At 58.9% G+C, this 115343-nt stretch carries 99 protein-coding genes, 2 tRNA genes, 4 rRNA genes and 2 pseudogenes (2 of these 107 cut by a window edge); 53 read left to right on the forward strand and 54 right to left on the reverse strand.

Going from position 1 to position 115343, the window contains the following annotated elements:
• The 5 genes from ACA044_RS00255 to ACA044_RS00275 form a co-directional block, all read right to left on the reverse strand.
• Positions 1-714, reverse strand: the beginning of a protein-coding gene (locus ACA044_RS00255) for a GGDEF domain-containing protein (RefSeq protein WP_497444652.1). The gene continues 1317 nt to the left of window position 1, outside the view; only the first 714 of its 2031 coding nucleotides appear in the window; the start codon lies at positions 712-714; the stop codon falls past the left edge of the window.
• A complete protein-coding gene (locus ACA044_RS00260) occupies positions 715-1575 on the reverse strand; it encodes an endonuclease/exonuclease/phosphatase family protein (protein WP_497444653.1) in 861 nt (286 codons plus the stop codon).
• 14 nt (positions 1576-1589) lie between these two features.
• Positions 1590-2231: a thiol:disulfide interchange protein DsbA/DsbL gene (locus ACA044_RS00265; protein ID WP_497444654.1), complete on the reverse strand. Its 642-nt coding sequence runs from the start codon at positions 2229-2231 to the stop codon at positions 1590-1592.
• 198 nt (positions 2232-2429) lie between these two features.
• Positions 2430-3041: a c-type cytochrome gene (locus ACA044_RS00270; RefSeq protein ID WP_497444655.1), complete on the reverse strand. Its 612-nt coding sequence runs from the start codon at positions 3039-3041 to the stop codon at positions 2430-2432.
• Positions 3042-3087: 46 nt separating this feature from the next.
• Entirely contained in the window at positions 3088-3378 is a 291-nt protein-coding gene (locus tag ACA044_RS00275; RefSeq protein ID WP_003196231.1) for a c-type cytochrome, read from the reverse strand.
• Positions 3379-3569: 191 nt separating this feature from the next.
• On the opposite strand from ACA044_RS00275, the gene yihA reads away from it, so the two are divergent.
• Positions 3570-4211: a ribosome biogenesis GTP-binding protein YihA/YsxC gene (yihA, locus tag ACA044_RS00280; protein WP_223489586.1), complete on the forward strand. Its 642-nt coding sequence runs from the start codon at positions 3570-3572 to the stop codon at positions 4209-4211.
• A gap of 289 nt (positions 4212-4500) precedes the next feature.
• Here yihA and polA read toward each other — a convergent pair whose 3' ends face one another.
• Positions 4501-7269, reverse strand: coding sequence for a DNA polymerase I (gene polA, locus ACA044_RS00285; RefSeq protein ID WP_497444656.1), 2769 nt, complete (start codon positions 7267-7269; stop codon positions 4501-4503).
• Between the two features lie 74 nt (positions 7270-7343).
• Between polA and ACA044_RS00290 the strand changes: the two genes are divergently transcribed.
• Complete coding sequence (locus tag ACA044_RS00290; protein ID WP_008076254.1) at positions 7344-7631, forward strand: DUF2782 domain-containing protein; 288 nt, start codon at positions 7344-7346, stop codon at positions 7629-7631.
• A 59-nt stretch (positions 7632-7690) separates the two neighbouring features.
• Entirely contained in the window at positions 7691-8641 is a 951-nt protein-coding gene (locus ACA044_RS00295) for a homoserine kinase (protein WP_497444657.1), read from the forward strand.
• A gap of 128 nt (positions 8642-8769) precedes the next feature.
• Here the strand turns inward: ACA044_RS00295 and ACA044_RS00300 are convergent, their stop codons facing one another.
• Complete coding sequence (locus ACA044_RS00300; RefSeq protein WP_497444658.1) at positions 8770-9690, reverse strand: zinc ABC transporter substrate-binding protein; 921 nt, start codon at positions 9688-9690, stop codon at positions 8770-8772.
• Between the two features lie 66 nt (positions 9691-9756).
• Here ACA044_RS00300 and zur point away from each other — a divergent pair, with 66 nt between their 5' ends.
• From zur to ACA044_RS00320, 4 genes are read left to right on the forward strand one after another with little or no spacing between them, the layout of a single operon-like run.
• Positions 9757-10239: a zinc uptake transcriptional repressor Zur gene (zur, locus tag ACA044_RS00305; protein ID WP_497444659.1), complete on the forward strand. Its 483-nt coding sequence runs from the start codon at positions 9757-9759 to the stop codon at positions 10237-10239.
• Entirely contained in the window at positions 10239-11024 is a 786-nt protein-coding gene (znuC, locus tag ACA044_RS00310; protein WP_497444660.1) for a zinc ABC transporter ATP-binding protein ZnuC, read from the forward strand. Before zur ends, znuC begins: the two co-directional genes overlap by 1 nt.
• Positions 11017-11805: a zinc ABC transporter permease subunit ZnuB gene (znuB, locus tag ACA044_RS00315; protein WP_497444661.1), complete on the forward strand. Its 789-nt coding sequence runs from the start codon at positions 11017-11019 to the stop codon at positions 11803-11805. Before znuC ends, znuB begins: the two co-directional genes overlap by 8 nt.
• Positions 11806-11842: 37 nt before the next feature.
• On the forward strand, positions 11843-12559 hold the full coding sequence (locus ACA044_RS00320; protein ID WP_497444662.1) for a PA5502 family lipoprotein: 717 nt from the start codon (positions 11843-11845) through the stop codon (positions 12557-12559).
• Between the two features lie 81 nt (positions 12560-12640).
• Here ACA044_RS00320 and katE read toward each other — a convergent pair whose 3' ends face one another.
• Positions 12641-14782, reverse strand: coding sequence for a catalase HPII (gene katE / locus ACA044_RS00325; protein ID WP_497447337.1), 2142 nt, complete (start codon positions 14780-14782; stop codon positions 12641-12643).
• Between the two features lie 260 nt (positions 14783-15042).
• Between katE and ACA044_RS00330 the strand changes: the two genes are divergently transcribed.
• Genes ACA044_RS00330 through ACA044_RS00340 form a run of 3 tightly spaced genes read left to right on the forward strand, consistent with a single transcriptional unit; the run spans position 15043 to position 17555 of the window.
• Complete coding sequence (locus ACA044_RS00330) at positions 15043-16050, forward strand: methionine ABC transporter ATP-binding protein (protein ID WP_497444663.1); 1008 nt, start codon at positions 15043-15045, stop codon at positions 16048-16050.
• Complete coding sequence (locus ACA044_RS00335) at positions 16050-16724, forward strand: methionine ABC transporter permease (RefSeq protein ID WP_497444664.1); 675 nt, start codon at positions 16050-16052, stop codon at positions 16722-16724. The genes ACA044_RS00330 and ACA044_RS00335 overlap by 1 nt, the downstream gene beginning before the upstream one ends.
• Positions 16725-16781: 57 nt before the next feature.
• Positions 16782-17555, forward strand: coding sequence for a MetQ/NlpA family ABC transporter substrate-binding protein (locus tag ACA044_RS00340; protein ID WP_038980334.1), 774 nt, complete (start codon positions 16782-16784; stop codon positions 17553-17555).
• 171 nt (positions 17556-17726) lie between these two features.
• On the opposite strand, the gene ACA044_RS00345 is transcribed toward ACA044_RS00340, so the two are convergent.
• From ACA044_RS00345 to ACA044_RS00365, 5 genes are read right to left on the reverse strand one after another with little or no spacing between them, the layout of a single operon-like run.
• On the reverse strand, positions 17727-18362 hold the full coding sequence (locus ACA044_RS00345) for an SCO family protein (RefSeq protein ID WP_497444665.1): 636 nt from the start codon (positions 18360-18362) through the stop codon (positions 17727-17729).
• On the reverse strand, positions 18359-19258 hold the full coding sequence (gene cyoE, locus ACA044_RS00350; protein WP_497444666.1) for a heme o synthase: 900 nt from the start codon (positions 19256-19258) through the stop codon (positions 18359-18361). The genes ACA044_RS00345 and cyoE overlap by 4 nt, the downstream gene beginning before the upstream one ends.
• Positions 19246-20325 carry a COX15/CtaA family protein gene (locus tag ACA044_RS00355; protein ID WP_497444667.1) on the reverse strand — a complete coding sequence of 360 codons (1080 nt, stop codon included), beginning with the start codon at positions 20323-20325 and terminating at the stop codon, positions 19246-19248. Before ACA044_RS00355 ends, cyoE begins: the two co-directional genes overlap by 13 nt.
• Before the next feature lie 10 nt (positions 20326-20335).
• Positions 20336-20929, reverse strand: coding sequence for a PA_0111/PP_0108 family redox-active disulfide protein (locus ACA044_RS00360; RefSeq protein ID WP_497444668.1), 594 nt, complete (start codon positions 20927-20929; stop codon positions 20336-20338).
• On the reverse strand, positions 20895-21635 hold the full coding sequence (locus tag ACA044_RS00365; protein ID WP_497444669.1) for an SURF1 family protein: 741 nt from the start codon (positions 21633-21635) through the stop codon (positions 20895-20897). Before ACA044_RS00365 ends, ACA044_RS00360 begins: the two co-directional genes overlap by 35 nt.
• Before the next feature lie 70 nt (positions 21636-21705).
• Here ACA044_RS00365 and ACA044_RS00370 point away from each other — a divergent pair, with 70 nt between their 5' ends.
• Complete coding sequence (locus ACA044_RS00370) at positions 21706-21909, forward strand: twin transmembrane helix small protein (protein WP_497444670.1); 204 nt, start codon at positions 21706-21708, stop codon at positions 21907-21909.
• Between the two features lie 16 nt (positions 21910-21925).
• On the opposite strand, the gene ACA044_RS00375 is transcribed toward ACA044_RS00370, so the two are convergent.
• The 4 genes from ACA044_RS00375 to coxB all read right to left on the reverse strand — a co-directional run bounded on the left by ACA044_RS00375 (position 21926) and on the right by coxB (position 26372).
• A complete protein-coding gene (locus ACA044_RS00375; protein WP_497444671.1) occupies positions 21926-22813 on the reverse strand; it encodes a cytochrome c oxidase subunit 3 in 888 nt (295 codons plus the stop codon).
• A 33-nt stretch (positions 22814-22846) separates the two neighbouring features.
• Entirely contained in the window at positions 22847-23404 is a 558-nt protein-coding gene (locus tag ACA044_RS00380) for a cytochrome c oxidase assembly protein (RefSeq protein WP_497444672.1), read from the reverse strand.
• Between the two features lie 165 nt (positions 23405-23569).
• Entirely contained in the window at positions 23570-25162 is a 1593-nt protein-coding gene (gene ctaD / locus ACA044_RS00385) for a cytochrome c oxidase subunit I (protein ID WP_497444673.1), read from the reverse strand.
• An 82-nt stretch (positions 25163-25244) separates the two neighbouring features.
• Complete coding sequence (gene coxB, locus ACA044_RS00390; RefSeq protein ID WP_497444674.1) at positions 25245-26372, reverse strand: cytochrome c oxidase subunit II; 1128 nt, start codon at positions 26370-26372, stop codon at positions 25245-25247.
• 372 nt (positions 26373-26744) lie between these two features.
• Here coxB and ACA044_RS00395 point away from each other — a divergent pair, with 372 nt between their 5' ends.
• Entirely contained in the window at positions 26745-27395 is a 651-nt protein-coding gene (locus ACA044_RS00395; protein ID WP_497444675.1) for a hypothetical protein, read from the forward strand.
• 113 nt (positions 27396-27508) lie between these two features.
• On the opposite strand, the gene ACA044_RS00400 is transcribed toward ACA044_RS00395, so the two are convergent.
• The 3 genes from ACA044_RS00400 to ACA044_RS00410 form a co-directional block, all read right to left on the reverse strand.
• The gene (locus ACA044_RS00400) at positions 27509-29035 is read right to left on the reverse strand and encodes a SulP family inorganic anion transporter (RefSeq protein WP_497444676.1); all 1527 of its coding nucleotides are present in this window, start codon (positions 29033-29035) and stop codon (positions 27509-27511) included.
• 130 nt (positions 29036-29165) lie between these two features.
• Positions 29166-29897 carry a carbonic anhydrase gene (locus ACA044_RS00405; protein WP_497444677.1) on the reverse strand — a complete coding sequence of 244 codons (732 nt, stop codon included), beginning with the start codon at positions 29895-29897 and terminating at the stop codon, positions 29166-29168.
• A gap of 243 nt (positions 29898-30140) precedes the next feature.
• Positions 30141-31199 (reverse strand): PA0069 family radical SAM protein, encoded by a 1059-nt coding sequence (locus ACA044_RS00410; RefSeq protein WP_497444678.1) that lies wholly within the window; start codon positions 31197-31199, stop codon positions 30141-30143.
• A gap of 231 nt (positions 31200-31430) precedes the next feature.
• Between ACA044_RS00410 and ACA044_RS00415 the strand changes: the two are divergent.
• Together ACA044_RS00415 and ACA044_RS00420 are read left to right on the forward strand one after the other, a co-directional pair.
• Positions 31431-31735 (forward strand): annotated as a pseudogene (locus ACA044_RS00415) (hypothetical protein).
• Between the two features lie 301 nt (positions 31736-32036).
• Complete coding sequence (locus ACA044_RS00420; protein ID WP_497447338.1) at positions 32037-32684, forward strand: dual specificity protein phosphatase family protein; 648 nt, start codon at positions 32037-32039, stop codon at positions 32682-32684.
• A gap of 7 nt (positions 32685-32691) precedes the next feature.
• Here the strand turns inward: ACA044_RS00420 and ACA044_RS00425 are convergent, their stop codons facing one another.
• The 3 genes from ACA044_RS00425 to prlC form a co-directional block, all read right to left on the reverse strand.
• On the reverse strand, positions 32692-34725 hold the full coding sequence (locus tag ACA044_RS00425; protein ID WP_497444679.1) for a M3 family metallopeptidase: 2034 nt from the start codon (positions 34723-34725) through the stop codon (positions 32692-32694).
• A 107-nt stretch (positions 34726-34832) separates the two neighbouring features.
• The gene (locus ACA044_RS00430) at positions 34833-35120 is read right to left on the reverse strand and encodes a YheV family putative zinc ribbon protein (protein WP_497444680.1); all 288 of its coding nucleotides are present in this window, start codon (positions 35118-35120) and stop codon (positions 34833-34835) included.
• Complete coding sequence (gene prlC, locus ACA044_RS00435) at positions 35117-37168, reverse strand: oligopeptidase A (protein ID WP_497444681.1); 2052 nt, start codon at positions 37166-37168, stop codon at positions 35117-35119. The genes ACA044_RS00430 and prlC overlap by 4 nt, the downstream gene beginning before the upstream one ends.
• Before the next feature lie 101 nt (positions 37169-37269).
• Between prlC and ACA044_RS00440 the strand changes: the two genes are divergently transcribed.
• Both ACA044_RS00440 and ACA044_RS00445 read left to right on the forward strand, forming a co-directional pair.
• Positions 37270-37824, forward strand: coding sequence for a gamma carbonic anhydrase family protein (locus ACA044_RS00440; RefSeq protein ID WP_497444682.1), 555 nt, complete (start codon positions 37270-37272; stop codon positions 37822-37824).
• Positions 37825-37860: 36 nt separating this feature from the next.
• Positions 37861-38511, forward strand: coding sequence for an HAD family hydrolase (locus tag ACA044_RS00445; protein WP_497444683.1), 651 nt, complete (start codon positions 37861-37863; stop codon positions 38509-38511).
• Positions 38512-38601: 90 nt separating this feature from the next.
• Here the strand turns inward: ACA044_RS00445 and ACA044_RS00450 are convergent, their stop codons facing one another.
• A complete protein-coding gene (locus ACA044_RS00450) occupies positions 38602-39693 on the reverse strand; it encodes an aminopeptidase (protein WP_497444684.1) in 1092 nt (363 codons plus the stop codon).
• A 58-nt stretch (positions 39694-39751) separates the two neighbouring features.
• Here ACA044_RS00450 and ACA044_RS00455 point away from each other — a divergent pair, with 58 nt between their 5' ends.
• Both ACA044_RS00455 and ACA044_RS00460 read left to right on the forward strand, forming a co-directional pair.
• The gene (locus tag ACA044_RS00455) at positions 39752-40168 is read left to right on the forward strand and encodes a PA0061/PA0062 family lipoprotein (RefSeq protein WP_497444685.1); all 417 of its coding nucleotides are present in this window, start codon (positions 39752-39754) and stop codon (positions 40166-40168) included.
• A 40-nt stretch (positions 40169-40208) separates the two neighbouring features.
• Positions 40209-40628: a PA0061/PA0062 family lipoprotein gene (locus ACA044_RS00460; protein ID WP_497444686.1), complete on the forward strand. Its 420-nt coding sequence runs from the start codon at positions 40209-40211 to the stop codon at positions 40626-40628.
• Positions 40629-40634: 6 nt separating this feature from the next.
• Here the strand turns inward: ACA044_RS00460 and ACA044_RS00465 are convergent, their stop codons facing one another.
• A complete protein-coding gene (locus ACA044_RS00465; RefSeq protein WP_497444687.1) occupies positions 40635-40868 on the reverse strand; it encodes a DUF1161 domain-containing protein in 234 nt (77 codons plus the stop codon).
• 189 nt (positions 40869-41057) lie between these two features.
• Entirely contained in the window at positions 41058-41489 is a 432-nt protein-coding gene (locus ACA044_RS00470; RefSeq protein ID WP_497444688.1) for an OsmC family protein, read from the reverse strand.
• 238 nt (positions 41490-41727) lie between these two features.
• Here ACA044_RS00470 and ACA044_RS00475 point away from each other — a divergent pair, with 238 nt between their 5' ends.
• Positions 41728-42729, forward strand: a complete 1002-nt coding sequence (locus tag ACA044_RS00475; protein ID WP_253554308.1) for an LLM class flavin-dependent oxidoreductase — start codon at positions 41728-41730, stop codon at positions 42727-42729.
• 68 nt (positions 42730-42797) lie between these two features.
• On the opposite strand, the gene ACA044_RS00480 is transcribed toward ACA044_RS00475, so the two are convergent.
• Positions 42798-43022: a DUF1161 domain-containing protein gene (locus ACA044_RS00480; RefSeq protein ID WP_497444689.1), complete on the reverse strand. Its 225-nt coding sequence runs from the start codon at positions 43020-43022 to the stop codon at positions 42798-42800.
• A 130-nt stretch (positions 43023-43152) separates the two neighbouring features.
• Complete coding sequence (locus tag ACA044_RS00485; protein ID WP_007902773.1) at positions 43153-43368, reverse strand: dodecin; 216 nt, start codon at positions 43366-43368, stop codon at positions 43153-43155.
• Positions 43369-43523: 155 nt separating this feature from the next.
• Between ACA044_RS00485 and ACA044_RS00490 the strand changes: the two genes are divergently transcribed.
• Positions 43524-43850, forward strand: a complete 327-nt coding sequence (locus ACA044_RS00490) for an ElaB/YgaM/YqjD family protein (protein ID WP_454246355.1) — start codon at positions 43524-43526, stop codon at positions 43848-43850.
• On the opposite strand, the gene ACA044_RS00495 is transcribed toward ACA044_RS00490, so the two are convergent.
• Positions 43847-44740: a LysR family transcriptional regulator gene (locus ACA044_RS00495; protein ID WP_497444690.1), complete on the reverse strand. Its 894-nt coding sequence runs from the start codon at positions 44738-44740 to the stop codon at positions 43847-43849. The genes ACA044_RS00490 and ACA044_RS00495 overlap by 4 nt on opposite strands.
• Before the next feature lie 112 nt (positions 44741-44852).
• On the opposite strand from ACA044_RS00495, the gene trpB reads away from it, so the two are divergent.
• The 3 genes from trpB to ACA044_RS00510 all read left to right on the forward strand — a co-directional run bounded on the left by trpB (position 44853) and on the right by ACA044_RS00510 (position 47464).
• Positions 44853-46088 (forward strand): tryptophan synthase subunit beta, encoded by a 1236-nt coding sequence (gene trpB, locus ACA044_RS00500; RefSeq protein ID WP_497444691.1) that lies wholly within the window; start codon positions 44853-44855, stop codon positions 46086-46088.
• Positions 46088-46900, forward strand: a complete 813-nt coding sequence (gene trpA / locus ACA044_RS00505; RefSeq protein ID WP_497444692.1) for a tryptophan synthase subunit alpha — start codon at positions 46088-46090, stop codon at positions 46898-46900. Before trpB ends, trpA begins: the two co-directional genes overlap by 1 nt.
• Positions 46901-47020: 120 nt before the next feature.
• Positions 47021-47464, forward strand: a complete 444-nt coding sequence (locus ACA044_RS00510) for an anti-virulence regulator CigR family protein (RefSeq protein WP_497444693.1) — start codon at positions 47021-47023, stop codon at positions 47462-47464.
• Between the two features lie 182 nt (positions 47465-47646).
• Here ACA044_RS00510 and ACA044_RS00515 read toward each other — a convergent pair whose 3' ends face one another.
• From ACA044_RS00515 to ACA044_RS00565, 11 genes are all read right to left on the reverse strand, one after another.
• The gene (locus ACA044_RS00515) at positions 47647-49608 is read right to left on the reverse strand and encodes a DUF7844 domain-containing protein (RefSeq protein ID WP_497444694.1); all 1962 of its coding nucleotides are present in this window, start codon (positions 49606-49608) and stop codon (positions 47647-47649) included.
• Entirely contained in the window at positions 49605-49925 is a 321-nt protein-coding gene (locus ACA044_RS00520; protein WP_497444695.1) for a DUF2388 domain-containing protein, read from the reverse strand. The genes ACA044_RS00515 and ACA044_RS00520 overlap by 4 nt, the downstream gene beginning before the upstream one ends.
• Positions 49926-49953: 28 nt before the next feature.
• The gene (locus ACA044_RS00525; protein WP_497444696.1) at positions 49954-50271 is read right to left on the reverse strand and encodes a DUF2388 domain-containing protein; all 318 of its coding nucleotides are present in this window, start codon (positions 50269-50271) and stop codon (positions 49954-49956) included.
• 220 nt (positions 50272-50491) lie between these two features.
• Positions 50492-50809 (reverse strand): DUF2388 domain-containing protein, encoded by a 318-nt coding sequence (locus ACA044_RS00530; protein ID WP_497444697.1) that lies wholly within the window; start codon positions 50807-50809, stop codon positions 50492-50494.
• A 135-nt stretch (positions 50810-50944) separates the two neighbouring features.
• On the reverse strand, positions 50945-51154 hold the full coding sequence (locus ACA044_RS00535; protein ID WP_497444698.1) for a DUF1127 domain-containing protein: 210 nt from the start codon (positions 51152-51154) through the stop codon (positions 50945-50947).
• A 261-nt stretch (positions 51155-51415) separates the two neighbouring features.
• Entirely contained in the window at positions 51416-51631 is a 216-nt protein-coding gene (locus tag ACA044_RS00540; protein WP_007902752.1) for a DUF1127 domain-containing protein, read from the reverse strand.
• A gap of 320 nt (positions 51632-51951) precedes the next feature.
• Complete coding sequence (gene scpC, locus ACA044_RS00545; protein ID WP_497444699.1) at positions 51952-53445, reverse strand: succinyl-CoA:acetate CoA-transferase ScpC; 1494 nt, start codon at positions 53443-53445, stop codon at positions 51952-51954.
• A gap of 188 nt (positions 53446-53633) precedes the next feature.
• Complete coding sequence (locus ACA044_RS00550) at positions 53634-55070, reverse strand: NAD(P)(+) transhydrogenase (Re/Si-specific) subunit beta (RefSeq protein WP_497444700.1); 1437 nt, start codon at positions 55068-55070, stop codon at positions 53634-53636.
• Positions 55070-55393, reverse strand: a complete 324-nt coding sequence (locus ACA044_RS00555; RefSeq protein ID WP_017335806.1) for an NAD(P) transhydrogenase subunit alpha part 2 — start codon at positions 55391-55393, stop codon at positions 55070-55072. Before ACA044_RS00555 ends, ACA044_RS00550 begins: the two co-directional genes overlap by 1 nt.
• Before the next feature lie 15 nt (positions 55394-55408).
• The gene (locus tag ACA044_RS00560; RefSeq protein ID WP_497444701.1) at positions 55409-56530 is read right to left on the reverse strand and encodes a Re/Si-specific NAD(P)(+) transhydrogenase subunit alpha; all 1122 of its coding nucleotides are present in this window, start codon (positions 56528-56530) and stop codon (positions 55409-55411) included.
• A gap of 434 nt (positions 56531-56964) precedes the next feature.
• Positions 56965-57864 (reverse strand): LysR family transcriptional regulator, encoded by a 900-nt coding sequence (locus ACA044_RS00565; protein ID WP_497444702.1) that lies wholly within the window; start codon positions 57862-57864, stop codon positions 56965-56967.
• A 157-nt stretch (positions 57865-58021) separates the two neighbouring features.
• On the opposite strand from ACA044_RS00565, the gene ACA044_RS00570 reads away from it, so the two are divergent.
• From ACA044_RS00570 to rrf (ACA044_RS00605), 8 genes are all read left to right on the forward strand, one after another.
• Entirely contained in the window at positions 58022-59203 is a 1182-nt protein-coding gene (locus ACA044_RS00570; protein ID WP_497444703.1) for an acyl-CoA dehydrogenase, read from the forward strand.
• Positions 59204-59216: 13 nt separating this feature from the next.
• Positions 59217-60437, forward strand: a complete 1221-nt coding sequence (locus ACA044_RS00575; RefSeq protein WP_497444704.1) for a CaiB/BaiF CoA transferase family protein — start codon at positions 59217-59219, stop codon at positions 60435-60437.
• A gap of 652 nt (positions 60438-61089) precedes the next feature.
• Positions 61090-62628 (forward strand): 16S ribosomal RNA (locus ACA044_RS00580).
• An 82-nt stretch (positions 62629-62710) separates the two neighbouring features.
• A tRNA-Ile gene (locus tag ACA044_RS00585) sits at positions 62711-62787 on the forward strand.
• A 30-nt stretch (positions 62788-62817) separates the two neighbouring features.
• Positions 62818-62893 (forward strand) — tRNA-Ala (locus tag ACA044_RS00590).
• A 236-nt stretch (positions 62894-63129) separates the two neighbouring features.
• Positions 63130-66021: ribosomal RNA gene (locus ACA044_RS00595) — 23S ribosomal RNA — on the forward strand.
• A gap of 161 nt (positions 66022-66182) precedes the next feature.
• Positions 66183-66298, forward strand: a 5S ribosomal RNA gene (rrf, locus tag ACA044_RS00600).
• A gap of 107 nt (positions 66299-66405) precedes the next feature.
• Positions 66406-66521 (forward strand): 5S ribosomal RNA (gene rrf, locus ACA044_RS00605).
• The 16S, 23S and 5S rRNA genes sit together here with 2 tRNA genes alongside, the layout of an rRNA operon.
• An 81-nt stretch (positions 66522-66602) precedes the next feature.
• Here rrf (ACA044_RS00605) and ACA044_RS00610 read toward each other — a convergent pair.
• From ACA044_RS00610 to ACA044_RS00625, 4 genes and pseudogenes are all read right to left on the reverse strand, one after another.
• Positions 66603-67606: pseudogene (locus ACA044_RS00610) on the reverse strand (PepSY-associated TM helix domain-containing protein); the annotation flags it as partial.
• Positions 67607-67657: 51 nt separating this feature from the next.
• Positions 67658-70159 (reverse strand): TonB-dependent siderophore receptor, encoded by a 2502-nt coding sequence (locus ACA044_RS00615; RefSeq protein WP_497444705.1) that lies wholly within the window; start codon positions 70157-70159, stop codon positions 67658-67660.
• 88 nt (positions 70160-70247) lie between these two features.
• Positions 70248-71261 carry a FecR domain-containing protein gene (locus tag ACA044_RS00620; protein WP_497444706.1) on the reverse strand — a complete coding sequence of 338 codons (1014 nt, stop codon included), beginning with the start codon at positions 71259-71261 and terminating at the stop codon, positions 70248-70250.
• The gene (locus ACA044_RS00625) at positions 71261-71761 is read right to left on the reverse strand and encodes a sigma-70 family RNA polymerase sigma factor (protein ID WP_008005709.1); all 501 of its coding nucleotides are present in this window, start codon (positions 71759-71761) and stop codon (positions 71261-71263) included. Before ACA044_RS00625 ends, ACA044_RS00620 begins: the two co-directional genes overlap by 1 nt.
• A 301-nt stretch (positions 71762-72062) precedes the next feature.
• On the opposite strand from ACA044_RS00625, the gene ACA044_RS00630 reads away from it, so the two are divergent.
• Positions 72063-73943 carry a methyl-accepting chemotaxis protein gene (locus ACA044_RS00630; protein ID WP_497444707.1) on the forward strand — a complete coding sequence of 627 codons (1881 nt, stop codon included), beginning with the start codon at positions 72063-72065 and terminating at the stop codon, positions 73941-73943.
• Positions 73944-74097: 154 nt separating this feature from the next.
• Here the strand turns inward: ACA044_RS00630 and ACA044_RS00635 are convergent, their stop codons facing one another.
• The 5 genes from ACA044_RS00635 to ACA044_RS00655 all read right to left on the reverse strand — a co-directional run bounded on the left by ACA044_RS00635 (position 74098) and on the right by ACA044_RS00655 (position 81395).
• On the reverse strand, positions 74098-74565 hold the full coding sequence (locus ACA044_RS00635) for an SRPBCC family protein (protein WP_497444708.1): 468 nt from the start codon (positions 74563-74565) through the stop codon (positions 74098-74100).
• Positions 74566-74594: 29 nt separating this feature from the next.
• Complete coding sequence (locus ACA044_RS00640; protein WP_497444709.1) at positions 74595-78011, reverse strand: amino acid adenylation domain-containing protein; 3417 nt, start codon at positions 78009-78011, stop codon at positions 74595-74597.
• A gap of 13 nt (positions 78012-78024) precedes the next feature.
• The gene (locus ACA044_RS00645) at positions 78025-78954 is read right to left on the reverse strand and encodes a diiron oxygenase (RefSeq protein WP_497444710.1); all 930 of its coding nucleotides are present in this window, start codon (positions 78952-78954) and stop codon (positions 78025-78027) included.
• Entirely contained in the window at positions 78951-79727 is a 777-nt protein-coding gene (locus ACA044_RS00650; RefSeq protein ID WP_497444711.1) for a DUF3050 domain-containing protein, read from the reverse strand. Before ACA044_RS00650 ends, ACA044_RS00645 begins: the two co-directional genes overlap by 4 nt.
• Before the next feature lie 954 nt (positions 79728-80681).
• Positions 80682-81395 (reverse strand): GntR family transcriptional regulator, encoded by a 714-nt coding sequence (locus ACA044_RS00655; RefSeq protein ID WP_497444712.1) that lies wholly within the window; start codon positions 81393-81395, stop codon positions 80682-80684.
• Between the two features lie 198 nt (positions 81396-81593).
• Here ACA044_RS00655 and lapG point away from each other — a divergent pair, with 198 nt between their 5' ends.
• From lapG to ACA044_RS00670, 3 genes are all read left to right on the forward strand, one after another.
• On the forward strand, positions 81594-82286 hold the full coding sequence (lapG, locus tag ACA044_RS00660) for a cysteine protease LapG (RefSeq protein ID WP_497444713.1): 693 nt from the start codon (positions 81594-81596) through the stop codon (positions 82284-82286).
• A 14-nt stretch (positions 82287-82300) separates the two neighbouring features.
• Entirely contained in the window at positions 82301-84247 is a 1947-nt protein-coding gene (lapD, locus tag ACA044_RS00665; protein WP_497444714.1) for a cyclic di-GMP receptor LapD, read from the forward strand.
• Between the two features lie 471 nt (positions 84248-84718).
• Positions 84719-85027 carry a DUF6124 family protein gene (locus ACA044_RS00670; RefSeq protein WP_497444715.1) on the forward strand — a complete coding sequence of 103 codons (309 nt, stop codon included), beginning with the start codon at positions 84719-84721 and terminating at the stop codon, positions 85025-85027.
• A 158-nt stretch (positions 85028-85185) separates the two neighbouring features.
• Here ACA044_RS00670 and ACA044_RS00675 read toward each other — a convergent pair whose 3' ends face one another.
• Positions 85186-85524: a tryptophan synthase subunit beta gene (locus ACA044_RS00675; RefSeq protein WP_497444716.1), complete on the reverse strand. Its 339-nt coding sequence runs from the start codon at positions 85522-85524 to the stop codon at positions 85186-85188.
• Between the two features lie 569 nt (positions 85525-86093).
• Here ACA044_RS00675 and bcsQ point away from each other — a divergent pair.
• From bcsQ to ACA044_RS00720, 9 genes are read left to right on the forward strand one after another with little or no spacing between them, the layout of a single operon-like run.
• A complete protein-coding gene (bcsQ, locus tag ACA044_RS00680; protein WP_497444717.1) occupies positions 86094-87248 on the forward strand; it encodes a cellulose biosynthesis protein BcsQ in 1155 nt (384 codons plus the stop codon).
• Positions 87245-89467, forward strand: coding sequence for a UDP-forming cellulose synthase catalytic subunit (gene bcsA, locus ACA044_RS00685; protein WP_497444718.1), 2223 nt, complete (start codon positions 87245-87247; stop codon positions 89465-89467). Before bcsQ ends, bcsA begins: the two co-directional genes overlap by 4 nt.
• Complete coding sequence (gene bcsB, locus ACA044_RS00690) at positions 89467-91725, forward strand: cellulose biosynthesis cyclic di-GMP-binding regulatory protein BcsB (RefSeq protein ID WP_497444719.1); 2259 nt, start codon at positions 89467-89469, stop codon at positions 91723-91725. The genes bcsA and bcsB overlap by 1 nt, the downstream gene beginning before the upstream one ends.
• A gap of 6 nt (positions 91726-91731) precedes the next feature.
• Positions 91732-92973: a cellulose synthase complex periplasmic endoglucanase BcsZ gene (gene bcsZ, locus ACA044_RS00695; RefSeq protein WP_497444720.1), complete on the forward strand. Its 1242-nt coding sequence runs from the start codon at positions 91732-91734 to the stop codon at positions 92971-92973.
• Positions 92949-96887 (forward strand): cellulose biosynthesis protein BcsC, encoded by a 3939-nt coding sequence (locus tag ACA044_RS00700; protein ID WP_497444721.1) that lies wholly within the window; start codon positions 92949-92951, stop codon positions 96885-96887. Before bcsZ ends, ACA044_RS00700 begins: the two co-directional genes overlap by 25 nt.
• A 15-nt stretch (positions 96888-96902) precedes the next feature.
• Complete coding sequence (locus tag ACA044_RS00705) at positions 96903-97571, forward strand: SGNH/GDSL hydrolase family protein (RefSeq protein WP_497444722.1); 669 nt, start codon at positions 96903-96905, stop codon at positions 97569-97571.
• On the forward strand, positions 97571-98239 hold the full coding sequence (locus ACA044_RS00710; protein ID WP_497444723.1) for an alginate O-acetyltransferase AlgF: 669 nt from the start codon (positions 97571-97573) through the stop codon (positions 98237-98239). The genes ACA044_RS00705 and ACA044_RS00710 overlap by 1 nt, the downstream gene beginning before the upstream one ends.
• An 18-nt stretch (positions 98240-98257) precedes the next feature.
• Positions 98258-99673 carry an MBOAT family O-acyltransferase gene (locus ACA044_RS00715; protein WP_497444724.1) on the forward strand — a complete coding sequence of 472 codons (1416 nt, stop codon included), beginning with the start codon at positions 98258-98260 and terminating at the stop codon, positions 99671-99673.
• Positions 99674-99684: 11 nt separating this feature from the next.
• Positions 99685-100827 carry an alginate O-acetyltransferase AlgX-related protein gene (locus tag ACA044_RS00720; protein WP_497444725.1) on the forward strand — a complete coding sequence of 381 codons (1143 nt, stop codon included), beginning with the start codon at positions 99685-99687 and terminating at the stop codon, positions 100825-100827.
• A 178-nt stretch (positions 100828-101005) separates the two neighbouring features.
• Here the strand turns inward: ACA044_RS00720 and ACA044_RS00725 are convergent, their stop codons facing one another.
• Positions 101006-101383 (reverse strand): DUF6124 family protein, encoded by a 378-nt coding sequence (locus ACA044_RS00725; protein ID WP_497444726.1) that lies wholly within the window; start codon positions 101381-101383, stop codon positions 101006-101008.
• A gap of 528 nt (positions 101384-101911) precedes the next feature.
• On the opposite strand from ACA044_RS00725, the gene ACA044_RS00730 reads away from it, so the two are divergent.
• Entirely contained in the window at positions 101912-102289 is a 378-nt protein-coding gene (locus ACA044_RS00730) for a helicase (protein ID WP_497444727.1), read from the forward strand.
• Between the two features lie 228 nt (positions 102290-102517).
• Here ACA044_RS00730 and ACA044_RS00735 read toward each other — a convergent pair whose 3' ends face one another.
• The 3 genes from ACA044_RS00735 to ACA044_RS00745 form a co-directional block, all read right to left on the reverse strand.
• Positions 102518-103918, reverse strand: a complete 1401-nt coding sequence (locus ACA044_RS00735) for an aminoacyl-tRNA deacylase and HDOD domain-containing protein (protein ID WP_497444728.1) — start codon at positions 103916-103918, stop codon at positions 102518-102520.
• Positions 103919-103996: 78 nt separating this feature from the next.
• Positions 103997-106072 (reverse strand): ATP-dependent DNA helicase RecG, encoded by a 2076-nt coding sequence (gene recG / locus ACA044_RS00740; RefSeq protein ID WP_497444729.1) that lies wholly within the window; start codon positions 106070-106072, stop codon positions 103997-103999.
• A gap of 9 nt (positions 106073-106081) precedes the next feature.
• Complete coding sequence (locus ACA044_RS00745) at positions 106082-107011, reverse strand: hydrogen peroxide-inducible genes activator (RefSeq protein WP_008007618.1); 930 nt, start codon at positions 107009-107011, stop codon at positions 106082-106084.
• A 397-nt stretch (positions 107012-107408) separates the two neighbouring features.
• Between ACA044_RS00745 and ACA044_RS00750 the strand changes: the two genes are divergently transcribed.
• From ACA044_RS00750 to ACA044_RS00785, 8 genes are all read left to right on the forward strand, one after another.
• Complete coding sequence (locus ACA044_RS00750; protein WP_497444730.1) at positions 107409-108320, forward strand: TauD/TfdA dioxygenase family protein; 912 nt, start codon at positions 107409-107411, stop codon at positions 108318-108320.
• Positions 108321-108335: 15 nt separating this feature from the next.
• Positions 108336-109361: an ABC transporter substrate-binding protein gene (locus ACA044_RS00755; RefSeq protein ID WP_497444731.1), complete on the forward strand. Its 1026-nt coding sequence runs from the start codon at positions 108336-108338 to the stop codon at positions 109359-109361.
• Between the two features lie 5 nt (positions 109362-109366).
• Positions 109367-110227 carry an ABC transporter ATP-binding protein gene (locus tag ACA044_RS00760; RefSeq protein ID WP_497444732.1) on the forward strand — a complete coding sequence of 287 codons (861 nt, stop codon included), beginning with the start codon at positions 109367-109369 and terminating at the stop codon, positions 110225-110227.
• 19 nt (positions 110228-110246) lie between these two features.
• On the forward strand, positions 110247-111113 hold the full coding sequence (locus ACA044_RS00765; protein ID WP_497444733.1) for an ABC transporter permease: 867 nt from the start codon (positions 110247-110249) through the stop codon (positions 111111-111113).
• A gap of 202 nt (positions 111114-111315) precedes the next feature.
• A complete protein-coding gene (locus ACA044_RS00770; protein ID WP_497444734.1) occupies positions 111316-112236 on the forward strand; it encodes a LysR family transcriptional regulator in 921 nt (306 codons plus the stop codon).
• Between the two features lie 236 nt (positions 112237-112472).
• The gene (locus ACA044_RS00775; protein WP_497444735.1) at positions 112473-114011 is read left to right on the forward strand and encodes an MFS transporter; all 1539 of its coding nucleotides are present in this window, start codon (positions 112473-112475) and stop codon (positions 114009-114011) included.
• Positions 114012-114037: 26 nt separating this feature from the next.
• Positions 114038-115102, forward strand: coding sequence for an HlyD family secretion protein (locus ACA044_RS00780; RefSeq protein ID WP_497444736.1), 1065 nt, complete (start codon positions 114038-114040; stop codon positions 115100-115102).
• Positions 115099-115343, forward strand: partial view of an efflux transporter outer membrane subunit gene (locus ACA044_RS00785; protein WP_497444737.1) — the 5' end (the start) only. The gene runs 1324 nt beyond the window's last position; only the first 245 of its 1569 coding nucleotides appear in the window; its start codon is at positions 115099-115101; the stop codon falls past the right edge of the window. The genes ACA044_RS00780 and ACA044_RS00785 overlap by 4 nt, the downstream gene beginning before the upstream one ends.

Consider the following 115343-nt stretch of genomic DNA (forward strand, 5'->3'; position numbering starts at 1 on the left):
CAGTAGCTCAGGGGGCGTAGCGGCAGGCAGGGCGGCCTCTATTGGCAGCACCACTTGCGGTTTATCGGCAGTTGGCGCGAGATTGCCTGTCGCTTGTGGGGGCTCGGCCAGCGATGCTGCAACCGGCTCGACAGGTTGCCGGGCAGGCATTTGCAATTCGGGGACGGCGATCTGTGGTGCGGTCTCCTCCGTTTCCCTGCCGAACAGGCGCTGCAGCAACCCCGGACGGCCAGGTTCTACAGGGTTCTCCAACAGGCTCAAGGCTTTGCCTTGCAGGCCACTCAGTTCGCTGAGCAATAAGGGTATTTCTCGAGCCTGACCTACGCGTCCGTCCAGCTGCTTGGCGAAACTCTTCAGTGGCCGGCTCACTTCCCGGGGCAGCGGCAACGCTTGCAACTGAGAGACCAGCGCCGTCAGGGCGGCGCTGACTTGATCTACTCGGGTTTCCCGGCGTTGCTCGGAGTCGAGCACGGCTTTTTCCAGGCGCGGGAGCAAGGCAGCCAGCCCTGCGTCCATGTCGTCGGTGCGTACGACTTCGCGCATTTCCTTCATGCATTGGTCAACGACGCGATCGGTACCTTCTGCGGCCAGGGTGCTGCGCACCAGCCCGCGACGCAGCAGGTCGAGTCGGGCGTCCCATCGACGTTCAAGTTTTTCCTGTTGTTCGATGCTTTTGAGGTATTTCTCTTTCCAGCGCTGTGCTTCGTCGCTCATTCAGGCAGGACTCAACGCGGGCAATGCATCGGCCGTGAGCGAACCCGGCAGACGAATTTCTACCGCGACCGGCAGGTGATCGGAAATGGGGTGTGCCAGCACTTCGACCTTTTCAAGGGTCAGGGTGGGGCTCAGCAGAATATGGTCCAGGCAGCGTTGTGGGCGCCAGCTGGGAAAGGTCGCTTCCAGTTGCGGCGCGAGCAGGCCTAAATCACGCAACGGGGAGTTTTGCAGCAAGTCACTGGCATGGGTGTTCATGTCGCCCATCAGCACCTGGTGTTTATAACCGCCGATCAACTCGCGAATGTAGGCCAGTTGCAGGCTACGGGCCCGAGCACCCAGCGCCAGGTGCATCATCACCACCACGAGCGCCTCCGGACCTTCGCCGAAGCGCACCAGAATGGCCCCGCGACCCTTGGGGCCCGGCAGCGGGTGATCTTCAATCGCCCACGGGCGCAGGCGGCTGAGCACGCCATTGCTGTGTTGGCCGAGATGACCGAGATTGCGATTGAGTTGTTGATACCAGTAGGGGAAGGCGCCGAGCTGCGCCAGGTGTTCGACCTGATTGACGTAGCCTGATCGCAGGCTGCCGCCGTCGGCTTCCTGCAAGGCAACCAGATCGAAGTCACCGAGCAGGTTGCCGATTTTTTGCAGGTTGTCGGCACGCCCGGTGTGTGGCAACAGATGCTGCCAGCCGCGGGTCAGATAGTGCCGATAACGTTCGGTACTGATGCCGACCTGGATATTGAAACTGAGCAAACGCAGACGGCTGTCCACGGGCAACCCCGTCGATTCCAGGTGATGCTCGTTGACCCGCGGATCATGCAGGCCAACGATGCGTTCAGTTCCCCTGCGGCGCATGGCAGGTGCCGCGCTTAGTTGGCGACGGCCTTGGTTGCCGCTCGCTCTTTGGCGACCAGTTGGTCAGCCAGTTTCAGCGCTTGTTCGGCACCGCCGGCAGAGCCGATGTCAAAGCGATACTTGCCGTTGACGACCATGGTAGGCACGCCGGAGATTTCATATTTCTTTGCAAGTTCTTTGGCTTTGTTGATCTGGCCCTTGATGGCGAAGGAGTCGAAGGTGGCCAGGAACTTGTCCTTGTCTACACCTTGGGTCGCCAGGAAGTCGGCCATGTCTTCTTTGTCGGTCAGTTTTTTGTGTTCTTTCTGGATCGCTTCGAAAACTGCCGCGTGAACCTTGTTCTCGACACCCATGGCTTCGAGGGTCAGGAACATCTGGCCGTGTGCGTCCCAAGGGCCGCCAAACATGGCCGGAATGCGCACGAAGTTCACGTCGGAAGGCAGTTTTTCAACCCATGGGTTAACAACGGGTTCGAAGGCATAGCAGTGCGGGCAGCCGTACCAGAACAGCTCCACGACTTCGATCTTGCCAGGCACGGCCACCGGGACCGGATTGCTCAGCTCGACATAGGGCGCTTCAGGTTTTTCGGCGGCTTGGGCAGTCATGCCGAACAGGCTGGCAGCGACGAGTGCGGCGCTGATGATCAGATTACGCATGCTTTACTCCTGGACAATTGGGTCGCCTCGCGCGACCTGTTTTCAGACAGATTCCGGCGGGCTTGAGTTCTGTAGTGTAACGGCAGCGGCCACAAAAAAGGGCAGCCAAAGCCACCCTTTTTATGTTTGCATCGACGGATTAATCGAGTGTTAACGTTGCAAGAGATGTACACCGCTCGCAACGCTCGATCGCAGGCCTTAGTGCAAGCCTTGAATATAGCTGGAGACTGCGGCGATATCTTCGTCGCTCAGCTTTTTAGCAATGCTCTGCATCGGTTTGGTATCGCCGTCGTTGGTCCGGCCACCTTCTTCTTTTCTGAAGTCGGTCAGTTGCTTGCCGACGTACTGAGCATGCTGGCCGCCCAGGTGCGGGAAGCCGGCAGCGGCGTTGCCGGTGCCGTTAGGCGAGTGGCAGCCGGTACAGGCCGGCAGACCCTTGGCCAGGTCGCCGCCACGGAACAATGCTTCACCGCGAGTCACGACTTTCGGGTCGGCGGCGCCAACGCTGCCTTTCTGGCTGGCGAAGTAGGCGGAGATATCAGCCAGGTCCTGATCGCTCAGGTTGGTCAGCAGGCCGGTCATTTCCAGTACCTGGCGTTTGCCGGACTTGATGTCGTGCAGCTGCTTGTTCAGATAACGCTCGCCCTGACCTGCCAGTTTCGGAAAGTTAGGCGCCATGCTATTGCCATCCGGGCCATGACAGGCGCCACATACTGCGGCTTTCGCCTGACCAGCAGTCGCATCACCTGCAGCATGGGCAATGCCGGAGATCCCCACGGTCAACAGCAGACTCACGATCAATTTGTTCATCAGCTAATCCAACTACGGCTAAGGGTTAAAGAGTTATGGACCGGGTTTACTCGCTCATCCACTGGATGATGGCTCGGTAATCCTCGGCACTGCAGTCCATGCACAAACCACGCGGCGGCATCGCCTTGAAACCCTGGGTCACGTGTTGCACCAGCGTCTCCATACCTTTCGCCAACCTCGGCGTCCAAGCTTCCTGATCGCCCTTGCGGGGCGCCATGGGTAGTTGGCCAGAATGACAGGCACCACAAACACGGTTGTACACAGCTTCCGGATCCTGTGTAGCCTGAGCGCTGTAAAGCGGCATCAAGACACCGGCAGCTAGCAGCCATTTCGTCATAAAACGACCTTTTCAGGGTTGAGAGCGTGCTGCGTTCTAGTGCGCAATCAAGGTAAATCGCTCTCGTGAACTTCATCCTACGCTGGGACAAAGCGCACACAAAATCTGCGGCATTATATACTGGCGTCACTGAAACGGAAACGACACTGCTTGCCGCGTCCATTCCCGGCGCCGCCCACATCGGAAATCCCATGCAACTCAAGAATCCCATCCTCGGCCTGTGCCAACAGTCCACCTTCATGCTCAGCGCCGCCAAAGTCGACCAATGTCCTGATGATGAAGGCTTTGAAGTGGCCTTCGCCGGGCGTTCCAACGCCGGCAAGTCCAGCGCTTTGAATACACTGACGCACGCCAGCCTGGCGCGGACCTCGAAAACACCGGGTCGCACGCAGCTGTTGAACTTCTTCAAGCTAGACGATGAACGCCGTCTGGTCGACCTGCCGGGTTACGGTTACGCGAAAGTGCCGATCCCGTTGAAGATGCACTGGCAGCGTCACCTGGAAGCCTATCTGGGCGGTCGCGAGAGTTTGAAAGGTTTGATTCTGATGATGGACATCCGTCATCCAATGACCGACTTTGACCTGCTGATGCTCGATTGGGCCGTCGCCAGCGGCATGCCGATGCACATTCTGCTGACCAAGGCAGACAAGCTGACCTATGGCGCGGCAAAAAACACGCTGCTCAAGGTTCAGTCGGAAATTCGCAAGGGATGGGGCGATACGATCACTATCCAGCTGTTTTCGGCGCCAAAGCGCATGGGCCTGGAAGACGCCTACACTGTACTGGCGGGCTGGATGGAATTGGCGGACAAGGGCAGCGAGACTGCCGAGTAAAGCTTTACAGGTAAAAAACCAGGCAAAAAAAACCCCGGACTTCATATGGGGAGGGAGAAGTTCCGGGGTTCAAGTTCCGGACCGCTAGGGCGGGGTCCAGATATCTGCCAACACTTAACACAACATAGGAGCATCGAAGGGCTTCACCAGCCATTCAGTATCTCTGAGTGGCGGTTCACGGATTTAGTTCAGACTATTTTCAAAAACTAATGGAAATAATCGTCGTCATTTTCCGCTCTATAGCCCTTCGTCATTTTTGTGCTGCGCCACTGTGCCGCAGCACAACGGCTCAGTGAGCCTCATCCCAGTTGTTGCCTGCGCCTACTTCGACCAGAAGCGGCACATCCAGCTGTGCGGCGTTGCTCATATGCACGCGAATATCCTCACGCACCTGGTCGACCAGATCCTCACGCACCTCTAGCACCAATTCATCATGCACTTGCAGGATGACTTTGGCGTCCAGGCCTGACGATGTCAGCCAGTTGTCCACCGCCACCATGGCTTTCTTGATGATGTCCGCCGCGGTGCCTTGCATCGGGGCGTTGATCGCCGTGCGCTCGGCAGCTTTGCGCAGGGCCTGGTTCTTCGCATTGATTTCCGGCAAGTACAGGCGACGACCGAAGATGGTTTCGACGAAACCTTGCTCGGCGGCTTGGGCGCGGGTGCGCTCCATGTATTCCAGCACGCCGGGATAACGGGCGAAGTAGCGGTCGATGTAGGCCTGGGACTGTTTGCGGTCAACGCCGATCTGCTTGGCCAGGCCAAACGCGCTCATGCCATAGATCAGGCCGAAGTTGATGGCTTTCGCGCTACGACGCTGATCGTTAGTGACGGCGTCCAGCTCGACACCAAACACCTCTGCGGCCGTGGCGCGGTGTACATCGAGGTTGTTGCGGAAGGCGTGCAGCAAGCCTTCGTCCTTGGCCAGATGCGCCATGATCCGCAGTTCGATTTGCGAGTAGTCCGCGGCCAGCAGCTTGTAGCCTTTCGGAGCGACGAACGCCTGACGAATCCGACGACCTTCGGCAGTGCGAATCGGAATGTTCTGCAGGTTCGGGTCGATCGACGACAAGCGCCCGGTGGCGGCGACGGCTTGCTGGTAAGACGTATGAATGCGCCCGGTGCGAGCGTTGATCTGCTCTGGCAAACGGTCGGTGTAGGTGCTTTTGAGCTTGCTCAGCGAGCGGTATTGCATCAGCACCTTGGGCAGCGGGTAGTCCTGTTCGGCCAGCTCGGCCAACACTGCTTCGGCTGTCGAGGCCTGACCCTTGGCGGTTTTGCTGAGTACGGGCAAGCCGAGCTTTTCGTAGAGGATCACGCCCAGTTGCTTCGGCGAGCCGAGGTTGAACTCTTCACCGGCAATGGCAAAGGCTTCACGCTCAAGGGTGACCAGTTTCTCGCCCAGCTCGACGCTCTGGATGCCCAGCAGGTTGGCGTCCACGAGTGCGCCCTGGCGCTCGATACGGGCCAGAACCGGCATCAGTGGCATTTCAATCTCGTTGAGCACTTTGCCCAGGCTTGGTGTCGCTGCCAGTTTTTCCTGCAAGGCCAGATGCAGTTTGAAGGTGACGTCGGCGTCTTCAGCGGCATAGGGGCCCGCCAGCTCCAGAGAGATCTGGTCGAAGCTCAGCTGTTTGACGCCTTTGCCCGCGATCCCTTGAATGTCGCTCTTGCTTTGGCCCAGGTACTTGAGCGCCAGGCTGTCCATGTCGTGGCGGGTGGCCGTCGAGTCCAGGACGTAAGACTCGAGCATGGTGTCGTAGGCAATACCCTGAACAATAATCCCGTTGCTCTGATCGCCACCGATGGCGCAGTTGGCGAGGATATTGGTTTCAAACTTGGCGTGTTGGCCGACTTTCAGTTTATTCGGGTTTTCCAGCAGTGGCTTCAGCGCCAGCAGCACGGTATCGCGATCCAATTGCTCTGGCACGCCCATGTAGGAATGGGTCAGCGGAATGTAGGCCGCTTCGTTGGCCGCGACGGAAAACGACAGACCTACCAGTTGCGAATGTTGGGCATCGCTGCCGTTGGTTTCGGTGACGAAGGCGATCAGCGGCGCCTTGTCGAGCTTGTCCAGCCAGGCCTCGAAGCGCTTCTGGTCGAGGATGGTTTCGTACTTCGCTTCGGCGGCGCCCGGCTGCTCCTGGACGACCTCAACAATGTCCTGGCCCGAGCGCTTGGCGTCGCGCTGGTTCTCTTCGAACCAGCTCTTGAATTCCAGCAGGGAATATAGCTCGCCGAGCTTTTCGTGATCCGGTGGGCCCATTTGCAGATCGTCGAGACCGATGTCCAGCGGTACGTCAATCTTGATGGTCGCCAAGCGATAAGAAAGAAAAGCCATTTCCTTATGTTCTTCGAGCTTGGCCGGCAGGGTCTTGGCGCCGCGAATCGGCAAGGTCGGGACGATGTCGAGCTGCGCATAGAGTTCGGTCAGACCGCCGTTCACGCCGACCAGCAGGCCGGAAGCGGTCTTCGGGCCGATACCCGGAACGCCCGGGATGTTGTCGGACGAATCGCCCATCAGCGCCAGGTAATCGATGATCTGCTCGGGAGCGACGCCAAATTTCTCTTTCACGCCTTCCACGTCCAGCGCGCTACCGGTCATCGTATTGACCAAGGTAATGTGCCCGTCGACCAGTTGCGCCATGTCTTTGTCGCCGGTGGAGATCACCACCGGGCGGTCGGCGGCCGCGCTGCTGCGGGCCAGGGTGCCGATCACATCGTCCGCTTCGACGTTGTCCACGCACAGCAATGGAAAGCCCAAGGCCTTGACGCTGGCGTGCAACGGCTCGATCTGAACCCGCATGTCGTCGGGCATGCTTGGGCGATTGGCCTTGTATTCGGCGAACATCGCGTCGCGGAACGTCCCGCCCTTGGCGTCGAACACCACGGCGAACGGGCTGTCCGGGTACTGCTTGCGCAGACTCTTGAGCATGTTCAATACGCCTTTGACCGCACCGGTCGGCAGGCCTTTGGACGTGGTCAGCGGTGGCAGCGCGTGAAAGGCGCGATATAGATAAGAAGAACCGTCCACCAGGACGAGGGGGGCTTGGCTCATGAGCAGGATCAACCTTTTCGGCGGGTCCGGCGCTAGAATAGCGGGACCGTTGACGACAAAGGGACAAGGTTATCATGCGCACACTAAATCGCTTGTTGCTGGCTGGCTTGTTTGCAATCACTCCATTGGCTGTCATGGCGGCGGACGACGCGCCCTCGGCAGACCCGGATGTAACAATCCGCACGGAAGGTGACAAAACCATTCAGGAATATCGGCAAAATGGTTTTTTGTATGCCATCAAGGTTACCCCAAAGGTCGGCAAGCCGTATTTCCTGGTGCGCGCTGATGGCTCGGACGGTAACTTCATTCGCTCGGATCAGCCGGATATGTTGATTCCGTCGTGGAAAATATTCGAGTGGTAAGCCGCTCCTAACTTAAATCGGCGCTGGCAGTCGCGGCGCCCGTACTGGCAGTTTTAACCATGTCTGTGTTCACCCCCCTGGCTCGGCCCGAGCTGGAAACCTTTCTCGCCCCTTACGGGCTTGGCCGCCTGCTTGATTTCCAGGGGATCGCCGCCGGTAGCGAAAATACCAATTTCTTTATCAGCCTGGAGCAGGGCGAGTTTGTCCTGACCCTGGTCGAGCGCGGTCCGGTGCAAGAGATGCCGTTCTTCATCGACCTGCTCGACGTGCTGCACGACGCCGACCTGCCGGTGCCTTATGCCCTGCGCACTACCGATGGCGTCGCCTTGCGCGAACTGGCCGGCAAGCCTGCGCTGCTGCAGCCACGTCTGGCGGGCAAGCACATCAAGGACGCCAATGCGCAGCATTGCGCTCAGGTTGGCGAGCTGCTGGCTCATCTGCACCTGGCGACCCAGGCCAACATGATCAAACGCAAAACCGATCGTGGCCTGGACTGGATGCTGGAAGAGGGCTCGCAATTGCTTTCGCACCTGAATGCCGAGCAAAGCGATTTGTTGCAACGGGCTCTGGACGAAATCACGCAGCAGAAGACGAAAATTCTGGCGCTGCCGCGGGCCAACATCCACGCGGACCTGTTCCGCGATAACGCGATGTTCGAAGGCACGCACCTGACCGGGTTGATCGACTTCTACAACGCCTGTTCGGGGCCGATGCTCTATGACGTGGCGATTGCCTTGAACGACTGGTGTTCGGATGAGCAAGGGCAGATTGATGGCGCTCGGGCGCGGGCATTGCTGGGTGCTTATGCCGCGCTGCGCCCGTTCACCGCTGCCGAAGCCGAGCTGTGGCCGACCATGTTGCGCGTCGCATGTGTGCGTTTCTGGTTGTCGCGGTTGATCGCCGCGGAGTCTTTCGCCGGGCAGGACGTGTTGATTCACGACCCGATGGAATTTCAGTTGCGGCTGACGCAACGGCAGAAGGTCAGCACGCCGTTGCCGTTTGCCCTTTAAATTGTGGCGAGGGGGCTTGCCCCCGTTGGAGCGCGAAGCGCTCCCCTGCAATTCATTGAGCGGGCCCATTTGGGGCTGCTTCGCAGCCCGACGGAGGCAAACCCCTCGCCACAGGTTCTATGGGGCGCTTACAACGACTCCAGACACCCCGCCAAATCATTCCCCAGCTTTTCCAGCACCTGCTCATACCCCTGAGCGGTCGCTGGCGTGTACCCGCCCAGTGCATCCAGCTCCGCCAGTTTCACCGGCAGCCCGGCCACCAGGGTTTCGGCCAGGCGCGGGCGCAGCGGCGGTTCGCTGAACACGCAGGTCTTGCCGACTTCCTGCAACCGCGTACGCATCGCCGCGACGTGCTGGGCACCAGGTTGCACTTCGGCGGCGACACTGAACACGCCGGCGTGCTTGAGACCGTAGGCGTCTTCGAAGTAGTCGAAGGCTTCATGGAACACGAAGTAAGGCTTGCCCGCGATGCCTGCCAGGCGAGCCTTCAGGCGCAGGTCCAAAGCATCCAGACGCTCATCGAACGCTTTGAGATTGCTCTGGTAGCGCGCCGCGTTGGCCGGATCGGCAGCACTCAGGTCGCCGGCCATTTTGCTGGCGATTACTCGGGCGTTGATCGGTGACAACCACAAATGCGCATCCAGGCTGCCGGGGCGGTGATCGTGGTCATGCTCGTCGGCTTCTTCGGCGTGGGAATGGTTATCTTCGGCGAAATGTCGCAGTTTCAGACCAGGCAAATCCTGCACCGCGACGCTGGGCAGCGTACGACCTTTCAGTACACGAGGCAGGAAACCTTCCATGTCCGGGCCGATCCAGTACACCAGATCCACCGATTGCACTTTCCGTACGTCGGAAGGGCGCAAGGCGTAGTTATGGGGCGAAGCACCGGGCGGCAGCAGGACTTCCGGAACGGCTACGCCGTCCTGCACCGCCGCGGCGATCAGCTGCAAGGGCTTGATGCTGGTGAGGACTTTGACTTCGGCTTGAGCTGAGCCGATCAGCAGAAAACTGGCGACAAATGCGACAAAGATGGAAAAAAGTCGGGACACGATGACCACTCAAAGAGGCGAGAACGGGTAACATAATAACGTCTCTCACAACACTCGTCGCCGCTCATGCCTAAAACACCGATTGCCAGCCGTCCCCACGACCACTCTCATTGCGTCCATAGCGCATTGTCTGAGGCCGATGCCTTGTGCGCACGTCAGGGGCTGCGCCTGACCGCGTTGCGCCGGCGGGTGCTGGAGTTGGTATGGCAAAGCCACAAACCGTTGGGTGCCTACGACATTCTGGCGGTGCTCAGCGAGCAGGACGGCCGTCGCGCCGCGCCACCGACCGTGTACCGCGCGCTGGATTTCCTCTTGGAAAACGGCCTGGTGCACCGCATCTCCTCGCTGAACGCCTTCGTCGGCTGCAATCACCCGGAACACGCCCACCAAGGCCAGTTTCTGATCTGTCGCAAATGCCATGCTGCCATTGAACTCGAACAGAAATCCATCAGCGACGCGATCATCGGCAGCGCCAAGGATGTCGGATTTGTCGTCGAGGGGCAGACCGTTGAAGTGGTCGGTCTCTGTTCGGGTTGCCAGGGGGCTTGATGAGCAACGCGCTGATTCGCCTCGAACAGGTGGCCGTCACTTTTGCCGGGCAAAACGTGCTGGACAATATCGAGCTGAGCGTCGAGCCGGGGCAGATCGTCACCCTGATCGGCCCCAATGGCGCCGGCAAAACCACGTTGGTGCGTGCGGTGCTTGGCCTGTTGAAACCGGACAGCGGCAGTGTCTGGCGCAAGCCGAAACTGCGGGTCGGTTACATGCCGCAAAAACTCCATGTCGACCCAACCCTGCCGCTTTCGGTACTGCGCTTCTTGCGTCTGGTCCCTGGCGTGGACCGCGCTCGGGCCTTGGCCGCCCTCAAGGAAGTCGGCGCCGAACAGGTCATCGACAGCCCGGTGCAAAGTGTTTCCGGTGGTGAAATGCAACGGGTGCTGCTGGCTCGGGCATTATTACGCGAGCCGGAACTGCTGGTGCTTGATGAGCCGGTGCAAGGCGTCGACGTGGCCGGTCAAGCCGAGCTTTACAGCCTGATTACACGCTTGCGCGACCGTCATGGTTGCGGCGTGTTGATGGTCTCTCACGATTTGCATCTGGTGATGAGCACCACTGACCAGGTGGTGTGCCTGAATCGCCACGTCTGCTGCTCCGGGCATCCCGAGCAGGTCAGCGGCGATCCAGCGTTCGTCGAGTTGTTCGGAAAGAACGCACAAAGCCTGGCGATTTATCACCACCATCACGACCACGCCCACGACCTGCATGGCTCGGTGGTCAGCGCGACCCCGTCGGCCCCTACCCACGTTCATGGAGATAGCTGCAAGCATGGCTGATTTTCTGCTCTTCGCCCTGCTTGCAGGTTTGGCCCTGGCGCTGGTCGCGGGCCCGCTGGGTTCGTTCGTGGTCTGGCGGCGCATGGCTTATTTTGGCGACACCCTGTCTCACGCTGCATTGCTCGGCGTGGCCTTGGGTTTTCTGCTGGATGTCAGCCCGACCGTGGCTGTTACCGTAGGCTGCCTGCTGCTGGCGGTATTGCTGGTGACGTTGCAACAACGGCAGCCACTGGCGTCTGACACGCTGTTGGGAATTCTCGCACCGAGTACGCTCTCTCTGGGCCTGGTGGTACTAAGCTTCATGCATGAAGTGCGGATCGATCTGATGGCCTATCTGTTCGGCGACCTGCTGGCGATCAGCCCGACCGATCTGGCCTGGATCCTCGGCGGTAGCGCGGCGGTGCTGGCATTGCTTGTCACGCTGTGGCGACCCTTGCTCGCGATCACGGTGCACGAAGAGCTGGCCAGGGTGGAAGGTTTGCCGGTGGCAGCGCTGCGCCTGGCACTGATGTTGCTGATTGCTGTGGTGATCGCGGTGGCGATGAAAATCGTCGGCGTATTGCTGATTACTTCGTTACTGATTATTCCGGCGGCTGCGGCACAGCGTCACGCCCGCTCGCCGGAGCAGATGGCACTGGGCGCGAGCCTGCTGGGCATGCTCGCGGTGTGTGGCGGGCTGGCGTTGTCCTGGTTCAAGGACACCCCGGCCGGCCCGTCGATTGTGGTGACGGCCGCCGCGCTGTTTCTGCTGAGTTTTGTTCTGCCCCGTCGAGGGGTGTAGACTTGCTCGTTTTTTGCGCAAATAGAGAGTCGCAGGAATGAAGCCGTTCGCCTCCCGTTATCTGCTCCTTGTCGCATTTTCGCTGCTACTGGGCGCTTGCCAAAGCACGCCACCGGCGGCCACCAAGGCCCCCGATGCTCGGGCCACGGCTATCGCACAACTGGAACAAAGCCTGGCCAGCAGCGAACTGGCTACCGCCGAGGGACAATTGGCAGCCTTGCAGGCCGAGTCGCCCAACGATCAATCCCTTGAGCAATACCAGCGGCAATTGGCCGAAGCTTATTTGCTGCGTAGCCAGATCGTGTTGCAAAAAGGGGATGTTAATGCCGCAGCCACGGCGCTGAGCCGTGCTCGGGTGTTGATGCCCAAGGCCCCGGCGCTGACTGGTGGGGTCAACAACGCTATTGTAAATGCCCGCAAAGCTGAGCTGGATAAAGCCGAAGCTGCGCTCATGGCTGCCGAAGCCAAGCCGCAGGCGAAAGTGATTGATCCTAGTGCCGAAAGCACCACGATTGCGCTTAACCTCACCGATATGAGCAAGCTTCGTCGTCAACTGGATGCCATCGCCGCCGATGTGGTGAATTATCAGTGCGACGTGAGCATTCAGGCTCCCCGTACCCAGGATTACCCATGGTTGGCCACGCTGCTGGCCAAACGGGTGAAGAAGCTGGATTCGGGGTTTGACCTGAAGCTGGAGAAGCAGATTCTGCGCAACATTCCGGCGCAGGTGGTTTTGAGTCCGCGCAAGCCTTAAAAGCTTCGCGGGCAAGCCTCGCTCCTACACCTGTAGGAGCGAGGCTTGCCCGCGAAGGCGCCCTTCCTGACGAAAAAAATCTTAAGCCGGAATCGCCTTGGCCTTTGGCTCCCTATCCCACACCCGATGCTGACCGATCGCGGCAAAAAACGCCTTGAACAGCTTGGCATCCGTACCCACGATTAGCCCCTCATCAGCCTCCAGCTTCAACACATCCAGCAACTGCTTCGCTTCGCCATGCAACGCGATTGCCTTCAAATGCTTGTACGCCTCCAGCACGTAATGCAGCGCTACACCATCGGTACTCAGCGCCTTGATCGACGTGGCGCCACCCGGCACGAACACTGCGTCGAACGCTACAGAAGGCAGGCCTTCCATCGATGCATCCACCGGCAGCGCTTTGCCATCGGCGGTTGTCACGGGGGCCGAGGTTGGGCCGAGCAGTTTGGCGTGCGCGCCTTCGGCCATCAGTGCCTTCTTCATCGCATTAATCGCCGCGCCATCGACACCATTGGCCGCCAGAATGGCCACTTTTCGGGTTTTGATGTCTCCCGACAGCAGGTTGGCCTGGCTCAGGGCGGGGGAGTGGTCCAGTGAAGTTTTACGCACCTCGACCGTTCCGGCCTTCGGTACCGGCAAGCCCAGGTTCTGCGCTACGCGTTTGGCCAGTTCCAGATCGATATTGGCCAGTATCTCATTCACCTGCCGCACACGAATAAATTCGCGTTCGACCTTGCCCAACTCAAAGCTGTAAGCGGCAATGATGTGTTCCTGCTCGTGCTTGCTCATGCTGTGGAAGAACAGCCGCGCTTGAGAGAAGTGGTCGCTGAACGACTCGCTGCGCTGACGGATTTTCGCAGCGTCGATGCGCTCCGGATAAGTCTCGAAGCCGCCGTCCTGCGCTGCCGGTGGCGTTTCCTTCGGCCAGCCGCTGTCAATGGAGTTCGGCTCGTAGGAAGCGCGACCCTTGTCGATGGTGGTGCGGTGCTGCGCATCTCGTTGACCGTTATGGAACGGTGCCACCGGGCGGTTGATCGGGATCTCGTGAAAGTTCGGCCCACCCAGTCGGCTGATCTGCGTATCGGTGTAGGAAAACAACCGACCTTGCAGCAACGGGTCATTGGAGAAATCGATCCCCGTCACGATATGCCCGGGGCAGAAGGCGACCTGCTCGGTTTCGGCGAAGAAGTTGTCCGGGTTGCGGTTGAGTACCATCTTGCCTAGCGGAGTGATCGGCACCACTTCTTCAGGGATCAGTTTGGTCGGATCGAGAAGGTCAAAATCGAAGGCATGTTCGTTTTCCTCCTCGATAACCTGTACGCCCAATTCCCATTCCGGGTAATCCCCCCTCTCGATGGACTCCCAGAGATCACGACGGTGGAAGTCGGTGTCTTTACCAGCGAGCTTCTGGGCCTCATCCCATACCAGCGAACAGGTGCCGGCGGCGGGGCGCCAGTGGAATTTGACGAAGCGCGCTTTGCCTTCGGCATTGATCATGCGAAACGTGTGCACACCGAAGCCCTGCATGGTGCGCAGGCTTTTGGGGATCGCCCGGTCAGACATGGTCCAGATCACCATGTGCGCGGATTCCGGCACCAGAGAGACAAAGTCCCAGAATGTATCGTGGGCCGAACCACCGGTAGGAATTTCGTTGTGGGGCTCGGGTTTTACAGCATGTACGAAGTCAGGAAACTTGATCGCATCCTGAATGAAGAACACCGGCATGTTGTTGCCCACCAGGTCGAAGTTGCCTTCGTCGGTGAAAAACTTCACCGCGAAACCTCGTACGTCCCGCACGGTATCGCCGGACCCGCGCGGGCCTTGCACTGTGGAAAAGCGCACAAACACCGGAGTCTTTTGATGTGGATCTTGTAGGAACCCGGCCTTGGTCAGTACGGCATGGGTTTCGTAGGCCTGGAAGTAACCATGGGCGCCGGTGCCGCGGGCATGGACGATGCGCTCGGGAATGCGTTCATGGTCAAAATGCGTGATCTTTTCACGCATGATGAAGTCTTCCAGCAACGACGGCCCGCGGGCGCCGGCCTTTAAGGTGTTCTGATTGTCCGCGATCTTCACACCCTGGTTGGTGCGCAGGGCTTGTTCGGTGGCATCGGAGCGAAATTTTTCCAGACTGTCGAGCTTGGGATTGGTGTTGCTGCGGTCCAGGGTATCGGTCCCGGCCAGTGCGCTTTTGGTGGCGGCCGGCTTTTTAGTTCTCATCAGACGTAACTCCTCGTTGCGATTCCCGCCGTAGCCAGGACTCTTGAGCAATACCCCAGACACGGCACCGGGGCGTTTTCGAGTTGCCTAATTAGTGACTGATGAGGTTTTTAGCCGTTCCTTTTTTATGACCTTTGATCGCGTTATTGCCAAATGGAAGGTTGAATGCGGAATAAATGCTAATAACCTCTATACGGACAGGCTAAAATGCGCGCCCGGCTAACCGCTGATCCTTTTCTAACGCGCCCCACAAGGTTCGCTACGTGATCGAGTTTCAAAACGTCCACAAAACTTACCGCGTCGCCGGTAAGGATATTCCCGCCCTGCATCCGACCAGTCTGACGATTGAGAATGGTCAGGTCTTCGGCCTGATCGGCCATTCCGGTGCGGGAAAAAGTACCCTGCTGCGTCTGATCAATCGTCTGGAAAATTCCAGTGGCGGCAAGATCATCGTCGATGGCGAGGAAGTCACGGCGCTGGATGCAAATAGCCTGCGTCGTTTCCGTCAGCAGGTCGGGATGATTTTCCAGCACTTCAACCTGCTGGCGTCCAAGACCGTGGCCGACAACGTCGCGCTGCCGCTGACCCTCGCCGGTGAACTGTCGCGCAGCGAAATCGACCAGCGTGTGGCGCAGTTGCTGGCGCGGGTCGGCCTGTCCGACCATGCGAAAAAGTACCCGGCGCAACTGTCTGGCGGTCAGAAGCAGCGTGTCGGCATCGCCCGTGCCCTGGCAACCAAGCCGAAAATCCTCCTGTGCGACGAAGCCACCAGTGCCCTGGACCCGCAGACCACGGCGTCGGTCCTGCAACTGCTGGCCGAGATCAACCGCGAGCTGAAGCTGACCATCGTCCTGATCACCCACGAAATGGACGTGATCCGTCGGGTCTGCGATCAAGTGGCGGTGATGGATGCCGGCGAGATCGTCGAGCAAGGTTCGGTGGCCGAGGTGTTCCTGCATCCCAAGCACCCGACCACCAAGCGCTTTGTGCAGGAAGACGAGCAGATCGACGAAAGCGAACAGCGCGACGACTTCGCTCACGTACCGGGCCGCATCGTGCGTCTGACCTTCCAGGGCGAAGCGACCTACGCGCCGTTGCTGGGCACCGTCGCCCGGGAGACGGGTGTGGACTACAGCATCCTGGCCGGTCGTATTGATCGCATCAAAGACATTCCCTACGGGCAACTGACCCTGGCGATCACCGGTGGCGACATGGAAGCGGCGTTTGCGCACTTCACTGCGGCTGACGTTCACATGGAGGTGCTGCGCTGATGGACAGTTTGTTGCATTATTTCGACAACGTTGACTGGGCTGATATCTGGGTTGCCACCAGCGACACCATGGTCATGCTCAGCTCTTCTCTGTTTTTCACCGTGCTCTTGGGTCTGCCGTTGGGCATCCTGCTGTTCCTGTGTAGTCCACGACAATTGCTTGAACAAAAAAACGTCTATTCGATACTGTCGTTCGTGGTTAACGCGATACGTTCACTGCCGTTTATCATCCTGCTGATCGTGATGATTCCAACCACTATCCTCATCACGGGCACTTCCCTAGGTGTGGCTGGTGCTATTCCACCGCTGGTGGTCGGCGCTTCGACCTTCTTTGCCCGGCTGGTTGAAACCGCCTTGCGTGAAGTGGACCGCGGCATCATCGAGGCAACGCAGGCCATGGGCGCAACGACCCGGCAGATCATCATGAAAGCCCTGTTGCCCGAAGCCCGTCCTGGGATCATCGCGGCGATCACAGTGACCGCCATTGCGTTGGTAGGCTATACGGCCATGGCCGGTGTGGTAGGCGCAGGGGGCTTGGGCGACCTTGCTATTCGCTACGGGTATCAGCGGTTTCAGGACGACGTGATGGTTGTCACCGTCGTGATGCTGATCGTGCTGGTTCAAATTCTGCAAACAATCGGCGATAAGCTGGTCGTACACTTCTCACGTAAATAAGTCATGAGCCGGCCATTCGCTGGCAGGCGCCCAGGCGCCTCACAAGGAGTTAGCTGAATGAAAAAACTACTCGTCGCGTTCGCTGCCGTTGCAGCCTTTTCCGCACACGCTGCCGACACCCTGACGGTGGCGGCCACTCCGGTGCCTCACGCGGAAATCCTCGAGTTCGTTAAACCGGCCCTGGCCAAAGAAGGCGTGGACCTGAAGGTCAAAGTCTTCACCGACTACATCCAGCCGAACGTGCAGGTGGCCGAGAAGCGTCTGGACGCCAACTTCTTCCAGCACCAGCCGTACCTGGATGAGTTCAACAAGGCCAAGGGCACCAATCTTGTAAGCGTTGCCGGTGTGCACCTGGAGCCGCTGGGCGCTTACTCCAGCAAGTACAAAGCGCTGACCGAGCTGCCAGGCGGCGCCAATGTGGTGATCCCGAACGACGCTACCAACGGCGGCCGCGCGCTGTTGCTGCTGGCGAAGGCTGGCCTGATCAAGTTGAAGGATTCGAACAACATCCTGTCGACCGTCAAGGACATCACCGAGAACACCAAGGACCTGAAATTCCGTGAACTGGAAGCCGCGACCATCCCGCGCGTGCTGACTCAGGTCGACCTGGCGCTGATCAACACCAACTACGCGCTGGAAGCCAAGCTCGATCCGTCCAAGGACGCGCTGGTCATCGAAGGCAGCGACTCGCCGTATGTGAACATCCTCGTTGCCCGTCCGGACGACAAGAACAGCGCCGCGATGCAGAAACTGGTTGCTGCCCTGCACAGCCCGGAAGTGAAAGCCTTCATTCTCGAGAAGTACAAAGGCGCGGTATTGCCGGCGTTCTGATCTGAAGCTTTAACGAAAAATGGGGCGCCAAGTGCGTCCCCTTTTTTGTGCCCGAAACACCGTCCCTGTGGGAGCGAGCCTGCTCGCGAAAGCGGTCTATCAGTCAACGGTGATGTTGAATGTGATGGCCTCTTCGCGAGCAGGCTCGCTCCCACAGGGGTTATGCGGTGTTTATTTGCGGTTGAGCATCACTGGCAACTGCGCCACCAACTTCTGGTTGTTCAACGGTGCACGAATGAACCCGCGCTGAGTCCCGTCCGGCCCGATCACCGCAAGGTTGCCGCTGTGGTCGACGGTGTAATTAGGCTTGCTGGTGTCCGCCGGAATAAACGGAATGCTCACCGCATTGGCCAGCTTCTGAAGGTCTTCGACCGAGGACGCAGTCAGCCCGATGAATTGCGGATCGAAGTAGCCCAGGTACTGCTTGAGTTGCTTGGGCGTGTCGCGATTCGGGTCGACGCTGACCAAAACGATTTGCAACTTGTCCACCGCGTCCGCCGGCAGTTCGCTCTTGATCTGCCGCAGTTGGGCGAGGGTGGTCGGGCAGATGTCCGGGCAGAAGGTGTAGCCGAAGAACAGCAAACTCCACTTGCCTTTCAGCTCGCTGACCGCCACCGGCTTACCGTCCTGATCGGTCATCTTCACGTCCGGCAGGTTACGGCTTTGGGGCAACAGGATGATCCCCGCATCGATCAGTGCCGTCGGGTCACCCTGGTTTTTTCCGGTCAGTACTTTATTGATGGTCAGGCCCAGGATCAGCGCGATCAAGGCGACGAGAATGAAGACGGTTTTCTGGGTTCGAGTCATAGGATCAACAGTAAGTAGTGGTCTACGAGCAGCGCGATAAACAGCAGGAACAAGTAGTAAATAGAGTACTTGAACGTGTTGATCGCCGCATGCGGCCGAGTGCCACGGTACAGCACGACGGCCCATTGCAGAAACCTCGCGCCAAGTCCCAGCGCACAAGCCAGGTAGAGCACGCCGCTCATGTGGATCACGTAGGGCATCAGGCTGACGGCCAGCAAGGCAAAGGTATAAAGCAGGATGTGGACTTTGGTGTAGTGCTCGCCATGGGTCACCGGCAGCATCGGAATGTCAGCCTTGGCGTATTCCTCCTTGCGGTGAATCGCCAGCGCCCAGAAGTGCGGCGGGGTCCAGGCGAAGATGATCAGCACCAGCAGCAACGGTTCGGCACTGACATGACCGGTGGCGGCGGTCCAGCCGAGCAGCGGCGGGGCCGCACCGGCGAGGCCGCCGATGACGATGTTTTGCGGCGTCGCACGTTTCAGGAAACCGGTGTAGACCACGGCATAACCGAGTAACGACGCGAGGGTCAGCCATGCCGTCAACGGGTTGGTGAAGGCCAGCAGCAAGGCCTGGCCGAGCAGCGCCAGCACCAGAGCGAAAGTCAGCGCAGCGCTCGGAGATACCCGACCTTCGGCCAAGGGCCGCTTGTGGGTCCGGGCCATGACAGCGTCGATGCGCCGGTCCACCACATGGTTGACCGCCGCCGCACCGCCGGCACACAAGGCGATCCCCAGATTGCCGAACACCAGCACCGTCCACGGCACCCCGGCGCGGGTCGCGAGAAACATGCCGACCAGCGAGGTGATGAGCATCAGCACCACCACTTTCGGCTTGGTCAGCTCCAGGTAATCCCGCCAGATTGCCTGACTGTGACGTTCGCCGATCAGGGTCGCCATGGCATTTCTCCTTTTATTGTTATGGGCCCGGCCGAGTGTTTACGCAGGCTGAGACGCCAGCGCACTGGGGGCTGATGCTTGACCCGAACCAGACTGGTTCGCGCGTGATAATTGACCAGCACCATCGTCAGTAGCAGCGCTGCGCCACCGGCGTTGTGGGCGACGGCCACCGGCAGTGGCAAGTGAAACACCACGTTGCTGATGCCCAGGGTGATTTGTGCGGCCAGGGCGATCAGCACCATGGCGGCCAGGCGCGTCATGCCGACGACCTTCAGTTGCCAGGCCAGACCGAACAAAACGAGGGTGACCAGCAACGCGCCGATGCGGTGAGTCAGGTGAATCGCGGTGCGGGCATCGCTGTCCAGTTGCCCGCCCAGGTAATTGGGGCCGATATGTTGCGTCAGGTGAAAGCCGTTGGCGAAATCAGCCGGTGGCAGCCATTGCCCGTGGCAGGTCGGAAAATCGATGCAGGCCACCGCCGCGTAATTGGAACTGACCCAACCGCCGAGGGCGATCTGCCCGATGACCAGCAGCAAGCCGGCGGTCGCCCAGTATTGCAAACGCCGAGGTACGGTCAGCGCCGGCAATACGCCGGACAGGCGCAAGGTCAGCAGGAACAGCAGACTCAAGGTCGCAAAACCGCCGAGCAAATGCCCGGTGACCACTTGCGGCCAAAGCTTGAGTGTCACCGTCCACATGCCGAACGCCGCTTGGGCAATCACCACCGCCAACAGGAAAAGCGGCAACTTCACCGGCTGCCCCGGGTGATGACGATGGACCCAGGCGCGGCCCGCCAGCACCGCGATCAGCAGCCCCAGCGTGCCGGCGAAGTAGCGGTGAACCATCTCGTTCCAGCCCTTGTGGGCTTCCACCGGGGCGTCTGGAAAATGCAATTCGGCATGGGCCAGTTGGGTTTCGCTTTTCGGCACGCTGATAAAACCGTAGCAGCCGGGCCAGTCCGGGCAGCCGAGGCCGGCGTGGGTCAGGCGCGTGTAAGCGCCGAGCATCACCACAATCAGTGCCAGTAAGGTGGCAAACAGCGCGAGGCGAAATCCAGGTTTGGCCATGACGATGCCCTTATCCGATGTTCGACAGTTTCAGCAGGTGGCGCAGGTCGTTGAGCAGGTCCTTGCCCTTGACCGTCGGGTCGTAGCGCAGCACCAGATTGCCGTGAGGGTCGATGATCCACAGGTGCGGCGTGTCATTGCTTTGCGCGCCTTGGGTGTAGGTCGGCAAGTCCAGTGAATAGCGTTGCAACTGCGGGTACTCACGTTGAAGCTTAGTCTCGTAATCGCTGTTCAGCGGCTGCGCGACTGCCAGCGCATGGCTGGCGCGGGCGGCATCGCGACCGAGGCCGATCTGGATCTGCCGCGCCAGATACACCAGCTGCTGGCAGTCCACCGAACAGTCCTTGGGCGCTGTCACCAGCAATTGCCAGCGCTCTTCTTGCGCCTGTACGCCGATGTCGGCGCGGGTCTGGCCGTTGCCGATCAGTTCGCCGTGGTAAATGCGGCCCTCCGGCACCCAGAACTGCAATTTGTACATGCCGGTGGCGAGGATCATCGGACCCACCACTCCCAACACGATCAGCAACAACTGCAAGCGCCCGCGCCGCCGATTTACCGGCGCTTTCGCCTCAGACATGCCGGGTGGACTCATGGCCGCTCCCATTATTTTTCTCCTTTGCGTTGTGCCAGCCGAGATAGAGGTAAAGGCCGAGCAGGGCAATCGACAGGGCGAACCACTGCACGGCATAAGCCAGGTGTTTTTCCGGCCCCATGGCCACCACCGGCCAATCGGCCTGGTAAGTCGCGGGGCCGCTTTGCGCGCGTAATTCGTAGGCGAAACCGTCACGCTCAAGTGCTGTCCAGAGCCTGGCCGGTTCAACGGCGGTGATCAGTTGTGGCCAGGTCGTGGCGCTTGGGTCGGCGTGCAACTGGAACGTTGCGCCGGGGGATACATAGACCCAGGCGTCGAGGCTCAATGCCTGAGTTGGTGTGGTGAATGACGGCGGTGTGCGCCGATCCGGCCACGGCAGCCAGCCGCGATTGACCAGCAGCCAGAGCCCGGTTGCCTGATCCTGAAACGGTTGCAACAGCTCGACCCCGACCTTGCCGTTGCGCTGACGGTTATCCAGAAGCAGGCTGTGTTCGGCATCGAACTGGCCGTGCAGGCGAACCCGACGGAAGGCCGGATCTTCGGTGTGTTGCAGTTCGGTGCTGGCCATCGGTTCGGCCGCCCGGCGCTCGGCGTAGCTTTGCAGCAGCGCGCTTTTCTCCGCGCCCCGGCTCAACTGCCAGAACCCGAGTGACACCAGCAAAGGCAGCAGCACCGCGACCACTAGCGTCGGCACGAGACCCGGCCGGAAGTGTTTCATGGCGTCGCCAGAAAGTCGGTAGTTGCGATAGCTATACTCAAATGCATCGCCTGTCCCCCGGAGTGTCACCATGCTCAAAACAGCCATCGTCCTGATGCTGATTGCCACGGTTGTGAGCCTGTTCAGCGGCCTGTTTTTTCTGGTCAAGGACGACAGCCACTCGAATCGCCTGGTCATCGCCTTGAGTGTTCGTGTTGCTCTGGCCGCCGCCACTGTCGGCTTGATCGCCTGGGGTTTTTTCAGCGGCCAGTTGGTATCTCACGTGCCTTGGTAGTCATGAGCGCCAAGGCTCAGAGCACGTAGACGAAAACGAACAGACCGATCCACACCACGTCCACGAAGTGCCAGTACCAACTCGCCGCCTCGAAGCCGAATTGATGGTCGGCATCGAAGTGCCCGCGCATGACCCGCATCAGCATCACGAACAGAATGATGGTGCCCATGGTCACGTGGGCGCCGTGGAAACCGGTGAGCATGAAGAACGTTGCGCCGTAGATGCCGGAACCCAGAGTCAGGCCCAGCTCGTGGTAGGCGTGCAGGTATTCTTCGACCTGGAAACCGAGGAACGCACAACCGAGCAACACGGTCAGCGCCAGCCAGATTTTCAGTGCGCCGCGATGGCCCTTCTTCAAGGCGTGGTGAGCGATGGTCACGGTGACGCTGGAACTCACCAGCAGCACGGTATTGAGCAGCGGCAGACCCCAGGGGCTGATGACTTCCTTGGGGGGAGGAAAGAGTTTCGAGTCCGGGTTGTTCAGCAGCGGCCAGGTGAATTCAAACGCCGGCCACAGCATGTGAGCGAGGCCTTTGGTGCCTTCACCGCCCAGTGCCGGGCCCGAGATGTTGCGCACATAAAACAACGCACCGAAAAAGGCGATGAAGAACATCACCTCCGAGAAAATGAACCAGCTCATTCCCCAGCGGAACGAGCGGTCCATCTGTGCGCTGTACAACCCTTGGCGACTTTCCTTGATCACCGTACCGAACCAGCCGAACAGCATGTAGGCCAGCAGCAGGCTGCCGACGAAAAAGATCAATGGACCATGGGATTCCGGCCGCGCAGCCTTCAGGTCGTTGAACCAGGTGCCCAGGCCGAACACCGTGACGAACATGCCGACCGTGGCGATAATCGGCCATTTGCTCTGGGCTGGAACGTAATAATGTTCGTGAGTTGCCATTTATTGTTCTCCTTATCGGGCACGCTTTAACGCCTAGCCGCCGGTGCTTGCTGCAACAGCCACGGGCGGATGACGTGCGGTGATATCGAACAGCGTGTAGGACAGCGTCAGGTGCTTCACATCCTTGGGCATGTCGCGGTCAACGATGAACCGTACCGGCATCTCGATTCGCTGACCGGGCTGCAGCACTTGCTGGGTAAAGCAGAAACATTCGGTCTTGTGGAAGTACGCCGCAGCTGCGCTGGGCGCGATGCTCGGAACTGCCTGGGCGCTCATCGGGCGATCGGTCGGGTTGTGGGCGATGAAAATCATCTCGTTCACCGCCCCCGGGTGAGCGGTCAGCTCATCACTCTTGGGATAGAAATCCCAGGTCATGTCGGCGGAGTTGGTCGACAGAAACTGCACGCGAACCTGTCGCGAGGCGTCGACCGTTTGTTCGCCTTCATACTGCCCGGCGGTTTTGCCATTGATGCCGAACACCTTGCACATCACGTCGTAGATCGGCACCAGGGCAAAGCCGAAAACAAACATCGCTACCACCACCAGCAACAGGCGGGTGACCAGTTTTTTCATCGAAATCGAATCAGCCATGATTTCTAACCTTTACGCATAACCCGGTAGGAGCAGGCCTTTGTGGCGAGGGAGCTTGCTCCCGCTGGGTCGCGAAGCGGCCCCAAAAGTTTTGCGTCTGCTTCGCAGCCGAGCGGGAGCAAGCTCCCTCGCCACAAAAGCTCGCTCCCACAAAGGCAAGGCTGTTCATTTCACTTCCGGCGGTGTGGTGAAGGTGTGATACGGCGCTGGCGATGGAATGCTCCATTCCAGGCCTTCGGCGCCATCCCACGGCTTGGCCGGTGCCGGCTCACCGCCACGAATGGTCTTGATCACGATGAACAGGAAGAAGATCTGCGTGGCACCAAACATGAACGCGCCGATCGACGACACCATGTTGAAGTCAGCGAACTGCAGGTTGTAATCCGGAATCCGCCGCGGCATGCCCGCCAGGCCCACGAAGTGCATCGGGAAGAACGCCATGTTCATGCCGATGAACGAGAGCCAGAAGTGCAGCTTGCCAAGGGTTTCGTCATACATGTGGCCGGTCCATTTCGGCAGCCAGTAGTAAGCCGAGGCGAAGATCCCGAAGATCGCCCCGGGCACCAGCACGTAGTGGAAGTGCGCGACCACGAAGTAGGTGTCCTGGTATTGGAAGTCCGCCGGGGCGATGGCCAGCATCAACCCGGAGAACCCGCCAATGGAGAACAGGATGACGAACGCCACGGCGAACAGCATCGGTGTCTCGAAGGTCAGCGAGCCTTGCCACATGGTGCTGGCCCAGTTGAACACCTTGACCCCGGTGGGCACCGCGATCAGCAGCGTGGCGTACATGAAGAACAATTCGCCCACCAGCGGAATGCCGACAACGAACATGTGGTGTGCCCAGACGATGAATGACAGGAAGGCAATACTTGCCGTGGCATAGACCATCGAGGTGTAGCCAAACAGCGGCTTGCGTGAAAAGGCCGGAATGATCGAGCTGACGGCACCGAAGGCCGGCAGGATCATGATGTACACCTCGGGGTGACCGAAGAACCAGAACACATGCTGGAACAGTACCGGGTCACCGCCACCCGCGGCACTGAAGAAGCTGGTGCCGAAGTGGATATCCATCAGCATCATGGTCACGCAGCCGGCCAGCACCGGCATCACCGCGATCAGCAGGAACGCGGTGATCAGCCAGGTCCAGACGAACAGCGGCATTTTCATCAGCGTCATGCCGGGGGCGCGCAGGTTGAGGATGGTCGCGATCACGTTGATCGCCCCCATGATCGAACTGATCCCCATCAAGTGGATGGCGAAGATGAAGAACGTCACGCTTTCCGGTGCGTACGTCGTCGACAGCGGTGCATAGAACGTCCAGCCGAAGTTCGGACCGCCGCCGGGGGTGAACAGGGTCGATACCAGCAGGATGAACGCCGCCGGCAACAGCCAGAAACTGAAGTTGTTCATCCGCGGCAGGGCCATGTCCGGCGCGCCGACCATCAACGGGATCATCCAGTTGGCGAGGCCGACGAAGGCCGGCATCACCGCACCGAAGACCATCACCAGGCCGTGCATGGTGGTCATCTGGTTGAAGAATTCCGGCTGGACGATTTGCAGTCCCGGCTGGAACAACTCGGCACGGATCACCATGGCGAACGAGCCGCCCAGCAGGAACATGGAGAACGCAAACCACAGGTACAGCGTGCCAATGTCCTTGTGGTTGGTGGTCAGCACCCAGCGCATCAGGCCTTTGGCGGGGCCGTGGGCGTGCGCGGTGCCGGTATGAACATGGTCATCGACGACAGCAGTCATGTCCTGTCTCCTGCAAACGGATGGGCTGGGCGAGCCGGGGTGCAATGCCCCGAGCAGTTCCTTACGTACGCAATAGACCGGGTCATTTGCTTTCCGCCTGTTTCAGCTCCAGCACTTCTTTAGGGGTGACCATGTCGCCTTTGTTGTTGCCCCAGGCGTTACGTTCGTAGGTCACGACCGCTGCGATATCGACTTCCGAGAGTTGCTTGCCGAACGCCGCCATCGAGGTGCCTGGCTTGCCGTGGAAGACGATGTTCAGGTGATCCTTGATCGGCCCGGTGGCGATTTTCGAGCCCTTGAGTGCCGGGAACATCGGCGGCAGGCCCTGGCCTTCGGCCTGGTGACAAGCCACGCAAGTGGTGTGATAGACCTTGTCGCCGCGCTCCTTGAGCTCGTCGAGGGTCCATTCCTTGCTGGTCAGCTCTTTGAGCTGCGCGGCTTCCGCCTTGCGCTCGCCCAGCCAGGTCTCGTAATCGGCCTTGTTCTTGACCTCGACCACGATCGGCATGAAGCCATGGTCCTTGCCGCACAGCTCGGCGCACTGGCCACGGTAGATGCCGGGTTTGTCGATACGGGTCCAGGATTCATTGACGAAGCCCGGAATCGCATCGCGCTTGACCGCGAAGGCCGGCACCCACCAGGAGTGGATAACGTCAGCGGAGGTCACCAAAAAGCGCACCTTGGCACCGATCGGCAGCACCAATGGCTTGTCGACCTCCAACAGGTAATGCTCGCCCTTGGTTTCCTTGTTGTGGATCTGATCAGCGGGGGTGTTCAGGTTGCTGAAAAACTCGACGTCCTGACCCAGGTATTTGTAGTGCCACTTCCACTGATAGCCAGTGACCTGGATATCGATATCCGATTCAGTGTTGTCGTACATCTTGATCAGCGTGATCGTTGCGGGAACCGCCATGGCCACCAGAATAAGGAGGGGCACGATGGTCCAGAGAATTTCGACGGTGGTGCTTTCATGAAATTTGGCGGCCACCTGCCCGGTCGAGCGGCGGTGGACCATCATCGACCAGAACATGGCACCGAAGACGATGATCCCGATCACTACACAGATCCAGAAAATGGTCATGTGCAGATCGAATACTGCGTGACTGATTTCAGTCGCTCCAGGCGCCATATTCACAGTCCAGGCCGCTTGCGCCTGACTGAAAATCGACCACAACAGGAGGCCCATCCAGACATGTGGATGTCGCATCATTGCGGGTTCCCCTTATAGTTCTTTTTATCCCGCCGGCTTTCACCTGCGGCAAGGGAGCGGCTTTTTCAGACTACGAACTTGAATCGCCGAGCCTTGCTGCATATGCAGTCGGGCGTCATCAGCTAACTCCATTCAGAACCGAGTATAGACAGCGACTGCCACCTCGCAACGCGATGGGCGTAAATCGACTGAAACAGGTTGGACTTGCGTTCTGGGTCACGAATGGAGAAGGATGCAGACGAGTGGTGGCAAATCGATATAACTTCGATGTCTCAAGGATGAAATAATTATGACAAATGCGTCTTAGCCTTTTTCATAAGCCAGCTAATTTATGTCTTCCCTATTTCATTGCCTTCGTTTCCTGGAGTTTTCATGAACACCGCCGCGTTGCGCGAGCAGATCCAAAAAGCCCAAAAACATGAGGCCGACACCGGCCTGCTGACTCGTCAGCTGGAAACCCAACTGCCGCACCTTCACTCCGCCATCCAATTGCCGGATGTCGATGCCAATGGCGTGATGACGCGTTTTGTGGCCGCGTATATAGAGCAAGTGCCGGACCTGCTGGATGCAGCCAATGAAGTCGCCAGAGAAGCGGGCATCGAATCGCAGATCAAGCCGGTATTGAAAATCGCCGAGCAGTTCTTCCTCCAGCCGCCAGCGATCATGGCCGGTCACGTCGGCCTGGACAGCCTGCTGGACGAAGCTTATCTGGCGCATCGGTTGGTCGAAGAGGTCAATGACCTGTACATCAAGCATTTTGGCCAGCCATTGATCCCCTTGGACATGACTGTTGCCAACCTGATTGCCCACCAGTTGATTGGCGAGGAATTTGCCAATCAACTGGATGAGGCGGTGCATCACGCTGTGGACGAGATGCTTAACGATGAAAGCTTCGCGCTGGAGTCCGTCGAGGCCTACCGCGAGAAACTCAACAGCCCGGAAACCGGCGCCGCATGGAAGCGCTGGCCGTGTCTGTCGCGCCAGTTGGGCGTGGGCCTTGAGCTGGATCAGCCAGCGGCGTAAGTCTATGTAATACCTTGTAGGAGCGAGGCTTGCCCGCGAAGGCTGCCAGACATTCGACATTGATGTCGACTGACACGCCGCCTTCGCGGGCGAGCCTCGCTCCTACAGGGGGTTTAACCGGCTGAACCTACTCCGGTTGTAGTACGTAACCGTCCTTCAAGCCTGCGCTTCAACCCCCGCGCTTCGATTAACAGCTTCGACCCCTTGGCCGCGTTGGCCCGGCCCCACTCCTCCAGCAACTCAAGGCACGAGTGATCGATGTAGCTCAAGTTATTGAGCGGTACATGCACCGTTGTACCTGCCGGAATGGTCCCTAGCACTTGGGTCAGCGCCGGCACCTTGAGGAAGGTTGCCGCCCCCACCAGTCGCAGTTCCATCTCGCCGTCCGCCGGCAGATCGATCAGGCTGATTTTCAGACGCGAAGCCTTCCAGGCCAGTTTGGCCAGCGTCAGACCGAAGCCGATCAGCACGCCGGTCAGCAGGTCAGTGAAGATGATTGCCAGTGCGGTCGCCGCATAGGTGAACATCGGCATCCGGCCATAACGGCCCAGGCCGCGAAAGGCCTTGAGGTCCACCAGTTTGAAACCGGTGTAAACCAGAACCCCCGCCAGACTCGCCACCGGAATGCTTTGCAGCACGCTCGATAGCAACAGCACGAAGGCCAGCAACCACAGACCATGAAACACCGCCGACAGTCGGGTGGTGGCGCCGGCCTGAACGTTGGCCGAGCTGCGCACGATCACCCCGGTCATCGGCAGCGCGCCGAGCAGACCACACAGCATGTTGCCCACACCTTGCGCCGACAGTTCGCGGTCGAAGTCCGAGCGCTGGCCGCTGTGCATGCGGTCCACGGCGGCGGCCGAGAGCAGGGTTTCGGCGCTGGCGATAAAGGCCACGGCGAAGGCGGCGATCAGCAGGGCCGGGTCTGCCAGGTTGAGCAGGTCCGCCGGGCGCAGCCAATCGATGGCTTCTGCCAGGTTGGCCGGGACCTCTACGCGTTTGACCTGCAATGCGAGCACGAGGCTGGCGACCGTTGTCAGACCGACTCCCAGCAATGCGCCGGGAACGAAACGCAGGGAGTGCGGGCGGAATTTCTCCCACAGCCACATCACAGCAATGGTCGACAGCCCAAGCAAACCCGCTTGCCAGCCAAACGAGGGCAAAGCCTGAATCACTGCAGCGGGGAAGGCCGCCAGGTTATCCAGCCCTGAGGGCTTGGGCACGGCGTCGAGCATCACATGCACCTGTGACAACACGATCAACACCCCAATCCCGGCGAGCATGCCGTACACCACAGCGGGCGCCGTGACCCGAAACCAGCAGCCCAGCTTCAAGCGTCCGGCCACCAATTGCAGAAAACCCGCCAGCAGCAGGATCGGCCCGAGCATGGCAATACCATGCTGGCGCACCAGTTCGAACACCAATACCGCCAGCCCCGCCGCCGGGCCGCTGACTTGCAGCGGTGACCCGGCAAGCCAGCCGACGACCAGACCGCCGATGATGCCGGTGATCAGACCTTTGGCCGGCGGCAGTCCCGAGGCGATGGCGATGCCCATGCACAAGGGCAGGGCGACCAGAAACACAACCACCGAAGCCAGCAGCTCCCGTGGCAGAACAGCTTTTAATTGAGTAGCACGCATGGTGACTCTCCCGAAGTTTTCTTCAGGCGTGGCAAAGCCGGGCTGCCTGATCAGCAGCCTCGGCTAAACCACACAGGGATCTGGTGTCCTGTCTCGCAAACGTATTTGTGAGACAGGACACGAAGAGGATTTAGAAGCGCGCTTTGGGCGTCGCCACCGGAATCGGATGGCTGCCATCGAGCGGCAGGAAACAACCCTGATCCGCGTCGTAAGCTTTGATTTCGCTGGTTTCGATGCTGTAGACCCAACCATGGATAAACAGCTGACCGTTGGCCATGCGCGAGGCCACCGACGGGTGCGTGCGCAAATGCTGCAACTGAGCGATCACATTCTCTTCGGTGAGGATGTGCATGCTCTCGTTTTCATCAGCGCAATGGCAGTTGTCCTGAACCATGGTTTTTGCCACTTCCGCATGACGCAGCCAGGCTTTGACAGTCGGCATCTTTTCCAGGCTCTGCGGGTTGAGTACCGCGCGCATGGCGCCACAGTCGGAGTGCCCGCAGATAATGATGTGCTGCACGCCGAGGGCCAGCACCGCGTATTCGATGGCCGTGGAAACACCGCCGTTCATTTGCCCGTAAGGCGGCACGACGTTGCCGACGTTACGGGTCACGAACAGGTCGCCGGGGGCGCTTTGGGTGATCAGTTCGGGAACGATGCGTGAATCGGCGCACGCAATGAACATCGCCCGAGGCCGTTGGGCCGTGGCAAGTTTTTTGAAGAGCTCTTCCTGCTGCGGAAAGATCTCGTGATGAAAGTGCAAAAAGCCGTCAACGATATGCTGCAGCGCTGCATCGGCGGTTTCCGCCTCGGGTTGGGCTGAAGCCGACACAGCCAACGGCTGTTTATCCTTGTCACTCATGATGCATCCTCTTTGGCGGAGTCAGGGAATTTTCCCGTTTTGTCCGATGTGAAGCCAGTGGCTGTATAAAAAACATCCAGGTCGAAAAGCAAGACCCGTCAGTCACTCGATGAACAAGGTAGCCGTTGAAACTTAACTCAAACTGAATTAAGTGCTCTAACACTTGTGTTCCAGGTCACAAAAAACGTGACCGACCTAAACACGACGTGCCTTTCCCACTACTTCACCATAGGCCAATTGTCCTTAAATCAACGACATCTGGCGACCCGGCGGACAAAAGGCTGTGCAATCCAGGTTGAAACCTTCCCGACGATTGAGCCCCAGGCGCTTGATGGTTTTGGCGAAGCGTTGCGCCAACAGATCGGCAAACGGTCCTTCACCGCGCATACGGGCACCGAACCGGCTGTCGTAGAGTTCGCCACCACGGCTTTGCCGGATCAGGCTCAACACATGAGCTGCACGCTGAGGATAGTGGGCGGCCAGCCACTCTTCGAACAGCGGTGCCACTTCCAGCGGCAAGCGCAACATCATATAAGCCGCACTCTGGGCACCTGCCGCATGGGCTTCGGTCAGCAGGCTTTCGAGTTCGCTGTCGTTGATCATCGGAATCATCGGTGAGCACAAAACGCCCACCGGAATCCCTGCTTCGCGCATCACCCGGATCGCCCGCAGTCGTGCCTTGGGTGCCGCGGCGCGCGGTTCGAGGATGCGTTTGAGCTCATCGTCCAGGCTGGTGAGGCTGATCATCACCGCCACCAGCCTTTGCTCGGCGAGTTCGACCAGCAGGTCCAGATCGCGAAGAATCAGCGAGCCCTTAGTGATAATGGTCACCGGATGGCGGTAACGCAGCAGCACTTCGAGAGTCTTGCGGGTGATTCTGTGTTCACGTTCGATCGGCTGATAAGGGTCGGTGTTGGAACCCAGGTTGATCGGCGCGCATTGATATCCGCGTTTGGACAGCTGCTCTTCCAGCACGTCGGCGGCGTTGGTCTTGGCGATCAGTTTGGTTTCGAAATCCAGCCCCGGTGACAAGTCCCAATAGGCGTGACTAGGTCGCGCGTAGCAATAGATGCATCCGTGTTCGCAACCGCGATAAGGATTGATCGAGCGGTCGAAGGGTAAGTCTGGCGAGTTGTTGCGGGTAATGATGGATTTCGCCGTCTCGATGCGCACCTCGGTGCCTTGGGTGATCGGCGCTTCCTGATACCAGCCGTCATCCTCGGCCACCGAGCGGTTAGGCGCGAAACGGTTGTGCGGGTTGGTGGCGGTGCCGCGGCCGCGGGGTGGCAGAGGCGTATTCATCGACAAAAGTCCAGTGGCTGTATGTGCATACAGTATCCGAAGGTCAAGTGACAGACCAGTGCCGTTCGGCAGCTTCATACCTTAGATAACCAGAAATTAACTAACAAGATGAATTGTGCCCCGCAGCAGTCATCACGAGAAACAGATATAAAGTGGTGCGCTTACAATAAATGCCATTACTACCCATTCCACACGAAGTTGTCGTGGATCAATAATTAGAAGGATCTAATCATGTCGCTTTTTAATCAGCGCGGTATTTTTTACAACTGCTGGTACCCAATATCACCAGCCCTCATGAAGCCCAGGTATCGATGCAACTTGCACGTAAAGAGTTGGAATGGGACGCGGTAAATGAGGTGGAGACCGCAGCACTGGTCGACTCCGTCTATGTGACAGCGGTTTCCAGCGATGCTGGCCGGTCCTTCACTATCAAGACCCTCAACAGCGATGTGGACGGGGACGGCGATATTGATAATGATGACAGGGCCAAACTGCTGGCTTTGGCCAAGGCTTATTCCAGCATCGTAAATCCCTGAAGTTGATAGTTGTTGCCAAGCCTGCATGAGTGTACGTGCAGGCCTGGTTTTATCTCCCTTTACTGATTCAGTCCCTTGCCGGAGTTAGTCTCGAAACTAATACATCATTGAAAGTCAGCGTTTTTTCTATATATAACGTCAATCAGCGAAGTCGGGTACTTTGACTGCAACACTCTGGATGACCCTCTGTGTCGGAAATCAGCTATTTATTCACGATTCTTTGACAGTAGCCTCACAGGCCTTTGACTGTCCCAGGTTCAGGATGTCGGTTACTTCTCCACACTTCACGGTCAACCTGAGCATGTCCCTACTGCGCCTTTTACCCGCGATGCTCTTTTTGTCGCTGGCCGCACTTTTCAACCTGACGCTGGCCCACGCGGACGACGCGGCTTTACCTCGCCCTGCGGAGTGGGCTCAACCGGTAGAAGCAAAATACAACCTCTTTCAAATGTCTCCGACGCTGTACCGCAGTGCATTGCCCGACCGCACAGCGGTACCGTTGTTGGAGAAACTCAAGGTCGGCACCGTCATCAATTTCCTGCCCGAGTCGGACTCAATCTGGTTGTCCACACCCGGAATCACCCAGATACAGCTGCCCTACCGCACCAATCACGTGGATGACAGTGATGTACTCAAGGCCCTTCGCACAATTCAGACCGCCGAGGCCAAAGGCCCTGTGCTTATGCACTGTAAACACGGCTCAGATCGCACCGGCCTGATGGCGGCGATGTACCGGGTGGTGGTGCAAGGCTGGAGTAAAGAGGATGCCCTGAACGAAATGACCCAGGGCGGCTTTGGTGACAGCACCCATTTCAAGGACGGTGTGCGGTACATGATGCAGGCCGATGTCGACAAACTTCGTACGGCGCTGGCCAACGGTGATTGCAGCACGAGTCCATTTGCCAGTTGCTCGATGAAGAACTGGTTCAAATCGGCTCACATCGAGTAATCATGTCTCAGCTACCCACTGCGACTGGGAAAAGATCCTCGGCAAGTGGCTGTTCCAGAAACGCCTCTAGAGATAACAACAGAGAGTGTGAAGCCCCAGGTGAAAAAACGGCTTCGCGAAAGGCCTTACCTGTTCGGATATTGAAAACCCAATCCCGCTCAAAGCGTTTGAAGGCTTCGGTGGCTAGTACATCTGACCAGTTGTAGGCGTAAACCGACGCGCCGTAACCGGTCACCATATAATCGAAACTGTTTGCGAGTCGGCTATAGGAAGACAGTTTCAAGTGAGGAATTTCCCGCTGTACGTCTTCGAATACCCGCTGAACGCTACGGCCATCACCTTGAGAGCTGTGCAATTGGAAATCAAACAAGCCTGCCATCAGCAATCTGGCTGACTGCCAGCTGCTATGGGCTTGAAGCGATGTCAGTACTTTATCGATTTGAGCCTCGGTCAAGCGTTCACCGGTGCGGTAGTGGGCCGCCAGCCACAGTAGAAACTCTCGTGAAAAGCACCAGCGTTCGAATAGTTGCCCGGCAAATTCCGCCGTGTCGCGTCCCAGCTGGGAGATGCCTGAAAGAGTGTAATGTGGTGAACGAGTCAGAGTGTGGTGCAGGCAGTGGCCAAACTCATGGAAAAGCACCCGCAGATCCAGATGAGTCAGCAAACAAGGTTGATCAGCCAAAACCTCAGTGAAGTTGGCATGAATAACGGCAATTGGCAGGGTCAGTCGGCCTTCGGCGTCCACTCGCCGGTTGCGCGGTGTCGCGGTCCATGGAAAGTCAGGGGCCTCCTTGCGATGGAACGGGTCGAGGTAAATATGCCCGACCACCTGCCCGTGCTCGCTGACTTCAAACAGACGGACGCTGTCATGCCAGCGACTGAACGTTGTTTGCTCAACGATCCGGATTCCGAACATGCGCTCGCTGAACAGGAAGATTCGGCGCAGGGTTGCGTCCAGCGGAAAATAGTCGCGCAGGCTTTTCAGGGGCGTATCGAGGTATTGCTGGCGCAGCTTTTCGGCGAGAAACTCGTGGTCCCAGGGCAGCACCTCAGCGATGCCCTGGCTGGCCGCGAAAGCCTTGAGCGCTTGCGCATCCTCCTCGAAGCTCGATGTTTTCAGCGCCACTTGTCGACGCAGGAATCCGCTGACCTGTGCGGTTGAGTCCGCCATCCGGTTCGCCAGGCTCAATTGGGCAAAGTTTTCATACCCTAGCAGTTGGGCTTTGCGATGACGCTGAACCAACAGCGATTTCAATACCGGTCCATTATCGAATTGTCCGGCGTGCGGGCCCTGATCAGAGGCTCGAGTGCTGAAGGCAACGAAATACTCTTCACGCAGGGAGCGATCTTCGGCATAGGCCATGACTTGATTGCAGGTGTCCTGATCCAGGGTTATCAGCCAGCCCGCATGCCCTGCCTGCTGTGCGTTGAGTGCCAGGCGATCTTTGGTCGCCAGGGGTAAACCGTTGAGTTGAGCTACGTTGTCGATGCGCTTGCTCCAGGCCGAGCTTGCATTCTCCAGATGCTTTAGGAACAGGCTCTCGAGCGCTCTGATTTCGCGATTCAGGCGAGCAAGTTGCTGCTGTTGATCGAGGGCTAATTCGATTCCGGAGAAGCGAAACCTGCGCAGAATCTTGTTCAGCACGGCTTTGCGAGACTCATCGAAACTTGCTGCGATCGGGCTTTGTGCAAGCTTTTGATAGGCCCGGAACAGTGCCTGATTACTCATTTTTTCGGTTTTGTACTGCGCCACGGCATTACGACATGCACCGCTTGCCAGCTCCCAGGTGTCACCGTCGTGCTTCACCATGGCGAGGGTTTCGATGATACCCATGGCTTCATCCAGGCGTGCATCGGTTTCATCGACCGCCAGCACAAAGTCGTCCCAAGTCGGGAATATTGATTGGCTGGTGATGATGTCGGAAATGGCCTGACGGTTGTCGCGGATGATTTTTTCGATGGCCGGCACGAGATGCTCGGTGCGAACGTCCGAATAGGGCGGCAGGTCCCAGTGCTGCAGAAGCGGATTTTTATCTGGCATGGTGTCTTCCTTGACTGGAGGCTGAATGTGGTCAGCCTAAAAGGAAGCGCAGGAGAAAGGTGGTAGATAGATACCACCTTCCACGGGAGTGAAAGGTGGTGTTCCAGTCAGTTTTGCTCGTCGGGCTTTTTCTTCAACTTCGGGTTCGGAAAAAACTGCACGGCCTGAACCTTGGCGTCCGGCACCTTGAGTGCCGAAGTATTGACCCGGGTGCCCAATTCCTTGGGCACCGACAGACCTTGTTCATTCAGTGTGTCGGAATAACCGCAGGCCACGCACTCGCGATGCGGGACCAGATCTTCGTTCCACATCATCAACTTGTCCGGCTCGCTGCAGGCCGGGCAGACCGCCCCGGCGATAAAGCGTTTTTTGGTAATCACAGGTCCCTCACTCATGCTGCCGCGTCCTCACTCAGGCCGCTGTGGCGCAAGAGTGCGTCAATCGATGGCGCACGGCCACGGAAGTCGACGAACAGCACCATCGGCTCTTGGGAACCACCCCGCGCCAGGATCGCTTCACGGAACGCGCGACCGGTCTCGGCATTGAGCACGCCGTCTTCTTCGAATTTCGAGAAGGCATCGGCCGACAATACTTCAGCCCACTTATAGCTGTAGTAACCCGCCGCGTAACCGCCGGCAAAGATGTGGGCGAAGCTGTTGGGAAAGCGGTTGTAGGCCGGCGGACGCATGACCGAGACTTCGTCGCGCACGCCTTCGAGCACTTGCAGCACGCTGCGGCCGTCGCCGTGGGTGGCGTGCAATTCGAAGTCGAACAGAGAGAACTCCAGTTGGCGGACCATCATCAGGCCGGACTGGAAGTTCTTCGCCGCGAGCATTTTCTCCAGCAGATCCTGAGGTAGCGGTTCGCCGGTTTCATAGTGACCGGAAATCAGCGCCAGACCTTCCGGCTCCCAGCACCAGTTTTCCATGAACTGGCTTGGCAGCTCGACCGCATCCCAAGCCACGCCATTGATGCCGGACACGCCAGCATGCTCGACGCGGGTCAGCAGGTGATGCAGACCATGACCGAATTCGTGGAACAGGGTGGTCACTTCGTCGTGGGTCAGCAGAGCCGGTTTACCGCTGTCGGCCGGGGTGAAGTTGCACACCAGGTTCGCCACCGGGCTTTGCAGCACGCCATGGATCGTGCGGCGATGATCGCGGGCGCCGTCCATCCAGGCGCCGCCACGCTTGTTGGCGCGGGCATACAGGTCGAAGAAGAAGCGGCCGACGTGCTGGCCGTTTTCCTTGATTTCGAACAGGCGAACGTCCGGGTGCCAGGTGTCGAAGCCCTTCAGTTCGGCGATCTCGATGCCGTACAGGCGCTGGACGATACTGAACAGCCCACCCAGAACCTTGTCGATCGGGAAGTACGCGCGAAGGGTTTCCTGGGCGACGCTATAGCGCTGTTCGCGAAGTTTTTCACCGTAGAAACCGCTGTCCCAGCTTTGCAGGTCCGGGCAACCCTGTTCGGCGGCGTAGGCCTTGAGCTGTTCCAGATCCTGGGCGGCGAACGGCTTGCTGCGTTTGGCCAGGTCGCGCAGGAAACTCAGCACCTGATCGTTGGACTCGGCCATTTTGGTGGCCAGGCTCAGTTCCGAGAAGCTGGCGAAACTCAGTAGTTTTGCCAGTTCCTGACGCAGGTCGAGGATTTCCTCCATGACCGGGCCGTTATCATTCTGACCGGCATTCGGGCCTTGGTCCGACGCACGGGTGCAGTAGGCGGCGTAGACTTCTTCGCGCAGGGCGCGGTCCTGGGCGTAGGTCATCACCGCGTAGTAACTCGGGAATTCCAGGGTGATCAACCAACCATCCAGCTCTTTGGCTTGCGCGGCGGCGGCCATTTGCGCCTTGGCCGACTCGGTCAGGCCGGCGAGGGCGGCTTCGTCGGTGACGTGCTTGGTCCAGGCCTGGGTAGCATCGAGCAACTGATTGGAGAAGCGGCTGCCCAGCTCCGACAGTTTGCTCTGCACATCGGCGTAACGCTTTTGCTCTGGCGCAGGCAGGTCGATACCCGACAGACGGAAGTCACGCAGGGCGTGTTCCAGGATTGTTTTCTGCGCCACGTCGAAACCGGCGGCTTCAGGGCTATTGGCCAGCGCTTCATAGGCTTGAAACAGTTCACGGTTCTGGCCCAGCTCGGTAGCGTAGGCGCTCAAGGCCGGTAGGCAAGCCTCGTAGGCTTCGCGCAACTCGGCGCTGTTGCACACGGCATTGAGGTGGCTGACCGGGCTCCAGGCAGCGCCTAGACGATCGTTGAGCTCATCCATCGCCAGCACCAGGCCGGCCCAGGTCGGTTGTTTACCCTGGATTTTGAGGATATCGACGATGGCGGCGCGGTTGTCAGCCAGGATCTTTTCAATGGCCGGTTGCACGTGTTCGGCACGGATCGCCGAGAACGGCGGCAGGTCGTAGGACTGCAGAAGAGGGTTGTTCACGCTCACGGTTGGCACCTTGGCTGGAAAACATGCGGGAAGAAACATGGGCCCATCTTAATTACAATCGACGCTCACCGCAGCTATCAGCAAAAGAGAGAGAGCCTATCGTGACCCTTCGCAACTATCAGAACCACACACCGCTGCTGGGCAAAGGTGCCTTTGTCGATGGCTCGGCGGTGGTAATCGGCGACGTCGAAATCGGAGAAGACAGCTCCGTCTGGCCGCTGACGGTGATCCGCGGCGACATGCATCGCATCCGAATCGGTGCGCGTACCAGCGTGCAGGACGGTTGCGTGTTGCACATTACCCACGCCGGGCCGTTCAACCCCGATGGCTTTCCCTTGCTGATCGGTGACGATGTGACCATTGCGCATAAAGTCATGCTCCATGGGTGCGCCGTGGGCAGCCGGATTTTGATCGGCATGGGCAGCATCGTCATGGACGGTGCGGTGGTCGAGGACGATGTGATCATCGGTGCTGGCAGCCTGGTGCCACCGGGCAAGCGCCTGGAAAGCGGTTTCCTCTATGTCGGTAGCCCGGTGAAACAGATCCGGCCACTGACCGACAAGGAAAAAGCCTTTTTCACCTACAGCGCGGCGAACTACGTGAAGCTCAAGGACCTGCATCTGGCCGAGGGCTACGACCAACTCCAAGCCTCTTGATAACGGAAAGCGTCTCGCTATTGCTCAGGAATTTTCATGCATTACCAAACCGTACTGTTCGACCTCGATGGCACGTTGACCGACCCGCGCGAAGGCATCACCCGCTCCATCCAGTTCGCCCTGAGTAAACTGGGCATCGATGAGCCGGACCTGACCAGGCTCGAACATTTCATTGGCCCGCCGTTGTTGCAGGCGTTCATGCAGTTCTACGACTTCGACGAGCCCAAGGCCTGGGAAGCGGTGAACTTCTATCGTGAACGCTTCAAGGTCACCGGCCTGTATGAAAACCGCGTGTTCGACGGCGTCACGCCGCTGCTGGAAACCCTCGTTGGGCAAGGGCGGCAGCTGTACATCGCAACCTCCAAGCCATGGGTTTTCGCCCGGGAAATCGCCCGGCACTTCGACTTCGCCAAGCATTTCAAGGTGATTTACGGCAGTGAGCTGGACGGCACGCGGACCAACAAAGTCGAGCTGATTGCGCACTTGATGAGCGAAGAAGGCCTGGACCCGGCCAATACGCTGATGATCGGCGACCGCAAACACGATCTGATGGGTGCTCGCAGCAATGGGCTGGACGCGGCGGCGGTGGGTTATGGGTTTGGCAGCCGAGAGGAGTTGAGCGCCGAAGCACCGGCGTATCATTTCGAGACGCTGGATGAATTGCATCAGGCGTTTTTGCAGCGTTGATCAAAACCATTCGCGAGCAAGCCCGCTCCCACAATGGACCTGTATTCGCAGATCTAATGTGGGAGCGGGCTTGCTCGCGAAGAGGCCCGCTCAGCCACCGGAACTCGCTGATCCTGCCAACACTTTCAGCGCCACCTTACGCTCCCCAACCGGCAACGTGCCCAGCCTCTCCACCGCCGCATAAAACCTTTCCCAATCCCCATCAACCTGTTTGAACAGTGCGGCAAACGCCGACACCCACTGGTCATACAAACCAAACGGGAGCAGTCGAGCATTGTTCATCGGGGTGTTGATCCAGGCGTCGTAGCGTTTGTTCCCGGCCCATCGGCTGTCACGCAGCGTCCGGTATTCACGGCGCAATTGCTCGAACTCTGCCGCTTTTCGCTCGCGCATTTGCTCGGCAGGCAGTGGCAGGGCGTAAAGCCGCTCCAGTCTCTTGCGGGTGTCCAGAACCAACTGGATGAACTGGTCGCGTTGCTGCACCAACGCTCCATTATCCGGCGGCATGCCGCGGTATGCGCGCCATTGGCGAGTGCCTTCCTGTTCGACGAAGGTGGCGAAAGACTCGTTGAACTCAGTGTCGTCTTTCACATAAAAGCGTTGATGGGCGAGTTCGTGAAAAATCAGCGTGGCCAACCGTTCGTCGCCCCAACCCATCATCGAGCTCATGATCGGGTCGTTGAACCAACCGAGCGTCGAATAGGCCTCGACGCCGCCAATCGACACGTCCATACCTTGCAGACGTTGCAACGCGGCCTCACCGCGGGCAGCGCTCTGGCTGTAATACCCGCGATAGGCGACGCAGCCAGCGATGGGGAAGCAATGGTTCTGCGGCTTCAGCGAAAACTCCGGCGTGGCAAAGACATTCCAGACGACAAACGGCCGGCCAATGTCGGCGTACAAGCGGTAGCTCTGGTTGTCCGGTAGGTACAGGTGTTGGCTGGCGAACGTCCGGGCCTTTTGTGATTGGGCCAGATGCGCGCGCAATTGCTGATCGCGGCGGGGATCGGCAATCACACTGGAAACCGGCTCCCGTGCCCGCAGCAAATGCAGCTGACCACTGGCCAATTGGCCGTAATAGCTGATGCTGGCGCAGCCATTGAGCAACAAAAGAAACACACCCGGAAACAAAATGCGTAAAACGCGATCAAGTAACCCAAGGCTTGGACGCGGCCTGATCAAAATGAATCATCCCTGGAAAGTCTGCCCGCAAGACTATCCCGCCTATTGGAGCTCCGCTATGCGCAAGTTGATGCTGACGGGAGGCCTGCTGATGCTGGCCGGTTGTGCTGGATTGCCCACCCCTGATCCTGCGCAGGCATGGATCGATCTGGATTCACGGCAGGAAGACGCCGCGCTGCAAGCGCTGGAAGTCGATGACAAGGCTTCCATCGACAAGCGCTATTTCGAGGTGCAGCCCGGCAGTCATGAGCTGACGGTTCGCTATTTGTTCGCGGTCCAGCCGACCAACATTGGCCCCGATGCCGAGCCGCTGTGGCGCGACTGCCAGTTGAATGTGAAATTCAAGGACTTCAACGCCGGTCAGCGGTATCAGCTGCAAGCGGGGAATATCGGCTTTCGGCCGTGGGCAAAGCTCTATGATCAGCAGCGAAAAGTGATTGGACAGGCCACACCGGCAGGCTGCCAACGCACCTGATCGGCGCTATGCTGAATGGCCAGTCCTTGGGATATTTATCATGCGCAGGTTATTGCTGTTGCTCGCTGCAGGCGCCTTCGTTGGTTGCACGAGCCCGTTGCCGGCGGTCGATCCGCAGATGGCCTGGGTCGACTTCGCTACGCCGAGCCCCGGCGGGAAACTGCTGATGGCCGAACGGCTGGACAGCCAGCGGCTGAACGACGGGCGTTACTTTCAGGTCACCCCGGGTAGCCATGAATTGAGAGTACGTTTCGATTTTGAAGTGTTTGGCGGGGGGCCGGGCCTGTTGAACACTCCCCTGGAGCGGATGTGCTATCTGACCATCAACTACGACCATTTCGAGGCCGGCCAGCGTTATCTGCTGGAAGCTCGCTCTCTGGCGTTCACCCCCAGTGCCCGGCTGTACAACGCTAAGCGGGAGATCGTCGCTGAAGATCGACTGACCCATTGCGTCATGTGAGACGAGTCAACGGTCATTTTTTTGGTAGATGATTTTCTTGGTGCCGCTTTCGCATGAGCCGACGACCATGTTCTGATCGTGAACTTCGTCATTGGTGACGATTTCCAGAGTGTAGGACGAGACGTTATTGGCCTGGATCTTGGCTTCGATCTCGGCCTTGAGCTCCTCACAGGATTTCGGTGCCGCGAGGACCGATGTGGCCAGCGAGCAACAGATAACCGCCAAGGCAAAACGTTTCATGGTTGAAGCTCCCTTGAGGCAGCGCGCACGGTGATGCGCTAAAGCTGCTGTCATTTATTCGACCACAATTACGCCAGCCAGGTTTTGTTTCAGCGCAAAAAAGATCGCAGCCTTCGATAGCGCCTACAGGTCACTCGATCCATGTAGGCGCTGCCAAAGTCTGCGATCTTATATCGCGCTAACCCCGATTTAGTTGACCAACGTCGCATCCAGGCTGATTTTCGCATTCAGCACTTTGGACACTGGGCAGCCTTCTTTGGCCTTGTTACTCAATTCCTCGAACTGCGTTTGTGTTGCCCCGGGGATTTTCGCCTTGAGGATCAGTTTTACCGCGGTGATCGCAAAGCCGCCGTCCACCTGGTCCAGGGTGACTTCGGCATTGGTGTCGATGCTGTCGGCCTTGAGGCCTGCCTCGCCGAGAATCATTGAAAATGCCATGGAGAAACAGCCCGCGTGAGCCGCACCGATCAGCTCTTCCGGATTGGTGCCTTTACCGCCTTCGAAACGGGCCTTGAAGCCATAGGGCGCTTCTCTGAGTACACCGGTTTCCGTGGAAATCGAGCCGATACCGGTTTTCAGATCACCTTCCCAATGAGCCGATGCTTTCTTTGTGATAGCCATGTCTGCCTCCTCAAGATCTGGCGCGTAACGTCGCGCCTTCGTGGTTTTCGGTTACCAGGGTTCTGAGGATAGACCGTCAGGCAAAGTTCACCTCATCTGATCAGTCCTCTAATTGCGTAGGAATTTTGTTTCTCCTATTGAAACTCGGGTATATGCCCTCATTGCAGAGAACACGCTTATAGACTCGGCAGGTTTTAGTTCGTGAAAAAACCTGCTTACCCATTGGAGAAGCAGGTTTATGAAACGACTGTCTGATATCAAGTTTTCGACCCTTGATCTGGTACCTGTGCGGGAGAACGGCAGTGCGGCCCAGTCCCTGCGCAATTCCCTGGACCTGGCGCAGCATGTCGAAAAATTCGGCTACAACCGTTTTTGGGTCGCCGAACACCACAACATGGATGGGATCGCCAGTTCGGCGACCTCGGTGCTCCTGGGCTATCTGGCCGGCGGCACTTCGACCATTCGTGTCGGTTCGGGTGGCGTGATGTTGCCCAACCACGCACCGCTGGTGATCGCCGAACAATTCGGCACTCTTGAAAGTCTGTATCCCGGCCGGATCGACCTGGGTCTGGGTCGCGCCCCTGGCTCCGATCAGATGACCGCCCGCGCCTTGCGTCGTGAGCGCTCCGGCAGTGCCGACGACTTCCCGGAAGACGTGACTGAACTGATGCGCTACCTCGGGCCACGCACGCCGGACCAGCGGATCATTGCCATGCCGGGTACTGGCACCAACGTTCCGATCTGGTTGCTGGGTTCGAGCTTGTTCAGTGCTCAGCTGGCCGGTGAGCGCGGTTTGCCCTACGCCTTCGCCTCACATTTCGCACCGCGCTTCATGCATGAGGCGATTCGCGTTTACCGCAACCACTTCAAGCCTTCAGCGGTTTTGGATAAGCCTTACGTGATGCTAGGCGTGCCACTGGTGGCCGCAGACACTGACGAGCAGGCTGATTACCTGGCCACTTCGGTCTACCAGCGGATTCTCGCGTTGATGCGTGGCCAGAGCCTGGTGCAACGCCCGCCAGTGAAGACCATGGACGGCCTGTGGCTGCCCCATGAGAAAGAAGCGGTCGGTGATTTCCTTGGCCTGGCCATGGTCGGTAGCCCGCAAAAGATTCGCGCCAAGCTGGAAGTGCTGATCGAACAGACTCAGGCGGATGAGCTGATTTTTACCTGCGACCTGTACGAACATGCCGATCGCGTGCACTCCTATGAGCTGCTGGCGCAGGTCATGAAGGGCTGAGGCTCAAACGGCACCCGTAAAAAAGCCGACGCCATTCATTGCGTCGGCTTTTTCATTTTCGAGGGCGGTCAGCCCTGCTTGTAGACGATTTGCCTGGAGCCTTTTTCACAGGTGCCGACGACTTTTCCGTCAGCTGCAGCGCCTTTGTCGACGATCTCCAGTGTGTAGTTGGAAACACCCTTGGCATCCAGTTTTGCTGCGATTTCGGCTTTCAGCTCTTCGCACGACTTGCCCTGGGCAAAGGCTGTTCCCGCAAGGCTCAACAAACCTACCGCCAAAATAAACGTCTTCATCGGTTGCACTCCCTGGACGGATCAATAGGGGGAGGGCATCCAGCCATCGGCCGGATGCGCTCACCACGTAGCGCTTTGCCATTCCCTATGGCATTCGGCCAGCGCGCAAGTTCAGAAGACTAGCTCAAACTCAGCTACTGGCAATCCGGAATCCGACTTTGAGCGTCACCTGGAAGTGTGCAGCTTTGCCGTCCTTGATGTGCCCACGGGTTTCGGTCACTTCAAACCATTCCATGTACTTGAGGCTTTTGTTGGCTTCCGCCAGGGCGTTGTTGATCGCGTCTTCAATGCTGGTGGTGGATGAGCCAACCAGCTCGACTTTCTTATAGGTGTGATGGTCAGTCATGGCGTTCTCCTAAGGGTGTGAAATACAGCCTAGCAGTGATTTTTCTTATTTCTTCTGCCAACCAATCCGGGGGGAAGTTCAGATTTACTGCACTTTCTCGCACCCCTGAAGTCCCAACCAACACACGCACTCATCAACAATGCAGGAGAGCCACCATGGCCAACACTTCGTTACGCAAAGCCTCATTGCAAAGCATGGAAGCCGAGATCGAGAGTCTGCTGAAATCGTTGGAAAGCCTGAAGGACGACGCCTCGGACGAGTCGCGTAAAACCCTTAAAACGCTGAAAATCAACGCCGAGAACGCGCTGAAACATTCACGCCATCTGCTCACCGATGCCTATGAAGAGGTCAAGGTCAAAACCCGTGAAACCGGGATCGCGACACGCGACTACGCCCAGGAACACCCTTGGACTACAGCCGGCGTCGCCGTCGGTGCGCTGGGCCTGCTCGCGGCCTACCTGTTGTGCAAACGCGGTAATTAATGTGCCTGACGCAGTTCGTTTTTAAGCCACTGCGCCAACTGCCGAGCGCGCCCGTCCGCGGCGCGCTTGGGTAGCCACAACGCCAGTTGCGCCGGGGTTTCGCAGAAACCCCATGGCGCAACCAGGCGACCGGCCTTCAAGTCTTCGGCCACCAGCGGCTCAGGCGCGATGGCCACACCCAGGCCGGCCACTGCCGCCTCCAGCAAATAATACAAATGCTCGAAACCCTGACCGTACTTCAACGCTTTGTCGTCGAGGCCGCTTTGCTGTGCCCAACTCGGCCAGGCTTGCGGACGGGAAGTGGTGTGCAGCAAGGGTTCGGTCAATAGTGCGTTTGCCGGTGCGTTCTGCAGCCTTTCGTAACCGACAAATCGTGGGCTCATGACCGGGCCGATGCGTTCGCTGGCCAATTCGTAGACCTGCATGTCCGCCGGCCATGGCGGCTCGGCAAACACCAGCAAGGCATCCAGGCCGGGCCGCCGTGGATCGAGATCGCCTTCGCCAGCCGACAGGTGCAAACGCAGATCCGGCAGGTCCGCATTGAGCCGCCCCAAACGCGGAATGAACCAGCGCGCCAGCAGGCTGCCCGAGCACCCGAGCACGAACGGCGCATCGGCGGTGCTTTGGGTCAGCTCGGCGCAAACGGCGCGTAAACGCTCGAAGGCTTCGCCGCTGGCATCACGCAAACGGATGCCGGCATCTGTGAGTTTAAGGCCGCGTCCATCCTTGATGAACAGACTCACGCCGAGATGTTCTTCCAGCACCTTGAGTTGCCGACTGACCGCGCCATGAGTGACATGCAGCTGTTCGGCAGCCTGACTGACGCTGTTCAGGCGGGCAGTGGCCTCGAAGGCGCGAAGGGCGTTCAGCGGAGGGAGGTCGTGGCTCATGGGATCTGTGAGTTTTCCTGACAGGTTGCGGCGATCTTATCGGTTTTCAGTGCAGGATGTCAGGGGTAGAGTGAACCCCATCGTCACCTCTCGAATACAACTGGAGCGACCCATGACCCAGACTAATCTGCGTAACGGCCCCGACGCCAACGGCCTGTTTGGCGCGTTCGGTGGCCGCTACGTCGCCGAAACCCTGATGCCGTTGATCCTCGATCTGGCCCGCGAATATGAAGCGGCCAAGGAAGATCCGGCGTTCAAAGAAGAATTGGCCTACTTCCAGCGTGATTACGTTGGACGTCCAAGCCCGCTGTATTTCGCCGAGCGTCTGACAGAATTCTGCGGCGGCGCGAAGATTTATCTCAAGCGCGAAGAGCTGAACCACACCGGCGCGCACAAGATCAACAACTGCATCGGCCAGATCCTGCTGGCGCGGCGCATGGGCAAGAAGCGCATCATCGCTGAGACTGGCGCCGGCATGCACGGCGTGGCGACCGCCACCGTAGCCGCACGCTTCGGCCTCGAATGCGTGATCTACATGGGCACCACTGATATCGAACGTCAGCAAGCCAACGTGTTTCGCATGAAGCTGCTGGGCGCCGAAGTGATCCCGGTGGTCGCCGGCACCGGCACCCTTAAAGATGCGATGAACGAAGCCCTGCGTGACTGGGTGACCAACGTCGACAGCACCTTCTACCTGATCGGCACCGTGGCCGGTCCACACCCGTACCCTGCCATGGTTCGCGACTTCCAGGCGGTCATCGGTAAGGAAACCCGCGAGCAGTTGCAAGCCCAGGAAGGTCGTCTGCCCGACAGCCTGGTGGCGTGCATTGGCGGTGGTTCCAACGCCATGGGCCTGTTCCACCCATTCCTTGATGACAAAAACGTCGAGATCATCGGCGTCGAAGCCGCCGGTTATGGCATCGAAACCGGCAAGCACGCGGCCAGCCTGAACGGCGGCGTACCGGGCGTGCTGCACGGCAACCGTACGTTCCTGTTGCAGGACGACGACGGTCAGATCATCGACGCCCACTCGATTTCCGCCGGCCTCGACTATCCAGGCATCGGCCCGGAACACGCCTGGTTGCACGACATCGGCCGCGTCCAGTACACCTCGGTGACCGACGACGAAGCCCTCGACGCGTTCCACAAATGCTGTCGCCTGGAAGGGATCATTCCTGCACTGGAAAGCGCCCATGCCCTGGCCGAAGTGTTCAAACGCGCGCCGACGCTGCCCAAAGATCATCTGATGGTGGTCAACCTGTCCGGCCGTGGCGACAAAGACATGCAGACCGTGATGCACCACATGGAACACTCTCAACAAGAGCAATCCAAGCAGGAGAAACACTGATGAGCCGCCTGCAAACGCGCTTTGCCGAACTCAAGGAACAGAACCGCGCCGCCCTGGTGACCTTTGTGACCGCCGGCGACCCGAGCTACGACACATCCCTGGCGATCCTCAAAGGCTTGCCCGGTGCTGGCGCCGACGTGATCGAATTGGGCATGCCCTTCACCGATCCAATGGCCGATGGCCCGGCCATTCAGCTGGCCAACATTCGTGCCTTGGGCGCCAAACAGAACCTGGCGAAAACCCTGCAAATGGTTCGCGAGTTCCGTGAAGGCAATAGCGAGACGCCGCTGGTGTTGATGGGTTACTTCAACCCGATTCACATGTACGGCGTGCCGCGTTTCATCGCTGAAGCCAAAGACGCCGGTGTCGATGGCCTGATCGTGGTCGACATGCCGCCGGAGCATAACGGCGAGCTGTGTGACCCGGCACAGGCGGCGGGCCTGGACTTCATCCGCCTGACCACCCCGACCACTGACGACGTGCGTCTGCCGACCGTTCTGAATGGCAGCTCCGGATTTGTTTACTACGTGTCGGTGGCGGGTGTGACCGGTGCGGGCGCGGCGACTCTGGAACATGTCGAAGAAGCCGTTACCCGTCTGCGTCGCCATACCGATTTGCCGATCAGTATCGGTTTCGGTATTCGTACACCGGAACAAGCAGCGTCCATCGCACGCCTGGCTGACGGTGTGGTGGTGGGGTCGGCGCTGATCGATCACATCGCCAATGCCTCAACGCCGGATCAGGCTGTGGAGGGCGTACTCAGTCTGTGCGCGGCCTTGTCCGACGGCGTGCGTAAAGCGCGGGTCAGCTGAAGGTAAAGTTCCTGATACAGAGGAATTAGAGCCTCGCAGCACAGACTAAACAGCAAGACCGAGGGCTTCAGGACTACGTTCTGAAGCCCTTTTTGCTGTATGGCTGTGAGGAAAGACCTGATGAAAATGCACAAACGTCTGATTGCCAGCCTGGGCGTGCTGATGCTCAGTGCGACCCCATTGCTGCACGCCAGCGCCGATCAGCGCGACGATCACGAACGCGGCGGCCCGCAGCAGGGCCATTACGATAACCGCGGCGGCGATCACCGTGGCCCGCAGGACAATCGTCGCGGCGGTCCACCACGGGACTTCGGCCCGGTGCGCCAGACCATCCGCGATAATCATGGCTACTTCGTACGTGGTGCGCCGCCACCTCCCGGTGTTCATCTGGTCCGTGGGCGGCCGTTGCCTCACGGTTATTACGGCGAACGCCTGGATAACCGCGCGTTGGGCCGACTGCCGTACTACCCGGGTTACGAGTGGCGTCGTGCGGGCGGCGACATTGTGCTGATCGCCGTGGGAACCGGGATCGTTTATGAAATTCTTGATGGGGTGCTCTACTGACGACCGGATATCAACAGGCAACCCCGGCTTATGTAGCAGCTGCCGAAGGCTGCGTTCGGCTGCGAAGCAGTCGTGAAATTATGCATCGCATTGTTTCAGATAGACCGAGGTACCCGGGTTTACGACTGTTTCACAGCCGAACGCAGCCTTCGGCAGCTGCTACGGGGCCCGTGATATTTCAACTAGGGCAACTCCAACCCACCCGCGGCCTTGTGCAGCTTCCTCAGATGTTCGCCAACCTGCTTCAGGTTGGCTTCGTTGGCGGCCATCTCAGCGGCACGGCTCGGTTCGAGCAAGGCTCTGACTTCTTTGTCGAGATCTCCGGTCAGCGCTTGAAGCTGCTTCTGGCGCAGACTGCTTTCCGATTCCAGGCGCGTCCACTCGCTCGGCTGTGGCAAACCATAACCACCGGTGCCGAGCAGTTCAGCCGGACGGCTGAGGAAGCCGCTGTTGGCGAGAATCTGCTGCAAAGTTGCGTTGGCCTTATCCATGCCGCCGTTGTTCAGTTCCCGAGCACCCAGATAGCGTTGCTTCACTTCGTCCTGCGCCAACACCACCTGCTGACGGAAACTGGCTTGCTCCAGCAGCAACAACGCCGCGCTGGTGCGCAAGTCAGCCTGGTCAATCCATTTGCGGCGCTCTTGCGCTTTCAACAACAACCAGTCTTCGACCTTTTCCTGCTTGATCGGCAAATGCTTCTTCAGCACTTCGAACATCGCTTGATAACGCTCGCGGAAGGAATCGAAGCGATAGCCCAGGCGTAGCGCTTCGCGGGGATCGTCCAGCACACTAGTGTCCGCCAGCCCACGGCCCTTGAGCACTTCCAGCAAGCCGTTGGGCATGATGCTGTCGAGGCCGACCAGTTGCGCATTGTTGGTGCTGCTGCGCAGTAATTTCAGGCCTTCTACCGCGCAGTTGTTGGACAGGAAAAAATAGTTGCCGTCGTAACTCCAGTGCATCTCCGCGGCGTGTTCCACCACGTCTTCAATCTCGCTGCGGGACAGGTTCAGCGGCACCGACGCCAGGCTACGCAGTTCGGTCTTGGTGTATTCGTCGATCACTTGGGCCAGTGGCAAGACAAACAGGCGCGACGGATATTTGCCCACCAGTCCATCCCAGCTTGATAGCTGTACGTCACCGACGAAGGCGCGGTAGGACAACACCAGATGCTGATCCAGGTCCAGCCGACAATCCGGCCCGCGAGGTCGTCCAGGTGCGCAGATCACCAGTCGCAGCATGCTGTGGCCCCAGCGGCTGACCCAGTTCTGGTTGGCTTCTGCCAGCAGATAGTCGACGGCGTAAACCCGTTCCGGATCGACCTGGCCCAAGGGTTGTTTGGCGAAGTCGTTGCCGGCATTGAGGAACGCGAAGGATTTACCGCATGTGTCTTTGGCGGCGGGTGCCCAGCCGAAATGCTCTTTGTAGTAGCGATACAGCGCAGGGCGACGGCAGGCATAGCTTGGGTCGAGCAGGAAGTACTCCATGTTGACCGCGACGAATTCCTTCGGGCTGCTCGTTTCGTAGATGTCCGGGCTGCGGGCAATCTGCCGGTTGTGCTGTTCGCGCTCGCCGCGCCGACCGACGTATTGCGGCCAGCCAGCGAGGTCCAGCAGGCGAGGGTCGTCGCTGAGGGTCCAGCGTCGTGCCGTCTGCCCACGGCACTGATCCGGGATGCCGATCGGCCCGGAGCTGCTGTTGCGTTGCTTGCAGCGCTGGATCAGCGTGCGCTCGGCGTCTGGCCACAGGCGTGCGCGGTCATAAATATGGGTGAGCTCGTGCAACACCGTGGCGAGCATTTCCCGGCGCACGGTAGCGTGGGGACGATAAGTTTTTTTGGTCGCTGCGCTGCCGTCGGTGAGGCTGGCGAGCAGGTTGCGATTCAGGTCGAGCTCGGACACCAGCGATGCCTGGCCGTAGGCATCGCTCGGCATGTCGTCGGTCCAACCGACGTCGATGCGCCGGTCCAGTTGCTCGATGAAACGAGGCGGAAGCGCGCGCATGGCTTCATCGAGCAGTGCCTGACTGGCCTGCTGCTGCGCGGGGCTCAGACCGTCGGTCTTGAGCCGTAATTGCAGGCCTGCCTGAGCCGTGTTGCCAAGCAGCAACACGACCCCGGCCAGTAGCCAGGCGCCGAGTGACTTCACAGTGCGAGGATGGCTTCGGCGAGAACCTGATCACTGGCGTCGCGGGCTTCCGGTACGCGGGTGCGCAAGGTGTCGAAGGCCGCTTCCAGGTGTGCACCACGGATTTCACCGTCGCTGGCGACGAAACTGGCCGCGTCGTCCTGGGCTTCACGGACGATCTTCGAATCGCGGATGGACGTGGTGGTATCGGACGTGAAATCAAGCGTGCGCTGGGAGGCACGAATGATGATGTTACTGGTGGCTACCAGGGTGTGCGCCTGGACCACGTCGGCCAACAACAGCAGGCCAAGGGTGGCAGCAATCAGCGGGCTACGCATGGAACGACTCCGGAGGAACAAGGGATAACTATTGGACGAGAATTGCCTGCGCCAGTTCAAGGTCGCTGGCATGAAGTTTTGGCTGGCTCCGGCGCAGGTAAATCAAGGCGGACTCCAGTTGCGCTCCTCGCAGTTGGCCGTCACTGGCAATGAACGCGGCAGCGTCATTCTGGGCGGCGATCAGCAGTTTATGGTCGAAGGGCACGGAGGTCACCATGCTGGTGGCATAACCACTGGCCACGATGCCTTGTGTAGAAAGGTTGAAGGCGTCGAAGGCTAGGGCCGAGCCCGACCAGCAAGCCGCAAGAACAACCGGAGTGATCAACAGACTTGAAAGAAAACGCATGAGACTCGATAGCTGAAAGCGAATCTCAAGGCTAGCGTAATGCCCGGCCTAGAGCCAGCGCCGAAATATTGGGACATCTGTGAGAGCGGGCTTGCTCGCGAAAGCGGTGTGTCAGGCGACATCAATGTTGATTGTGTCGCCGTCTTCGCGAGCAAGCCCGCTCCCAGGGATTGCGCTTAACTGACCAGCAGTAGGGCGTGTCCCGCTTCAGAACTGTTGCTTAGATCGTCAGGATGGCTTGGGCCAGCTGTGCATCGGTCGCATTCAGTTGTGGAGCCTGTTGGCGAATATGGTCGAGTGCGCTTTCCAGTTTCACACCACGGATGGTGCCTTCACTGGCGACGAAGCTGGCGGCGTCGTCACGAGCGGCACGGACGATTTTGTCGTCGCGAAAGGAAGACGAGACATCCGAAGTCGCGTCGGAGGAAGCCTTCAGCCCACCGACAACGGAATCGGTGGTCACGATAAAGCTGGTGGCATGGGAGTTGGCAGCCACGGCAAGCAGGGCGGCAGCACTTAGCAGACGAAGACGGGACATGGGTAGCTCCTTTGGATAGATCGATTGAGACGTGGCGCGGGATCAGATGCCTGTCGTAAAGCGTTCGCCACGTTCTATCTGAATATTAGGCCTGTGTACCTCGGTTAGAACAGTCCCGTCTGCTAATGGAGAACACTAGCGCCAGAATGGTTTGTCCACTTCGTTGAGGCGATCGGCGTGGCTGATGCCCAGGTCCGAGAGCTGTTGATCATTGAGTTGGCCCAGTAATCGTCGGGTGCGAGCCCTTTCCAGGCTGTCGGTGAACGCTCTCATTAATCCTCGAAGCCTGGCCCAGCGGGGCTTCGCTTGAGGCGTGATGATGGAAACATTCAGTAAGTTATTCATGAAGGCGCGGTCCTTTTGCCAGCCAGTCGGGATTCAATGGTGACTCCGTTACGCCTGCCGGCACAGATACACTCTGGCAAAATTGTACTGGTTCAATTTGTATGATCTATAAACTGTACCTATTGGTAGCTATCTCTTTTGTACGGCCCACTGTGAAGCTCCAAAACGACAAAACCCGTCGTGGTTTCCCACGACGGGTTTTGTTTGTTCAATTCGGGTTGCTGGCGGTGGACCCGGTGGGTCAGAGCCAGCGACGCTAACTTAGCGCCAGAACGGCTTGCTCAGCTCTTCGTAGCGTTGTGCTTCGCTAATCCCGGCGTCAGCCAGCAGACGCGAATCCAGACGAGCCAGTTGATGGCGGCTGGAGATGCGGCGCTGCCACAGCATCAGGTTGGCGATAACGCGCAGAGGCATGGAAGCCTGGGTTTTTGCAGCAGTGTCTTCGAAGAACAGTTCGGAACTGAGTGTACGTTCCATGGTTGACATCCTTCCGCTTATGGCGGGATTAGGTAGTGGTTTAACTGATGCCAATGATCCTCTCGTTTGGCCAGTCTCTGTAGATACAGTTCACCTGTATTGTGAGAGACCAGTTAACTGTTAAATGGCAGTGTACTGGTCTAAATTGAGGCAACTGTACCTGTAGGCACTAATATGGTGCGTTTTTGATCGTTTCTCTACAAAGGGTGGGTCATTACTGTAGGAAAAGACCGGTACAGCAGTACAGTTTTTTATGGAATTGTCAGTTGCAGCAGCGAACTGACGAAACTGTGTTTGCATCAGCTGTTATTTGGATCAATTTACACCGTCAGCATGCGCCCGGTTTCTTCCAGGTTTATGTGCCAACTTAGGGCATCGCGCAGGATGTGCGGGGTGTGCCCGCCGACTGCACAAGCGGCGGTGAAGTAGTCATTCAAGGCTGGGCGATAGTCCGGATGAACACAGTTGTCGATGATGACGCGGGCGCGCTCACGTGGCGCCAGGCCACGCAGGTCGGCCAGGCCCATCTCGGTCACGAGAATGTCGACGTCATGTTCTGTGTGGTCGACATGGCTGACCATGGGGACCACGCTGGAAATCGCGCCGCTCTTGGCGATCGACTTGGTGACAAAGATCGCCAGGTGCGCATTGCGCGCGAAGTCGCCGGAGCCGCCGATGCCGTTCATCATCCGCGTGCCGCAGACGTGGGTGGAGTTGACGTTGCCGTACAGGTCGAATTCCAGCGCGGTGTTGATACCGATGATGCCCAGGCGCCGTACCACTTCAGGATGGTTCGAGATTTCCTGAGGGCGCAGCACCAGCTTGTCCTTATAGCGTTCCAGATTCCCGAATACATCGGCATTGCGCCGACTCGACAGGGTGATCGAGCTGCCCGAAGCAAAGCTCAGCTTGCCGGCGTCGATCAGATCGAAAGTCGAATCCTGCAGTACTTCGGAGTACATGGTCAGTTCTTCGAACGGCGAGTCGATCAAGCCGCACATCACCGAGTTGGCGATGCTGCCGATACCGGCTTGCAGCGGACCGAGCTTGTTGGTCATGCGCCCGGCTGCCACCTCTTGCTTGAAGAAATCGATCAGATGGTCAGCGATGGCCTGGGTGTCGCTGTCCGGCGGCAAGACAGTGGACGGCGAGTCGGACTGATGAGTGATCACGATCGCGACTATTTTTTCCGGCGGTATCGGGATGGCGGTGCTGCCGATGCGATCGTCGACCTTCACCAGCGGAATCGGCGTACGGGTCGGCCGGTAAGTGGGGATATAGATGTCGTGAAGGCCTTCAAGATTCGGGTTGTGTGCCAGATTGATCTCGACGATCACGTGCTTGGCGAAAATCGCGAAGCTGGCCGAGTTGCCCACCGAGGTGGTTGGCACGATGTGCCCCTGCTCGGTGATCGCCACGGCTTCGATCACTGCGATGTCCGGCAGTTTGAGTTGTTGGTTACGCAGTTGCTCTACGGTTTCCGACAGATGCTGGTCGATGAACATGACTTCGCCGGCATTGATCGCCTTGCGCAAGGTGCTGTCCACCTGGAAGGGCATGCGTCGCGACAGTACGCCGGCCTCCGTCAGTTGTTTGTCGAGGTCGTTGCCCAGGCTGGCGCCGGTCATCAGGGTGATTTTCAGCGGCGTGACCTTGGCGCGCTCGGCCAGTGCGTGAGGCACGGCCTTCGCTTCGCCGGCGCGGGTAAAGCCACTCATGCCGACGGTCATGCCATCCTGAATCAGAGCAGCAGCGTCAGCGGCGCTCATAACCTTGTCCAACAATGAAGGCAAGCGAATACGGTCACGGTACATGATTGTTTTCTCGGGCAACGGAAGCAAGGTGGACAGTCTAGTGAGTTTGATCGTTGCCCGTCCCGCGACCAAGGTCGCATTCGAGGTGTCTATTTTGGGCCTTTCAAGCAAAACACCGTTACAGGATCGGTAACAGCCACAAACAAAAACGCCCCGACGAGTCGGGGCGTTCAGGTTGCCGAAGGGTTTTAGTCGACGGCTTTAACCATGTCTTCGATGACTTTTTTGGCGTCGCCGAACACCATCATGGTCTTGTCCAGATAGAACAGTTCGTTGTCCAGACCGGCATAACCGCTGGCCATCGAGCGCTTGTTGACGATGATGGTCTTGGCTTTGAACGCCTCGAGGATCGGCATGCCGGCAATCGGCGATTTCGGGTCATTCTTGGCCGCCGGATTCACCACGTCGTTGGCGCCGAGCACCAGCACCACGTCGGCCTGACCGAACTCGGAGTTGATGTCTTCCATCTCGAATACCTGGTCGTAAGGCACCTCGGCCTCGGCCAGCAACACGTTCATGTGGCCAGGCATCCGACCGGCAACCGGGTGGATTGCGTACTTCACGGTCACGCCACGGTGGGTCAGCTTCTCGGTCAGCTCTTTCAATGCGTGCTGCGCGCGAGCTACCGCCAGGCCGTAGCCTGGAACGATGATCACGGTGTCGGCGTTGGTCAGCAGGAAGGTGGCGTCGTCCGCCGAGCCGGATTTCACCGGACGGGCTTCTTTCGAGCCAGCCGGGCCAGCGGCATCCGCGGTGTTGCCGAAACCGCCGAGCAGCACGTTGAAGAACGAACGGTTCATCGCCTTGCACATGATGTACGAGAGGATTGCACCGGACGAACCCACCAGCGAGCCGGCAATAATCAGCATCGAGTTGTTCAGCGAAAAGCCGATACCCGCTGCTGCCCAACCGGAATAGCTGTTGAGCATCGACACCACGACGGGCATGTCGGCGCCGCCGATCGGGATGATGATCAGCACGCCCATCACGAAGGCGAGGGCCAGCATCAGAGCAAACGCGCTGAGATTGCCGGTCAGCATGAAGGTGACACCCAGTGCCAGCGTCGCCAGACCCAGCAGCAGGTTCAGTTTGTGCTGGCCGCCGAACTGTACGGGTGCGCCCTGGAACAAGCGGAACTTGTACTTGCCCGACAGCTTGCCGAACGCGATCACCGAACCGGAGAAGGTAATGGCACCGATGGCGGCACCGAGGAACAGCTCCAGTCGGTTACCGGCAGGAATCGCATCGCCCAGTTGCTTGACGATACCCAGCGATTGCGGCTCGACCACGGCCGCGATGGCAATAAACACTGCGGCCATACCGATCATGCTGTGCATGAAGGCGACCAGTTCCGGCATCTTGGTCATTTCAACGCGTTTGGCCATGATCGAACCGGCGGTGCCGCCGACCAACAGACCCACAATGACGTAGCCGATGCCAGCGGTGGCCAGCTCAGCACCCAGTTTATAGATGAGGCCGACGGTGGTGAGGATCGCCAACGCCATGCCGAGCATGCCGTACACATTGCCGCGCCGCGACGTGGTCGGGTGCGACAGGCCTTTGAGGGCCTGGATGAAGCAGATCGACGCGATCAAGTAGAGCGTCGTGACGAGATTCATGCTCATTACTTGGACGCCTCTTCTTTTACCGCTTTCGGGGCTTTTTTCTTGAACATCTCAAGCATCCTGCGGGTGACCAGGAAGCCACCAAACACGTTCACTGCCGCCAGAGCCACCGCCAGGGTGCCCATGGTTTTGCCCAGAGGCGTTACGGTCAAAGCTGCGGCGAGCATGGCACCAACGATCACGATCGCCGAGATCGCGTTAGTTACTGCCATCAAAGGCGTGTGCAGTGCAGGTGTAACGTTCCAGACCACGTGATAACCGACATAAATCGCCAGCACGAAGATGATCAGGTTGTAGATACCGGGGGAGATAAGCTCTTCCATCGTCTGAATCCCTGCTTAGGCGTTTTTGCGGATGACTTGGCCGTCGCGGCACATCAGGCACGCGGCGACGATGTCGTCTTCGAGGTTCACTTCAAACTGGCCTTCTTTGTTGAAGACCAGTTTCAGGAAGTCCAGCAGGTTGCGCGCGTACAGTGCAGAAGCATCTGCCGCGACTGCGCTGGCCAGGTTGGTCGGACCGCAAATGGTCACGCCATTTTCGACGACCACCTGATCGGCCACTGTCAGCGGACAGTTGCCGCCCTGGGCAGCGGCGAGGTCGATGACCACTGAGCCGGGCTTCATCTGCGCCACGGTTTCTGCACTCAGCAGCGTCGGCGCCTTGCGGCCCGGAATCAGTGCGGTGGTAATGACGATGTCAGCCTGCTTGGCGCGTTCGTGCACGGCCAGGGCCTGACGCTGCATCCAACTGGCGGGCATTGGTCGCGCATAACCGCCAACACCGACGGCGCATTCGCGCTCTTCATCGGTTTCGTACGGCACGTCGACGAATTTCGCACCCAGGGATTCGATTTGTTCCTTTACTGCAGGGCGCACGTCAGACGCTTCGATCACCGCACCCAGACGTTTCGCGGTGGCGATCGCCTGCAAGCCGGCCACACCGGCACCGAGAATCAGCACGCGCGCCGCTTTCACGGTGCCCGCAGCGGTCATCAGCATCGGCATGAAGCGCGGATAGTAGTGAGCGGCCAGCAACACGGCTTTATAGCCGGCGATGTTCGCCTGGGAGGACAACACATCCAGGCTCTGGGCACGGGAGGTACGCGGCGCAGCTTCCAGCGCAAACGCGGTAATGCCGCACTCGGCCAGTTTGGCAATGGTTTCATTGCTGAACGGGTTGAGCATGCCCACCACTACGGTGCCGCTCTTGATCAGCGTCAGCTCACTGTCGCTGGGGGCAACCACCTTGAGAATCAGTTCGGCGCCAAACGCATCGTTGGCGCTGCCAATGGTTGCGCCTGCCACTTCATAAGCACTGTCGACAACGCTGGCATTAGTGCCGGCGCCGCTTTGCACAGTGACTTTATGGCCCTGGCTGATCAGCTTCTTGATGGTTTCCGGGGTTGCAGCAACCCGTGTTTCACCCGTCTGGGTTTCGAGAGGAACACCAATGTGCACGTCAAATCTCCTGCGTGATCTTGTTGAGTAAACCCAGGCACTTCGGATGGTGCGACTGGGGCGGCCGATCAGCACGATCCCGCCAAATCAGGGCGGGGCGCGGCATTTTGCAGGCGAACTTTGTGCCCTTCAAGGGATTATGATGGGTGACGGAAAATTAACTACAAGTCACCCCGTGACCGAATGTCGCACCAGTCGGTTAAATCCCTTGCAGACCGTGGCTTGTAAGGATTTCGTAAAAAATTCAAGAATTTGCACATCGGCACGGTGAATAAGGTGTCATTGCTTGCCAATAGAGGCTCAAGGCCACGTATTTAGGGCTTTGTGGGACGTTTGTTCGGTTCCTCGGTACAGTCTGCCAATATGCGACAAATACGTATATCTGTAGTGCTTTCACTTTGTTGACTACGGGGTCAGCTAATTGGTTTGAGCCGTTATCCTTCTAGGTTGTAGCTTTGTGCTTGAATTACCAGCCAATCGCGAAATGCCTTTAAAGAGGCTGATTCGATCTTTCGCTCAGGAATCATCAGGTAGTAGGCCTTGATGCTCGATAGTGCCTGGGTGTTGGCAATCACCAGGCGTTTCTCTGCCAATTCGCGCTGAATCAGGAACGGTGGGATCAGCGCGATCCCCATATCGTGCATCGCAGCCTGAGCAAGCATGGAGAATAGCTCGTAACGCGGCCCTGTCATGTCTCGCGCAATATTCAGGTTTTGGAAGTTGAACCACTGGCGCCAGGCATAAGGGCGTGTGGTCTGTTGCAGCAGGGGCAGTTCGGCGATTTCACCGGGGCTGAGGTTCGTTTTTTTACCCAATAACGTTGGGCTGCACACCGGCATCGGATTTTCGCCCATTAGCCGGTGGGATTCGGTACCTGGCCAGTCGGCGTCGCCGAAATAGATCGCGGCATCGAAGTCGGTATCGGCAAACAGGAAGGGGCGCGTACGGTTGGTGAGGTTGACCGTCACTTCCGGGTGTTTGTTCTGAAAGTCCCTGAGTCGCGGCAGTAGCCATTGAGTGCCGAAGGTCGGAACCACCGCCAGTTCGATCATGTTGGCGCCTTGCTGGCCCATCACTGACAAGGTGTCGCGTTCAACTGCGTCGAGCTGGGTGGCCACCCGGCGGCTGTAGGAGAGCCCGGCCTCCGTCAGCTTTACTCCGCGCCGCGAGCGTCGGAACAGTTCGACGCTGAGGAATTCCTCAAGGCTGGCGATCTGTCGGCAAATCGCTCCCTGTGTGAGGGAAAGTTCCTGGGCGGCCTTGGTAAAGCTCTCATGGCGCGCTGCCGCTTCAAAGCTGATCAGGGCCGTTGTACTGGGAATCTTCCTACGCATGTACATCAACCTCACTAATACATCGCGGCAAGGTCGGTTTGCGATGTTTCGGAGTGAGAAATTAGCACAACAGTATGCAAAATCCTCGTTTGCCGTTACATCGAGCCGGGCCTAGGATCAATCCACGTTATTTGACCCGAATCGAGAGGACTCACTCATGGGCGGTAAAGCTAGCTTCAACTGGATCGATCCCCTGCTGCTGGATCAACAGCTCACTGAAGAAGAACGCATGATCCGCGATACCGCCGAGCAATTTTCTCAGCAGAAGCTCGCACCGCGTGTTCTTGAAGCTTTCCGTCATGAGAAGACCGACCCGGCGATATTCCGCGAGATGGGTGAAGTGGGTCTGTTGGGGGCAACCATTCCTGAGCAATACGGTGGCAGCGGCCTGAACTATGTCAGCTACGGTCTGATTGCCCGTGAGGTCGAGCGTGTCGACTCCGGCTATCGCTCGATGATGAGCGTGCAGTCCTCGCTGGTCATGGTGCCGATCAACGAATTCGGTACCGAAGCACAGAAGCAGAAATACCTGCCGAAGCTGGCTTCGGGTGAATGGATCGGTTGTTTCGGTCTGACCGAGCCCGACCACGGTTCCGACCCGGGCGCGATGATTACTCGTGCACGCAAAGTGGAAGGCGGCTACAGCCTCACCGGCAGCAAAATGTGGATCACCAACAGCCCGATCGCCGATGTGTTCGTGGTTTGGGGTAAGGACGACGCGGGCGATATTCGTGGTTTTGTTCTGGAGAAGGGCTGGAAAGGCCTTAGCGCTCCGGCGATTCACGGCAAGGTTGGCCTGCGTGCATCCATCACCGGCGAGATCGTCATGGACAACGTGTTTGTCCCTGAAGAGAACATCTTCCCGGATGTCCGGGGCTTGAAAGGTCCTTTTACCTGCCTTAACTCGGCGCGTTACGGCATTTCCTGGGGCGCACTGGGCGCTGCCGAGTTCTGCTGGCACACCGCTCGTCAGTACACCCTGGATCGTAAGCAGTTTGGGCGTCCATTGGCGGCCACGCAGTTGATCCAGAAGAAGCTGGCCGACATGCAGACCGAAATCACTCTGGCGCTGCAAGGCTGTTTGCGTCTGGGTCGTATGAAAGATGAAGGTACTGCTGCGGTCGAAATCACTTCGATGATGAAGCGCAATTCCTGTGGCAAATCCCTTGATATCGCCCGCATGGCGCGCGACATGCTGGGTGGTAACGGTATCTCCGATGAGTTCGGTGTCGCTCGCCACTTGGTCAACCTGGAAGTGGTGAATACCTATGAAGGTACGCATGACGTCCACGCGCTGATCCTCGGTCGCGCGCAGACCGGCATCCAGGCGTTCTATTAATAGGAGAACGGTCATGGGCGCGCTTTCGCATCTACGGGTACTGGATTTATCGCGGGTGCTTGCCGGGCCTTGGGCCGGGCAGATCCTGGCGGACCTTGGCGCCGAAGTCATCAAGGTCGAGCGCCCGGGCAATGGCGATGACACGCGCGCCTGGGGGCCTCCGTTCCTTAAAGATGCCTATGGCGAGAACACCAGCGAGGCGGCCTATTACTTGTCCGCCAACCGCAACAAGCAATCAGTGACCATCGACTTCACACGGCCAGAAGGACAGCAGCTCGTTCGAGAGCTGGCGGCGAAGTCGGACATCCTCATCGAAAACTTCAAGGTCGGTGGCCTGGCGGCTTATGGGCTGGACTATGAGTCGCTCAAGGTGATTAATCCGAAGCTGATCTATTGCTCGATCACTGGATTTGGCCAGACCGGTCCATATGCCAAGCGTGCGGGTTATGACTTCATGATCCAGGGCCTGGGTGGCCTGATGAGTCTGACTGGTCGTCCGGAGGGGGATGAGGGCGCTGGCCCGGTGAAAGTCGGGGTGGCGTTGACGGACATTTTGACTGGCCTTTATTCGACGGTAGCGATCCTGGCGGCCCTGGCTCATCGGGATCATGTAGGTGGCGGTCAGCATATTGATATGGCATTGCTGGATGTTCAGGTGGCTTGTCTGGCCAATCAGGCGATGAACTACCTGACTACAGGCAATGCGCCCAAGCGCTTGGGCAACGCTCATCCGAATATCGTGCCTTATCAGGACTTTCCTACGGCAGATGGCGACTTCATCCTCACGGTGGGTAACGACGGGCAGTTCCGCAAGTTTGCGGAAGTGGCTGGTCAGCCGCAGTGGGCGGATGATCCGCGTTTTGCGACCAACAAGTTAAGGGTGGCAAATCGAGCAGAGCTTATTCCGCTGATCCGCCAGGCAACCGTGTTCAAGACTACTGCTGAGTGGGTGGCGCAGCTGGAGCACGCAGGGGTGCCGTGCGGGCCGATCAATGATCTGGCTCAGGTGTTTGCCGATCCTCAGGTTCAGGCGCGTGGGTTGGCTATTGAGCTGCCCCATGCTTTGGCCGGGATGGTGCCGCAGGTTGCGAGCCCGATACGTCTGTCCGAGACCCCGGTGGAGTACCGTAGTGCGCCTCCTTTATTGGGCGAGCACACGCTGGAGGTTCTGCAGCGGGTGTTGGGTCTGGATGCCGGCGTCGTTGCTGCGTTCAAGGAGTCTGGAGTGCTCTGAGGATTCCTTCTATATAGAGGAGTAGTTTTGCTCTCCTATATAGAAGGGAAAAGCGCTGTTTTTCGGCTTTTCGCAAGTTATGGATAGAAAAGCAAAATTAGGGGTTGACGGCAGATTCTGGAAGTCTATAATTCGCCCCACTTCCGGCGCAGTCGAAACGGAAAACTCCTTGGTAAACAAAGAGTTACGCAGTTTTCGACAGCGGTTACGCTTCAGTTCATCGAAGCCAGAAGGAGTTGAAAGGGCAGTGTTGTTTGGCTCTTTTAACGGTTCGATCTTCTCGGTCGAAAGCGGAGAAAAAGAGGTGTTGACAGCAGCGAGTAACGCTGTAGAATTCGCCTCCCGCTAACGAGAGATCGGAAGCGCAAGTGGTTGAAGTTGTTAAGGATTTCCAAGCGAAACTTTGAAAACTTCTGAAAATAACCGCTTGACAGTAACAGAGGCTGCTGTAGAATGCGCGCCTCGGTTGAGACGAAAGATCTTAACCAACCGCTCTTTAACAACTGAATCAAGCAATTCGTGTGGGTGCTTGTGGAGTCAGACTGATAGTCAACAAGATTATCAGCATCACAAGTTACTCCGCGAGAAATCAAAGATGTAACCAACGATTGCTGAGCCAAGTTTAGGGTTTTCTCAAAACCCAAAGATGTTTGAACTGAAGAGTTTGATCATGGCTCAGATTGAACGCTGGCGGCAGGCCTAACACATGCAAGTCGAGCGGCAGCACGGGTACTTGTACCTGGTGGCGAGCGGCGGACGGGTGAGTAATGCCTAGGAATCTGCCTGGTAGTGGGGGATAACGCTCGGAAACGGACGCTAATACCGCATACGTCCTACGGGAGAAAGCAGGGGACCTTCGGGCCTTGCGCTATCAGATGAGCCTAGGTCGGATTAGCTAGTTGGTGAGGTAATGGCTCACCAAGGCGACGATCCGTAACTGGTCTGAGAGGATGATCAGTCACACTGGAACTGAGACACGGTCCAGACTCCTACGGGAGGCAGCAGTGGGGAATATTGGACAATGGGCGAAAGCCTGATCCAGCCATGCCGCGTGTGTGAAGAAGGTCTTCGGATTGTAAAGCACTTTAAGTTGGGAGGAAGGGCAGTTACCTAATACGTATCTGTTTTGACGTTACCGACAGAATAAGCACCGGCTAACTCTGTGCCAGCAGCCGCGGTAATACAGAGGGTGCAAGCGTTAATCGGAATTACTGGGCGTAAAGCGCGCGTAGGTGGTTCGTTAAGTTGGATGTGAAATCCCCGGGCTCAACCTGGGAACTGCATTCAAAACTGTCGAGCTAGAGTATGGTAGAGGGTGGTGGAATTTCCTGTGTAGCGGTGAAATGCGTAGATATAGGAAGGAACACCAGTGGCGAAGGCGACCACCTGGACTGATACTGACACTGAGGTGCGAAAGCGTGGGGAGCAAACAGGATTAGATACCCTGGTAGTCCACGCCGTAAACGATGTCAACTAGCCGTTGGGAGCCTTGAGCTCTTAGTGGCGCAGCTAACGCATTAAGTTGACCGCCTGGGGAGTACGGCCGCAAGGTTAAAACTCAAATGAATTGACGGGGGCCCGCACAAGCGGTGGAGCATGTGGTTTAATTCGAAGCAACGCGAAGAACCTTACCAGGCCTTGACATCCAATGAACTTTCCAGAGATGGATTGGTGCCTTCGGGAACATTGAGACAGGTGCTGCATGGCTGTCGTCAGCTCGTGTCGTGAGATGTTGGGTTAAGTCCCGTAACGAGCGCAACCCTTGTCCTTAGTTACCAGCACGTAATGGTGGGCACTCTAAGGAGACTGCCGGTGACAAACCGGAGGAAGGTGGGGATGACGTCAAGTCATCATGGCCCTTACGGCCTGGGCTACACACGTGCTACAATGGTCGGTACAGAGGGTTGCCAAGCCGCGAGGTGGAGCTAATCCCAGAAAACCGATCGTAGTCCGGATCGCAGTCTGCAACTCGACTGCGTGAAGTCGGAATCGCTAGTAATCGCGAATCAGAATGTCGCGGTGAATACGTTCCCGGGCCTTGTACACACCGCCCGTCACACCATGGGAGTGGGTTGCACCAGAAGTAGCTAGTCTAACCTTCGGGAGGACGGTTACCACGGTGTGATTCATGACTGGGGTGAAGTCGTAACAAGGTAGCCGTAGGGGAACCTGCGGCTGGATCACCTCCTTAATCGACGACATCAGCTGCTCCATAAGTTCCCACACGAATTGCTTGATTCATTGAAGAAGACGATAAGAAGCAGCCCGAAATTGGGTCTGTAGCTCAGTTGGTTAGAGCGCACCCCTGATAAGGGTGAGGTCGGCAGTTCGAATCTGCCCAGACCCACCAATTTTGTGTGGGAAACGCCTGTAGAAATACGGGGCCATAGCTCAGCTGGGAGAGCGCCTGCCTTGCACGCAGGAGGTCAACGGTTCGATCCCGTTTGGCTCCACCACTAACTGCTTCTGTTGTTGAAAGCTTAGAAATGAGCATTCCATTGTGATGATGGTGAATGTTGATTTCTAGTCTTTTGCTAGATCGTTCTTTAAAAATTTGGGTATGTGATAGAAAGATAGACTGAACGCCACTTTCACTGGTGGTGGATCAGGCTAAGGTAAAATTTGTGAGTTTAATCGCGAATTTTCGGCGAATGTCGTCTTCACAGTATAACCAGATTGCTTGGGGTTATATGGTCAAGTGAAGAAGCGCATACGGTGGATGCCTTGGCAGTCAGAGGCGATGAAAGACGTGGTAGCCTGCGAAAAGCTTCGGGGAGTCGGCAAACAGACTTTGATCCGGAGATGTCTGAATGGGGGAACCCACCTAACATAAGTTAGGTATCTTAAGCTGAATACATAGGCTTAAGAAGCGAACCAGGGGAACTGAAACATCTAAGTACCCTGAGGAAAAGAAATCAACCGAGATTCCCTTAGTAGTGGCGAGCGAACGGGGACTAGCCCTTAAGTGGCTTTGAGATTAGCGGAACGCTCTGGAAAGTGCGGCCATAGTGGGTGATAGCCCTGTACGCGAAAATCTCTTGGTCATGAAATCGAGTAGGACGGAGCACGAGAAACTTTGTCTGAATATGGGGGGACCATCCTCCAAGGCTAAATACTACTGACTGACCGATAGTGAACTAGTACCGTGAGGGAAAGGCGAAAAGAACCCCGGAGAGGGGAGTGAAATAGATCCTGAAACCGTATGCGTACAAGCAGTGGGAGCCCACTTTGTTGGGTGACTGCGTACCTTTTGTATAATGGGTCAGCGACTTATTTTCAGTGGCGAGCTTAACCGAATAGGGGAGGCGTAGCGAAAGCGAGTCTTAATAGGGCGTCTAGTCGCTGGGAATAGACCCGAAACCGGGCGATCTATCCATGGGCAGGTTGAAGGTTGGGTAACACTAACTGGAGGACCGAACCGACTACCGTTGAAAAGTTAGCGGATGACCTGTGGATCGGAGTGAAAGGCTAATCAAGCTCGGAGATAGCTGGTTCTCCTCGAAAGCTATTTAGGTAGCGCCTCATGTATCACTGTAGGGGGTAGAGCACTGTTTCGGCTAGGGGGTCATCCCGACTTACCAAACCGATGCAAACTCCGAATACCTACAAGTGCCGAGCATGGGAGACACACGGCGGGTGCTAACGTCCGTCGTGAAAAGGGAAACAACCCAGACCGTCAGCTAAGGTCCCAAAGTTATGGTTAAGTGGGAAACGATGTGGGAAGGCTTAGACAGCTAGGAGGTTGGCTTAGAAGCAGCCACCCTTTAAAGAAAGCGTAATAGCTCACTAGTCGAGTCGGCCTGCGCGGAAGATGTAACGGGGCTCAAACCATACACCGAAGCTACGGGTATCACTTAGGTGATGCGGTAGAGGAGCGTTCTGTAAGCCTGTGAAGGTGAGTTGAGAAGCTTGCTGGAGGTATCAGAAGTGCGAATGCTGACATGAGTAACGACAATGGGTGTGAAAAACACCCACGCCGAAAGACCAAGGTTTCCTGCGCAACGTTAATCGACGCAGGGTTAGTCGGTCCCTAAGGCGAGGCTGAAAAGCGTAGTCGATGGAAAACAGGTTAATATTCCTGTACTTCTGGTTATTGCGATGGAGGGACGGAGAAGGCTAGGCCAGCTTGGCGTTGGTTGTCCAAGTTTAAGGTGGTAGGCTGGAATCTTAGGTAAATCCGGGATTTCAAGGCCGAGAGCTGATGACGAGTGTTCTTTTAGAACACGAAGTGGTTGATGCCATGCTTCCAAGAAAAGCTTCTAAGCTTCAGGTAACCAGGAACCGTACCCCAAACCGACACAGGTGGTTGGGTAGAGAATACCAAGGCGCTTGAGAGAACTCGGGTGAAGGAACTAGGCAAAATGGCACCGTAACTTCGGGAGAAGGTGCGCCGGTGAGGGTGAAGGACTTGCTCCGTAAGCTCATGCCGGTCGAAGATACCAGGCCGCTGCGACTGTTTATTAAAAACACAGCACTCTGCAAACACGAAAGTGGACGTATAGGGTGTGACGCCTGCCCGGTGCCGGAAGGTTAATTGATGGGGTTAGCTAACGCGAAGCTCTTGATCGAAGCCCCGGTAAACGGCGGCCGTAACTATAACGGTCCTAAGGTAGCGAAATTCCTTGTCGGGTAAGTTCCGACCTGCACGAATGGCGTAACGATGGCGGCGCTGTCTCCACCCGAGACTCAGTGAAATTGAAATCGCTGTGAAGATGCAGTGTATCCGCGGCTAGACGGAAAGACCCCGTGAACCTTTACTATAGCTTTGCACTGGACTTTGAATTTGCTTGTGTAGGATAGGTGGGAGGCTTTGAAGCGTGGACGCCAGTTCGCGTGGAGCCAACCTTGAAATACCACCCTGGCAACTTTGAGGTTCTAACTCAGGTCCGTTATCCGGATCGAGGACAGTGTATGGTGGGTAGTTTGACTGGGGCGGTCTCCTCCTAAAGAGTAACGGAGGAGTACGAAGGTGCGCTCAGACCGGTCGGAAATCGGTCGTAGAGTATAAAGGCAAAAGCGCGCTTGACTGCGAGACAGACACGTCGAGCAGGTACGAAAGTAGGTCTTAGTGATCCGGTGGTTCTGTATGGAAGGGCCATCGCTCAACGGATAAAAGGTACTCCGGGGATAACAGGCTGATACCGCCCAAGAGTTCATATCGACGGCGGTGTTTGGCACCTCGATGTCGGCTCATCACATCCTGGGGCTGAAGCCGGTCCCAAGGGTATGGCTGTTCGCCATTTAAAGTGGTACGCGAGCTGGGTTTAGAACGTCGTGAGACAGTTCGGTCCCTATCTGCCGTGGACGTTTGAGATTTGAGAGGGGCTGCTCCTAGTACGAGAGGACCGGAGTGGACGAACCTCTGGTGTTCCGGTTGTCACGCCAGTGGCATTGCCGGGTAGCTATGTTCGGAATAGATAACCGCTGAAAGCATCTAAGCGGGAAACTAGCCTCAAGATGAGATCTCACTGGGACCTTGAGTCCCCTGAAGGGCCGTCGAAGACTACGACGTTGATAGGTTGGGTGTGTAAGCGCTGTGAGGCGTTGAGCTAACCAATACTAATTGCCCGTGAGGCTTGACCATATAACACCCAAGCAATTTGTTGACCCGAACGGGCACCAGATTGCGGTGTGTGAAGACGAAACGAACCGAAAGTTTGTGACACTCACGAAACACCAAATCTATCGCATACCCATTCGCTGGAGCGTGATCTCGCAAGAGAAAACGAGCTGGCTACCGAATTTCTTGACGACCATAGAGCATTGGAACCACCTGATCCCATCCCGAACTCAGCAGTGAAACGATGCATCGCCGATGGTAGTGTGGGGTTTCCCCATGTGAGAGTAGGTCATCGTCAAGATTAAATTCCGAAACCCCTATCTGCGTATGCAGGTAGGGGTTTTGTTTTAGTAGAAGTCACCGATTTTGCTGGCACGTTACCGCTGTAACGGGCTGGTCACAGAATTTCTTGACGACCATAGAGCATTGGAACCACCTGATCCCATCCCGAACTCAGCAGTGAAACGATGCATCGCCGATGGTAGTGTGGGGTTTCCCCATGTGAGAGTAGGTCATCGTCAAGATTGAATTCCGAAACCCCTGTCTGCTTATGCAGACAGGGGTTTTGTCTTTCTGGGCTTATGGAAACTTCAATTCGGAACGGGTCAGCTCCAGTTCTTGCGTGTCTGGCTACTCCTTCGGGCCAGCAACTTGCGCCACCAGATATAGATTCCCGTCACCGACAATACAGCAATCAAAACCCCTAACACCGCGATCATGACTTGTCCGGTGAACCCAGTGATCCGCCCTCCGTGTCTTGGTAATTGCAGCCGATAAAAGCGCTCCCCCAAGGTGCCTTGGCCTGCGATTTCCTGTCCCAACAAACGCCCGTCCGTGCCGTGGAAGAACAGCCAGGACTTTCCATGGGCCTTGGTATAATGTTGTCCAAACCCCGCCCCATAAAAGTTGTACTCAAAGCTGTAATACAGCTCTCCGATCGCAGCTGTCAGTCCCAGTCTTTGCCCTTCCTGCAACGCACGTTCATAAGCCTGTTGATAACTCAGCCGCGTAACGCCTAATTCCTCGGCAGGCATGCGCCCGCGGAACTCATAGACGCTCGGTTCAATCGGCGAAAACAATGAAACGGCAGGTTTGAAGACCTCGCTCGGCAGGTTCATGGCGACACTGCTGACAGCGATCGGCAACAGCAATAACCACAGCCACAAACCACCCGCCCGATGCAGGTCAAAATTCAGCCGGCAGGCATGTCCGCCTTTGATCTTCCAGGCCGTCGACCACTTCTTCCAGAACGGTTTCCCTCGTGGAAGCGTTAGCCAAAGTGCAATGACACAATCGACAACCCAAGCGATTGCGACCAGTCCCATTAACAACAATCCCCAGTTATCCGGCAGGACCAGGTTGTAGTGAAATTCAAGAATGAACGGGATGAAGTTCTCACGCTGAAAACAGCACTCCCCCCAGAACCGCTGCCCCATCTGCTCGCCATTGACCGGATCCAGATAGAACACCTGATTGGGTTCGGCAAAAGGTTTCCGGTCGCAGGGTCGTTGCGCGCTACCGCAGCCAGCAACGCGGTATGACCCGGTTCTGACGGGTACTCCATGTACCAGACTTGCAGTTTCGGATGTTCCGTTTGCAGCGAGACGACAAAGCCACAGCCCCTGGATTCAGGTGCTGGCTTTGTCGTATTAACGGGTGATTAGAACTGGTAGCTCACCGTGGCGGCGACGTTGCGTTCTTCGCCCAGGTAGCAGAAGTTCAGGCTGGCACAGGACGCCACGTAGGACTCGTTGGTCAGGTTGTTCGCATTCAGACGCACGTCCACGCCTTTCAAGCCCACCTTCCCCAGGTCATAGCCGACAGACGCATCGAACAGTGTGTAGGACGGCACCTTCAGGGTGTTTTCCGCGTCGGCCCAGCTGTAGCCTACATAACGCATGCCGCCGCCCAGACGCAGACCGTCAAGCGCTGCGCTGTCGAACGTGTAGTCCGCCCATACCGAGGCCATATGGCGTGGCGCCTGAGTCGGCGAGTTGCCCTTGTTCTCGATCACGTCGGTTGCGGTGCTCAATGTACTGATCATCGACTTCGAATACTCGATGTCGGTGAAGGTGTAGCTGCCGAGGACTTTCAGGTTGTCGGTCAGCTGCATGTGCGCTTCCAGTTCCAGACCTTGGGAGCGGACGGCGCCTACAGCACGATAGAAGTTTTCCTGCGGCAATTTGGTGGCCAGGTTTTCCTGATCGATACGGAACAGCGACGCCGTGAATAGGTTGTCAGTGCCCGGTGGCTGGTACTTCAGGCCCACTTCCCATTGGGTGCCATCGGTGGGAGCCAGAGGATTGCCGGCGCTGTCCGCGTAGGAGTTCGGGTTGAACGACTCGGAGTAGCTGATGTACGGCGCGATACCGTTATCGAACAGGTACAACGCCCCGGCTCGCCCTGTCAGCTTGGTGCGTTTGTCACTGATTTCCGTGCCCACGGGGCGTCCAGCTTCAGCCAGCCGATTTTCATCGGAGGTTTCGACCCAGTCCTGACGCACACCCAGGGAGAAGCGCCACTTATCCATCTCGATCAAGTCTTGCAGGTAGACGCCGGTCTGTTCCAGGCGACGCAGATAGCTGATCGGGCTGTAGAAGTCGATGGCCGAATTGCCGTACACCGGATTGAACCCATCGATCGGCGCAAGACCGCCGCTGGTCCAGTCGACCACCGTCTTGCGTCGTTGGTAGTTCGCGCCCATCAGCACGGTGTGCTTGGTTGCGCCGGTGAAGAACTCGGCTTGCAGCATGTTATCGACGATAAACGCGTGGAGCTTTTCGTCGCCGCCGGTGTAATAGCGGTTCAATTCGTTACTGGTGGGCGTGGTCCAGCCATAGGCGTAAACCTGATCGATCTTCACCTTGGAGTCGAGATAACGAAAGTTCTGCCGCGCGGTGAAGACGTCGTTGAAGCGGTGTTCGAACTGATAACCGAAGGACTGCTGGTCACGCTGGAAACCATCAATGCCCGGCTCGCCTTCGAAGAAGTTTGGAGAGATCCGATTGCCGTTGCGCTGATGGATCGTGCCATCGGCCGGGACGCCGCCGTGATAGCCGCCGTCAGGGTCGTGTTGCAGATAGGCTTGCAGGGTCAGCGAGGTATCTTCGGTGAAATCGATGCTCACCGTCGGCGCCAAGGCGAAGCGCTTTTCCTTGTTGTGATCGAACTGTGTGTCGGACTGATCCGACAACCCTGTCAGGCGATAGGCAATACGCTTGTCATCATCCACCGGCCCGCTGAAGTCAAAACCCATGCCGCGCTGGCCTTGGGTGCCCACCGTGGCCTGGACCTGGTGATAGGGCTCATACAACGGTTTCTTGCTGGTCAATGCCACCAGCCCGCCCGGTGAGCTGCGACCGTAGAGCACCGACGACGGCCCTTTGAGAATATCGACCCGTTCGAGGAAATACGGGTCCACCTGCATGGTGCTATAGGTGCCGCTGTCACCCATGGACTTTAGGCCGTCGAGGTAGATGTTATCCACCGAGCCGTCGTTGAAACCGCGCATTGCCACGTAGTCATAACGGTGGGTCGCGCCATAAGGATTGGTCAGCACGCCCGGTGTGTAGCGCATCGTCTGGGAGACGGTTTGCGAGCCCTGGTCGTCCATTTGCTCGCGGGTTACCACGGACACGCTTTGCGTGGTTTCCAGTAGCGCGGTACTGGTCTTGGTGGCGATCTGGCTGTGAGTCGCGTTGTAGCCATCCATGCTGCCCAGCGCATTACCCAGGGCGAAGCCTTTGATGTCGGTGGTGGGCAGTGCCAGGGCTTCGGTTTCAGCGACGGGCCGCAGCACATAGCTGCTGCCATCCTGACTGACGGCAACAAGCCCCGTGCCATTGAGCAAATGACTCAACGCCTGATCCGCTGAATAGTCGCCCTGTAATCCCGGCGACTGAAGTCCCTGAGTCTGAGCCGGAGTCGTCGACAGGGTGATCCCTGCCTGACGCGCGAATTGGTTGAGCACATCGCTCAAGGGGCCAGCGGCAATATTGTAGCGGTGGCTACTGGTCTCGCTGCCCTGTGCTGCAACGCCAAGTGTGGGCACCAGGCCGACACCCAAGGCGGTCGAGAACAGTGCCGCGCGGATGGCATGGCGCAAGACGCCTGATTCTGCGGCAAAATGGAGAGGACTCTTACTGATGGCGCGCACAGTCATTGTAGGTTTCCGTAGGAAGTCGCTGAAGGCAGAGTTGAAGTGCTTACTGACTAAGCCGGACTGGTTCGGAAAACCCGCCAAAAATAATTTAGGCCTGTCGCTCCAGCGTCACCCACCAGCGAGTGCGGTAGCGCAGTTGCACCGGCAGGGTTTGCGGCAGGATGGCCAGCAGCCTGTCGGTGTCTTCGAGACGGAAAACCCCGGACAGGCGCAAGTTGGCAATGTCCGCCGCGCAGCTCAGATACCCGGGCCGGTAACGCCCGACTTCATTAATGAAATCCCCGAGGCGCATGTTGCGAGTGACGATCAGGCCGTCGACCCAGGCGCCGGCATCCATGTCCTGGGGCGGTGCCAGCTGCGCTCGACTGCGATCGATCAGATAGCTCTGCCCGGCCTGTACCTGAATCGGCAGTCCGTCGGCAGCCCGTGGCGACTGGATCGCGATCATGCCGCTGGTGACGCTGAGCCGTGTGCAGTCGGCGTCCTGACGAACGATGAAGCGCGCGGCCACCCCTTCGAACACGCCGTGGCGGCTTTGTACCCGCAACGGTTGATCAAACGAAGAGCCCTCGTTCGCCCCGCCGCACGTCACGATGATCTCGCCGCGAGTCAGTTTGATCAGACGCTGCTGCGCGGTGTAGTCCAGATCCACCGCACTGGCGGTGTTGAGCTCCAGGCGTGTGCCATCCGGCAATTGGAAACCACGTCGCTCGCCTGTCGCGGTGGCGAAGTCGGCGGTCCACTGTTGCCAGCCGATCGTATCCTTGCCCAGCCACGCCGCCGAACCCATCAGCAACGCACCCGACAGCAGCTTCAATGCCTGGCGCCGTCCGAGTCCCTGTGCGCTGTTTTCCAAGGTATTGAAGGCGACTTGAGCGCCGGGTACCGCACGCAGATTGCTGCTCAACTCGGCTTGCAGGGACTGCACCCGTTGCCAGGCCAGTTCGTGTTCATAGTGTTCCGCGCGCCAGACGTCGCATTGCTGGCGCAGTCTGGAATTGGTCGCGTTGCTACGCAGGCGCAGCAGCCAGTGGATGGCTTGTTTGACCACCTGCTGTTGGGGCTCGCTGCGATGGTTCAGCGCTGAGTTATCCACAGGCATCACGCTTCATACCGCAACACGTAGCAGTGATACAGCGCGTCGGCCACATAACGCTCCACCGAACGCAGGGACAATCCCATATGTTCGGCGATCTGCTTGTGGGTAAGTCCTTCGCATTGGGCCAGCAGAAACGCCTGACGCACTTTTGGCTTCAGACCCTCAAGCATGCGGGCGATGCTTTCCAGCAATTCGAGCACCAATGCCCGCGCCTCGGCGCTCGGGGTTTCGGCCTCGGGCAAATGGGCGATGGTTTCCAGGTACGCGCGCTCGATTTCCTCGCGACGCCAATGGTCGATCACCAGACCGCGGGCGATGGTTCGCAGAAAAGCGCGTGGAGCCTTGAGTTCCAGGCGTTCGGTTCTTTGCAGCAGACGGACAAAGGTGTCCTGGGCCAGATCTGCCGCATCGGCCGCATTGCCCAATCGAGCGCGCAGCCACGTGTTGAGCCACCCGTGATGGCTGCTGTAAAGCGCCTGTACTGCAAACTCAGGTGAGGACATGAACGCGACAGCCCGAACATCACAAATGATAATTAGTCGCATTGTCATCAAGGGTCGAAAGATTTGCAACTGCCGTTCATGCACCATTGATAAACAAGGCTGCGCGGGCGCTCTAAGACGCCGTTCGGCGGGTAACTGACAGGTTTCGTACAAACCCCCTAAGTTTTCTCCCACTCGTGCCGACAGACTGATGAGACATGCGTGCACCAAAGTAGAGCGGCCCCAGAATGCCGTCTGCGCTGTTACATGGAATGTTGCAACCCGGAACGCATCCCCCCTTTTGCATAAGAAGTGCCATGAAATGAATCTCAAGTTCAGCCATAAAATCCTGCTGGCCGCTTCAGGCGTCGTGGTGCTGGCTTTTGCGTTGTTCACTTTGTACAACGACTATCTGCAGCGAAACACCATTCGGCAAAACCTCGAATCCTCTGTTGAACAAGCCGGCGATCTGACCGCCAGCAGCGTGCAGAACTGGATGAGCGGCCGCGTGCTGATCCTGGAAAACCTCGCGCAGAACGTCGCTCATCAAGGCGTCAATGCCGATTTGCCGGGGCTGGTCGATCAACCCGCCCTCACCTCGAACTTCCAGTTCACCTACGTCGGGCAGGCCAATGGTGTGTTCACCCAGCGCCCTGACGCGAAGATGCCGGACGGCTACGATCCGCGTCAGCGCCCCTGGTACAAGCAAGCTGTGGTCGCCGACAAGACCATGCTGACTCCGCCTTACATGGCCGCGGTCGGTGGGCTGGTGGTGACCATCGCCATGCCGGTGAAAAAGAAAGGCGAACTGCTGGGTGTCGTCGGCGGCGACCTGAGTCTGGAAACCCTGGTGAAGATCATCAACTCGGTGGACTTCGGTGGCATCGGTCACGCGTTCCTCGTTAGCGCCGACGGTCAAGTGATCGTCAGTCCGGACAAGGATCAGGTGATGAAGAACCTGAAAGACATCTATCCGGGTTCCAGCGTCCGTATCGGGAAAGGCATTCAGGAAGTAGAACTGAACAAGCAGGACCGCATTCTCTCGTTCACGCCGGTGAGTGGTTTGCCGAATGCCGAGTGGTACATCGGTCTGTCGATCGACAAGGCCAAGGCCTACGCACCACTGAGCCAGTTCCGCACCTCGGCACTGATTGCGATGTTCGTCGCCGTGACCGCCATTGCGGTGCTGCTGAGTCTGCTGATTAATGTGCTGATGCGTCCGCTGACCACGATGGGCCGTGCGATGCAGGACATCGCTCAGGGCGAGGGCGACCTGACCCGTCGTCTGGTTGTAGAAGGCAAAGATGAGTTCGGCGAGTTGGGCGGTTCCTTCAACCAGTTTGTGGAGCGGATTCACGCGTCGATTTCCGAAGTGTCCTCGGCGACCCGTCAGGTTCATGACCTGTCGCAACGGGTGATGGCATCGTCCAACGCTTCGATCATCGGCTCCGACGAACAAAGCGCCCGCACCAACAGCGTGGCCGCGGCGATCAACCAATTGGGCGCCGCCACTCAGGAAATCGCCCGCAACGCCGCCGATGCTTCGCAACACGCCAGCGGCGCGAGCGAGCAGGCCGATGACGGTCGTCAGGTGGTGGAAAAAACCATCTTGGCCATGACCGAGCTGTCGCAAAAAATCAGCTTGTCCTGCACGCAGATCGAAACCCTGAACGCGAGCACCGACAACATCGGTCATATTCTCGATGTGATCAAAGGCATCTCCCAGCAGACCAATTTGCTGGCGCTCAACGCGGCCATCGAAGCGGCCCGTGCCGGTGAGGCCGGTCGTGGTTTTGCGGTGGTGGCGGACGAGGTGCGTAACCTGGCTCATCGCACCCAGGAGTCGGCGGAAGAAATCCACAAGATGATCAGTTCGCTGCAGATCGGTTCTCGCGAAGCGGTGACCACCATGAACGCCAGTCAGGTGTCCAGCGAACAGAGCGTCGAAGTGGCGAACCAGGCCGGCCTGCGACTGGTCAGCGTGACCCAGCGCATCGGCGAAATCGACGGCATGAACCAATCGGTGGCCGCGGCGACCGAAGAACAAACTGCCGTGGTGGAAACCCTCAACGTCGACGTCAATCAGATCAACCTGCTGAACCAGCAGAGCGTGGCCAACCTCAATGAAACGTTGAAGGATTGCGATGCGCTGTCCCAGCAGGCCAATCGGTTGAAGCAGTTGGTGGATAGCTTCAAAATCTGATTGAGGTCAGTTTTACCGCGTTATCGTTCAATCGCGAGCAGGCTCGCTCCCACATGGGATTTTCAGTGATCACAACATTTGTGAACGACTGAGAACCCTGTGGGAGCGAGCCTGCTCGCGATAGCGGTGCATCAGTCACCGCCGAACCGAAGCCTTACACAAACAGCTTCAACACATTCCCCATCGCATCATCGGCAAACCCCTGAACGAAATCCTTGAACCCCGGCAGGGCTTCGGCACCGCCCTGGGTCGGTTCGGCGATGATGGTCCAGGTCGCCCGCGACTTGCCTGCGCCCAAGGATTCAACACTCATCGCCGCCCACAAATTGGCCACGCCCAGCGTGTTGTAGATCGTCGTCCAGGTCATGTTCAGCGCCTGGTCGTCCCGGGAGTTGAGTTGCTCGACCACCAGGTTGCCATCCTTGAAGAATTTCTTGCGCAGCGACGACACGCCTTCGCCCGTCATCTCGATGTGCGACAGCGCCGGAATGAATTGATCGAAGCCGGCAAAATTGCCGACCACCGCCCAGACTTGCGCCGCATCGGCCGGTACTTCCACCGAAGACACGACGTGGCAGCCTTGAGGATTTTTGATCAGGGTATCGGGTTGCAGAGTATTCATGGTTTTGCTCCGTGCAGGGTTAGGGTGAATCAGATGAAGTTGATTTCTTTGAGGTAGTCGCAGCCGCGCCGCAGCAGCGCCGGGGATTTTTCCGGATAGTGCGCGCCCATCTGCCGGACGCCGGCCTGGGCGTTGTCGTGGCCGATCATCGAGATGTCGCCGATGTCTTCTTCGAAGCCGTTGAGGTAGAAACCCAGCACGCCAAACAGCGCGTTGTCGCTGTCGACCCGACCCAGTTGCTGCTGCCAGTCGGCGACGCTGACCATGGCGAACTCCCGACCGGCCTCGCGAAATGACGCCACGTAGGAATCCCAGCTCAGGGGCTCGGGGTTGTGCAGGTTGAACACCGCTTTTTCGGCCTGGTAACGGCTGGCGTGGAAGGCGATGAAACGGGCGAGAAAATCCACCGGCATCAGGTCGAAATTCAGCGCGAACTCCGGCACCTGGCCGAGCTGGATCGAGCCCTTGAGCATCAGCATCAAGCGATTCTTGTGGGGCTGGCAGACGCCGGTGAGGCTGTTGAAACTGATGTTGCCGGGGCGATAAAGATTGACCCGCACCCCACGCTCCCGCGCCCGTTCGAGGATCCGCTCGCCGACCCATTTAGACAGGTTGTAGCCGTTCTTGATGTAGATCGGCGGTGTCTGCGCGGCGGGCAATTCCAGCACCCGGCCATCGTCGGAAATCGTGCTGGACGCCGAGAGCGTCGAGACGAAGTTGAAGATCTTCTTGCTGCGCCCTTCACACAAACGCAGGCACTCGAAAATCGGCTCGACGTTGTCCCGCGCCAACGACTCGTAATCGAGGACGTGATTGACGTTGGCGGCGTTGTGTACCAGCGCGCCGAACTCGCGATCCAGTCGTTGGTAAACCTCTGCACTGAGCCCCAGTTGCGGACGAGTGATGTCCGCCGCGTAAACCCGCACCCGGTCCAGATCCAGATGCTCCAGGCGGTTTTCCCGCAACGCCTGAGCGAAGCGTTGCGCCGCCGATTGCCCGCCGCCATCGCGCACCAGGCAGGCCACTTCGCTGGCGCCCCAGGCCAGCAGCGCTTCGACGATATGAACACCGACAAAACTGTTGGCGCCGGTGACGATCACCTTGTGCACATCGCCCATTCGGCTGACCGGCAACGGATCGATATTCAGTTCGCGGAAGGCATCGGCCAGGGCTTTTTCGCTCAGTACTTCCTCGGTCCCGGAGCCGCGCACCAAGGTCGCCAGCTTCGCAATCGTCGGCAGTTCGATGAAGCGGTTGATCGAGATACTGCGGCCGAACTCCTCACGCAAACGCAGGAGCATGCGCGACAGCAGAATCGAGTGCCCCCCGAGGTTGAAGAAGCTTTCATCGGTGGAAATGTCGCTGGCGGGTAGCTCCAGCAGTTCGGCCCAGATATCCAGCAGCAGCGCTTCATCGGCGCTGGCGGGCAAACGTCGTTGGCTGTTTTCGGTCACATTGACGGGCAGTTCCAGCAGCGCTTTGCGATCGACCTTGCCGTTGCTGGCGAACGGCATGCTCGCCAGTTCGGTCCAGGCGGTGGGCTGCATATAGTCCGGCAAAAACTGCATCGCGTGGGCTTTCAAGGCTTCGCTAGCAGCACCGGGTTGCTCTTCCTGAGGTTGCGCGAGAAAGGCCAGAATCCGTCGATGACGGTCGATGACCACCGCCACCTGACGGTATTGCTGGCTGTCGCGCAGGCAGCGTTCGATTTCTTCCGGCTCGACCCGAAAACCACGAATTTTCACCTGATTGTCTCGCCGTCCACACAGCTCGATCCCGTCGGGGGTCCACTTGGCCATGTCGCCGGAGCGGTAGGCGCGCAAGCTCTGGCCGTTCGGCAGGCTCAGGTTCAGATAGCGTTCGGCAGTCTGCTGCGGGTTGTTCAGGTAACCCAGGCACACGCCCGGACCGACGATGTACAACTCACCGACGGATTGCTCGGTCACCGGTTGGAAGTCCTCATCGAGGATCAGCACCTGACTGTTGGCAATCGGCGCGCCGAGGGTCCGGTTGCTGTCGCCGGGGCGCAGTTGCCGCGCGGTGATCAGCACCGTGGCTTCGGTCGGGCCGTAGAGGTTGTAGAGATTGCCTTGGCGGGTTAGTTGCTGGATCACATAGGGTTCGCAAACATCACCCCCGGTCATCACATGATCGAGGACCTGCAACTGATCCAGTGGCAGGATGCTCAACAACGCCGGTGGCAGAAAGGCGTGACTGAGCTGTTGGTGGCGGATCAGCTCGACCAGTTGCAACGGGTCGCGACGCTGGTCCTCGTTGGGCACGATCAGCTCGGCGCCCAGGAGCAACGTCGGAAAAATATCGATCAGCGACGAGTCGAAACTCAACGATGAAAACTGCAACGCCCGACTCTGCTCGGTCAGTTGCACGTAGTCGGCGTACCACGCGGTGAAGTGTGCGAGGTTGGCCTGGCTGAGCAACACGCCTTTGGGGTGACCCGTGGTGCCCGAGGTATAGAGCGCCATGCACGGCGCGTCGAGATTGGGTCGTTGGCGCATCAAGGGTTGATCGAGGTTCACGTCGCCGATGTCGATACGGCTGATGTCCAGCCCCGGCATCGTCTCGCTGAGCGGGTGTACTCCGTCATGCAGCAACAACACCGCCCCGGCGTTTTCCAGAATGTACTGCTGACGTTGCAGCGGATGACTTGGCTCCAGCGGCAGGTACACCGCGCCGCTGCCCAGGATCGCCAGAATTCCTGCGTACAACGCGCTGCATTTTGGCAGGCAGATCCCGACCACCAACGGTCCTTGATGCTGATCGAGCAACGGTTGCAAACGCTGTTGGATGGCGCGGCTGTAGGCGTGCAATTGCCGATAGCTGAGCGACGTGCCGGCGATGTTCAACGCCGGACGCTCGGCAGACTGGATGAAGCGCTGTTCAAGCCGTTCGATCATCGGGATCTGGCCCAGTTGCAGTAGCCAGGGTTCAGCCGTGGTGTTGAGCTGATGGACGAAGGCCAGGTGCTCTAAGAACAGCAGACTTTCCACCTGCTCAAAGTGCGCGCAAGCCATCGGCTTGGCCAGCAGGAAATAGTCGGCATCCCGGGAGAAGCGGCTGACCAGCAGTGCCACGTGATCGACCAGATCGGCCACCACGCGCAGGCGCAATGCCTGGCCGTTGCCGGACAACTCTTCGGCGACCGGCACACGAGTCAGCGGTGTCGAGTTGTACGTGCACAGCAGGTCCAGCGGTGGCAGGCCTGAGGTGTCCGGCACGCCGACACCCAGCTGCAGCATCAGGCGCGGTGTATCGCCGAAGTCCCGAAACGGCAGGCTTGCATCGTCGATCAGCAAATCAAACGTGCTTGGCGCCAGCTCCTCCAGATTCACAAGCCGCGCCAGTGAATGACCGTGTTGTTCAAGTTCCAGCGTCAGGTCGGTCAGGGCCTGGCTTTGCCCGATGAGTAAAATATCGAGACGTCTCATGATGTTCTCCTCGTTAAACCAGGTAGTCGCTCAGAGCGCTTTGCACGCACGGTGAATCGAGCAGCGAGCTGCTGCGGAAAAAACGCACGATGTTGGCGACCAGCGGGTGATGGCGATTGATCGGGAAGGCCAGCCCCGACACTTCGCTCTTGAGTGCCTGACGCGCCGCGTCGCTGATCTGCAAGGCGTCGATCAAGCGGAAGTCGAAGGACTTCTGGATGTCGTTGGTCAGGTAATGGCCGATGAACACCGGCAGGATTTGCGCAATGCACTGGCGGTCGTCTTCGCTTGCGGTGTGCCAATAGATGCGCACCAACCGCGCCCAGAACCCGGAGTGCCGGCCCTCGTCGAGCAAGTGGTCAGCCATCAGGCCCTTGATCGATTGCTTGACCGTGTCGTCCTTGGCGAACGCCGCGACATCGCCGGTCACGGTGTTCTCGGCGATGGCCACGCAGATCAGCTCCACGGCGCTGCGCAGGTGCTCCGGTGCGAGCGCCACGGCGGCTGGAATAGCACGGCTCAGTTCGATTTCATCCGGCAATCCGATCGGCACGATGCCGGTCATGGCGACGGTCTGCTGCATGAAATCCATGGCCACCAGGGCGTGGTAATCCTCGTCCACCACCACGGTCATGGCGTCGTAGCGACAGGCGAACGGGAACGCCACGCTGAAGCGGTTTTTGGCGATGCTGCGGGCGGTCTTGTCGACGATCTCGGTTTCGAAAATCACCACATCGTTGATGAACTTGTAGAGCGTCTGCACCAGGGCGAAGTCCCGTTGTTCCGGGCATTCACGCAGGAAGGTTTCGCTCAGCACCAGCGGCTGACGGCTCAGCGGATAGATCAGTTTGTCGTCGTTCTCCAGTACGCGCCGGGGGCGGGTGCGAATGGTCGCGCGACTCTCCCAAGCGTCGGCGAAGGATTGGTAGTCGGCGGCGTTCATGCGTTCACCTCTGCAACCGGTTCGCTCATGCTCAGGCGCAAGCCGTCCCACAGGGCAATGCGACTTTCCACGGCGGCGATGGCGCTGGCGTACACGTCTTCTTCGCGCTGCGGATCGCCATCGACCAGGCGTGCGAGAAGCTTTTCCGCGGCCGGGCCGTGATCTTCGGAGTCGACTTCGATGTGCCGCTCCAGGTAGTAACGGAAGGTCGGCGCTTGTTCGATGCCGATGCCCCAGTCGTCGAGAATCCGCTGGAACATCTGCGGAATCACGCTCTCGCGGCCATGCAGAAACGCCGCCGCCACACTATGCCCCGGCGCATGCAACGCAGTGTGCAAGGTGTGGCGCACGAACTGCGCGGCCGCCGGGTCGACGTCGACGCTTTGCAAGGCCACGTCATAGCTCACGCCTTCTTTTTGCAGCGCCACGAAGCGTTCGACGGCGACCGTGCTTGCACCGACTTCGCGCATCGCATCCAGGTACAGCTCGAAATGACTGTAGTGACCTTGGGCCGGACGATCATCGGACTCTTCACCGAGCACGATTTCGTTAATCAACCGTGCGGCCTGTGGGTCTCGCGGTGGCAGCCAGGGCAGTTGAACGCAGGTCAGTTCCTGTTGCAGACGCTTGGTCAGCGACATGAAATCCCACACCGCAAACACATGGGTTTCCATGAAGCGTTGAAGGACCGATAACGAATGTATTTCAGAGAAGATCGGGTGCGCACTAAGTTCTGCTTTCTTCTGGATAAGACGGTCTTTAGTCGGTTTCATGAGCGAGCCTATAAGTGATCTGGAATACCGTTGAGGAAGGAGTTGATCAATAAGTGACGGTTGCTTGAAGCTTTCTATTGGCGAACGGGAGCCTCAATTGAATTGATGCTTTTCAGTCGTGTGTAATCGCTAAGTAGTGCCTTGCGCCCAGTGATTATGGGCGGCGGAGAAAAGCTAATACATGAATAAAGTATCGGGCAAGTCATTTTTTTAATTAATTGAAAGTTTAACTTTCTCGGGCGCGATAAGTGCCAATAAGACTTTTGTATAAAGTTTTATTTGGGCGTAGTTGCTCCTTTCAACTTATATAAGTCGAAATTTAAATAAAGAGTGAATGCCTCACTCAAAGCAACTTTTTACTGGGTTCTTTAATGTGATCTGAGGGGGTGGAAGTTGGCTGGGAGCGACGCCGGTTCTTCCTTTCCCGTGGCAAGACTCCTTCCGTAGGTTCTTGATGCGTCGACTGCTCCGCGGGGGCGGTGCGTCGCCCGTCATTATTCGTTGGCAGCTCAAGAGTGAGCGTAATTCACGGCAGTCGCTATCCCGACGCAAGATCCATCAATGCAATTGTCAGGTTTGAGGGGGACGGGTTTTGGGGGAGTGGGCATGAAGTCGCCGCACACCGGTCCGGTATGAACGAAAGGGGGGGTTGTAAGCTAATGCCGGTCAGTTAAGCCGCAATGCGATCCGTAGCAGCTGGCGAAGGCTGCGTTCGGCTGCGTAGCAGTCGTAAATCCGGCTAACGTGGTCTGCCTGACGTACTACCGCAATCTCTGATTTTACGACTGCTACGCAGCCGAACGCAGCCTTCGGCAGCTGCTACGGAGTGCGCGTCGCAGCTGAAATGGCATTTGGGTAGTAAGCAGATTTGTTCGTCGAGCAATCCAGGTGCGGATCAGCTCAATAGCGAAAGCGAGCCGCTCAATGGGCTCGCTCGGGGCTGTCGCTGGGGGGTTATTTCGAGGCTTTCCTGCTGCGCTGCGCCTCAGGGCCTTCGAGGTAGCGCGTGATGACTTCGACACCCCGGTTGAGGTGGTGTTCGAGCAACGTCACCGAACGCTCGACGTCCCGCTCTTCGGCGGCCCGCAACAACGCTCGGTGATCTTCCTGGGACAGTTTGCCCAGGCCCATGGCTTCCAGATTGAAGCGCAGGAAGCGCTCCTCTTCGTTCAACCCGTCTTCGACGAGTCTCAGCAGCCGCTGGTTGGGAGCTTTGTTGTAAAGCGCCATGTGGAACAGGCGATTGAGTCGGCCGATCTCGGTGTAGTCGTGCTCCGTTTCCAGCTCGTCGATATAGCGCGCAGCCTGTTCGAAATCGACGGCTTCGAGCAGGGGAATCGACCGACGCAAGGCTTCGGACTCCAGCAGGATCCGCAGCTCATAGGTTTCTGCCGCATCGCCCTGAACCAGCGGTGCGACCACCGCGCCTTTATGGGCGACCACGTTGAGTAGCGATTGCGCTTCGAGCTGGCGTAAGGCTTCGCGCACCGGCATGCGGCTGACGCCGAACAGGTCGGCGAGGTCTTGCTGACGCAGGGCGGTGCCGCAGGGAATGCGGCCGTCGAGAATGGCTGCACGCAGGGTTTCTTCGATCACTGAGCGTGCCAGATGAGCGGGAATCGGCCCGTTGACCTTGATACTGCTGAGAGGGTTGGGCTTCTGTGTCACAACAAACGCACCCTGTTTGGCTGAAATAATTGGATCCAAATGGACACTAGTGACTGGCTGATGGGTTGTCAAACGGACAAACGATCGCATTACCCTAAAGTCTAGCGTGCCGGCAGTGATCTCACCGCGCCATTGTCTTTTACCGGGCTAACCTACACCATCAACCGACTTCCACCTGCCTACCCTGGATGCCTCGCATTGGCGGTACGTTTCGCGATCCCTCGGACTTTGCGCTGGCTAGGCTGCGCACTGCTGCTGGCCGGCGTCATGCTGGGCGGGTTGCATGCCGACTGGGATTTTTCGCTGATCAGCCGCCGTGCGCAGGCATTGTACGGGCCTTTGGGTGAAGGGCAGCAGCGCATTGATGCCTGGCAGCAGTTGCTGGCCACGCAAAAGCAGGTCGGCGAGCTGGAACAGCTCAATGTGGTCAACCGGTTCTTCAACAAACAGATGCGTTACGAAGAAGACAGCGACCTGTGGCACGAGATCGATTATTGGGAAACCCCGATCGAAGCCTTGTGGAAAGGCGCTGGTGATTGCGAAGACTACGCTATCGCCAAGTATTTCAGCCTGCGCCATCTCGGTGTCTCCAGCGACAAGCTGCGCATCACCTACGTCAAGGCTTTGCGCCTGAACCGCGCGCACATGGTCCTGACCTACTACTCGAGCCCTGAGGCCATGCCTTTGGTGCTCGACAGCCTGATCGACGCAATCAAGCCCGCCAACCAGCGAACCGATTTGCTGCCGGTCTACTCTTTCAATGCCGAAGGGTTGTGGTTGCCGGGTGCCAAGGGCAACAAAAAGGTTGGAGACACCAAACGCCTGTCCCGCTGGCAGGATGTGTTGAAGAAAATGCAGGACGAAGGTTTTCCGGTCAAGACGACTAACTAGGAGCACGCGCTCAGATGTCTTTGTTCAAACAGCTGTTGATCGCTATCTGTCTGTTCCTGGTGGTCGCCTTCACCGGCAGCTTCATGGTCAGTCTGGAAAGCTCGCGCATCCAGTACGTCAATCAGTTGCGCTCCCACGCCCAGGACGCCGCCACGGCATTGGCGCTGTCTCTGACACCGAACATCGACGACCCGGCGATGGTCGAGTTGCTGGTCAGTTCGATCTTCGACAGCGGTTATTACGCGAGCATTCGGGTGGTTGATCTGGCCAGCGACAAGACGATTGTCGAGCGCAGCGGCATCCCGGCGGTCACCAACGTGCCGGACTGGTTCGTCAAACTGATCGGCCTGGAACCGGCCGGTGGCGACGCGCTTGTCAGCCGTGGCTGGGAGCAGGCCGCGCGGGTCGAGGTGGTCAGCCATCCGATGTTCGCGTTAGCCAAGTTGTGGCAGAGCGCGTTGGGCAGCCTCGGCTGGTTGCTGATCTGCGGCGCGGTGAGTGCGGTGCTGGGCGCGCTGTTGCTGCGCCGACAACTGAAGCCGCTGGATTACATGGTCAAGCAGTCCCACGCCATTGCTCGCCGGGAATTTCTCAGCCTGCCGGAACTGCCGCGCACCCCGGAACTGCGCCGGGTGGTGGAGGCCATGAACCAGATGGTCGAGAAGCTCAAGGCACTGTTCCAGGAACAGGCCGAGCGCAGTGAAAAACTGCGGGCCGAATCCTATCAGGACAACCTGACCGGCCTGGCCAACCGACGCTATTTCGAGATGCAATTGAACGCGCGAGTGAGCAATCCTGAGCAGGCCAGCTCCGGTTATCTGTTGCTGTTGCGGGTCAAGGATCTGGCCGGGTTGAACCAGCGGCTGGGCGGTCAGCGTACCGATGAATTGCTCAAAGCGGTGGGCGAGCAGTTGTCCCGCGAGTGCGCCAGGTACCCGGAAACCCAGAACCTCGTCACGCGGATTCGTGGCGGTGAATTTGCCGTGCTGGCGCCGGGGCTGGTGCGTGAAGAAGCACTGCAACTGGCGAGTAACCTCGACAATGCCCTGGCCAGCCTGCATGCGACGGGCGCTACGGACGTGGCTTCGGTGGCCTCGATCGGGCTGGCGCCGTTTGCCCATGGCGACTCGCCGCAAGTGGTGATCGGGTTGGCGGATCAGGCACTGGCCCAGGCGGAAAGTCAGGGCGAACCGAGCTGGGCGTGCCTCGATCAGGGCGCGCCGGCCCGGGTTGGCGACGATCATCATGCCTGGCACACCTTGCTGGATCAGGCGTTGGATCAGCAGCGTTTCGAACTGTACTTCCAGCCGGTGGTGGCCAGTCACGACACGCAGGTGGTGCTGCATTACAAAGTGCTGTCGCGCCTGCTCGACGAGCAGGACCAGACCATTCCCGCCGGGCGTTTCTTGCCGTGGCTCGAGCGTTTCGGCTGGACCGCGCGGCTGGACCGTTTGATGCTGGAGCTGGTGCTTGAGCAGATGGCCGAGCATGAAGAGTCGCTGGCGCTGAACCTGTCTTCGGCGACACTGGCGGATCCGCAGGCGTTGAACAAAGTGTTCGACATTCTGCGTCAGCATTCGAATCTCGGGGAACGACTGACCCTGGAAATCGGCGAAGAGCAATTGCCCGAGCAAGCGGTTCTGGAACAGCTGACGCGGCGTCTGCGCGAGCTTGGGTTCTCGTTGAGCCTGCAGCGTTTTGGTGGGCGCTTCAGCATGATCGGCAACCTGGCGCGACTTGGGCTGGCGTATCTGAAGATCGACGGCAGTTACATCCGGGCGATTGATCAGGAGAGCGACAAGCGTCTGTTCATCGAGGCGATTCAGCGGGCGGCGCACAGCATTGATTTGCCGTTGATTGCCGAGAGGGTCGAGACCGAAGGGGAATTGTCAGTGATTCGCGAGATGGGGTTGTATGGGGTTCAGGGGCAGTTGTTTGGTGAGCCTAAGTCTTGGCAGTGAGGCTGATGCCGTCATCGCGGGCAAGCCCGCTCCCACAGTGGACTTATGTCGTACCACAATCCTGCGTTCACCTCCGATCCCTGTGGGAGCGGGCTTGCCCGCGATGGCGCCAGTGCAGACAACGAAGCAATCCGCCGATTATTCCGGCAGCAAGGTCCTAGGAGATTTCCTTCAAGTTGTAGCGGTGTTGGTGAACTTGTTCCGGCCAAAGTCCAGGGCTAGTCTGGCTTTGTCACTGAATATTCGGTGACACGGACGTGCAAGTCCGACCAAACTGTTTAGGTAGCGTGCTGCCATTTCTCTCAATGAGCATTTCGATGTTCACTGCTTTATGGCGGCTGCGCGCAGGAGATCCTCGGATCTGCTGGGTGTCCTAAACAGTCCCGGTCTTGCACACCTGCGCACGGCCGCCACCCTATTCGCGTGCAAGCGAACGGTGACGGTCCCAACTTACTGTTTAGGATATTTCTTATGTTCAAAGTAACTCCGAATCCGCCAGATGATTCTGGCACCTCAGCCTCAGACGAAGCCCCCAAGCCACGCAAAGGTCGCCTCTTCACAGTCTCCCCCGGCATCGACACCGAAGCCCTTCTCGCCAATGCCTCCGAAGACCTGCTGTCCATCAGCGCCATCGCCGCCGACTTGGCCGACGATGTAGAAGGCTCACGGCGATCCATCGCCCTGGCGCTTAGCCGAATGGCCGATGGCGTGCAGTTGTTGGTGGAACGGGCGCTGGATCACCTTGAATCGCCGCAGATGCAGGCTCGGGCCAAGGTTTAGCAGGTTAAAGCGGCGGTGAGTTGAAGACCGCTTTCGCGAGCAAGCCCGCTCCCACACTGGATGTGTGTCGAATCGCAATCATGCGAACAACACAGACCTCATGTGGGAGCGGGCTTGCTCGCGAAGGCGTCAGTGCAGTCAACGACGAGGGTAGGGAGCTAGATCAACCCCGTCTCATCATCATCGATCAACTGGCTCAACCCGCCCAACGCCTCACGGGCCTGAGTCCGGTCCATGAGTTTGGCTTGTGCGGCCGGCGGCAGGTCGGTGACGCGGATCACGCCTTTTTGAGTCAGCACCTGGATCAAGTCGTCGAGTACCCGGATCATTTCCAGGTCGCTCTGCTTGAGCTGTTTGAGGCTGGTTGCCATGACCTCGCTGGCAAACCAGGCCCGGAGGTCAGGGTGGTCGGCCGGCAGCGTTTCGGTGGCCTCGGCGTAGGGCTCGGCTTCTACGCGCATCAGTTGGCCTTCTATATTGCGTTGCACGTAGAACATCGAGCATTCCTCATGAGTGAGCCGGCGTCATGCTTTCAGCAGCATAGTCAACGTCGCGTCAGTAGAGGGGGCCTTATCACTCCTGATAGTCCGGTACCTTTAACTGTTCATCGATCAGCGTTGAAAGAAAGTCACTTAAATAGAACTAAGGTATTGATTTAAAACAACTATGTATAAGTTGTGAGTCATTGCTTATATATCGATAGTTCATGGTCCGTTAATTGCTTTGCCGTTTCACAGGTGCTTTCAGGTTGCCATCCATCCAGCGAGCTGCCACTCGGCGCAAAATAAGTGCGTCCTTTCAACGCTTGCTGGATAATCCCGCGCCACCCGGCAGGCCCCATATACCGGAGTCTCAGCGTAGTCGGGTGGCGTGGCGGGGCACGGGCGCGCCGAAGTAAAAAAGAGGTATTTGTCAAAAATATGGCGATAAAAAAGTAATTTTTAATCGTTAATACACATTACGCTTGCGCAATTCAAAATTTTGACGATATCATTTTGATGTCTCAGTTGGGTTGTATTGAGCTACGTGCTCCCTTATAGATCGCCAGTGCCTCGGGTAGTCCTTTATGAATCGTACAGACGATATATCGAACCTGTTCAATAGGTTCGGAGCAAGTGCGGACAGTTATCTCGAGTTTGATAACTGTTTCGACTACAAGGAAAAGCCTTTGGCACTGGTGCCGTTCGCCGCTGAGCCGGTGACGGACGCCGTGATTGACGTTGTGGTGGCTGAGCCTGTGGACGCTGCGCCCGCCGTGGAGTCGGTAAAACTGACGTTAGCCGCCCGACCCAATGTCCAGCCTGACAATACCGCTGCGGTCCGTGCGCCGCTTCGTCATTTGCTGGCTGAAGTCGCGTTGGCCCGTCAAGCCGAAGCCCAGGCGTTCAACGATGAAGCCCTGCGTCAGGCACTGCCTCACGGGCGGCCACCCAAGTGCAAGGCCCGGGTCGTGGCGCTGGTGTCGAGCAAGGGCGGCGTTGGCAAAACTACCCTTTGTGCCGCGCTGGCCAGCACCTTGCACCTGGCGGGCGGCCAGACTCTGGCCATTGACCTTGACCCGCAAAACGCCATGCAGTACCACCTCGGTGTTCAACCCGATGTGGCCGGCATGGGTAGCGCGAGCCTGACCGGCAATAGTTGGAACGACCTGTTGCTGCCCGGCTCCGCCGATTCGCTGTTGCTGCCCTATGGTGCGCTGACTGAAGAGGAGCGCCGTACCCTGGAGCGTTACCTGATCAACGACCGTCACTGGCTGGCCCGGCAACTGGCACGCATGGCTCTGAACGAAAACGACGTGGTCATTCTCGATACGCCACCGGGGCGCACGGTCTACCTGGATCAGGCCCTGGATGTGGCTGATCAGATCGTCGTGGTGACCACCGCCGACGCGGCCAGCTTCTTGACCCTTGATCAGATGGACAAAGTGCTCGGAGCCCCTGATGCGCGTGCGCCGTCCTCGGTATGCAGCTATGTCATCAATCGGTTCGACGCAGGTCATGTATTTTCCCGGGACATGCACGAAGTACTCAAGCGGCGACTGGGCGGACAACTGCTCGGTGTCATCTCTCTGGATCATGCCCTCGGCGAGGCGCTGGCTTACGGTCGCAATCCGCTCTTGACGCCAGACTCATCCCCGGCGTGTCAGGACCTGTTGATGCTCAGTGAGCAGCTCAAGGCGCGGCTCGAATCCGCCCGTACTGCGAAACTTTACGCCTCGTGATTACTACCTCTGGCGAATCCGGCACCGTGCCGACCCGCTCCCAGCGCTGGGCGCAATCCTTGTCCGATCGGCTCGATCAGTGGCCGGTGGCTGCACGTCGGGCGCTGACCGTCAGCATTACCGCACTGTGCGGCCTGCTGGCGCTGTTCATCATCACGGTGCCATTCGAGCTTTACTCGCAATGCATCTTTGCCCTTGGCTGCTTTATCGCGGCCATGGTGTTGCGAAAAATTCCGGGACGTCTGACGGTGATCATACTCATCGGTCTGTCGCTCACCGCGTCACTGCGTTACCTGTACTGGCGGCTGACCTCGACCCTTGGCTTCGAAGGTTGGGTAGACATGCTGTTCGGCTACGGCCTGGTCATGGCCGAGTTGTACGCAATGATTGTACTGGTGTTCGGTTACCTGCAAACCGCGTGGCCTCTGCGCCGCAAACCGGTATTGCTCAGTGGCCCGCCCAGCGAATGGCCAACGGTCGATGTGTTCATCCCGTCGTACAACGAAGCCCTCGACATCGTGAAGGTCACGATCTTCGCCGCCCAGGCCATCGACTGGCCCAAGGACAAACTGCGTGTCCACGTGCTGGATGATGGTCGTCGCGAAAACTTCCGCGAGTTCTGCGAGCAGATTGGCGTGGGTTACATCGTTCGCGACAACAACCGTCATGCCAAAGCGGGCAACCTCAATGAAGCGCTGAAGGTCACCAGTGGCGAATACGTTGCCATTTTCGATGCTGACCACGTACCGACGCGTTCTTTCCTGCAGGTGAGTATCGGTTGGTTCATCAAGGACCCGAAGCTGGCGATGTTGCAAACGCCACACTTCTTCTTCTCGCCCGACCCGTTCGAAAAAAACCTCAATACCTTCCGCTCAGTGCCAAATGAAGGTGAGTTGTTTTACGGGTTGGTGCAGGACGGCAACGACTTGTGGAACGCGACTTTCTTTTGCGGATCCTGTGCGGTTATCCGTCGTGAACCGTTGCTGGAAATCGGCGGTGTTGCCGTCGAGACCGTCACCGAAGATGCACACACCGCACTCAAACTCAACCGCGCAGGCTACAACACAGCGTATCTGGCTATTCCTCAGGCCGCCGGTCTGGCGACTGAAAGTCTGTCTCGGCATATCAGCCAGCGGATTCGCTGGGCACGCGGGATGGCGCAGATTTTTCGCACCGATAACCCTCTGTTCGGCAAAGGGCTGAACCTCGGTCAGCGGCTGTGTTACCTGAACGCGATGCTGCACTTCTTTTACGGTTTGCCGCGCCTGGCGTTTCTCACCGCGCCCTTGGCCTTCCTGTTTTTCGACGCCCAGATCTTCCACGCCTCGGCGCTGATGATCACCGCCTATGTATTGCCGCACATCCTCCACGCGAGTTTGACCAACTCCAGCATTCAGGGGCGTTTCCGCCACTCGTTCTGGAACGAGGTCTACGAGACGGTGCTGGCCTGGTACATCATGGGCCCGGTGCTGATGGCGCTGGTCAACCCCAAGTTCGGTGGCTTCAACGTGACCGACAAGGGCGGGATCATCGACAAGAAATACTTCGAGTGGAAGCTGGCCCGTCCCTACATCGTCTTGCTGAGCTTGAACATCGCGGGGCTCATGTTCGGTGTTGTGAGGCTGATACAAGGTGCAGACGACGCGGCCACCACGATTCTGATCAACCTGGCCTGGACGGTTTACAACATCATCATCACCAGTGCGTCGGTGGCGGTAGCCAGTGAAACCCGTCAGGTGCGTTCCGAACCCCGGGTCGCGGCCCGATTGCCGATGCGTCTGACGCGTGCCGACGGCACCAGCATTGGAGGCGTGACCCAGGACTTCTCGCAAAAAGGCCTGGGTTTCCGTTTGCCGGAAGGCGTCATTGTTCCCCGGGGCGAACGCGTGCAGATATCGCTGTTCCGCAATCAGCAACTGAGTGTGTTCCCGGCCGTCATCGTGTTCAGTCGTGATGGGCTTCTGGGGGCTCAGTTCGATCAGTTGACCCTGCGCCAGCAAAGCGAACTGATACGCCTGACGTTCTCCCGCGCCGACACCTGGGCATCGACCTGGGGTAGCGGTCAGGTCGATACGCCGCTGGCTGCGTTGCGTGATGTCAGTGCCATCGGCATGCGGGGCATCTACGAACTCTTCAAAGCCACGGTCATGGAAATGCGGACTTTGCTCCGCAGCCGTCGCTCGGCGCCACCTACCCTTGAAAATCTTACGGACAAGTGATGAATTCGAAGTATTTCGTTCGCGGTAATTTGCGTTCCCTGATACAGGTGATGTGTTCTTTGATGGCCTTGGGGGGCGGTGCGATAGCCGTGGCCGATACGGCACCTGTGGCGAACGCTTCCGGGACTAATGGCTACAGCGTGACGTTGAAGCAATTGGGTCGGAACTACCCGATGAGCCTGCGCGGCGTGGAGTCCACCGATAGCGTCAATTTCGATGTGCGGGCCGATTCGATTGTCACCGGCGCCAGGCTGACGTTGCAGTACACCTACTCGCCAGCGCTGCTGGCGGACCTGTCGCAGATCAATGTCATCGTCAATGATGAAGTGGCGGCGAGCTTGCCGTTGCCCAAGGAAAACGCCGGGCAACTGCAAAAACAGGTGGTCAATATTCCGGCGCACCTGATCACTGAATTCAATCGCTTGAGCCTGCAATTCGTCGGTCATTACACGATGAGCTGTGAAGATCCGCAGCACTCCAGCCTGTGGGCGAAGATCAGCAACGCTACAGAGCTGAGCATTGAGGTGTCGCCTCTGGCCTTGCCGAACGACTTGTCGATCATGCCGTTGCCATTCTTCGATCGCCGCGATGCCGGTGCATTGAATCTGCCGTTCGTGTTCGCCGCCGCGCCGGACAACACCACCCTGGAAGCTGCCGGCGCGCTGTCGTCATGGTTCGGTGCCCAGGCCAGCTATCGCGGTGCGACCTTCTCTTCGCGATTCAACCAGATTCCGGCCAGCGGCAATGCCGTGGTCTTGCTCAGTGGTCCCGATGCGCTGCAACTCGGTGGGCTGAGCCTGCCTGCAGCCAAGGGGCCGACCCTGACCGTGATGACCAACCCCAACGACGCCAACGGCAAGTTACTGGTGATCACCGGTCGCGACGGCGCCGAACTGAAACGTGCCGCCACCGCATTGGTGCTGGGCAGCCAGGCCTTGTCGGGTAGCAGCGTGGTGATTGATCGCCTCGATACGGTACAACCGCGCAAGCCTTACGACGCCCCTAACTGGTTGCCTAGCGATCGTCCGGTCAAACTCGGTGAGTTACTGGCGGCCAAGCAATTCAACGTCGCCGGCTACAACCCAGGCGACATCACCGTGCCGCTGAACTTTCCGCCAGACCTGTTTACCTGGCGTGATGAAGGGGCGCCACTGAACCTCAAATACCGTTACACGCCACAAGAAAAATCGTCCAATTCATCGTTCATCATCAGCTTCAACGACACCTTGATTCAGTCGCAGAGCCTGCCGTCCCAGGACACGCTCGACAGCGGCATCCTCAGTGCCCTGAAAAGCAACGACAGCCTGGGCCGCGAAACCCAAGTGCGCTTGCCGTTGAACTCGGTGGCCCTGCAATCGCGTCTGCAGTTGCGCTATATGTTCGATTACATCAAACAGGGCGAGTGTGGCGACATCATCATCGACAACATGCGCGGCAGCATCGATCCGGAGTCGACACTGGACCTGAGCGGCTACGACCACTTCATGGCCATGCCGAACCTTGGCGTGTTCAAGGATGCGGGTTTCCCGTTCACTCGCCTGGCTGACCTGTCGCAAACGGCTGTAGTGCTACCAGACAATGCTGGCGCTCCCGAGCTGGATGCCTACCTGACCGTGCTCGGCCGTTTCGGCCGGTCGACCGGTTACCCGGCCACCGGCGTGCTGGTGACCCAGGCGGCGCAGGTTCAGGGTGCTGCTGATAAAGACCTGTTGGTGTTTGCTTCCGGCGCTAACCAGCCGTTACTGACCCAATGGGCGGATCGCTTGCCCGCTGCCGACACCGGTGGCCAGCAGAGCTTCCACCTGTCTGACCTGTCGATGCGTGTACGTGACTGGTTCAGCCCCGACCCGGACGCCAATCAGCGCAAGGCGCGTCTGGCCATGGCTTTTTCCGGCGGTGAGCGCAGTACCTATCTGACTGGTTTCGAATCGCCACTGAAAAGTGGTCGCAGTGTGGTGGTCATTGCCAGCGGTCAGCCGCAAGGCCTGGCTGATGCGACCAGCGCATTGATCGGTGGCGAGGATTACACCCAGTTGATCCAGGGCAGCCTGGTGGTGGTGCGCGGCAAAACCATTGAAGCGCTGGTGGCGGACGAGCAGTACTACGTCGGCAGCCTGGGCCCGGTCAAATACGTGCAATGGCTGATGTCGCGCCATGTGGGGTGGACGCTGCTGTTGACCGGTCTCGGTGTGTTGCTGCTCAGCTGCCTGGCCTACCTGGCGTTGCGCTCCCGTGCCAAACAGCGTTTGGGTCACTGAGATCGCATGAACACTCTCGGGATCAACCATTGCAACCTTACTCTCCCGCGCCGCTGGCGCCGGGCCGTGCAGTGGCTGGCCGGTACGCTGGTGATCCTGAGCCTGACACCGGTCATGGCTGACGGGACGACGTGCAAGAGCGCCGACTGGCCGTTATGGCAAACCTACGCCACACGTTTTGTGCAGAACGACGGGCGCATGCTGGAGTCCAGCGTCGAAACCAATCACAGCACCTCCGAAGGCCAGTCCTACGGCATGCTGTTCGCGGTGATCGGCAACGACCGCGAACGCTTTGAGGCGCTGTGGAAATGGACCGCCGCCAACATGGCCGGCGCCGACGTCAGCCATCGCTTGCCGGGCTGGTTGTGGGGGCAGGGCAAGGACGGTAAGTGGCAATTGCAGGACGCCAACTCAGCCTCCGATTCGGATTTGTGGATCACCTACGCGCTGCTTGAGGCGGCGCGGTTGTGGCAGCGTCCGGACTACCGCGAGGACGCTCTGCGCCTGCTCAAGAACATTGAAAGCAAACTGGTGGTGAGCCTGCCAGGGCTGGGCAAGATGGTCCTGCCCGGGCCGGAAGGCTTCGTGCAACCCGATCATCTGTGGCGCCTGAACCCGAGCTATTTGCCGCTACCGCTACTGCGTCGGCTGGCCAAAGAAGCCCCGGCCGGGCCATGGAAAGAAATCGCTGAAAACACCGTGAAAATGGTCAAGGCCTCCAGCCCCAAAGGTTACGTGGCCGACTGGATCGGTTACCGCGCTACCGCGCCGCAAGCGGGTTTGTTCGTGGTCGATCCAATCAAGGGTGAACTGGGCAGTTATGATGCGATCCGCGTCTACCTGTGGGCCGGCATGACGCCCAAATCCGACCCGTTGGCGGCACCGTTGCTGGCGCGTCTGGACGGTATGTCGAGCAGCACCGCATCCACCGGCATACCACCGGAAAAGGTTCAGGTCATCAGTGGCGCCCTCGAAGGCCAGGGGCCATTCGGGTACTCTGCCGCGCTGATTCCGTACTTCCAGGCCAAGGGCCAGCCATGGCTGGCCGAGCAGCAGCAACGCCGGGCCGAACAGGCGTTGAACGCGGCGCTGGCTAAAGTCGATGGCGAACGTGCCGAACCACTGTACTACAACGCCATGCTCAGCCTGTTCGCACTGGGCTGGGTTGAAAAACGTTTTCAGTTTCGTGATGACGGAACACTCAAACTTTCTTGGGAGATGTCATGCACGCGCGCCGCCACACGCTAGCCATCGGGATTCTCACCGCCCTCATCGGTACCGCGGCTTACGCCGAAACCAACGATGTAAAGGCGCTGCTGGTCGAGCAAGGCCAGTATTGGCAGGCCCGTGCGAACGCTACGCGTGCCGCTGAAGCCTGGCAGAAAGTGTTGCGCCTGGACCCCAATCAAGTCGACGCGCTGTATGGCATGGGCCTGATCGGCGTCAAACAGAACAAACCTGAGCAAGCGCAGCAATATCTGGCGCGCTTGCAGGCGCTGTCGCCACAACCATGGCTGGCGGCGCAGCTCGAGCAGGACATCGCCCTGGCCCAGCCGCAAAACATCGCGCTGCTGGATGAAGCACGACGCCTGGCCGATGGTGACCAGCGTGACAAGGCCACTGAAGTATTCCGTAAGCTGTTTGCCGGTCGTACCCCGGAAGGCACTGTGGGCCGCGAGTATTACAACAATCTGGCGTTCAATGCCGCCGGCTGGCCCGAAGCCCGCAAAGGCTTGGAGCGCTTGCTGCGCGAGACGCCGAATGATTCGATTCTGGCGTTGTTCCTGGCCAAGCAGCTGGTGCGTCACGAAGACAGCCGCGTGGAAGGCATCCGTGCCCTGGCTAAACTGTCGACCCGTGTAGACATCGCCGGTGACGCCGACGAGAGTTGGCGCCTGGCGCTGGTCTGGATCGGACCACCCAAGGCCGCGCAGGTGCCGTTGTTCGAAGAGTTCCTGAAGGTGCATCCCGACGACCAGGAAATCCGCGATCAATTGAACAAAGGCAAGTCGCAATCGGCCACGGGTGGTGCGATGGCCTGGCAGCCAGATCCACTGGTTGCCCGTGGGCTGCAAGCCCTGGACAAGGGCGATCAGGCCGGCGCCGAGCAAGCGTTCGCCGCACGCCTGAAAAGCAAGCCCGACGATGCCGATGCCCTTGGTGGTCTCGGCGTGGTACGTCAGCAACAGAATCGCTTCGACGAAGCGGAGCAATTGCTGATCCGCGCCATCGCCAATGGCGGTACGCGCTGGAAGGCGGCGCTCGATAGCGTGCGTTACTGGGCACTGCTGCAGCAGGCCCGCAACCAGGCCAGGACGCAACCGGCCAAGGCCCAAGAGAGCATTGCTCAGGCCATGCGCTTGAACCCGAACGGCGTCGATGCGCGCCTGACCCTGGCGGATATTCAGGCCCAGGCCGGGCAACTCGACGCCGCACAAGCCAACTATCGCCAAGTGCTGACCCGCCAGCGCGGCAACTTTCAGGCTGTTCAAGGTCTGGTCAACGTGCTGTCGCAAACCGGTCAGGCCGATGAAGCCTTGCGTCTGCTCGACAGCTTGACGCCGGCCCAGCAGGCCGAGATGGGTGGCAGCGGTCATCTGCGCGCGTTGCGCTCCACCCAGGCCGCCAAACTGGCCGAGCAACGCGGCGATGCCCGTGGTGCACAGCAAGCCCTGGTGCAAGCGGTGCAGGACGACCCGGACAACATCTGGACCCGTTTCGACCTGGCGCGCCTGTACCTCAAGACCGGCGAATCACAAAAAGCCCGTGATCTGATCGACAGCTACCTCAAGGCGCACCCGACCAACGTCGACGCGCTGTACACCAGCGCCCTGCTCTCGGTGGAGATGGAGCAATGGAACGCCGCGCAAGCGACTATCAGCCGCATTCCCGCCGAACGCCGCACTGCGGACATGAACGAGCTGGCCGACCAGATTACCCTCACCGTACAAATCAAACTGGCCGCCAGTATTGCCAAGCGTGGCCAGCGCCAGGAAGCACTGGCGCTGCTCGATCGCTTGCAGCCGATGGCCAGCGGCAGTCCCGATCGCATGGCGACGCTGGCATCGGCCTATGTCGATGCCGGTGATTCGGTTCGCGCTCAAACCATGATGCGCGATGTGATTACCCAGACGCCGTCGCCGTCCGCCGACCTGATGCTGCAGTATGCCAATCTGCTGCTCAAGACTGGCGACGACGTGCAGGTCAACTCAATCCTGCGTGGTTTGCAGAATCAGCAGATGAGCGTGGCCACGCGCAAACGCTTCGATGACGTGCTGTACCAGTACCGTATTCGCCAAGCCGATCTGTTGCGTGAAGGCGGCGATCTGGCGGCGGCCTACGACACTCTGGCCCCGGCCCTGGCTTCACGTCCGGGTGATGCCGGCGCGGTTTCTGCGTTGGCGCGGATGTACGCCAGCAATGGCGACAACGCCAAGGCGTTCGAGTTGTACAAGCCGTTGTTGCAGCGTCAGCCCAATGACCCGCAAATCCTGCTGAACGCCGCGGATGCCGCGGTTCAGGCGCATGACAACGCCTATGCCGAGCGAGCGCTGGAGCAGTTCCTCAAGCTTGAGACCTACGACCCGCAATCGCTGACCGAGGCCGCGCGGATCTACCGCCGCATGGGTAAGACCAGCCAGGCGACCGAATTGCTGCGCAAGGCCGTGGCCATCGAGCAGAACGAACAAAAACGCAGCCTGACGGCCCAGGCCAACAGCCTGAATGTCGCGCCGAACCCGTTCGTGGGTTTGTCGGGCCAGCGCAATCAGGTCAGTCGCACGCCGCTCGATGCGATCCCGGCACCGGCGCAAACCCTGCTTGAACCTGAAGCTGTGCAGGTCGCCAGCAATGCGGCGCTGCCGGCCGATGCTTATCCGGGTCAGTCCCAACCGCGCATGGTCGCTGCTGGCACGGGTCGACAGGCATTGCCAGCCAGGCGCTTTGCCGGTGCTTCGGGTAACCCGTTCGCGCCGCAAGATACGGTCAATGTCGCGGTGGATCAAACCAGTTCTGCCCAGCGCGCCCTGGACAACATTCTCCAGGAGCGCAGCGGTTATGTGATCCAAGGCGTGACGATTCGCAGCAACGACAGCGAGTCGGGCCTGAGCAAGATGACCGACGTCGAAACGCCGCTGGAAATCAACATTCCGGCTGGCGATAACCGCTACGCTGTTCGCGTGACTCCGGTGTCGCTCAATGCCGGCAGTGTCGGCAGTGTCGGCAGCGATGCCGCCGCGCGCTTTGGCAGTGGCCAGGCGTCGTCGGACGGCATCGGTTCTCAACGCGACAAGGGCGTGGGCCTGAGCGTGGCTTATGCCCGGCCCGACGAAGGCATCAAGGCTGACATCGGCACCACGCCGATTGGCTTCAAGTACAGCACCGCAGCCGGTGGTGTGAGTGTGGATCGGCCTTTCGCCGACAACTCCAACATGCGTTATGGCGTTAGCGTTTCGCGGCGTCCGGTGACCGACAGCGTGACGTCGTTCGCCGGTGCCACTGACGAACGCACCGGCCAGTCGTGGGGCGGCGTGACCGCCAACGGCGGCCGTGCACAGCTCAGCTATGACAACCAGGAAGTCGGCACCTACGGCTATGGTTCGTGGCACAAGTTGCTTGGCCACAACGTCGAATCCAACAGCCGTGCCGAACTGGGCGGCGGCGTGTACTGGTACCTGCGCAATGCCGAGGACAGCAAGCTGACCCTCGGCCTTAGTGCCACTGGCCTGAGCTTCGAGAACAACCAGGACTTCTTCACCTACGGCCATGGCGGCTACTTCAGCCCGCAAAGCTACTTCGCCCTGGGCGTACCGGTGACCTGGGCGCAGCGCACCGAGAGGTTCTCCTACCAGGTCAAGGGCTCGGTGGGTGTTCAGTACTTCGAGCAGGATGCGGTGGATTTCTTCCCGAACGACAAAGACTTGCAGGCTGCCAACAACCAGCGTTACACAGGCCAGAACAAGACCGGCGTGGGTTACAGCCTGAGCGGTGCCGGCGAATACAAATTCGGTTCGAGCTTTTTCCTCGGCGCCAATCTCGGCCTGGACAACGCTCAGGACTACAAGCAATTCACGGGGGCCATGTACCTACGCTACATGTTCGAAGACATGAACGGCCCGATGGAACTGCCGGTCAGCCCCTACCGTTCCCCCTATTCCAACTGATTTCTGGAGACTTAAATGCCTTCTTCCGTTCTTGCCGGTATGACCCTGTTGGTGCTTGGGGAAAGCCACATGAGTCTGGCGGACCACTTGATGGAGCCGCTGCAAGCCAACCTGGCCCAGCAGGGCGCGATCGTGCATTCGATCGGTGCATGCGGCGCCAGCGCCGGTGACTGGCTGATCACCAAGAAAGTCGATTGTGGTGCTGAACAGAAGGGCAACGGCAAGATTGTCATCAAGGGGCGCGAAGCGACCACCACCCCGATCAAGGACCTGATTGCCGCTGACAAGCCTGACCTGGTCGTGCTGGTGATCGGCGACACCATGGCCTCCTACGACAAACCGGTGTTCCCGAAAGCCTGGGCCTGGCAGAACGTCACCGCTCTGGCCAAGGAAATCACCGCCAATGGCGCCAAGTGCGCCTGGGTCGGTCCGGCCTGGGGCAAGGAAGGCGGCATGTACAAAAAGAACGATGCGCGCACCAAGCTGATGTCGGCGTTCCTTTCGACCAACGTGGCGCCTTGCACCTACATCGATTCGCTGACCTTCTCCAAACCGGGTGAGTGGGTCACCACCGACGGCCAGCACTTCACCATTGCCGGTTATAAAGCCTGGGCCACCGCCATTGGTGGCGCGCTGGCCAAACTGCCGGCCGACGCGGTCAGCAACAAGGGAGCCAAGCAGTGATGCGTGCCCGCTCTGCTGTGTGCGCCGTGGCGGCGCTGTTTTCCAGTGTAAACGCCATGGCAGCTGAATTTGCGCTGTACCCCACCGGCCCCAGCGAAGACGCGGCGTTCATCCGTTTCGTCAACGCCAGCACCGCTCCACTGGACGTGATCGCCCAGGCCGGCCAGCCACCGATGCGCCTGGAAGCGGCGCAACCGGTATCACAGTTTTTCCCTGTGCAGTCGAGCAGTCCGGTCAAGGGCACCTTGGTCAGCGGCGCGCAAAAACTGGCCATGGACCTCAAAATCGAGCCCGGTGAATTCACTACCGTGGTCGCGGTTCCGGACGGCACCGGCATCAAGCAAGTGGCCGTGCGCGAGCAGCCAGACGACTTCAACGGTCTCAAGGCGTCGCTGGCGTTCTTTAACGTCGATGCCTCTTGCGTCGATGCGAGGCTGCGTCCTGCCGGACGTACCGCCGACCTGTTCAAGGCAGTGCCGGTCGGCAGCTTGCAGCGTCGGTCGATCAACCCGGTGAGCCTGTCGGTGCAACTGGTGTGCGCGAACGCCAACGTCGGTGCTCCGCTGGATTTGGGTGAGCTCAAAGCGGGCGAGCGTTACAGCGTGCTGCTGGTGCCTTCGGCAACCGGGTCGCGTCTTTTGAACGCCACGGACACTTTGTCCCACTGATCGGGTTCTGCCGCCGCCATGGTTTTCGCTTCACTCGAGTTCCTGACGCTGTTCCTGCCTGCGTTTTTGCTGGTGTATGCCTGGGGCAGGCCGGCCTGGCGCAACGTCATCCTGCTGATCGGCAGTTGGCTGTTCTATGGCTGGCTGAGCCCGCTGTTCCTGACCCTGCACGTGGTGTTGACCATCGTCGCCTGGGTTGGCGGCTTGCTGGTGGATCGTGCCCGCGAGGGCTCGCGTGGACGTGTGCGGTTGTTGATCGCGTTGATCGTGTTCAACACCGCGGTGCTGTGCTGGTACAAGTACGCCAACATCCTGGCCGGGACCTGGAGTGAGCTGATCACATATTACGGGGCGATGCCGCTGGAGTGGCAGCGTGTGGCGCTACCGGCCGGCCTGTCGTTCATCGTGTTGCAGGCGATTTCCTACCTGGTGGATGTGCACCGGCATACCGTGCCGGTGGAGCGCAGTTTCATCAATTACGCCACCTACATTTCGATGTTCGGTCACTCCATCGCCGGTCCGATCATTCGTTATGACTGGGTGCGCCGGGAGCTGACGCAACGGAATTTCAGCTGGCAAAATTTTTCTCTGGGCGCGCGTCGGTTCATGATCGGCATGTGCATGAAGGTCTTGGTGGCCGATGCGTTGTCGCCCTTGGTGGACGTCGCGTTCCACCTGCAAACCCCGTCGTTCGTCGACGCCTGGATTGGCTGCCTGGCCTATTCGCTGCAATTGTTTTTCGACTTCGCCGGCTACAGCGCAATGGCCATCGGCCTGGGCCTGATGCTGGGGTTTCACTTTCCGGAGAACTTCAACCGACCGTATCTGGCCAGCAGCATTCAGGACTTCTGGCGGCGTTGGCATCTGTCGTTGTCCAGTTGGCTGCGTGACTACCTCTACATCGCCTTGGGCGGTAACCGCAACGGGGTGTGGAAGACCTACCGCAATCTGTTCCTGACGATGGCCATTGCCGGTCTGTGGCACGGCGGCGATAGCTGGAATTACCTGTTGTGGGGTTCGGCCCATGGGGTTGCGTTGTGTGTCGATCGCCTCTGGTCCCGCTCCAGTCTGCCGAGCCTGTCGCCATTGCTGTCGCATACCTTGACCCTGTTGTTCGTATTCCTTGCCTGGACGCTGTTCCGCGCGCCGGATTTCCATTCGGCCATGACCATGTATGCCGGGCAGTTCGGTCTGCACGACTTTGCCTTGGGCGATGCGCTGGCGGTAACGTTGCGTCCGGCGCATGGTCTGGCAGCCTTGCTCGGTGTGGTGTGCATCCTGGCGCCACTGTGGCAAAGCCGTGGCGAGCAGCTAATGGTCCGGCACGCTTTGTTGGTGCCGATTGCGGCCCTGTGGCCCGTGGTGGGTTTTGTGCTGTCGTTCGCCTTGATCGCGAGCCGTGAAGCCGTACCTTTCCTGTACTTCCAGTTCTGATGCCCGCGCCCATGACTTCCTCACCCCATGCATCGGCTCAACCCAGCGAACTGACGGCCCGTATCAGCAAAGCATCGGGCGTTGTGTTCGTGGTTTTTTTGGCGATCGGTTTCGCGTCCTGCGTCTGGCTCCTGTTGAGCAGTAAAGTCGAGATGCTGCCGCCCAACCTCACCCGTCAGGCGGCACTTGAAGGCGAAATAACGCACAAGATCGCCAAGCAGCTTTCCAAGGCGACCGTGCCCGAGCAGGCGGCAAATCTGGAGCGCGGCGGGAGTTGGCTGATGCTGCACGATACCGGCCCGCGGGTGCGCTCCGGCTGTCCGGGCTGGTTGTTCCTGACCGATGAGATGCGCATCAATCGCCACGGCCAGGCCAATGCCCAGACCAAGGCCGGCGTAGTGCGTGACATCCAGCAACGTCTGGCCAAGCGCGGCATTACGCTGTTGGTGGCGGTGGTGCCGGACAAGAGTCGTATCGCCAGTGCGCAACTGTGTGCGCTGCGTCGCCCGGCGATGCTGCAGGACCGCGTCGTGGCGTGGGTCGATGGGTTGAAGAAGGCCGGTGTCGCCGCCGTGGACCTGGCGCCGACCCTGCAACCCTTGGGGGACGCGGCGTATCTACGCACCGATACCCACTGGAGCGAAACCGGCTCGGCCGCCGCCGCCGAAGCAGTGGCCAGGCAAGTGCAGACCCTGGGCATCAGCGCTACGCCGCATAAAGACTTCGAGGTGAAGGTGCAAGAGCCGGCACGCCGTCCTGGCGATCTGGTCAGACTCGCAGGCCTTGAATGGCTGCCCGTGGCCTGGCAGCCGCTCCCGGAGACCGTGGCCACCACGCAGATCAGCGAGAAGGTTGCCCAAGCGCAAAGCGGCGGCGATAACCTCGACGACCTGTTCGGTGATGACAACTTGCCCAACGTGGCGCTGATCGGTACTTCGTTTTCGCGCAATTCCAACTTCGTCGGGTTCCTGCAACAGGCCCTCGGCGCGCCAATCGGCAATTTTGCCAAGGATGGGGGAGAGTTCTCCGGCGGGGCCAATGGCTATTTCAATAACCCGGCGTTCAAGCAGACACCGCCAAAGCTGGTGATCTGGGAAATACCGGAGCGAGACTTGCAGACGCCTTACAGCGAAGTGATTGATTGGGCCAAGTAAGGTCTGAGCGTTGGTTGTGAGGCTGATGGCCTCTTCGCGGGCAAGCCCGTTTGTGTCTTGCGCAGGAATTAGACTGAGGATGAGAGCGGTGAGTGGCCGGCTGAACGCCCGGAGTGCTTAAAGCACGTGTGGGGGCCCTGCTGCCATTCACCTCTCCACTCTGGTTATTGAGGCCGGGTTATTGAGCCCGACACTCCGCCGGGTTCGGCGAATCAATATGATCCAGCGCTCGCTCCACCAGCAACTGCACCCCATCCGCCATTCTGCTGAGCGCCAAGGCTACTGATCTTCGAGTGCCGTCGATGTCGTCAGCCAGGTCGGCGGCGATGGCACTGATGGACAACAGGTCTTCTGAGGCGTTGGCCAGGAGAGCTTCGGTGTCGATGTCGGGGGAGACGGTGAAGAGCCTGCCTTTGCGCTTGGGTTTGTCTTTGGGTGGTGGGGGGAAATGGTGGTCGAGGGCGCGTTCGGCGGCTTCATGGAGTTTTTTCGAATCGGAGGATTCGTAGGGGGATGTGGCTTCGTTTTCAGGAGGATTTGGTGTTGGCTTGAACATAGGTGTAATCCCGTAATGAAGGAGCCGACACCGTTTCGCGTGCACTTCGAAAGAGGTGGCGGCTGTGCATAGGTGTGCAAGACCGGCGGGATTATCCGGCAGACCCGAAAGTCTCCCATACACAGCAGCCATAACGGTTCGCGAGCATAGGAAAATGCTCGATGAATTGCCATAACCATCGTGTATCCCGTCGGACTTGCACGTCCGAATCACCGATTTTGCGGTGACGAACAGAGGTTAACGGCTCAATCGAAAGGCGCCTAGTTCATGAACAGCCCGGCGTTTTGAAGGAAATGTCCGAGACATTTACGGGGATCAGGAGCAAAAGATCGCAGCCGTCGGCAACTCCTACAGAAATGTGTTTCTTCAGGTGTAGGGCGGGTCCTTCAGAGTGAAACGCAAAGCGTGACTTGGCGGTCATCATGCGGGAAAAGCGGTTCATCTTCTTCTAACGCAAGCCGATGGTGGAGTTCTGGCTTGAAGCGGCTACACTGCGCCGGCCGTTCATTTTTCTTTGAGGCTGTGCGCATGAAATTTCGTTTTCTTCTGTGGATGCTGGGTTTGTTGATGGGTAAGGCCAGTCGGACTAATCCTGCGTTTCAGCAGCAGTTGGGTGACAAGGAACTGGTGTTTCAGCTACAGACCCTGGACGGGAAAGTGGCGCGGCATTTCTTTGTGAAGGACCAGCGCATTACCAGCAAGGCTGGCGTGTATGCCGAGCCGGCGTTTGCGATTGCCTTTAAAGATTCGGCCTATGGCTTTGCCACGATGCAGGCGAAGAACAAGCAGCTGGCGTTTATGACGGGGATTCAGGACAAGTCGATTCAGATCAAGGGCAACCCGGCGCTGGTGATCTGGTTTCAGGGGTTGACCAAGTATTTGAAGCCGAGGAAGGCTAAGGCTTAAGACTCTCGATCAAGTGTGTGGTGAAGGGGCTTTTGTGGTGAGGGGGCTTGCCCCCGTTGGGCTGCGAAGCGGCCCTGAAACCTGAGACTGGTTTGTATCAGGCGTACCGTGTTGGCTGGGTTTGCGGCTGCTGCGCAGTCGAGCGGGAGCAAGCTCCCTCGCCACAGTGGGTTGTGGTGATTCAGTTAGGTCGGGTTGGACTCATCGCGGGCTTGCTCGCGAATGCTTTTAGGCTTGACTGAATTGCGAAGCCAGTTCACGCAGCAACACTTCAGCCTCAAGCACTTTGCTGACCACATCGTTGGCCTTGTCACGCGTCAGGCCAACGCGCTCCAGCAGTGCATCAGGGATGTCTTCATCCGGCCCGGAGCCAATCCCGCGGCTGCGCAGCAAACGCACGGCCAGGCACACAAGGTTCGGATATTCGGCATACGCGCCGTCATAGCTCGGATCGTGCTGGAAGCGCAGGGCGGTGGCCAGTTCTTCGGGCATGTCCCAGTAGCGCATCAGCCAGGAGCCGATCTGTTCGCGGCTGATGCCCAGCAGGTGTTGCTCCACAAAGCTGTGGCACAGGTGCGGGTTGACCTCCAGGTGGCGGCAGATCAGCGAGAAGTGCGGCGGAAACACGTGGGCCAGCAGCAAGTAGCCGAAGTTGTGCAGCAGGCCGGCGAGGTAGGTCAGGCCGGCTTCCGGGCGCTGGGCGCGCGGCATGGCGCGGGTCAGGCCTTCGATGACGGCGGCGGTGTAGATCGATTGCTGCCAGTACGGTGTGGTGTGTTGCGGGTGGTCTTTGGGCAGGCTCAGGGTTTTACCCAGGGCCAGGCCCAGCGCCAGGTTGATCACCAAGTCGAAACCCAGCACCCGCACGATGGCGTCTTCCACTGAACGAATCTTGCCCGGCGAGGCGTAGTACGGCGACGCTGCCCAGCTCACGACTTGTGCGGCCAGGGCCGGGTCGGTTTCGACGACGCCGGTGATGTCGTCGATGGTGGCGTTGGGGTCGACCCGAAGTTTGATTATTTTTTGAGCGGTTTCGGCCAGCGGCGGGATCTCGATGGTCGCTTCCAGGCGTTGCTGGATGCGCCGCGCGGTGAACGCTTGCACGGCCTGGGTGATTTCCTCGCGGTCATCGTCGGGGCGGTCGAGGTTCGGGCGGATGCTGTTCACGGCTTCGCCGAAGTTGGCGGCGCTGGCCTTGGTGAGCATGGTTTTGAAAGCGTCGCTGGTGATTTCCAGCAGCACGCCCGGCTCGCCCGAGTTGATCAGCAACGTCGGTTCGCGCAGCAGGCTTTCTTCATACAGGCACGGCGAGCTGGTGAGCGCCGGCAGGCCGGGCAGCAGGCTCAGGCTGTGTTTGCCGAGCATTTTTACCAAGCGTTCGGTAGATACAGCAGTCAACCGGCGGCCAGTGAGTTCGGCGAGGCGGTTGAGGTCCAGCAATTGGCTTTGCGGGAACAGCACCATGAGTGCGCCGACGGCATCGTCCAGCAAAACTGCCTGCACTTTACGCGCAGCGTTCAGGCCGTGATGGTCGAGGACTTCTTCGTAGGCGATGCCCAGCTTACCGAGCAGCAGCCGAATAACAGACGGAGCGTGCGGGGTTTCGGGGGCGAGGGCAGCTTCTGTCATGGTCTGTATCCGGTTGCAAACAATTGCAGGAGTATAACCAGCTTGTTTAACACCATGGTCCAGAAACTGCGACGGTGCTCACACTTGGCCGTATTGCTGCCCATGGCGTAGCCAGCGGTCGAGCAGTGGGCTGACGTGATCCGGCCAGCGTTCGAGCAAGGCCTGAGCGGCGTCGCGCACGGCGGGCAGCAAATCGGCGTCACGCATCAGGTCCGCGACCTTGAATTGCAGCAGGCCGGTCTGGCGCGTACCGAGCATTTCGCCGGGGCCGCGCAGTTCGAGGTCTTTTTCGGCGATGACAAAACCGTCGTTGGTTTCGCGCATGATGCCCAGCCGCTGACGGCCGATCTGCGACAGCGGCGGATGGTAAAGCAGTACGCAATGGCTGACGGCGCTGCCCCGGCCGACACGGCCACGCAGTTGGTGCAGCTGCGCGAGCCCGAGGCGTTCGGGGTTTTCGATGATCATCAGGCTGGCATTGGGCACATCCACGCCGACTTCGATCACGGTGGTGGCGACCAGCAGTTGCAGGTTACCGGCCTTGAACTCGGCCATCACGGCGGCCTTCTCGGCGGGTTTCATGCGGCCATGAATCAGCCCGACCTTCAACTCGCCGAGGGCGGCGGTGAGGTCTTCATAAGTGGTTTCGGCGGCTTGGCAGGTCAGCTCTTCCGACTCTTCGATCAGTGTGCACACCCAGTAGGCCTGTCGCCCTTCGGCACAAGCGCCGCGCACCCGCTCGATGACTTCGACGCGCCGGGTGTCGGTGACCAGCACCGTGTTCACCGGGGTACGGCCGGGCGGCAGTTCGTCGAGGATCGAGGTGTCGAGGTCGGCGTAGGCGCTCATGGCCAGCGTTCGCGGAATTGGCGTGGCGGTCATGATCAACTGGTGCGGGCACATCCGCCCGCCGACGCCTTTCTGCCGCAATGCCAGGCGCTGCTGCACGCCGAAGCGGTGCTGTTCGTCGATGATCGCCAGCGCCAGGTTCTTGAACTGCACTTCGTCCTGGAACAGCGCGTGGGTGCCGACCACCATTGGCGTACCGTTGGCGATTTGCTCCAGCGCGGCTACGCGGTTTTTGCCCTTGAGCTTGCCAGCCAGCCACGCCACTTCAATGCCCAGCGGTTCGAGCCAGCGCTTGAAAGTGATGAAGTGCTGCTCGGCGAGAATCTCTGTGGGCGCCATCAGTGCGACCTGATAACCGGCCTCCAGCGCTTGCAGTGCGGCGAGGGCGGCGACCACGGTTTTGCCTGCGCCAACGTCGCCCTGGATCAGCCGCAACATCGGCTCGTGCTGACTGAGGTCGTAAGCGATTTCGTTGCCGACCCGTTGTTGGGCGCCGGTCGGGGTGAAGCCGAGGTTGGCCAGATACTGTTCTGGCAGCTTCGTGGCTTTCGGCATGGCCGGGGCACGCAGGGCGCGCATGCTTTCGCGCAGGCGTTGCTGGGACAGTTGGTGGGTGAGCAGTTCTTCGAAGGCCAGCCGATGCTGGGCCCAGTGATGACCGAGGGCGAGTTCGTCGACATCGGCATCGGCGGGCGGGTGATGCAGGTAGCGGATCGCATCGGCCAGCGGCGCCAGTTGATAGTCCCGGGCCAGTTCGGTCGGCAGCCAGTCGGGCAGGCTGCTGGGGCCGAGCAGGGTCAGGGTTTGCATGCACAACTGGCGCAAGCGCTGCTGGGTCAGGCCTTCGGTGAGCGGGTAGACCGGGGTCAGGGTTTCATCCACTGGCGGCGGCTCGTCGCCAGTGATGGCGCGGTATTCCGGGTGGTAGATCTCCAGCCCCGAGGCACCGGGCCGTGCTTCGCCGTAGCAGCGAATGCGCGTGCCGCGTTTGAGGCCTTCTTTCTGGGCGTTGCTGAAATGGTAGAAGCGCAGGCTGAGCCCGCCGGTGCCGTCCTGCAGCCGTACAACGAGGCTGCGGCGCCGGCCCATGACCACGTCGGCACCGCTGACGGTGCCTTCGATGACGGCGTCCTGGCCCGGTCGCAAATGGCCGATCGGGACCACACGGGTGCGATCCTGATAGCGCAACGGCAGGTGGAACAGCACGTCCTGGAGATTCTCCAGGCCGACCTTGGCCAGTTTCTCGGCCATGGCTTCGCCGACACCCTTGAGTGCCGTCACCGACACTTGCGACAACTCGGTCATGGCAGCGACTTAGCCGGCAACCACCGGCGCTGGCGGCTTGGCCACCGAGCACAGGCGAATGGAGTCGGCGAGGATTTCAATCGCCTTCGGCCGCGGGAAGCTCGCGCGCCAGGCGATGGCCACGGTGCGGAACGGTACTGGTGCGCTCAGTGGGCGCACTTCGATCACGCCAGGGGCGTAGTGGTGGCTGTCCACCGCCGAGAGCGGCAGGATCGAGATGCCGAGGCCGGACGCGACCATGTGGCGGATGGTTTCCAGCGAGCTGGATTCCACCGTGGTGTGTTTGGCGCCATCGTTGCCTTTGGCCAGGGTCGGGCAGGCTTCCAGCACCTGATCGCGGAAGCAGTGGCCTTCACCGAGCAGCAGCAGGCTCTTGTCGTTGAGCAGGGCGGCGTCGATGGATTCCTTTTGAGTCCACGGGTGCTGGGCCGGCATCAAGACGTAGAACGGCTCGTCGTAGAGCTGCAAGGTCAGCACGTCGGCTTCGTTGAACGGCAGGGCGATGATGATCGCGTCGAGCTCGCCGTTGCGCAGTTTGTCGCGCAGCACGTGGGTGAAGTTTTCTTCGATGTACAACGGCATTTGCGGGGCGACCCGGTGCAGTTGTGGAATCAGATGCGGAAACAGGTACGGGCCGACAGTGTAGATCGCGCCGACTTTCAGCGGGGCGGTCAGCTGGTTCTTGCCGGCCTGGGCCAGTTCGCGGATGCCTTGGGCCTGCTCCAGGACTTTCTGCGCCTGGGCGACAATGCCTTCGCCGACCGGGGTCAGGCGCACGGCGCTCTTGCTGCGCTCGAAAATCAGCACACCGAGTTCGTCTTCAAGCTTTTTCACGCCCACCGACAGAGTCGGCTGGCTGACGTGGCAACGCTCGGCCGCGTGGCCGAAGTGCTGCTCTTGGGCGAGGGTAACGATGTAGCGTAATTCAGTCAGAGTCATAGCAAGCGTCCATGAAGTTGCGGGCCAAGCATACCGGCTGCAATCGATAGGCGCACGTTATCAGACTGAGTGTGCTGAGTGACACAGGGCAATGCAGGTTTGCCGTTTCCAGATATGCAAAAAGGCACCTTTGGGTGCCTTGCATGGATTTTTGTCACTGCCGAAGATCCTGTGGGAGCGGTTTACTCGCGAAGACGGCCTCACAGGCGCTGCACGTCAAAAGCCATATCGTTATTCTCTAACGGTATTTAAATTTCAATTCTTATGCCTATAAAGTCATTCTCCTGCGTACCTGCCGACCAATCGGCGCGCCGCACGACACGAACCAACACGGGACCTCCGTGAGTTTCTTGATCGAAGCGCGCCCTTGAGCGTGCTGTGCGTGGGAGTGATTTTTATGTCCGCCGTCTCTTTTTCTCCAAAGCCTGTATCAATAAGCGCCGCCACCCTCGCGTCGCAAGCCTTCGAAGTCCGCCCGTTCAGCGGCGCCGTCGGTGCCGAAATCATCGGCCTGGACCTGTCCCGCCCGATCAATGACCAGGACTTTGCCCGTGTCCATCGCACGCACCTGGATCATCATGTGGTGGTGTTCCGCGACCAGCGCATTACCCCCGAACAGCAGATCGCCTTCAGCCGCCGTTTTGGTGTGTTGCAGATCCACGTGCTCAAGCAGTTCCTGCTGGCCGGGCATCCGGAAATCCTCATCGTTTCCAACATCATCGAAAACGGCCAATCCATCGGCCTCGGTGACGCCGGCAAGTTCTGGCACTCCGATCTTTCTTATAAAGAACTGCCGAGCCTGGGCTCGATGCTGCATGCCCAGGAGCTGCCGTCCGAAGGCGGCGACACACTGTTCGCCGACATGCACAAAGCCTGGGACAACCTGCCCGAGGCGCTGCGTAGAGCCGTCGAAGGTCGCTCGGCCGCGCATTCCTACACGGCGCGCTACAGCGAGAGCAAATTCGAGGGCAACTGGCGCCCGACACTGACGCCTGAGCAACTCGCTCAGGTCGCCGAAGTCGTTCACCCGATCATCCGCACCCACCCGGAAAACGGTCGCAAGGCGTTGTTCGTCAGCGAGGGCTTCACCACCCGCATCGTCGGTTTGCCGGAAGACGAGAGCAAACAATTGCTCGATGAGCTCTACGCCCACAGCGTGTTGGCGCAAAACATTTATCGCCATCAATGGCAGGCCCACGACCTGGTGTTCTGGGACAACCGCTCGCTGATCCACCTCGCCGCCGGATGCCCCAGCCATCTGCGCCGCAAGCTGTATCGCACCACCATCCAGGGCGACGCGCCTTTCTGATTCCGGAGAATCCTCATGTCCAAACGTCTTCCATTCGCCCCATTGGCTGCTGCCATCGGCCTGGGTTTCAGCCTGCTCGCTGGCAGCCTGGTGGCGCCGACCGTGGCTCACGCCGAAGGTGAAATCCGTATCGCCGAACAGTTCGGCATCGTTTATCTGCTGCTCAACGTGGTGCGCGATCAGAACCTGATCGAGAAGTATGGCAAGCAGGAAGGCATCGACATCAAGGTCGACTGGACCCAGCTATCCGGTGGCTCGGCAGTCAACGATGCGTTGCTCTCCGGTTCCATCGACATTGCCGGTGCTGGCGTCGGCCCGCTGCTGACCATTTGGGACCGCACTCACGGCAAGCAGAACGTCAAAGCCGTGGCTTCCCTGGGCAATTTCCCTTACTACCTGGTGAGCAATAATCCGAAGGTCAAAACCATCACCGACTTCACCGAAAAGGACCGCATTGCGGTGCCGGCGGTCGGGGTCTCGGTGCAGTCGCGCTTCCTGCAATACGCGGCGGCCAAGCAATGGGGCGACAAGGAGTTCAATCGCCTCGACAAGTACACCATCGCCGTTCCGCACCCGGATGCCACCGCGGCACTGATCGCCGGCGGTACTGAATTGAGCGGGCATTTCTCCAACCCGCCGTTCCAGGATCAGGCGCTGGAAAACCCCAACGTGCATGTGGTGCTGAACACCTATGACTTACTTGGCCCGAACTCGCCGACCGTGCTGTTCGCCACCGAGAAATTCCGCAACGAGAACCCGAAAACCTATAAAGCCTTCATCGCCGCGCTGACCGAAGCCGCCGAGTTTGCGCAGAACGACAAAGGCGCGGCGGCCGACACTTATATCCGTGTCACCAAGGCCAAAATCGACCGCGCGGCGCTGCTGAAAATCATCGACAACCCGCAGTTCGAATTCAGCATCACGCCGAAAAACACTTACCCGCTGGCCGAGTTCCTTTACCGCGTCGGCGCGATCAAAAACAAGCCGGAGTCGTGGAAGGATTACTTCTTCCAGGACACCACACCGCTGCAAGGGAGCTGACCGACATGAACGCCCCTTTGCAAGGCCACACGGCCAGCAAGCCGATCGCTGCAGCCCAAGCGCTGCTGGCGGTCGACCAGGTCAGCCTGGAATACCGCACGCCTGCGCGTGTGGTTCGAGCGACCCATCAGGTCAGTTTCGAGATTGATCCGGCGGACCGCTTTGTGCTGCTCGGTCCTTCCGGCTGCGGCAAATCGACATTGCTCAAAGCCGTTGCCGGGTTCATCCAGCCCTGTGAGGGCGAGATTCGCCTGCAAGGCCAGCGGGTCGATGCGCCAGGACCGGACCGGATCGTGGTGTTCCAGGAGTTCGATCAACTGCCGCCGTGGAAAACCGTCAAACAGAACGTGATGTTTCCGCTGCTCGCTTCCAGAACCCTCAAACGCAAAGAGGCTGAAGAGCGGGCACTGCATTATCTGGACAAGGTCGGTCTGGCGGCGTTTGCCGATGCCTATCCGCATACCTTGTCTGGCGGCATGAAAGCTCGGGTGGCCATTGCTCGCGCCTTGGCGATGCAGCCGAAGATCCTGTTGATGGACGAGCCCTTCGCCGCCCTCGACGCGCTGACTCGACGCAAAATGCAGGAAGAGTTGCTGCGGCTTTGGGAAGAGGTGCGCTTCACGCTGCTGTTTGTTACTCACTCCATCGAAGAAGCGTTGGTGGTGGGCAACCGGATCCTGCTGCTGTCGCCCCATCCGGGTCGGGTGCGGGCGGAAGTTCACAGCCATCAATACGACTTGCACAGTTTGGGTGGCGTGGCGTTCCAGGAATCGGCGCGGCGGATTCATCGGCTGCTGTTTGATGAAGGTCAGTCCCCGGAAACCGAGCGTGAGCTGGATTTCGCCGACATTCGCATCGCTTATTGAGCCATTGGAGGATTGCCCGATGAGCCATTCATCATCTGCGCGGAACGAGTACGAAACTGTATTGCAGCCGCTGACCCGCGTACCGCTGGAGCGTGAATTACCGCTCGGCCAGCGCCTCTGGCAGCAGGGCTGGCTGCGCAAAAGCCTGATCCTGATTTTGCTCGCGGTGCTTTGGGAAGCCGTCGCCCGATATCAGAACAACGACCTGCTGCTGCCGAGCTTTTTGCAAACCGCCAGTGCGCTGCAGGAGGGCCTGCTCAGTGGCGAATTGCTGAGCAAGGTGTGGATTTCGCTGGTTGTTTTGCTCAAGGGTTACCTGATTGGCATCGTTCTGGCGTTTGTCCTGACGACGCTGGCGGTATCGACGCGGTTCGGTCGTGATCTGCTGAGTACGCTGACCTCAATGTTCAATCCATTGCCGGCCATTGCGCTGTTGCCGCTGGCGCTGCTGTGGTTTGGCCTGGGGCAGAACAGCCTGATTTTTGTACTGGTGCATTCGGTGCTCTGGGCGTTGGCCTTGAACACCTATGCCGGGTTTCTTGGTGTCTCGGAAACCCTGCGCATGGCCGGGCGCAATTACGGCCTCAAGGGCATGCGTTTCGTGTTGTTCATCCTGATTCCGGCAGCGTTGCCGTCGATTCTTGCCGGGCTGAAAATCGGTTGGGCCTTCGCTTGGCGCACGCTGATCGCTGCTGAATTGGTGTTTGGCGCCACCAGCGGCAAGGGCGGTTTGGGTTGGTACATCTTCCAGAATCGTAATGAGCTGTATACCGACAAGGTGTTTGCCGGATTGGCGGTGGTGATATTGATTGGGTTGCTGGTGGAGAATCTGGTGTTTGATACGTTGGAGCGGGTGACGGTGAAGCAGTGGGGGATGCAGCGTTAGGTTCTGTGGTGCCTGGTCTGGCGCCATTGCGAGCAGGCTCGCTCCCACAAGGGATTTTCGGTGGCTGCAGACTTTGTGTACGACAAAGAACCCATGTGGGAGCGAGCCTGCTCGCGATGGGGCCAGACCAGGCACCACCTCACTTGGGGATATTTGCTAGCATTGCGTCTGCATCAATCCAGATCAGGCACGAGTGCTCAGCATGCAACTCCCGGACATGAACCTGTTGGTCGCCCTCGACGCCCTGCTCGACGAAGGCAGTGTGGTGGGCGCTGCGCGGCGGATGAACCTCAGCCCGGCGGCGATGAGCCGAACACTGACGCGAATCCGCGAGGCCATCGGCGATCCGATTCTGGTGCGTGCCGGTCGTGGTCTGGTACCGACACCCAAGGCGCTGGAGCTGCGCGAGCAGGTCAGGGATCTGGTGGAACAGGCCGCGTTGCTGTTCCGCTCTGCCGATGACGTGGATTTGGGCAGTTTGCGCCGGCGGTTCAGCATTCGCGCCAATGATTTCTTTGTTGGTGTTTACGGCGGAAAGTTGTTCGACACAATGGAGCGTCAGGCTCCGCATTGCGAATTGCGCTTTGTCCCAGAGGGCGATGGGGATGACGAAGCCTTGCGCGAAGGACGCATCGATTTAAGCGTCAGCAACAATCGACCGCTGATGCCGGAAGTGAAGGTACAGAACCTGTTTTCCACCCACTTTGTCGGGCTGGTGCGCGAGGACCACCCGCTGTTCGATGAAGAGATCACCGCCGAACGTTACGCCGGTTTTTCCCATATCAGCATGTCGCGCCGGGGGATCGCCCGTGGGCCGATCGACACAGCGCTCAACGCCTTGGGGCTGGAGCGACGGGTGGCGGTGATTGCGCCGAGCTTTCATGCGGCGATGTTCGCCTTGCCGGATTCCGATCTGATTCTGCCGGTGCCCAAAGAGGCATTGCTGAGCGTGCGGCGCCTGGGCTTGAAGCTGCGCTCGTTCACCCTGCCGATTCCGTTGCCGACCATCATGCTGACCCAGGCCTGGCACCCGCGCTTCGACAAGGACCCGGCTCACCGCTGGATGCGCGAAACCCTCAAAACCTGTTGCGACGAGACCTGGATGGCTGCACAACCCACTTGAGTTGACGCATACCCCTTGTGGGAGCGGGCTTGCTCGCGAAAGCGGTGTGTCAGTCAGCGTTGATGTTGAAGGTGATGGCCTTTTCGCGAGCAAGCCCGCTCCCACAGGGGATCTGTGTTGTTTTCCGGAGCTAATTGCTGCATCAAGCGCACTTATAACCTGCCAATAAGTCAATTTTCGTAAGCTTCCGCGCTCCCTAAAATGCTTCGGTATTCCCCTTCCGGAGCGTGCAGTACATGACTTCCCTCACGGTCACGGCGCCTCTCGCTGCGGCCAAACCAGCGGCCACCATCACGCCACAGGTCTTCGGCCCGCGAATCATCATTGGCCTGGTGGGTGTGTTGCTGGCGGTGCTGGTGTCGGGCCTGAACGAGATGGTGACCAAGGTCGCCCTGGCCGATATCCGTGGCGCGTTGGCCATCGGCTATGACGAAGGCACCTGGCTGGTCGCCAGCTACACCGCGACCTCGGTGGCCGCGATGGCGTTTGCCCCTTGGTGTTCGGTGACGTTCTCGTTGCGGCGGTTCACCCTGTGCGCCATCAGTGTGTTCACCTTGTTGGGCGTGCTGAGCCCGTTTGCCCCGAATTACGAAAGCCTGCTGGTCATGCGCACCTTGCAAGGTCTGGCCGGCGGTGCGCTGCCACCCATGCTGATGACCGTCGCCTTGCGGTTCCTGCCGGCCAACGTAAAGCTCTACGGCCTGGCCGGTTACGCCTTGACGGCAACCTTCGGTCCCGGTCTTGGTACGCCGCTGGCCGGGTTGTGGACCGAGTACGTCGGCTGGCAATGGACCTTCTGGCAAATCATCGCGCCGTGCCTGGTGGCCATGGCGGCGGTGGCTTACGGTTTGCCCCAGGATCCGCTGCGGCTGGAACGCTTCAAGTCATTCAACTGGCGTGGTTTGCTGCTGGGGTTTCCAGCGATCTGCATGCTGGTGATCGGCATTCTGCAAGGCAATCGGCTGGACTGGTTCGAGTCGAGTCTGATTTGCGGACTGCTCGGCGGCGGGCTGCTGTTGCTGGTGCTGTTTCTGATCAATGAGTGGTCGCAACCGATTCCGTTCTTCAAGTTGCAGATGCTCGGTATCCGCAACCTGTCGTTCGCGCTGTTGACGCTGGCCGGCGTGCTGGTGGTGTTGCTCGCGGTGGTCCTCATTCCCTCCAGTTACCTGGCTCAGGTCCAGGGTTATCGCCCGGTGCAGGCCGCGCCGATCATGCTGCTGGCGGCACTGCCACAGTTGATCGCGCTGCCGTTGGTGGCGGCGCTGTGCAACCTGCGTTGGGTCGATTGCCGCTGGGTGCTGGGGATCGGCCTGAGCATGTTGGCGCTGTCTTGCCTCGGTGGTTCGCAGCTGACGTCGGTGTGGATTCGCGATGACTTCTACGTCCTGCAATGGCTGCAGATTTTCGGTCAGCCCATGGTCGTGTTGCCGCTGTTGATGCTCTCTACCGGCAGCATCAGTCCGATGGAAGGGCCGTTCGCCTCGGCCTGGTTCAACACGGTAAAAGGCTTGGCAGCGGTGATCGCCACCGGGGTGATCGAGGCGTTGACCACTGCAAGGCTGCATTTCCATTCGACCATGCTGGTGGACAACCTCGGTAACTCGCCGCTGGTTGACGGCACTAGCGCTGGTCTCGCTCACCGACTGCATCAACAAGCCGTGGTGCTGACGTCCTCCGATCTTTATCTGTGCATGGCCGGCGTTGCACTGGCGCTGATCCTGCTGATTTTCTGGCTGCCGACGCGGATCTATCCACCGCGCGCGCCGACTTGAATGCTTCACTGAAACAGAAGGTTCTTATGACGACTCAATCAAAGCAAAAAGTTGCTGTCGGCGTTGCCGCAGTGATGGTGGTCGGCGTGTTGATTTACCTGCTGACGCCGGGTTTGTTCGGCAAGCGTACACAGCAGAGCACCAACGATGCCTTCATCTCGGCGGACTTCACCCTGGTGGCGCCGCGTGTGGCGGGGTTCATCAAGGATGTGCTGGTGGAAGACAACCAACAGGTCAAGGCCGGGCAGTTACTGGCATTGATCGACGACCGCGATCTGCGCGCTGCCGCTGAGGCCGCCGACGCTGAAACCCTGGTGGCCAGGGCACAATTGCAAAACGCTCGGGCGACTCTGGAACGTCAGACATCGGTGATCGCTCAGGCCCAGGCTACGGTGATTTCGGCGAAAGCTGAAATGGCCTTCGCTGAGCATGAACTGAACCGCTACAACCACCTCGCCGGGGTGGGTGCTGGCACGGTGCAGAATGCTCAGCAAGCACGCACGCACATCGATCAGGCCGGCGCCCGGTTGGCCAATGCCACGGCGGTGCTGGCGGCGGAACGCAAACAGGTGGAGATCCTGACCGCACAGTGCGATGCGGCCGAAGGTGGACTGAAACGAGCGCAAGCGGCGCTGGAAATGGCTAGCTATGAACTGTCCTATACGCGCATCGTTGCACCCCAGGACGGCATGGTCGGCGAGCGCGCAGTGCGGGTCGGCGTGTATGTCACACCGGGCAGCAAGATTCTGGCCGTGGTGCCGTTGGAACGGGCCTATGTAATCGCCAATTTTCAGGAAACCCAACTGACCGATGTGCAACCCGGGCAGGACGTGCAAGTGCACGTCGACAGCCTCGGCGGCGAAACCCTGCGCGGTCGCGTCGAGAGCATCGCACCGGCCACTGGCGTGACCTTCGCCTCGGTCAAACCGGACAACGCCACCGGCAACTTCACCAAGGTTGTGCAACGGATCCCGGTGAAAATCATCCTCGAGCCGGGCCAGCCATTGGCCGAGCGGTTGCGGGTGGGGATGTCGGTGGAGGCGAGGATTGATACTGCCAGCACCGGCGAGCATGAGGTCGCGCAACGATGAACTTTGTTAGTCGCACATCCTTGTGGCGAGGGAGCTTGCCCCCGTTCGAGTGCGCAGCGCTCGCAAATTTTGGGTCCGCTGCGCGGCCCAACGGGGGCAAGCCCCCTCGCCACAGGGTCAGTATTCATTCAGTGGTTTTTGTGTTGAGCCTGTTTTCATTGAGTGCTTGCACCGTCGGCCCTGACTTCCAGAAACCTCAGCCGCAACAAGTGGCCGAATGGTCCAAACCAACCAAAGCCGC

This window comes from Pseudomonas sp. LBUM1673, assembly GCF_059695645.1.

Excerpts from the sequence above, each read along its gene's own strand:
- ACA044_RS00260 (WP_497444653.1), bottom strand. The coding sequence starts at position 1,575 with ATGCGCCGCAGGGGAACTGAACGCATCGTTGGCCTGCATGATCCGCGG.
- ACA044_RS00265 (WP_497444654.1), bottom strand. The coding sequence starts at position 2,231 with ATGCGTAATCTGATCATCAGCGCCGCACTCGTCGCTGCCAGCCTGTTC.
- ACA044_RS00270 (WP_497444655.1), bottom strand. The coding sequence starts at position 3,041 with ATGAACAAATTGATCGTGAGTCTGCTGTTGACCGTGGGGATCTCCGGC.
- ACA044_RS00275 (WP_003196231.1), bottom strand. The coding sequence starts at position 3,378 with ATGACGAAATGGCTGCTAGCTGCCGGTGTCTTGATGCCGCTTTACAGC.
- yihA (WP_223489586.1), top strand. The coding sequence starts at position 3,570 with ATGCAACTCAAGAATCCCATCCTCGGCCTGTGCCAACAGTCCACCTTC.
- polA (WP_497444656.1), bottom strand. The coding sequence starts at position 7,269 with ATGAGCCAAGCCCCCCTCGTCCTGGTGGACGGTTCTTCTTATCTATAT.
- ACA044_RS00290 (WP_008076254.1), top strand. The coding sequence starts at position 7,344 with ATGCGCACACTAAATCGCTTGTTGCTGGCTGGCTTGTTTGCAATCACT.
- ACA044_RS00295 (WP_497444657.1), top strand. The coding sequence starts at position 7,691 with ATGTCTGTGTTCACCCCCCTGGCTCGGCCCGAGCTGGAAACCTTTCTC.
- zur (WP_497444659.1), top strand. The coding sequence starts at position 9,757 with ATGCCTAAAACACCGATTGCCAGCCGTCCCCACGACCACTCTCATTGC.
- znuC (WP_497444660.1), top strand. The coding sequence starts at position 10,239 with ATGAGCAACGCGCTGATTCGCCTCGAACAGGTGGCCGTCACTTTTGCC.
- znuB (WP_497444661.1), top strand. The coding sequence starts at position 11,017 with ATGGCTGATTTTCTGCTCTTCGCCCTGCTTGCAGGTTTGGCCCTGGCG.
- ACA044_RS00320 (WP_497444662.1), top strand. The coding sequence starts at position 11,843 with ATGAAGCCGTTCGCCTCCCGTTATCTGCTCCTTGTCGCATTTTCGCTG.
- ACA044_RS00335 (WP_497444664.1), top strand. The coding sequence starts at position 16,050 with ATGGACAGTTTGTTGCATTATTTCGACAACGTTGACTGGGCTGATATC.
- ACA044_RS00340 (WP_038980334.1), top strand. The coding sequence starts at position 16,782 with ATGAAAAAACTACTCGTCGCGTTCGCTGCCGTTGCAGCCTTTTCCGCA.
- ACA044_RS00345 (WP_497444665.1), bottom strand. The coding sequence starts at position 18,362 with ATGACTCGAACCCAGAAAACCGTCTTCATTCTCGTCGCCTTGATCGCG.
- cyoE (WP_497444666.1), bottom strand. The coding sequence starts at position 19,258 with ATGGCGACCCTGATCGGCGAACGTCACAGTCAGGCAATCTGGCGGGAT.
- ACA044_RS00355 (WP_497444667.1), bottom strand. The coding sequence starts at position 20,325 with ATGGCCAAACCTGGATTTCGCCTCGCGCTGTTTGCCACCTTACTGGCA.
- ACA044_RS00360 (WP_497444668.1), bottom strand. The coding sequence starts at position 20,929 with ATGGGAGCGGCCATGAGTCCACCCGGCATGTCTGAGGCGAAAGCGCCG.
- ACA044_RS00365 (WP_497444669.1), bottom strand. The coding sequence starts at position 21,635 with ATGAAACACTTCCGGCCGGGTCTCGTGCCGACGCTAGTGGTCGCGGTG.
- ACA044_RS00370 (WP_497444670.1), top strand. The coding sequence starts at position 21,706 with ATGCTCAAAACAGCCATCGTCCTGATGCTGATTGCCACGGTTGTGAGC.
- ACA044_RS00375 (WP_497444671.1), bottom strand. The coding sequence starts at position 22,813 with ATGGCAACTCACGAACATTATTACGTTCCAGCCCAGAGCAAATGGCCG.
- ACA044_RS00380 (WP_497444672.1), bottom strand. The coding sequence starts at position 23,404 with ATGGCTGATTCGATTTCGATGAAAAAACTGGTCACCCGCCTGTTGCTG.
- ctaD (WP_497444673.1), bottom strand. The coding sequence starts at position 25,162 with ATGACTGCTGTCGTCGATGACCATGTTCATACCGGCACCGCGCACGCC.
- coxB (WP_497444674.1), bottom strand. The coding sequence starts at position 26,372 with ATGATGCGACATCCACATGTCTGGATGGGCCTCCTGTTGTGGTCGATT.
- ACA044_RS00395 (WP_497444675.1), top strand. The coding sequence starts at position 26,745 with ATGAACACCGCCGCGTTGCGCGAGCAGATCCAAAAAGCCCAAAAACAT.
- ACA044_RS00400 (WP_497444676.1), bottom strand. The coding sequence starts at position 29,035 with ATGCGTGCTACTCAATTAAAAGCTGTTCTGCCACGGGAGCTGCTGGCT.
- ACA044_RS00405 (WP_497444677.1), bottom strand. The coding sequence starts at position 29,897 with ATGAGTGACAAGGATAAACAGCCGTTGGCTGTGTCGGCTTCAGCCCAA.
- ACA044_RS00410 (WP_497444678.1), bottom strand. The coding sequence starts at position 31,199 with ATGAATACGCCTCTGCCACCCCGCGGCCGCGGCACCGCCACCAACCCG.
- ACA044_RS00420 (WP_497447338.1), top strand. The coding sequence starts at position 32,037 with ATGTCCCTACTGCGCCTTTTACCCGCGATGCTCTTTTTGTCGCTGGCC.
- ACA044_RS00425 (WP_497444679.1), bottom strand. The coding sequence starts at position 34,725 with ATGCCAGATAAAAATCCGCTTCTGCAGCACTGGGACCTGCCGCCCTAT.
- ACA044_RS00430 (WP_497444680.1), bottom strand. The coding sequence starts at position 35,120 with ATGAGTGAGGGACCTGTGATTACCAAAAAACGCTTTATCGCCGGGGCG.
- ACA044_RS00445 (WP_497444683.1), top strand. The coding sequence starts at position 37,861 with ATGCATTACCAAACCGTACTGTTCGACCTCGATGGCACGTTGACCGAC.
- ACA044_RS00455 (WP_497444685.1), top strand. The coding sequence starts at position 39,752 with ATGCGCAAGTTGATGCTGACGGGAGGCCTGCTGATGCTGGCCGGTTGT.
- ACA044_RS00460 (WP_497444686.1), top strand. The coding sequence starts at position 40,209 with ATGCGCAGGTTATTGCTGTTGCTCGCTGCAGGCGCCTTCGTTGGTTGC.
- ACA044_RS00465 (WP_497444687.1), bottom strand. The coding sequence starts at position 40,868 with ATGAAACGTTTTGCCTTGGCGGTTATCTGTTGCTCGCTGGCCACATCG.
- ACA044_RS00470 (WP_497444688.1), bottom strand. The coding sequence starts at position 41,489 with ATGGCTATCACAAAGAAAGCATCGGCTCATTGGGAAGGTGATCTGAAA.
- ACA044_RS00475 (WP_253554308.1), top strand. The coding sequence starts at position 41,728 with ATGAAACGACTGTCTGATATCAAGTTTTCGACCCTTGATCTGGTACCT.
- ACA044_RS00480 (WP_497444689.1), bottom strand. The coding sequence starts at position 43,022 with ATGAAGACGTTTATTTTGGCGGTAGGTTTGTTGAGCCTTGCGGGAACA.
- ACA044_RS00485 (WP_007902773.1), bottom strand. The coding sequence starts at position 43,368 with ATGACTGACCATCACACCTATAAGAAAGTCGAGCTGGTTGGCTCATCC.
- ACA044_RS00490 (WP_454246355.1), top strand. The coding sequence starts at position 43,524 with ATGGCCAACACTTCGTTACGCAAAGCCTCATTGCAAAGCATGGAAGCC.
- ACA044_RS00495 (WP_497444690.1), bottom strand. The coding sequence starts at position 44,740 with ATGAGCCACGACCTCCCTCCGCTGAACGCCCTTCGCGCCTTCGAGGCC.
- trpB (WP_497444691.1), top strand. The coding sequence starts at position 44,853 with ATGACCCAGACTAATCTGCGTAACGGCCCCGACGCCAACGGCCTGTTT.
- trpA (WP_497444692.1), top strand. The coding sequence starts at position 46,088 with ATGAGCCGCCTGCAAACGCGCTTTGCCGAACTCAAGGAACAGAACCGC.
- ACA044_RS00510 (WP_497444693.1), top strand. The coding sequence starts at position 47,021 with ATGAAAATGCACAAACGTCTGATTGCCAGCCTGGGCGTGCTGATGCTC.
- ACA044_RS00520 (WP_497444695.1), bottom strand. The coding sequence starts at position 49,925 with ATGCGTAGCCCGCTGATTGCTGCCACCCTTGGCCTGCTGTTGTTGGCC.
- ACA044_RS00525 (WP_497444696.1), bottom strand. The coding sequence starts at position 50,271 with ATGCGTTTTCTTTCAAGTCTGTTGATCACTCCGGTTGTTCTTGCGGCT.
- ACA044_RS00530 (WP_497444697.1), bottom strand. The coding sequence starts at position 50,809 with ATGTCCCGTCTTCGTCTGCTAAGTGCTGCCGCCCTGCTTGCCGTGGCT.
- ACA044_RS00535 (WP_497444698.1), bottom strand. The coding sequence starts at position 51,154 with ATGAATAACTTACTGAATGTTTCCATCATCACGCCTCAAGCGAAGCCC.
- ACA044_RS00540 (WP_007902752.1), bottom strand. The coding sequence starts at position 51,631 with ATGGAACGTACACTCAGTTCCGAACTGTTCTTCGAAGACACTGCTGCA.
- scpC (WP_497444699.1), bottom strand. The coding sequence starts at position 53,445 with ATGTACCGTGACCGTATTCGCTTGCCTTCATTGTTGGACAAGGTTATG.
- ACA044_RS00550 (WP_497444700.1), bottom strand. The coding sequence starts at position 55,070 with ATGAGCATGAATCTCGTCACGACGCTCTACTTGATCGCGTCGATCTGC.
- ACA044_RS00555 (WP_017335806.1), bottom strand. The coding sequence starts at position 55,393 with ATGGAAGAGCTTATCTCCCCCGGTATCTACAACCTGATCATCTTCGTG.
- ACA044_RS00565 (WP_497444702.1), bottom strand. The coding sequence starts at position 57,864 with ATGCGTAGGAAGATTCCCAGTACAACGGCCCTGATCAGCTTTGAAGCG.
- ACA044_RS00570 (WP_497444703.1), top strand. The coding sequence starts at position 58,022 with ATGGGCGGTAAAGCTAGCTTCAACTGGATCGATCCCCTGCTGCTGGAT.
- ACA044_RS00575 (WP_497444704.1), top strand. The coding sequence starts at position 59,217 with ATGGGCGCGCTTTCGCATCTACGGGTACTGGATTTATCGCGGGTGCTT.
- ACA044_RS00615 (WP_497444705.1), bottom strand. The coding sequence starts at position 70,159 with ATGACTGTGCGCGCCATCAGTAAGAGTCCTCTCCATTTTGCCGCAGAA.
- ACA044_RS00620 (WP_497444706.1), bottom strand. The coding sequence starts at position 71,261 with ATGCCTGTGGATAACTCAGCGCTGAACCATCGCAGCGAGCCCCAACAG.
- ACA044_RS00625 (WP_008005709.1), bottom strand. The coding sequence starts at position 71,761 with ATGTCCTCACCTGAGTTTGCAGTACAGGCGCTTTACAGCAGCCATCAC.
- ACA044_RS00630 (WP_497444707.1), top strand. The coding sequence starts at position 72,063 with ATGAATCTCAAGTTCAGCCATAAAATCCTGCTGGCCGCTTCAGGCGTC.
- ACA044_RS00635 (WP_497444708.1), bottom strand. The coding sequence starts at position 74,565 with ATGAATACTCTGCAACCCGATACCCTGATCAAAAATCCTCAAGGCTGC.
- ACA044_RS00640 (WP_497444709.1), bottom strand. The coding sequence starts at position 78,011 with ATGAGACGTCTCGATATTTTACTCATCGGGCAAAGCCAGGCCCTGACC.
- ACA044_RS00645 (WP_497444710.1), bottom strand. The coding sequence starts at position 78,954 with ATGAACGCCGCCGACTACCAATCCTTCGCCGACGCTTGGGAGAGTCGC.
- ACA044_RS00650 (WP_497444711.1), bottom strand. The coding sequence starts at position 79,727 with ATGAAACCGACTAAAGACCGTCTTATCCAGAAGAAAGCAGAACTTAGT.
- lapD (WP_497444714.1), top strand. The coding sequence starts at position 82,301 with ATGTCTTTGTTCAAACAGCTGTTGATCGCTATCTGTCTGTTCCTGGTG.
- ACA044_RS00670 (WP_497444715.1), top strand. The coding sequence starts at position 84,719 with ATGTTCAAAGTAACTCCGAATCCGCCAGATGATTCTGGCACCTCAGCC.
- ACA044_RS00675 (WP_497444716.1), bottom strand. The coding sequence starts at position 85,524 with ATGTTCTACGTGCAACGCAATATAGAAGGCCAACTGATGCGCGTAGAA.
- bcsQ (WP_497444717.1), top strand. The coding sequence starts at position 86,094 with ATGAATCGTACAGACGATATATCGAACCTGTTCAATAGGTTCGGAGCA.
- bcsB (WP_497444719.1), top strand. The coding sequence starts at position 89,467 with ATGAATTCGAAGTATTTCGTTCGCGGTAATTTGCGTTCCCTGATACAG.
- bcsZ (WP_497444720.1), top strand. The coding sequence starts at position 91,732 with ATGAACACTCTCGGGATCAACCATTGCAACCTTACTCTCCCGCGCCGC.
- ACA044_RS00700 (WP_497444721.1), top strand. The coding sequence starts at position 92,949 with ATGCACGCGCGCCGCCACACGCTAGCCATCGGGATTCTCACCGCCCTC.
- ACA044_RS00705 (WP_497444722.1), top strand. The coding sequence starts at position 96,903 with ATGCCTTCTTCCGTTCTTGCCGGTATGACCCTGTTGGTGCTTGGGGAA.
- ACA044_RS00710 (WP_497444723.1), top strand. The coding sequence starts at position 97,571 with ATGCGTGCCCGCTCTGCTGTGTGCGCCGTGGCGGCGCTGTTTTCCAGT.
- ACA044_RS00715 (WP_497444724.1), top strand. The coding sequence starts at position 98,258 with ATGGTTTTCGCTTCACTCGAGTTCCTGACGCTGTTCCTGCCTGCGTTT.
- ACA044_RS00720 (WP_497444725.1), top strand. The coding sequence starts at position 99,685 with ATGACTTCCTCACCCCATGCATCGGCTCAACCCAGCGAACTGACGGCC.
- ACA044_RS00725 (WP_497444726.1), bottom strand. The coding sequence starts at position 101,383 with ATGTTCAAGCCAACACCAAATCCTCCTGAAAACGAAGCCACATCCCCC.
- ACA044_RS00730 (WP_497444727.1), top strand. The coding sequence starts at position 101,912 with ATGAAATTTCGTTTTCTTCTGTGGATGCTGGGTTTGTTGATGGGTAAG.
- ACA044_RS00735 (WP_497444728.1), bottom strand. The coding sequence starts at position 103,918 with ATGACAGAAGCTGCCCTCGCCCCCGAAACCCCGCACGCTCCGTCTGTT.
- recG (WP_497444729.1), bottom strand. The coding sequence starts at position 106,072 with ATGACCGAGTTGTCGCAAGTGTCGGTGACGGCACTCAAGGGTGTCGGC.
- ACA044_RS00745 (WP_008007618.1), bottom strand. The coding sequence starts at position 107,011 with ATGACTCTGACTGAATTACGCTACATCGTTACCCTCGCCCAAGAGCAG.
- ACA044_RS00750 (WP_497444730.1), top strand. The coding sequence starts at position 107,409 with ATGTCCGCCGTCTCTTTTTCTCCAAAGCCTGTATCAATAAGCGCCGCC.
- ACA044_RS00755 (WP_497444731.1), top strand. The coding sequence starts at position 108,336 with ATGTCCAAACGTCTTCCATTCGCCCCATTGGCTGCTGCCATCGGCCTG.
- ACA044_RS00760 (WP_497444732.1), top strand. The coding sequence starts at position 109,367 with ATGAACGCCCCTTTGCAAGGCCACACGGCCAGCAAGCCGATCGCTGCA.
- ACA044_RS00765 (WP_497444733.1), top strand. The coding sequence starts at position 110,247 with ATGAGCCATTCATCATCTGCGCGGAACGAGTACGAAACTGTATTGCAG.
- ACA044_RS00770 (WP_497444734.1), top strand. The coding sequence starts at position 111,316 with ATGCAACTCCCGGACATGAACCTGTTGGTCGCCCTCGACGCCCTGCTC.
- ACA044_RS00775 (WP_497444735.1), top strand. The coding sequence starts at position 112,473 with ATGACTTCCCTCACGGTCACGGCGCCTCTCGCTGCGGCCAAACCAGCG.
- ACA044_RS00780 (WP_497444736.1), top strand. The coding sequence starts at position 114,038 with ATGACGACTCAATCAAAGCAAAAAGTTGCTGTCGGCGTTGCCGCAGTG.